This window comes from Vibrio sp. PID23_8 (genome assembly GCF_003584965.1).
Taxonomy (GTDB): Bacteria; Pseudomonadota; Gammaproteobacteria; order Enterobacterales; family Vibrionaceae; genus Vibrio.
Genome location: NZ_LIXE01000011.1, coordinates 1 through 108,091, shown reverse-complemented (window position 1 = coordinate 108,091; position 108,091 = coordinate 1). Strand labels below are relative to the sequence as shown.

The 108,091-nt window shown below is 46.5% G+C and carries 99 protein-coding genes, 11 tRNA genes, 1 rRNA gene and 1 pseudogene; 63 read left to right on the top strand and 49 right to left on the bottom strand.

All coding sequences use genetic code 11. The features are described 5' to 3' along the window. Positions 1-102 (top strand): 5S ribosomal RNA (gene rrf, locus AK966_RS16395); the annotation flags it as partial. 65 nt (positions 103-167) lie between these two features. Then, positions 168-244, top strand: a tRNA-Asp gene (locus AK966_RS16390). 436 nt (positions 245-680) lie between these two features. Here AK966_RS16390 and AK966_RS16385 read toward each other — a convergent pair. From AK966_RS16385 to AK966_RS16335, 10 genes are all read right to left on the bottom strand, one after another. Next, positions 681-1,670, bottom strand: a complete 990-nt coding sequence (locus AK966_RS16385) for a sensor domain-containing diguanylate cyclase (protein ID WP_119464552.1) — start codon at positions 1,668-1,670, stop codon at positions 681-683. A 217-nt stretch (positions 1,671-1,887) separates the two neighbouring features. Then, complete coding sequence (gene fis / locus AK966_RS16380) at positions 1,888-2,184, bottom strand: DNA-binding transcriptional regulator Fis (protein WP_000462885.1); 297 nt, start codon at positions 2,182-2,184, stop codon at positions 1,888-1,890. A 23-nt stretch (positions 2,185-2,207) separates the two neighbouring features. Continuing rightward, positions 2,208-3,176 (bottom strand): tRNA dihydrouridine synthase DusB, encoded by a 969-nt coding sequence (gene dusB, locus AK966_RS16375; protein WP_172438148.1) that lies wholly within the window; start codon positions 3,174-3,176, stop codon positions 2,208-2,210. A 139-nt stretch (positions 3,177-3,315) separates the two neighbouring features. Next, positions 3,316-4,203, bottom strand: coding sequence for a 50S ribosomal protein L11 methyltransferase (gene prmA, locus AK966_RS16370; protein ID WP_099080096.1), 888 nt, complete (start codon positions 4,201-4,203; stop codon positions 3,316-3,318). Between the two features lie 130 nt (positions 4,204-4,333). Next, on the bottom strand, positions 4,334-5,677 hold the full coding sequence (gene accC / locus AK966_RS16360) for an acetyl-CoA carboxylase biotin carboxylase subunit (RefSeq protein WP_099080095.1): 1,344 nt from the start codon (positions 5,675-5,677) through the stop codon (positions 4,334-4,336). 14 nt (positions 5,678-5,691) lie between these two features. Next, complete coding sequence (gene accB, locus AK966_RS16355; RefSeq protein WP_099080094.1) at positions 5,692-6,156, bottom strand: acetyl-CoA carboxylase biotin carboxyl carrier protein; 465 nt, start codon at positions 6,154-6,156, stop codon at positions 5,692-5,694. 59 nt (positions 6,157-6,215) lie between these two features. After that, on the bottom strand, positions 6,216-6,665 hold the full coding sequence (gene aroQ, locus AK966_RS16350) for a type II 3-dehydroquinate dehydratase (protein ID WP_099080093.1): 450 nt from the start codon (positions 6,663-6,665) through the stop codon (positions 6,216-6,218). Positions 6,666-6,972: 307 nt separating this feature from the next. Continuing rightward, entirely contained in the window at positions 6,973-8,925 is a 1,953-nt protein-coding gene (gene acs / locus AK966_RS16345; protein WP_099080092.1) for an acetate--CoA ligase, read from the bottom strand. A 218-nt stretch (positions 8,926-9,143) separates the two neighbouring features. Continuing rightward, positions 9,144-9,776, bottom strand: coding sequence for a 3'-5' exonuclease (locus tag AK966_RS16340; RefSeq protein WP_099080091.1), 633 nt, complete (start codon positions 9,774-9,776; stop codon positions 9,144-9,146). Positions 9,777-9,811: 35 nt separating this feature from the next. Next, entirely contained in the window at positions 9,812-11,638 is a 1,827-nt protein-coding gene (locus AK966_RS16335) for a DUF294 nucleotidyltransferase-like domain-containing protein (protein ID WP_099080090.1), read from the bottom strand. A gap of 242 nt (positions 11,639-11,880) precedes the next feature. Between AK966_RS16335 and AK966_RS16330 the strand changes: the two genes are divergently transcribed. Continuing rightward, a complete protein-coding gene (locus AK966_RS16330; RefSeq protein WP_099080089.1) occupies positions 11,881-13,071 on the top strand; it encodes a 3-phenylpropionate MFS transporter in 1,191 nt (396 codons plus the stop codon). Between the two features lie 112 nt (positions 13,072-13,183). Then, entirely contained in the window at positions 13,184-16,615 is a 3,432-nt protein-coding gene (locus AK966_RS16325; RefSeq protein ID WP_119464550.1) for a PAS domain-containing hybrid sensor histidine kinase/response regulator, read from the top strand. 49 nt (positions 16,616-16,664) lie between these two features. On the opposite strand, the gene AK966_RS16320 is transcribed toward AK966_RS16325, so the two are convergent. The 8 genes and pseudogenes from AK966_RS16320 to aspA all read right to left on the bottom strand — a co-directional run bounded on the left by AK966_RS16320 (position 16,665) and on the right by aspA (position 26,014). Beyond that, complete coding sequence (locus AK966_RS16320; RefSeq protein ID WP_119464549.1) at positions 16,665-17,147, bottom strand: hypothetical protein; 483 nt, start codon at positions 17,145-17,147, stop codon at positions 16,665-16,667. Positions 17,148-17,295: 148 nt separating this feature from the next. After that, positions 17,296-19,023 carry a sodium:solute symporter family protein gene (locus tag AK966_RS16315; RefSeq protein ID WP_099080086.1) on the bottom strand — a complete coding sequence of 576 codons (1,728 nt, stop codon included), beginning with the start codon at positions 19,021-19,023 and terminating at the stop codon, positions 17,296-17,298. A gap of 12 nt (positions 19,024-19,035) precedes the next feature. Next, the gene (locus tag AK966_RS16310) at positions 19,036-19,302 is read right to left on the bottom strand and encodes a DUF4212 domain-containing protein (protein ID WP_099080085.1); all 267 of its coding nucleotides are present in this window, start codon (positions 19,300-19,302) and stop codon (positions 19,036-19,038) included. 204 nt (positions 19,303-19,506) lie between these two features. Beyond that, positions 19,507-20,132 (bottom strand): annotated as a pseudogene (locus AK966_RS16305) (MarC family protein). A 126-nt stretch (positions 20,133-20,258) separates the two neighbouring features. Beyond that, positions 20,259-20,894, bottom strand: coding sequence for a response regulator transcription factor (locus tag AK966_RS16300; RefSeq protein WP_119464548.1), 636 nt, complete (start codon positions 20,892-20,894; stop codon positions 20,259-20,261). A 189-nt stretch (positions 20,895-21,083) separates the two neighbouring features. After that, positions 21,084-22,916 (bottom strand): protein-disulfide reductase DsbD, encoded by a 1,833-nt coding sequence (locus tag AK966_RS16295; protein ID WP_099080083.1) that lies wholly within the window; start codon positions 22,914-22,916, stop codon positions 21,084-21,086. A gap of 163 nt (positions 22,917-23,079) precedes the next feature. After that, a complete protein-coding gene (locus tag AK966_RS16290; RefSeq protein WP_099080082.1) occupies positions 23,080-24,387 on the bottom strand; it encodes an anaerobic C4-dicarboxylate transporter in 1,308 nt (435 codons plus the stop codon). A gap of 175 nt (positions 24,388-24,562) precedes the next feature. After that, entirely contained in the window at positions 24,563-26,014 is a 1,452-nt protein-coding gene (aspA, locus tag AK966_RS16285; RefSeq protein ID WP_099080081.1) for an aspartate ammonia-lyase, read from the bottom strand. Positions 26,015-26,471: 457 nt separating this feature from the next. Between aspA and AK966_RS16280 the strand changes: the two genes are divergently transcribed. Beyond that, positions 26,472-26,990 carry an FxsA family protein gene (locus AK966_RS16280; protein ID WP_099080080.1) on the top strand — a complete coding sequence of 173 codons (519 nt, stop codon included), beginning with the start codon at positions 26,472-26,474 and terminating at the stop codon, positions 26,988-26,990. A 72-nt stretch (positions 26,991-27,062) separates the two neighbouring features. Here AK966_RS16280 and trmL read toward each other — a convergent pair whose 3' ends face one another. The 3 genes from trmL to AK966_RS16265 all read right to left on the bottom strand — a co-directional run bounded on the left by trmL (position 27,063) and on the right by AK966_RS16265 (position 29,729). Next, complete coding sequence (gene trmL / locus AK966_RS16275; protein ID WP_099080079.1) at positions 27,063-27,542, bottom strand: tRNA (uridine(34)/cytosine(34)/5-carboxymethylaminomethyluridine(34)-2'-O)-methyltransferase TrmL; 480 nt, start codon at positions 27,540-27,542, stop codon at positions 27,063-27,065. A gap of 103 nt (positions 27,543-27,645) precedes the next feature. Beyond that, the gene (gene cpxA, locus AK966_RS16270) at positions 27,646-29,040 is read right to left on the bottom strand and encodes an envelope stress sensor histidine kinase CpxA (protein WP_119464547.1); all 1,395 of its coding nucleotides are present in this window, start codon (positions 29,038-29,040) and stop codon (positions 27,646-27,648) included. Beyond that, on the bottom strand, positions 29,040-29,729 hold the full coding sequence (locus tag AK966_RS16265; RefSeq protein WP_099080077.1) for a response regulator: 690 nt from the start codon (positions 29,727-29,729) through the stop codon (positions 29,040-29,042). The genes cpxA and AK966_RS16265 overlap by 1 nt, the downstream gene beginning before the upstream one ends. 177 nt (positions 29,730-29,906) lie before the next feature. On the opposite strand from AK966_RS16265, the gene AK966_RS16260 reads away from it, so the two are divergent. The 4 genes from AK966_RS16260 to pfkA all read left to right on the top strand — a co-directional run bounded on the left by AK966_RS16260 (position 29,907) and on the right by pfkA (position 33,451). Continuing rightward, entirely contained in the window at positions 29,907-30,416 is a 510-nt protein-coding gene (locus tag AK966_RS16260) for a Spy/CpxP family protein refolding chaperone (RefSeq protein ID WP_119464546.1), read from the top strand. Between the two features lie 245 nt (positions 30,417-30,661). Next, the gene (locus AK966_RS16255) at positions 30,662-31,174 is read left to right on the top strand and encodes a CpxP family protein (protein WP_119464545.1); all 513 of its coding nucleotides are present in this window, start codon (positions 30,662-30,664) and stop codon (positions 31,172-31,174) included. Between the two features lie 123 nt (positions 31,175-31,297). After that, the gene (gene fieF, locus AK966_RS16250) at positions 31,298-32,206 is read left to right on the top strand and encodes a CDF family cation-efflux transporter FieF (protein ID WP_099080074.1); all 909 of its coding nucleotides are present in this window, start codon (positions 31,298-31,300) and stop codon (positions 32,204-32,206) included. A gap of 282 nt (positions 32,207-32,488) precedes the next feature. Continuing rightward, positions 32,489-33,451, top strand: a complete 963-nt coding sequence (gene pfkA, locus AK966_RS16245) for a 6-phosphofructokinase (RefSeq protein ID WP_099080073.1) — start codon at positions 32,489-32,491, stop codon at positions 33,449-33,451. 65 nt (positions 33,452-33,516) lie between these two features. On the opposite strand, the gene AK966_RS16240 is transcribed toward pfkA, so the two are convergent. Next, on the bottom strand, positions 33,517-34,902 hold the full coding sequence (locus tag AK966_RS16240) for an MATE family efflux transporter (protein ID WP_099080072.1): 1,386 nt from the start codon (positions 34,900-34,902) through the stop codon (positions 33,517-33,519). A gap of 229 nt (positions 34,903-35,131) precedes the next feature. On the opposite strand from AK966_RS16240, the gene AK966_RS16235 reads away from it, so the two are divergent. The 3 genes from AK966_RS16235 to AK966_RS16225 all read left to right on the top strand — a co-directional run bounded on the left by AK966_RS16235 (position 35,132) and on the right by AK966_RS16225 (position 38,179). Next, complete coding sequence (locus AK966_RS16235) at positions 35,132-35,422, top strand: co-chaperone GroES (protein WP_005381516.1); 291 nt, start codon at positions 35,132-35,134, stop codon at positions 35,420-35,422. A 76-nt stretch (positions 35,423-35,498) separates the two neighbouring features. Continuing rightward, positions 35,499-37,142, top strand: a complete 1,644-nt coding sequence (gene groL, locus AK966_RS16230) for a chaperonin GroEL (RefSeq protein WP_099080071.1) — start codon at positions 35,499-35,501, stop codon at positions 37,140-37,142. 473 nt (positions 37,143-37,615) lie between these two features. Further along, positions 37,616-38,179, top strand: coding sequence for a VC2662 family protein (locus tag AK966_RS16225; protein WP_172438147.1), 564 nt, complete (start codon positions 37,616-37,618; stop codon positions 38,177-38,179). A gap of 51 nt (positions 38,180-38,230) precedes the next feature. Here the strand turns inward: AK966_RS16225 and AK966_RS16220 are convergent, their stop codons facing one another. Next, complete coding sequence (locus AK966_RS16220; protein ID WP_099080069.1) at positions 38,231-38,728, bottom strand: MgtC/SapB family protein; 498 nt, start codon at positions 38,726-38,728, stop codon at positions 38,231-38,233. A 95-nt stretch (positions 38,729-38,823) separates the two neighbouring features. Beyond that, positions 38,824-39,846: an EF-P beta-lysylation protein EpmB gene (epmB, locus tag AK966_RS16215; protein WP_099080068.1), complete on the bottom strand. Its 1,023-nt coding sequence runs from the start codon at positions 39,844-39,846 to the stop codon at positions 38,824-38,826. A gap of 32 nt (positions 39,847-39,878) precedes the next feature. Between epmB and efp the strand changes: the two genes are divergently transcribed. Continuing rightward, positions 39,879-40,445 (top strand): elongation factor P, encoded by a 567-nt coding sequence (gene efp / locus AK966_RS16210; protein ID WP_005425036.1) that lies wholly within the window; start codon positions 39,879-39,881, stop codon positions 40,443-40,445. 136 nt (positions 40,446-40,581) lie between these two features. Here efp and frdD read toward each other — a convergent pair whose 3' ends face one another. Genes frdD through frdA form a run of 4 tightly spaced genes read right to left on the bottom strand, consistent with a single transcriptional unit; the run spans position 40,582 to position 43,936 of the window. Continuing rightward, positions 40,582-40,959 carry a fumarate reductase subunit FrdD gene (frdD, locus tag AK966_RS16205; RefSeq protein ID WP_099080067.1) on the bottom strand — a complete coding sequence of 126 codons (378 nt, stop codon included), beginning with the start codon at positions 40,957-40,959 and terminating at the stop codon, positions 40,582-40,584. A 12-nt stretch (positions 40,960-40,971) separates the two neighbouring features. Continuing rightward, the gene (gene frdC / locus AK966_RS16200; protein WP_099080066.1) at positions 40,972-41,355 is read right to left on the bottom strand and encodes a fumarate reductase subunit FrdC; all 384 of its coding nucleotides are present in this window, start codon (positions 41,353-41,355) and stop codon (positions 40,972-40,974) included. Positions 41,356-41,357: 2 nt separating this feature from the next. Continuing rightward, positions 41,358-42,116: a succinate dehydrogenase/fumarate reductase iron-sulfur subunit gene (locus AK966_RS16195; protein ID WP_099080065.1), complete on the bottom strand. Its 759-nt coding sequence runs from the start codon at positions 42,114-42,116 to the stop codon at positions 41,358-41,360. Beyond that, entirely contained in the window at positions 42,116-43,936 is a 1,821-nt protein-coding gene (frdA, locus tag AK966_RS16190) for a fumarate reductase (quinol) flavoprotein subunit (RefSeq protein ID WP_099080064.1), read from the bottom strand. Before frdA ends, AK966_RS16195 begins: the two co-directional genes overlap by 1 nt. A 450-nt stretch (positions 43,937-44,386) precedes the next feature. On the opposite strand from frdA, the gene epmA reads away from it, so the two are divergent. From epmA to AK966_RS16170, 4 genes are all read left to right on the top strand, one after another. After that, positions 44,387-45,358 (top strand): elongation factor P--(R)-beta-lysine ligase, encoded by a 972-nt coding sequence (gene epmA, locus AK966_RS16185; protein WP_099080063.1) that lies wholly within the window; start codon positions 44,387-44,389, stop codon positions 45,356-45,358. Positions 45,359-45,366: 8 nt separating this feature from the next. Beyond that, on the top strand, positions 45,367-45,741 hold the full coding sequence (locus tag AK966_RS16180; RefSeq protein WP_099080062.1) for a VanZ family protein: 375 nt from the start codon (positions 45,367-45,369) through the stop codon (positions 45,739-45,741). A gap of 21 nt (positions 45,742-45,762) precedes the next feature. Then, a complete protein-coding gene (locus tag AK966_RS16175) occupies positions 45,763-46,398 on the top strand; it encodes a TetR/AcrR family transcriptional regulator (RefSeq protein WP_099080061.1) in 636 nt (211 codons plus the stop codon). Between the two features lie 177 nt (positions 46,399-46,575). Continuing rightward, positions 46,576-47,532: an acetyltransferase gene (locus tag AK966_RS16170; RefSeq protein ID WP_099080060.1), complete on the top strand. Its 957-nt coding sequence runs from the start codon at positions 46,576-46,578 to the stop codon at positions 47,530-47,532. A 102-nt stretch (positions 47,533-47,634) separates the two neighbouring features. Here AK966_RS16170 and AK966_RS16165 read toward each other — a convergent pair whose 3' ends face one another. From AK966_RS16165 to AK966_RS16145, 5 genes are all read right to left on the bottom strand, one after another. Continuing rightward, positions 47,635-48,783 carry a murein hydrolase activator EnvC gene (locus tag AK966_RS16165; RefSeq protein ID WP_182852740.1) on the bottom strand — a complete coding sequence of 383 codons (1,149 nt, stop codon included), beginning with the start codon at positions 48,781-48,783 and terminating at the stop codon, positions 47,635-47,637. Between the two features lie 26 nt (positions 48,784-48,809). Beyond that, positions 48,810-49,631, bottom strand: a complete 822-nt coding sequence (cysE, locus tag AK966_RS16160) for a serine O-acetyltransferase (RefSeq protein ID WP_119464544.1) — start codon at positions 49,629-49,631, stop codon at positions 48,810-48,812. A gap of 78 nt (positions 49,632-49,709) precedes the next feature. Continuing rightward, the gene (gene gpsA / locus AK966_RS16155; protein ID WP_099080058.1) at positions 49,710-50,747 is read right to left on the bottom strand and encodes an NAD(P)H-dependent glycerol-3-phosphate dehydrogenase; all 1,038 of its coding nucleotides are present in this window, start codon (positions 50,745-50,747) and stop codon (positions 49,710-49,712) included. A gap of 198 nt (positions 50,748-50,945) precedes the next feature. After that, entirely contained in the window at positions 50,946-51,416 is a 471-nt protein-coding gene (gene secB, locus AK966_RS16150; RefSeq protein WP_099080057.1) for a protein-export chaperone SecB, read from the bottom strand. A gap of 201 nt (positions 51,417-51,617) precedes the next feature. Next, a complete protein-coding gene (locus AK966_RS16145) occupies positions 51,618-52,052 on the bottom strand; it encodes a rhodanese-like domain-containing protein (RefSeq protein WP_099080056.1) in 435 nt (144 codons plus the stop codon). A 488-nt stretch (positions 52,053-52,540) separates the two neighbouring features. Between AK966_RS16145 and gpmM the strand changes: the two genes are divergently transcribed. Next, the gene (gene gpmM, locus AK966_RS16140; protein WP_119464543.1) at positions 52,541-54,073 is read left to right on the top strand and encodes a 2,3-bisphosphoglycerate-independent phosphoglycerate mutase; all 1,533 of its coding nucleotides are present in this window, start codon (positions 52,541-52,543) and stop codon (positions 54,071-54,073) included. Positions 54,074-54,164: 91 nt separating this feature from the next. Here the strand turns inward: gpmM and AK966_RS16135 are convergent, their stop codons facing one another. The 5 genes from AK966_RS16135 to rsgA all read right to left on the bottom strand — a co-directional run bounded on the left by AK966_RS16135 (position 54,165) and on the right by rsgA (position 60,962). Then, the gene (locus tag AK966_RS16135; RefSeq protein WP_119464542.1) at positions 54,165-55,052 is read right to left on the bottom strand and encodes a DMT family transporter; all 888 of its coding nucleotides are present in this window, start codon (positions 55,050-55,052) and stop codon (positions 54,165-54,167) included. Between the two features lie 122 nt (positions 55,053-55,174). Beyond that, a complete protein-coding gene (locus AK966_RS16130; RefSeq protein ID WP_099080054.1) occupies positions 55,175-57,055 on the bottom strand; it encodes a methyl-accepting chemotaxis protein in 1,881 nt (626 codons plus the stop codon). 277 nt (positions 57,056-57,332) lie between these two features. Further along, positions 57,333-58,748: a DASS family sodium-coupled anion symporter gene (locus tag AK966_RS16125; protein ID WP_099080053.1), complete on the bottom strand. Its 1,416-nt coding sequence runs from the start codon at positions 58,746-58,748 to the stop codon at positions 57,333-57,335. 175 nt (positions 58,749-58,923) lie between these two features. Continuing rightward, positions 58,924-59,781, bottom strand: a complete 858-nt coding sequence (asd, locus tag AK966_RS16120; RefSeq protein WP_099080052.1) for an archaetidylserine decarboxylase — start codon at positions 59,779-59,781, stop codon at positions 58,924-58,926. A 116-nt stretch (positions 59,782-59,897) separates the two neighbouring features. After that, positions 59,898-60,962: a small ribosomal subunit biogenesis GTPase RsgA gene (rsgA, locus tag AK966_RS16115; protein ID WP_099080051.1), complete on the bottom strand. Its 1,065-nt coding sequence runs from the start codon at positions 60,960-60,962 to the stop codon at positions 59,898-59,900. Positions 60,963-61,091: 129 nt separating this feature from the next. Between rsgA and orn the strand changes: the two genes are divergently transcribed. From orn to AK966_RS16060, 11 genes are all read left to right on the top strand, one after another. Continuing rightward, a complete protein-coding gene (gene orn / locus AK966_RS16110; protein ID WP_099080050.1) occupies positions 61,092-61,637 on the top strand; it encodes an oligoribonuclease in 546 nt (181 codons plus the stop codon). 156 nt (positions 61,638-61,793) lie between these two features. Then, positions 61,794-61,869, top strand: a tRNA-Gly gene (locus AK966_RS16105). 39 nt (positions 61,870-61,908) lie between these two features. Then, positions 61,909-61,985 (top strand) — tRNA-Met (locus AK966_RS16100). Positions 61,986-62,003: 18 nt separating this feature from the next. Then, positions 62,004-62,079, top strand: a tRNA-Gly gene (locus AK966_RS16095). Positions 62,080-62,118: 39 nt separating this feature from the next. Continuing rightward, positions 62,119-62,195: transfer RNA gene (locus tag AK966_RS16090), tRNA-Met, on the top strand. Between the two features lie 32 nt (positions 62,196-62,227). Next, positions 62,228-62,303: transfer RNA gene (locus AK966_RS16085), tRNA-Gly, on the top strand. Positions 62,304-62,342: 39 nt separating this feature from the next. Then, positions 62,343-62,419 (top strand) — tRNA-Met (locus tag AK966_RS16080). Positions 62,420-62,451: 32 nt separating this feature from the next. Continuing rightward, positions 62,452-62,527: transfer RNA gene (locus AK966_RS16075), tRNA-Gly, on the top strand. 52 nt (positions 62,528-62,579) lie between these two features. Further along, positions 62,580-62,655, top strand: a tRNA-Gly gene (locus AK966_RS16070). A gap of 35 nt (positions 62,656-62,690) precedes the next feature. Further along, positions 62,691-62,766: transfer RNA gene (locus AK966_RS16065), tRNA-Gly, on the top strand. A 158-nt stretch (positions 62,767-62,924) separates the two neighbouring features. Beyond that, positions 62,925-63,001 (top strand) — tRNA-Met (locus AK966_RS16060). 616 nt (positions 63,002-63,617) lie between these two features. Here the strand turns inward: AK966_RS16060 and queG are convergent. Beyond that, the gene (gene queG, locus AK966_RS16055; RefSeq protein WP_099080049.1) at positions 63,618-64,745 is read right to left on the bottom strand and encodes a tRNA epoxyqueuosine(34) reductase QueG; all 1,128 of its coding nucleotides are present in this window, start codon (positions 64,743-64,745) and stop codon (positions 63,618-63,620) included. A gap of 375 nt (positions 64,746-65,120) precedes the next feature. Here queG and tsaE point away from each other — a divergent pair, with 375 nt between their 5' ends. The 8 genes from tsaE (at position 65,121) to hflC (ending at position 74,277) form a co-directional block, all read left to right on the top strand. Further along, complete coding sequence (gene tsaE, locus AK966_RS16050) at positions 65,121-65,585, top strand: tRNA (adenosine(37)-N6)-threonylcarbamoyltransferase complex ATPase subunit type 1 TsaE (protein WP_099080048.1); 465 nt, start codon at positions 65,121-65,123, stop codon at positions 65,583-65,585. Then, on the top strand, positions 65,579-67,297 hold the full coding sequence (locus tag AK966_RS16045) for an N-acetylmuramoyl-L-alanine amidase (protein ID WP_119464541.1): 1,719 nt from the start codon (positions 65,579-65,581) through the stop codon (positions 67,295-67,297). The genes tsaE and AK966_RS16045 overlap by 7 nt, the downstream gene beginning before the upstream one ends. An 18-nt stretch (positions 67,298-67,315) precedes the next feature. Continuing rightward, on the top strand, positions 67,316-69,334 hold the full coding sequence (gene mutL / locus AK966_RS16040) for a DNA mismatch repair endonuclease MutL (RefSeq protein ID WP_119464540.1): 2,019 nt from the start codon (positions 67,316-67,318) through the stop codon (positions 69,332-69,334). Beyond that, positions 69,331-70,263, top strand: a complete 933-nt coding sequence (gene miaA, locus AK966_RS16035) for a tRNA (adenosine(37)-N6)-dimethylallyltransferase MiaA (protein ID WP_099080045.1) — start codon at positions 69,331-69,333, stop codon at positions 70,261-70,263. The genes mutL and miaA overlap by 4 nt, the downstream gene beginning before the upstream one ends. A gap of 194 nt (positions 70,264-70,457) precedes the next feature. Further along, a complete protein-coding gene (gene hfq / locus AK966_RS16030; RefSeq protein WP_099080044.1) occupies positions 70,458-70,721 on the top strand; it encodes an RNA chaperone Hfq in 264 nt (87 codons plus the stop codon). 38 nt (positions 70,722-70,759) lie between these two features. Beyond that, positions 70,760-72,049, top strand: coding sequence for a ribosome rescue GTPase HflX (gene hflX, locus AK966_RS16025; protein ID WP_099080043.1), 1,290 nt, complete (start codon positions 70,760-70,762; stop codon positions 72,047-72,049). Positions 72,050-72,094: 45 nt separating this feature from the next. After that, positions 72,095-73,294, top strand: coding sequence for an FtsH protease activity modulator HflK (gene hflK, locus AK966_RS16020; protein ID WP_119464539.1), 1,200 nt, complete (start codon positions 72,095-72,097; stop codon positions 73,292-73,294). Positions 73,295-73,296: 2 nt separating this feature from the next. After that, positions 73,297-74,277: a protease modulator HflC gene (gene hflC / locus AK966_RS16015; RefSeq protein WP_119464538.1), complete on the top strand. Its 981-nt coding sequence runs from the start codon at positions 73,297-73,299 to the stop codon at positions 74,275-74,277. 77 nt (positions 74,278-74,354) lie between these two features. On the opposite strand, the gene AK966_RS16010 is transcribed toward hflC, so the two are convergent. Then, the gene (locus AK966_RS16010; RefSeq protein WP_099080040.1) at positions 74,355-74,540 is read right to left on the bottom strand and encodes a DUF2065 domain-containing protein; all 186 of its coding nucleotides are present in this window, start codon (positions 74,538-74,540) and stop codon (positions 74,355-74,357) included. A gap of 173 nt (positions 74,541-74,713) precedes the next feature. On the opposite strand from AK966_RS16010, the gene AK966_RS16005 reads away from it, so the two are divergent. Next, the gene (locus AK966_RS16005) at positions 74,714-76,030 is read left to right on the top strand and encodes an adenylosuccinate synthase (RefSeq protein WP_099080039.1); all 1,317 of its coding nucleotides are present in this window, start codon (positions 74,714-74,716) and stop codon (positions 76,028-76,030) included. Positions 76,031-76,260: 230 nt separating this feature from the next. Continuing rightward, complete coding sequence (motX, locus tag AK966_RS15995; protein ID WP_099080038.1) at positions 76,261-76,896, top strand: flagellar protein MotX; 636 nt, start codon at positions 76,261-76,263, stop codon at positions 76,894-76,896. Positions 76,897-76,980: 84 nt separating this feature from the next. Here motX and hmpA read toward each other — a convergent pair whose 3' ends face one another. Continuing rightward, on the bottom strand, positions 76,981-78,165 hold the full coding sequence (hmpA, locus tag AK966_RS15990) for an NO-inducible flavohemoprotein (protein WP_119464537.1): 1,185 nt from the start codon (positions 78,163-78,165) through the stop codon (positions 76,981-76,983). 110 nt (positions 78,166-78,275) lie between these two features. On the opposite strand from hmpA, the gene nsrR reads away from it, so the two are divergent. The 10 genes from nsrR (at position 78,276) to AK966_RS15940 (ending at position 90,080) form a co-directional block, all read left to right on the top strand. Next, on the top strand, positions 78,276-78,701 hold the full coding sequence (nsrR, locus tag AK966_RS15985; protein WP_099080036.1) for a nitric oxide-sensing transcriptional repressor NsrR: 426 nt from the start codon (positions 78,276-78,278) through the stop codon (positions 78,699-78,701). Positions 78,702-78,818: 117 nt separating this feature from the next. Next, the gene (gene rnr / locus AK966_RS15980; protein ID WP_099080035.1) at positions 78,819-81,308 is read left to right on the top strand and encodes a ribonuclease R; all 2,490 of its coding nucleotides are present in this window, start codon (positions 78,819-78,821) and stop codon (positions 81,306-81,308) included. 61 nt (positions 81,309-81,369) lie between these two features. After that, a complete protein-coding gene (gene rlmB, locus AK966_RS15975) occupies positions 81,370-82,113 on the top strand; it encodes a 23S rRNA (guanosine(2251)-2'-O)-methyltransferase RlmB (protein WP_119464536.1) in 744 nt (247 codons plus the stop codon). Between the two features lie 107 nt (positions 82,114-82,220). Next, on the top strand, positions 82,221-82,907 hold the full coding sequence (locus AK966_RS15970) for a phosphoglycolate phosphatase (protein WP_119464535.1): 687 nt from the start codon (positions 82,221-82,223) through the stop codon (positions 82,905-82,907). A gap of 114 nt (positions 82,908-83,021) precedes the next feature. Next, the gene (gene trpS, locus AK966_RS15965; RefSeq protein ID WP_099080032.1) at positions 83,022-84,059 is read left to right on the top strand and encodes a tryptophan--tRNA ligase; all 1,038 of its coding nucleotides are present in this window, start codon (positions 83,022-83,024) and stop codon (positions 84,057-84,059) included. A 185-nt stretch (positions 84,060-84,244) separates the two neighbouring features. Beyond that, on the top strand, positions 84,245-84,832 hold the full coding sequence (locus AK966_RS15960) for an aminodeoxychorismate/anthranilate synthase component II (RefSeq protein ID WP_119464534.1): 588 nt from the start codon (positions 84,245-84,247) through the stop codon (positions 84,830-84,832). A gap of 361 nt (positions 84,833-85,193) precedes the next feature. Next, positions 85,194-86,405, top strand: coding sequence for an aspartate aminotransferase family protein (locus AK966_RS15955; RefSeq protein ID WP_099080030.1), 1,212 nt, complete (start codon positions 85,194-85,196; stop codon positions 86,403-86,405). Positions 86,406-86,511: 106 nt separating this feature from the next. Continuing rightward, positions 86,512-87,531 carry an arginine N-succinyltransferase gene (astA, locus tag AK966_RS15950; protein WP_099080029.1) on the top strand — a complete coding sequence of 340 codons (1,020 nt, stop codon included), beginning with the start codon at positions 86,512-86,514 and terminating at the stop codon, positions 87,529-87,531. Positions 87,532-87,559: 28 nt separating this feature from the next. Beyond that, positions 87,560-89,017, top strand: a complete 1,458-nt coding sequence (astD, locus tag AK966_RS15945) for a succinylglutamate-semialdehyde dehydrogenase (RefSeq protein ID WP_119464533.1) — start codon at positions 87,560-87,562, stop codon at positions 89,015-89,017. Positions 89,018-89,282: 265 nt separating this feature from the next. Continuing rightward, positions 89,283-90,080, top strand: coding sequence for a DUF1338 domain-containing protein (locus AK966_RS15940; protein ID WP_099080027.1), 798 nt, complete (start codon positions 89,283-89,285; stop codon positions 90,078-90,080). Between the two features lie 86 nt (positions 90,081-90,166). Here AK966_RS15940 and crp read toward each other — a convergent pair whose 3' ends face one another. The 6 genes from crp to AK966_RS15910 form a co-directional block, all read right to left on the bottom strand. Continuing rightward, the gene (crp, locus tag AK966_RS15935; protein WP_005381432.1) at positions 90,167-90,799 is read right to left on the bottom strand and encodes a cAMP-activated global transcriptional regulator CRP; all 633 of its coding nucleotides are present in this window, start codon (positions 90,797-90,799) and stop codon (positions 90,167-90,169) included. Between the two features lie 238 nt (positions 90,800-91,037). Next, positions 91,038-91,907 (bottom strand): phosphoribulokinase, encoded by an 870-nt coding sequence (locus AK966_RS15930; protein ID WP_099080026.1) that lies wholly within the window; start codon positions 91,905-91,907, stop codon positions 91,038-91,040. Positions 91,908-92,068: 161 nt separating this feature from the next. Next, the gene (locus AK966_RS15925) at positions 92,069-92,281 is read right to left on the bottom strand and encodes a YheU family protein (RefSeq protein ID WP_099080025.1); all 213 of its coding nucleotides are present in this window, start codon (positions 92,279-92,281) and stop codon (positions 92,069-92,071) included. Positions 92,282-92,314: 33 nt separating this feature from the next. Continuing rightward, positions 92,315-93,316 (bottom strand): hydrolase, encoded by a 1,002-nt coding sequence (locus AK966_RS15920; RefSeq protein ID WP_119464532.1) that lies wholly within the window; start codon positions 93,314-93,316, stop codon positions 92,315-92,317. 89 nt (positions 93,317-93,405) lie between these two features. Beyond that, positions 93,406-93,885 carry a TIGR02444 family protein gene (locus AK966_RS15915; RefSeq protein WP_099080023.1) on the bottom strand — a complete coding sequence of 160 codons (480 nt, stop codon included), beginning with the start codon at positions 93,883-93,885 and terminating at the stop codon, positions 93,406-93,408. Beyond that, a complete protein-coding gene (locus AK966_RS15910; RefSeq protein ID WP_099080022.1) occupies positions 93,882-95,801 on the bottom strand; it encodes an ABC transporter ATP-binding protein in 1,920 nt (639 codons plus the stop codon). Before AK966_RS15910 ends, AK966_RS15915 begins: the two co-directional genes overlap by 4 nt. Positions 95,802-95,978: 177 nt before the next feature. On the opposite strand from AK966_RS15910, the gene kefG reads away from it, so the two are divergent. From kefG to AK966_RS15885, 5 genes are all read left to right on the top strand, one after another. Further along, positions 95,979-96,581, top strand: coding sequence for a glutathione-regulated potassium-efflux system ancillary protein KefG (gene kefG, locus AK966_RS15905; RefSeq protein ID WP_099080021.1), 603 nt, complete (start codon positions 95,979-95,981; stop codon positions 96,579-96,581). Further along, positions 96,565-98,364: a glutathione-regulated potassium-efflux system protein KefB gene (gene kefB, locus AK966_RS15900; RefSeq protein ID WP_099080020.1), complete on the top strand. Its 1,800-nt coding sequence runs from the start codon at positions 96,565-96,567 to the stop codon at positions 98,362-98,364. Before kefG ends, kefB begins: the two co-directional genes overlap by 17 nt. A gap of 35 nt (positions 98,365-98,399) precedes the next feature. After that, a complete protein-coding gene (locus AK966_RS15895) occupies positions 98,400-98,600 on the top strand; it encodes a YheV family putative zinc ribbon protein (RefSeq protein WP_099080019.1) in 201 nt (66 codons plus the stop codon). 89 nt (positions 98,601-98,689) lie between these two features. Continuing rightward, a complete protein-coding gene (slyD, locus tag AK966_RS15890; protein ID WP_099080018.1) occupies positions 98,690-99,271 on the top strand; it encodes a peptidylprolyl isomerase in 582 nt (193 codons plus the stop codon). Positions 99,272-99,396: 125 nt separating this feature from the next. Continuing rightward, the gene (locus tag AK966_RS15885; protein ID WP_099080017.1) at positions 99,397-100,338 is read left to right on the top strand and encodes an isoaspartyl peptidase/L-asparaginase family protein; all 942 of its coding nucleotides are present in this window, start codon (positions 99,397-99,399) and stop codon (positions 100,336-100,338) included. Between the two features lie 72 nt (positions 100,339-100,410). On the opposite strand, the gene AK966_RS15880 is transcribed toward AK966_RS15885, so the two are convergent. After that, positions 100,411-100,638, bottom strand: a complete 228-nt coding sequence (locus tag AK966_RS15880; protein ID WP_099080016.1) for a SlyX family protein — start codon at positions 100,636-100,638, stop codon at positions 100,411-100,413. Continuing rightward, positions 100,635-101,621, bottom strand: coding sequence for a WD40 repeat domain-containing protein (locus AK966_RS15875; RefSeq protein WP_099080099.1), 987 nt, complete (start codon positions 101,619-101,621; stop codon positions 100,635-100,637). Before AK966_RS15875 ends, AK966_RS15880 begins: the two co-directional genes overlap by 4 nt. Positions 101,622-101,750: 129 nt before the next feature. Here AK966_RS15875 and fkpA point away from each other — a divergent pair, with 129 nt between their 5' ends. The 9 genes from fkpA to AK966_RS15830 form a co-directional block, all read left to right on the top strand. Continuing rightward, positions 101,751-102,533, top strand: coding sequence for an FKBP-type peptidyl-prolyl cis-trans isomerase (gene fkpA, locus AK966_RS15870; protein ID WP_119464531.1), 783 nt, complete (start codon positions 101,751-101,753; stop codon positions 102,531-102,533). A 144-nt stretch (positions 102,534-102,677) separates the two neighbouring features. Further along, entirely contained in the window at positions 102,678-103,394 is a 717-nt protein-coding gene (locus AK966_RS15865) for a transcriptional regulator (RefSeq protein WP_038871970.1), read from the top strand. Between the two features lie 2 nt (positions 103,395-103,396). Further along, positions 103,397-103,792, top strand: a complete 396-nt coding sequence (tusD, locus tag AK966_RS15860; RefSeq protein ID WP_099080014.1) for a sulfurtransferase complex subunit TusD — start codon at positions 103,397-103,399, stop codon at positions 103,790-103,792. Continuing rightward, complete coding sequence (tusC, locus tag AK966_RS15855) at positions 103,789-104,145, top strand: sulfurtransferase complex subunit TusC (RefSeq protein WP_099080013.1); 357 nt, start codon at positions 103,789-103,791, stop codon at positions 104,143-104,145. The genes tusD and tusC overlap by 4 nt, the downstream gene beginning before the upstream one ends. Before the next feature lie 7 nt (positions 104,146-104,152). Next, positions 104,153-104,428 (top strand): sulfurtransferase complex subunit TusB, encoded by a 276-nt coding sequence (tusB, locus tag AK966_RS15850; RefSeq protein WP_099080012.1) that lies wholly within the window; start codon positions 104,153-104,155, stop codon positions 104,426-104,428. A gap of 178 nt (positions 104,429-104,606) precedes the next feature. After that, the gene (rpsL, locus tag AK966_RS15845) at positions 104,607-104,981 is read left to right on the top strand and encodes a 30S ribosomal protein S12 (protein WP_004399892.1); all 375 of its coding nucleotides are present in this window, start codon (positions 104,607-104,609) and stop codon (positions 104,979-104,981) included. Between the two features lie 118 nt (positions 104,982-105,099). After that, positions 105,100-105,570 carry a 30S ribosomal protein S7 gene (gene rpsG, locus AK966_RS15840; RefSeq protein WP_004415829.1) on the top strand — a complete coding sequence of 157 codons (471 nt, stop codon included), beginning with the start codon at positions 105,100-105,102 and terminating at the stop codon, positions 105,568-105,570. A 139-nt stretch (positions 105,571-105,709) separates the two neighbouring features. Beyond that, complete coding sequence (gene fusA / locus AK966_RS15835) at positions 105,710-107,809, top strand: elongation factor G (RefSeq protein ID WP_099080011.1); 2,100 nt, start codon at positions 105,710-105,712, stop codon at positions 107,807-107,809. A gap of 153 nt (positions 107,810-107,962) precedes the next feature. Further along, a partial coding sequence (locus AK966_RS15830) for a GTP-binding protein (protein WP_232525442.1) occupies positions 107,963-108,091 on the top strand: 129 nt, incomplete at its 3' end.

The window sequence follows — 108,091 nt, the reverse complement described above, 5'->3', positions numbered from 1 at the left end:
ATTTTGGACCCACCTGATTTCCATGCCGAACTCAGAAGTGAAACGAAATAGCGCCGATGGTAGTGTGGGGCTTCCCCATGTGAGAGTAGGACATCGCCAGGCTTTTAATTTAAGGTACTTGTTCTGAACGACAAGTATCGGATAAAACAAAAGTTTTATCTCCGTGTGGAGCGGTAGTTCAGTTGGTTAGAATACCGGCCTGTCACGCCGGGGGTCGCGGGTTCGAGTCCCGTCCGCTCCGCCATTTATTCAGACAAAGCCCTAGCAGCAATGCTAGGGCTTTTTCGTATGTGTAATATTTAACTAATACTAACCTGAGAAATTAACTGTTAAGGTTAATCTAGTTTCTCGTCTATCTTTTTGGTCACTAGGCTTTCTGAGCCAAATAAATACGCGTATTTCAATAGTAGTTGTGTGACCCATTTTGGTTTTGCTCCTTGCTCAGTTCAGCGTTGAGTGGGGATATTTTGTTGAACAAAGTTTTCTTCATCTTAAAACCATACTCGAAGGCTTCAAATGGTAGTTCTAATTGGGGTGATAGTGCGCCACTACACGTCCAAGGCTAAGGCTAAATAAAATCATCACCTAGATTTAAATACGAAGTGGTTCTGTTGGTGTACTTTACAAAAGCTTTTGGGGAGGGCTGGGAGGGGAGTTGATATAAATAAATTTATCGAGAGTTAAGATACTCGTTGTATTTTAAGGTTTGATGAATGTTGAATTTTCACATCGGGAATACCGTCATGGTGAAGTGTCACTTGATTACGGCCAGCATGTTTTGAATAGTACATAGCTTTGTCTGCACTGATCATTAATTTTTTTGTTGTTGGTACCTGTTTGTTATATTCAGCCACGCCAATACTAACCGTCGTATTGATTTCGATACCGTCTATACAGCAAGGAGCGCTTTCAATAGCTTGTCTGATGCGCTCTGCAACGTCGTAAGCTTGTATCGCACTGGTGTTTGATAGAATCACTGCAAACTCCTCTCCGCCAAGTCGACCAATAAAATCGCTACCACGAATTGCTGTTTGACAGATCTTTGCAACATGGCTGATCACGCGGTCACCAGAAAAGTGTCCAACCTGATCATTGATATCTTTAAAATGATCAATATCGATCATTAGACAGGATAGAGTATTGGCTTGGGTTAAATGTGCACTGAGCGCGTTTTCTAGATTGATTTGAAAAGCTCTTCTGTTCAGGACGCCTGTCAATTCATCTGTCTCAGAGAGGTATTTTAAGCGCTTTTCGAGTAGGTGGTTTTTGGTTACGTCACGAACAGACCAAATCACCCAGTTTGAATCATCTATGGCGTTATCGACTGGTTTGATAATTGCCTCAAACCAAGTCTCTTCTGGATTCTCAAGCGCTTCTAACTCTTCTATAGGCATAAGAAGATGATCTTGTAGGGCTATACTGTATTTAACGACTTTAGGCTCGTTAGAAGCAATGACGTCATCTATATAGCTTAAAAGCTCTGAAGCTTTGCTAGAGGAGAGGGCGTCACTGAGGTAGAGGTTGGTGTAACTCTCTGCATTGAAGTGTTTGGAATGGTAGGTGCCACCGAAGCTCTCGATATAGCGACCTTGCTTGTCTAGGATAAAGACATGATCAGGAAGAGAATTAAGGATGGCATGAAGCCAATCTTCCCTTTCTTTATAAATCATGTGTTTATTTCCTTATCTCGGTTTAAGTCTTTGATTATATATATTTTCTTTGTTATCTCAACCAGTACAGGTCACACTTCATTTTATCCGTATTGACTAATGTTTCGTTTAGACGCGCGAAATTCTAGCCTGCTCTATCTCTGTATTGGAGAAGTAATAAAAAAGGCTTAGTCATTATAAACTAAGCCTTTTTTACAAAATATGCGATGAACTTGAATTAGTTCATGCCATATTTTTTAAGTTTCTTGCGAAGAGTACCGCGGTTGATACCCATCATCGTTGCTGCGCGAGTTTGGTTGCCGCGAGTGTACTGCATGATAGTATCTAGTAGTGGCTGTTCAACTTCAGCTAGAACTAATTCGTATAGTTCTGTTACTTCCTGGCCGTTTAGCTGAGCTAGGTAGTTTTTAAGAGATGCTTTAACAGAGTCACGTAAAGGCTTTTGAGTAATCTGGTCTTGTGACGTTACTGTAGTTACTGTTAATGCTTCTGAAGTCAGATTTTGTTCGAACATATTCGGTCTAGCTCTTCTCTTAATTATGATGCAACGTTATCAAAATAACCTTCTAGCGCTTCAAGCTGCAGCGAAGCCGCGTCGATAGCGTTGAAGGTACGGCGAAACTCACTTGCCTGTTCATGCTCCTTTAGGTACCAGCCAACGTGCTTACGCGCGATACGTGGTCCTAAGAACTCACCATAGAATTCATGTAGAGCGTTAACATGACCAAGCATAATGGCTTTCACTTCCTCATTTGGAAGCTCATCCATTGTGGTGCCGTTTTCCAAATAGTGATGGATTTCCTGGAAAATCCAAGGGCGACCTTGGGCAGGGCGTCCTATCATTAAAGCGTCTGCACCGGTGTACTCCAGTACAAACTTAGCTTTCTCCGGGCTATCGATATCACCGTTTGCGATAACCGGAATGGATATAGCCTGTTTAACCGCTTTAATGCTGTCGTATTCGGCCTCACCTTTGTACATACATGCTTTCGTTCTGCCATGCAAAGCAAGAGCCTGTATGCCGCAGTCTTCGGCTAATTTAGCGATTTGGACACAGTTCTTGTTTTCTGTATCCCAGCCTGTTCGAGTCTTTAACGTTACTGGAACGTCCACTGCATCCACTACTGCAGTCAAAATCTGTTGGATGATGTCTGGGTACTGAAGCAGTGCAGAGCCCGCCAGCTTCTTGTTCACTTTCTTTGCTGGGCAGCCCATGTTGATGTCGATGATTTGTGCACCGTTTTCAACACTGAATTGAGCAGCATCAGCCATAAGCTGTGGATCGGAACCCGCAATTTGTACAGAGCGAATGCCCGATTCGCCCTCGTGTACCATGCGTTGTTTCGACTTCGACGTTCCCCATAGCTTAGGGTTAGCAGACATCATTTCACTGACGGCCATTCCCGCACCATAGCGAAGACACAACTCGCGAAACGGTCTATCCGTTACACCAGCCATAGGGGCTACGATTAGATTGTTCTTAAGTTGATAGTTTCCGATTTTCAAAACGTCATCACAGTTCTGTACCAGCAAGGGCGCGCATTTTACGCATTTTTTTACTGCGTGAAAAGACTAATATTTGAGCATTTACAAATTGTTTTTACAATTTGCATAAAATTCAGTCAATTAGCGTTAAAAACCATATCTAGCCTTGTTTTCGACCAGAGATGCGACACCATTCGCTTTGCTCTGCGATTGGGTCAATGTGAAGCTCGTCACGGTAATGGTTCGCTACGTCTTCTGCTTGAGTGTTTAAAACACCCGACATCGCAAGCTCACCATTTGGCTTCACTAGGCTTTTAATGATTGGAGCTAGTTCTCGCAGTGGACCAGCAAGAATGTTGGCAACAACCACGTCTGCAATTAGACCTTCTGGCTGGTTTTGAGGTAGGTACACTTCAAGTTGATCTGCTACACCATTACGTTCTGCGTTGTCGCGAGATGCTTGTAGCGCCTGAGGATCAATATCGATCCCGATGACTTTTTCTGCGCCTAGCTTGATCGCAGCGATCGCCAGGATGCCTGAGCCACAGCCGAAGTCGATAACTGTCTTACCAGACAGATCCAGACCTTCTAGCCATTCAAGACATAGCGCTGTCGTTGGATGAGTACCTGTACCGAATGCAAGGCCAGGATCTAACATTACGTTGACGGCGTCTGGTTCTGGGATTTCACGCCAGCTTGGGCAAATCCATAGACGTTCACCGAACTTCATTGGGTGGAAGTTATCCATCCACTCGCGTTCCCAGTCTTTGTCTTCTAGCTGTTCAACTTTGTAAGCAAAACCTTCTACCAACATGTCGCTTGCTTTGATTTGGTTGATGATGAAGTTGGTGTCAGCTTCTGCATCATACAGTGCCAGAATATCAGTATCGCCCCACAAGCGAGTTTCGCCTGGTAGAGGTTCGAATACAGGCGTATCCTGCGCGTCTAGGAAAGTTACAGACAGCGCACCAGTCTCTTCCATTAGCATGTCGCCGATTTGCTCAGCGTTTTCATTGGTCGCATTGAGTTTGATTTGAATCCAAGGCATTTGTTTTTGCTCTTAAAGTGAATGAAGTGGCGCAGAGTTTACCAGAACTCTACGGTTTGTTTGAGTATAGTCTTTATACAAAACAAAAATGCCCACAGATGTGGGCATTTATTATGAGGTTAGCAAAGGCTTATTGTAGGCCTAGCTTCTTCTCTAGGTAGTGAATGTTCGCACCACCGTGCTGGAAGTTCTCATCATTCATGATGGACTGCTGCAGAGAAATGTTAGTCTTGATGCCTTCAATGATCATCTCACCTAGAGCGTTCTTCATACGTGCAATTGCTACATCGCGGTTTTCACCGTAAGTGATCAATTTACCAATCATTGAGTCGTAATGAGGTGGCACGGTATAGCCAGTATAAATGTGAGATTCCCAACGCACACCCATGCCGCCTGGCGGGTGGAAGCGTTCAATCTTACCTGGAGAAGGTAGGAAGCGCTCTGGGTCTTCTGCATTGATACGACACTCAATTGCATGGCCGCGGATCTTGATGTCATCCTGAGTGAATGACAGAGGCTGACCCGCTGCTACGCGTAGCTGCTCTTTGATTAGGTCTACGCCCGTTACCATTTCAGTTACTGGGTGCTCAACTTGAATACGAGTATTCATTTCGATGAAGTAGAACTCACCGTTCTCGTATAGAAATTCGAACGTACCTGCGCCGCGGTAACCGATTTCTAGGCATGCGCGCGTACAACGTTCACCGATGTATTTACGCATTTCTTCGGTGATACCTGGAGCAGGTGCTTCTTCTACTACCTTCTGATGACGACGCTGCATAGAACAGTCACGTTCACCCAGGTGGATAGCGCCGCCTTGACCGTCAGCAATAACCTGTACTTCAACGTGACGTGGGTTCTCTAGGAATTTCTCCATGTAAACCATGTCGTTGTTGAATGCGGCTTTTGCTTCTGCACGCGTCATAGCGATAGCTTGAACAAGCTCAGTTTCAGAACGTACAACACGCATACCACGCCCACCGCCGCCACCAGATGCTTTGATGATGACTGGGTAGCCGATACGCTTAGCGTGAGCTTTGTTTTTGTCTTCATCGTTATCTAGTGGACCGTCAGAGCCTGGTACACAAGGAACGCCTGCTTTTTTCATTGCGTTGATAGCTGACACTTTGTCACCCATCATGCGGATGGTATCTGCTTTAGGGCCAACGAAGATGAAACCGCTACGCTCTACTTGCTCAGCAAAGTCTGCGTTCTCAGATAGGAAACCGTAACCTGGGTGAATCGCAATCGCACCTGTTACTTCTGCTGCAGAAATGATGCGAGGGATATTCAGGTAGCTGTCGATACCACGAGCAGGACCGATACATACTGTTTCGTCCGCAAGTAGTACGTGCTTAAGATCGCGATCAGCCGTTGAGTGTACTGCTACCGTCTTAATACCCAATTCTTTACAAGCGCGAAGAATACGAAGTGCTATTTCACCTCGGTTCGCGATGACTACTTTATCTAGCATAAGGCGAGCCCCGCTTATTCGATTACAACGAGTGGTTGGTCGAATTCAACTGGCTGGCCGTCTTCAACTAGGATTGCAGTAACAACACCTGATTTGTCCGCTTCGATTTGGTTCATCATCTTCATTGCTTCAACGATACATAGTGTATCGCCAGCCTTCACGCTCTGACCAATCTCAATGAATGATTTTGAATCTGGGCTTGGAGAGCGGTAGAAAGTACCAACCATTGGAGAAAGAACTTGGTGACCTGCAGGAACTGCCGCCGGTGCTTCTGCTGCCATTGCTGGAGCTTCTGCTACAGGCGCAGCTGCTGGAGCCTGCATTGCTACAGGAGCTGCTGCGTAATGAACTGGTGCTGGAGCTGCGACTGTGCCGTGACGACTGATTCGTACCGACTCTTCACCTTCAGAAATCTCTAGCTCTGCAATGCCAGACTCTTCAACTAATTCAATTAGTTTTTTGATTTTACGAATATCCATCTTTTCTTTCTCTTTTATCTTGTGATTAAGACAACCCTTAGGGCTGCAGAGTGTTTGGTCTACTTTGCCTGCAATTTTGCAATTGCTGCAGACAGAGCAAATTCATAACCTAGTGCACCTAAACCGCAAATTACCCCTTCTGCTTTATCAGATAGGTAAGAATGGTGACGGAACGGCTCACGTGCGTGAACGTTCGATAGATGCACTTCGATAAATGGGATGGCTACGCCAAGTAGTGCATCTCGCAGCGCGACACTGGTATGAGTGAAGGCCGCTGGATTGATAATGATGAAGTCCACTTTGCCGTATGCAGCATGAATGGCTTCTATCAGTTCGTACTCACGATTAGATTGCAGGTGCTCAAGTTCCACCCCAGAGTTGTGAGCCTGTTCAGTTAAAGCGTCAACAATCTGCGCTAGGGTGTTGTTACCATAGTGTGTCGGTTCACGCAGACCTAATAGGTTAAGATTTGGTCCGTTTAGAATGAGAATCCGTGACTTTGCTGGCATTATGTAGCTATCTTCCTTTATCGTGAGCAGAACGTTTATATTCCCAAATATACGATAATTCAGCACGATTTTTTTGTTAAAACCGAGCAAATTTTAAAAAATCGACCAAGATTATAGCTAATTCACAGCAATTAGCAGCAATTTACTGGTCTAATCTCCTAATAGCCCCCGCCGTTTCTGTTGCCGAGTTAACAAAAACAACATCATTGCCACGTGGTTTTTGTGGTTTATTTTGCGCCCACGCACAAAAAAGCCGCCATAGGTAATAGCGGCTTTTAGGTCTAGCGTTTAAAACAGTGGTTAGGTGTTATGCCAGTTCTGCTTTCTCTGCAATGAGTTTGTCTACTACGCTTGGGTCGGCCAGCGTAGAAGTATCGCCAAGATTGCTGGTATCACCCGTTGCAATCTTACGCAGAATACGACGCATGATCTTACCAGAGCGGGTTTTCGGTAGAGAGTCTGTCCAGTGCAGTACATCTGGCGTCGCGATTGGACCAATCTCTTTGCGTACCCAGTTTTTCACTTCTTTGTGTAGTTCTGCAGAAGGGAACTCGCCATCATTCAGTGTCACATAGGCATAGATAGCTTGACCTTTGATATCGTGAGGAATACCGACAATCGCCGCTTCTGCAATCTTGTCATGTGCAACCAGTGCCGATTCAATCTCAGCCGTACCCATACGGTGACCCGATACGTTCAGTACGTCATCAACACGACCTGTGATCCAGTAGTAACCGTCTTCGTCACGACGCGCACCATCACTAGTGAAGTACATGCCTTTGAAGGTAGAGAAGTACGTTTGTTCAAAGCGCTCATGGTCGCCGTAAACTGTACGCATCTGACCTGGCCATGAATCGAGGATCACTAAGTTACCTTCTGCCGCAGTCTCTTCGATGATGTTACCCATGTTATCCACTAGCGCAGGCTGTACGCCAAAGAATGGACGAGTTGCTGAGCCTGGTTTTAGATCTGTTGCGCCCGGTAGCGGTGCGATCAAGATACCGCCTGTCTCTGTTTGCCACCAAGTATCAACGATAGGCGAACTCTCGTTACCAATGGTCTTGTAATACCACTCCCATGCTTCAGGGTTGATTGGTTCACCTACTGAGCCCATCACACGCAAGCTTGAACGTGATGTGCCAGCGACCGCTTCGTTACCTTTTGCCATTAGGGCACGAATAGCCGTTGGTGCGGTATAGAGAATATTCACTTGGTGCTTATCAACCACTTCACTCATGCGAGCCGTGCTTGGGTAGTTTGGCACACCTTCGAACAGAATGGTTTTCGCACCGTTCGCCAGTGGACCATAAATTAGGTAAGTGTGACCAGTAATCCAACCCACATCCGCAGTACACCAGAACGTTTCGCCTTTTTGGTAATCGAATACGTATTTGAAGGTCATGGTTGCGTACACCAGGTAGCCGCCTGTCGTGTGCAGTACGCCTTTGGGCTTACCTGTTGAGCCTGAAGTGTAAAGGATGAACAGTGGATCTTCCGCTTTCATCTCTTCTGGTGGACAGTCGTCAGAAACGACGGCTGTTGCTTCGTGCCACCAAACGTCACGGTGCTCATGCCAATCAATATCGCCGCCAGTGCGTTTTAGCACGACAACCTTGTCGATGGTCTTCACTTCTGGGTTGGTTAGTGCTTCATCGACGTTCTTTTTGAGTGGGACTGCGCGACCACCACGAACGCCTTCATCTGCGGTGATAACGATTTTTGCGTCTGAGTCGATGATACGACCGGATAATGCTTCTGGTGAGAAACCACCAAATACTACGGTATGAACCGCACCAATTCGCGTACATGCCAACATCGCAATAGCGGCTTCTGGCACCATAGGCATGTAAAGGCAAACCACATCGCCTTTGTGTACGCCTTGCTCTTTTAGTGCGTTAGAGAACTTACACACTTCTTTATGCAGTTCATTGAATGTGAGGGTTTTGTCGTCGGCAGGATCGTCGCCTTCCCAGATGATCGCGACTTCATCGCCATGCTGGGCAAGGTGACGATCAATACAGTTTGCAGATACGTTCAGTGTGCCGTCTTCAAACCAACGAATGTCCACGTGGCCCGTATCGAAAGAAGTATTCTTTACTTGGGTGAACGGTTTAATCCAATCCACTACTTTGCCGTGTTCGTTCCAGAAGCCCTCAGGATCGGTGACCGACTGCTGATACATGGCTAGGTAAGTATCATTATCCGCATGCGTATGGTTCTTAATATTTTCTTTTACCGGATAAACGTGGGCTTCGCTCATGGCTGCTCTCCTTGTGCCTATATTTCTCGGCCTTAGATATTTATAAGGCTGTTTTTCGTTCTTAACGATGAGTCGTGGCTAGAACGAGGTTGTACATATAACTGTCAATCACAGCGCTTATTTCCACAATTAGACTTTAGGATGAGAGTGAAATATGTGTCATAAAATTCCGGACATAAATGCGAATTTGGGATGCGGATCGAAAGCTGATTATGGCGCTATTGCGTATAGGGAACGGTTAGGCTGGGCAAGTCGCCTTTGGTTAGCCTGACAAAAACTAATGCCGCGGCAATGGCGTCTTGCAGCGCGTCGTGTTTGTCTTGAATCGGCAGATCCAGATGTTTACAGATGGCATCAAGACTTAAGTCGAAATAGGCATTGGGCAAATGTCGTTCGAGTTTGTCATGGTAGATTTGGCTCACTTCAATTAGGGGGTTAGGGAGAGGAAAACCAAGGTGTCGCAGGCATGCAAGATCGAGAATTTTCTTATCATAGCGAATGTGATAGCCCACTAACGGCCGATTACCAATGAACGTCAGTAGCTTTAATAGGGCTTCATTCTCACTGATGCCATCGGCTAAGTCCTGATGACGGATTTGATGGATTTTCACCGAACCAGAATCGAGCGATTGTGGTGCTCTTAATCGTACTTCAAACGGTCTACTGGTGATAATACGGTTGTCGATAATTTTTGTTGCGGCGATGGTGACCAGTTCGGCACGCTTGGGGTCTAGGCTGGTGGTTTCACAGTCGAGAGAGACGAATTCGCCTTTACTTGGAGGACAAAACAGCGATCGATAAGGTGAGCCTTTTAATCGATAATACCAATATTTACGTTGCAGCCAATTCATCTCTGTTACCTCTCATGTGACTGGGTTCGAAGACTTTAGTCACGGATTTGATAGTGGAAGCCCAAAAATTGCTTAAACTTTTTCACTACATGTAGGCTGTGGCGTAGTAGATCACGCTCAGTTCGGTCCAACTGCTGGATGTCGATATTGTTGAGCGTCTCTTGCTTAGTCAATTGTTGGCTAAGTCGGAGTTTAAAAAACAGTTTGAGTGCTTCATTCAGGTTATCGGCCGTTTCAGGCTCCAAAATACGTTGGTTCCGCAATGCTTTAATTCGCTCAAAGGTGTTCTTCTCTTCAATCGCATATTCCAATGACAAGGTGCGAATGCCATGCACGATCGGGAAGATGCCACCACGCTTAATATCCAACCCGTCCTTAGCACTTTTTACGTTACCAAATAGAGTAAGAGGAACAGAAAATTGCAAAGCTGGGCGAGTGAAATCAGACAGAATCAACATGTGATCTTCCATGCTGTCTCTGAGGTGTACTGCAACGGGAGTGAGTAATTCTCGATTACCTGCAACGGCATGAGCGTCACTGAATATCGCTAAGTCCATGATTTGTTCTGGTTGTGCTTTGGTAATCCAACCATCGAGGGTATTGATCCATTCTTGCTGCGTTTTGACCCACTTAGGATTGTTCACCATCACTTTGCCCGGACAGAGTGGATAACCAAGTTGTTGCAAGGTGTGGGTGAGAGATTGCATGACCAGTTCGCACTGTGGCCATTCCAAGCCATCTTCAAGAATGAGGGCATTATCTTGGTCGGTTTTTAGAATTTGCTCTCCACGCCCTTCTGAGCCCAAGACAATCAAACAACAGTGATCATGCAAAGCGGGTGGCACGATAAGCTCAAAGGCTTTCTCAATGATCTGTTCATTGACGGCTGAGATTAACTCCATGATAAAGCGGGTGCGGATACCGTTTTTTAGCAAGCTATCCACTAGCTGACGTTGTCGATTGGAAGCCAAAGCAAGTTCTTCCACACTGCTGGATCTGGCGATGCTTAAAGTGAGTACGTGTGAATGGGTGGAGAAGGCGCTGAGGATCTGAGTCATATCCAGCATCCCCACTGCTTTATTGCCATCACATACCATTAAGCGTTTCATGCGATTACGCGTCATGGTGATCATGGCATTAAACAGAAAATCGCCATCGTCAACGTGATAGACCGGAAACGAAGCGATGTCACTGACCGGTGTATCGAGAGGGTGTCCCTCTAGCATGACTGCGTGGAGCATGTTGGTGCGGGTGATAATGGCGTATGGATGTTCAGAGGGGTGGCGCGTCAGTCGTGGGTCGTCAACGTTTAGCCCCACCAAGGCGGCATCAAGCCCATTCTCTTTGAGAGTTCTGGTGACCTCGCAGATAGGAGTATCGGGTGCTAGCAACATCGGTGGATGGTAAATGCTGCTATCGACTTTAGTCAGAATGAACTCCGCTAAATTCTGTTGTTGCTGCGCGGCTTCAATTAGGGCCTGTCGCTTGGAAAGGTTGTTATCGAAGTAAGCAGCGAATTGGCCATTCTCGTTGTAGAGTTCGAGAAATACGTCTTTGGGCAACAAGTAAGAAAGGGTGTCCTCCAGAGCGACATATTGATGGCGAACGCTTTCTTCGAATAATGAACGGACGTCAAACATGTCATCATTGGCGTAGTGAGCAAATACTTCGCTTTGGTCTTTTGAACGCTCTTCTACCGCTCCTTTAATTATGATGTGCAGATGGTTATTAGTTTGCCCACAAGCCAAAATTACATCTCGAGTTCGGTAATATGCGACATCCAACGATGAACGCAGTCGTGTTTGCTGGGCCTCAGTCAGACGGTTGAACGGTGGAGATTGAATATTGAATTTGTCAGGCATAGAAGTTCCAACGTTAGTTAGGAATACCTTCTAAGTCTGACAAATTTCTCCTTGGAAGCCAGACGACTTTGGTCTAAATCAGCACAAATATAAATCTATTTTAAAGGCGTTATCTCTGATTCTGTGTCATAGGGGAAACGACGAGTTGCTGATTCTTCTCTTTTTCTCTTACCCATTGCGATCCATAATTCGTCGTCCCAAACGTTTTCGTTTGGCTTGTTTCGTTTTTCTAGGATGTCGTGATGTTGAAACCTTCTCCTTATGGCTGGATTTCTCAGTATTTTCTCGGGTTCTTTTTTGCTTATGGTGTCTACTTACCATTTTGGTCGTTGTGGTTTAAAGAGCAAGGTGTCTCTGCGACGGATATCGGCCTGTTGGTTGGTCTTGGTTTGGCGACTCGCTGCGTGGCAAACATAGTGATCACACCGCGCGTACACAAAGTTGAGCGCATAATGCCTGCGTTACGCTGGCTCAGTTTTGCGGCGCTTATTTTTGTTGGTTTCCACTTTTTCAGCGGGGGGAGTTTTTGGTTAATGGCGCTAGTCACGGTGTTGTTTAACCTCTGCTGTGGTCCGATCGTTCCGCTGTCGGATGCGATGGCGAACTACTACGCACGTTTGAAAATGCTCGACTATGGTCGCACACGTTTGTGGGGCTCGATTGCGTTTATTGCGGGATCAACGGTTGTTGGCTATTTAGTCGCGGAATATGGCACCGACATGATTCTGTATACCGCAATGGCAGGCGTGTTTGTTTCTCTACTGCTGGTGATGCGTAATACGAATCCAATGCCAGTGACGCTTGGCGACCAACATGGAGAACGTCCTAAGTTGACCGCACTGCTCACCGATAAACCGGTAATGAAATTTTTACTGTTAGTGGCGTTAATTCAGGGTAGTCATGCAGCGTACTACGGCTTTAGTGCCATTCACTGGAAAGCCGCCGGACATTCAGAAGACGTGATTGGTTATTTGTGGAGCCTAGGTGTCGCAGCAGAGGTTGCCGTGTTTGCATTGAGCAAGCGACTGTTTACCGGCTGGTCTTTACGCACTCTGTTTTTGCTGGCGGCGGGCGGTGTCATGCTACGCTGGGGGATGACGGCAACGACAACATCATTGGTTGCGCTTGTTGTGGTGCAGTTGCTCCATGGTGTGACGTTTGCTACGGCACATATTGCTGCTATTCAATATATCCAGAACTCGGCCGAAAATAAGATGGTCGCGTTGCAAGCACTGTACAATGCCATCCCGTTAGGCGGCGTGATTGCAACGATGACGGTTATTAGTGGTTGGGGGTATGAACACTGGGGCGCGAATGTGTTCTGGGCCATGGCTGCAATGGGCTTTTGGGCGCTGTTCATCAAGCTTGAGCCTCAAGAGGCTGAGTTGCATGTGATTGACTTATCAGCGAAAGTGCAAGATACACAGAATTAAGCTTCTGTGACAGAGATTAAAAACTAACCTTTGTCTCTGTTGAGAAAGCAGTGTTAAATAAAACCTCTCTTTAGTGGAGAGGTTTTTTTATGACAGTAAGAAAGGATATCGGATGCAAGGATGGCTAGTGATTCCCGTTTCTTTGGCGTATTTAGGAGTCCTATTTTTAATCGCTTGGTACGGTGACAAACAGAAGAGGTGGTTAGCGCGTTGGCGACCTTGGATCTACAGTTTGTCGATTGCGGTCTACTGCACATCATGGACCTTTTATGGCACTGTCGGGCAGGCGAGCACGAACCCTTGGTCTTTTTTACCGATCTACATCGCACCGATTTTGGTTTTTACCATTGGTTGGCGTGTGCTGGCGCGGTTGATCTTGATTGCTAAGCGTGAGCACATTACTTCTATTGCTGATTTTATCGCGGCTCGTTACGGCAAGTCCCAAGGGGTAGCTGTCGCGGTCACCTTGATTGCTGTGGCGGGTATTTTGCCTTATATCGCTTTGCAGTTGCGTGGCATCACGATGGGGCTAGAAATCATAGCCCCTGGCTTCGCCGCTAACTTAGATCATCAGAATTTCAGTGTCTCTTGGTTTGTCGTTGGGGCATTAGCAATCTTTACCATGTTATTTGGTACTCGCCATATTGATAATACTGAGCATCATCGCGGCATGATGATGGCGATTGCGTTTGAGTCGGTAATTAAGCTGGTGGCATTTCTTACGGTGGGCGTGTTTATTGTTTGGCTCGCATTGGACACGGAGAGTGTGAGTCTGACAGACATCGCTGCTCAGACGTATCAATCTCCCAATATTCCGACGCTGCTGATTCATACCGTATTAACCATGCTGGCTATTGTCTGCCTACCTCGCCAATTTCATACCATGGTGGTGGAAAATGAGCGCGCTCAAGACCTCCACGTCGCTCGTTGGCTGTTTCCTTTATATCTCGTTTTGATGGGCGCTTTTGTGCTGCCAATAGCATGGGTGGGGCAAGGGTTATTAAGCGGCAGTCCTGCAGATACCTATGTGATTAGTGTTCCCATGGCGGTAGGGGCAAGCGATATTGCCTTACTGGCTTTCTTAGGGGGAACCTCTGCTGCAAGTGGGATGGTGATTGTCTCGACTATTGCATTAGCGATCATGGTATCGAATGATCTCGTGATGCCGCTGATCTTGCGTCGCATGCGGCTAGCGCAGCGCAGCCATCATCACTTTTCTGAGCTGTTATTGCGAATTCGTCGTGCGCTAATTTTGCTCCTGTTGATTGGTGCATGGGGGTTTTACCAGGCGTTAGATAGTATCCACTCACTTTCCGCAATCGGCTTCCTCTCTTTTGCGGCTATCACTCAATTTGCTCCGTCACTGATTGGTGGTATGTATTGGCGTCAGGGAAACAAAAAAGGCGTCTATGTCGGACTTTTAGTGGGCTTCACCATTTGGTTGATCACGTTGATGAGCCAAACCGACATGTTGGCTGGGGACGCCAGTAATAATTTGTTGATTTGGCTTATCACACCGCCAGAGCTGTTGGCTGATTTTGATATTGCTGTGTCGGACTGGGGCATGATTCTTAGCGTGGTTGCGAATGCGGTGTGTTTTGTTGCCGTTTCACTGGCGACGCGGCCAAGCATAAGTGAACGCTTACAATCGGCATCGTTTGTGGGTACCCCGTTGCCGGAAAGTGAAAACATCAGTTTATATCAAAGCCGAGTGACGGTCAGTGAATTGGAGATGCTGGCTTCCCGCTTTGTTGGCCGAAAGCGAGTGAAATTAGCGTTTAAAGCTTATTGGGATCAGCAGCGAGAAGAATTGCTACCAAACCAGCAAGCTCCATCTTCCCTGATTCGTCATACTGAGCGCGTGCTTGCGGGCGTGTTCGGAGCCTCTTCTGCTAAGTTAGTACTTACTTCCGCCTTACAAGGCAGGAATATGCAGCTAGAAGAAGTGGCGACTATCGTTGATGAAGCGTCTGAGTTGTACGATTTCAGTCGTGGATTACTGCAAGGTGCGATTGAACATATTGGCCAGGGCATTGCGGTGGTTGATAAGCAATTACGGCTAGTGGCGTGGAATCAACGTTATTTAGAGTTGTTTGAGTTCCCTCCTGGATTGATTCAGGTTGGGCGTCCTATTGCCGATGTGATTCGCCACAATGCTGAGCAGGGTTTGTGTGGCCCCGGAGACCCTGAAGGGCATGTTCGGCGGCGTGTATATCACCTTGAGCAAGGAACGCGACATACTTCTTCTCGTGTCCGCCCTGATGGTCGAGTCATTGAAGTGCAAGGTAACCCGATGCCGGGGGGCGGTTTTGTGATGAGTTTTACTGACATCACCGTGTTTCGCGATGCTGAGCAGGCACTCAAAGACGCCAATGAAACCCTTGAAGAACGCGTTCGCGTACGTACCCGTGAGTTAGAGCAGTTGAACAAACAACTGGTGGCTGCAACACAACGCTCGGAGCATGAATCACAATCTAAGTCGCGCTTTTTAGCCGCGGTAAGCCACGACTTGATGCAGCCATTGAATGCGGCGCGTCTGTTTGCTTCTTCACTGTCGGAAGTTGCCAAAGACAGTGAAACCCAACAACTGTCTACTCATATCGAGAGTGCGTTGGAAGCAGCAGAGGACTTAATTGGTGATTTGCTCGATATTTCGCGCTTAGAATCGGGCAAATTGGATGTGAATGTGTATGGTTTCGCGGTCAATGATGTCTTAGCAAACCTAAATGCCGAGTTCAGTGCCCTTGCTAAACAGCAAGGCATTGAGTTCACCATGATCCCATCTTCCATGATGGTGAAATCAGACCCGAAATTGCTGCGTCGGGTGGTACAGAATTTTCTCACCAATGCGTTTCGTTATAGCCCAAATGGCAAAGTAGCACTCGGTGTACGTCGTGTCCAAGGGCGAGTGCGTATTGAGGTGTGGGACAACGGAATGGGTATTGAAGAAGAGAAGCAGCAAGAGATTTTTGAGGAGTTCAACCGAGGCACTCAGGTACGCTCTGATCAAGGTCTAGGGTTGGGATTGGCTATCTCAAAAGGTATCGCGCAAGTGCTTGGACATGAGATCTCAATGCGGTCTTGGTTTGGAAAAGGCAGTGTATTCTCCATTACTTTAGACAAGGCGGAGAAGGCGCACATTCAACCGGTTAAAGCGGTGAAGAGTGCACAGTCTGACTTGATCCATATCCGGGTTCTGTGTGTCGACAATGAGCCCGATATCTTGGTTGGTATGGAAAATTTGCTCTCGCGCTGGGGCTGTGACATTCGTATTGCGACTGATATCGTCGAGAGTCTTAAAGCTTTGGAAGATGATTGGGTACCTGATGTCATTTTCTCTGATTACCGTCTTGATAATGGACGTACAGGCTTGGAAGTATTACAGCAGTGTCGTTTGCGACTCGGTAATGGCTTTGAAGGGGTGATCATCAGCGCAGACTGCACGGACGATATGCTTGATGGCATCAAAGCCAATGGTTTTAGCTTTATGGCCAAACCTGTTAAGCCTCTGAAGTTGCGCTCAGTCTTAAACAGAATTACCTAATAAAAGACCTCCGTTCGGAGGTCTTTTATTGGTGTGAAGTTAGTCAGAGTTATTCCGTAAATAGGGTTTCGTACTTCACGAATGCGGTCTGAGTCTCTCCGTAATAGAGTGAGCCGTTAGCCTGAATTGCAACCCTGAGCCAACTTTCTTCAGAGGCTGGTGTTGGTAAAGTGATGTACCAATTCTGGCCTGCATTATCAGCACGTGTCATATCAATAGGTTGAGCATTCTGCTCTTGGCTATCGACCAGAGAAACTTTTACCCCTTCAAGCGGGTAGGCAGCATTAAGCGACAGTTCTAAGCCGTCTTGAGTGAACTTTTCAGAGCGAAACTTAACCTTGAAATCACCATTCACCATTTCGCACAATCCACTGGTATAGCGACAATTGGATTTACCCACCAGCTTGTAGCTCTGACCTTCTTCAGCGGCATGAGGCTTTTCACTCAACGCCATATCAGTACCGAAATAGGCGATCAGGGAAAGAATTGGCGCAATCAACAGGGCGAGAATAAAGTGCTTGTTCTTAAACATTTTGGCTTCCTTGCTACAACGTTATACCTAAGCAACCTCTAGGAGCTGAATAAAATGTTCTAAAGTTGCTTGGGTATACTTGGTTACGTTAACCTAATTTTGCGAATAAAAAAGCCCCAAAAGGGGCTTTTGGGATTTGAGTTAAGCTTTAGTGATCAACCGCACTACCAGCACCGACTGGTACACGTACGTGCTCGACCAGGTCTTTCACTTCTTGCGGTGTTTCTGCCGTCACTCTCGACACAGCGAATGCCACGATGAAGTTAAACATAGCCCCGATGGCGCCAAATGCATTAGGCTCAATACCGAAGAACCAGTTGCTGCCCCAGCTTTGTAGGTATTTCCACTCAGGGATAAACAGAATACCTTTGTGCTGGAATACGTAGAATAGCGTGATACTGATACCCGCAACCATACCTGCGATCGCGCCTTCTTTGTTGATGCCTTTGCTAAAGATACCCATCATCAATGCTGGGAAGATAGAGGAACCAGCCAGACCAAATGCTAGCGCAACAGTACCCGCAGCAAAGCCCGGTGGATTGAGGCCGAGATAGCCTGCGAACGCAATGGCCACGGCCATAGAGATTCGACTTGCAAGCAGTTCTTTCTTCTCGGAAATTCTTGGGTTAATCACGCCTTTGATTAAGTCATGAGAGATGGCGGACGAGATAGCCAACAATAGACCCGCTGCAGTAGACAGTGCTGCTGCCAGACCGCCCGCGGCAACCAGTGCGATAACCCAGTTAGGTAGCTTCGCAATCTCAGGGTTCGCCAATACCATGATGTCACGGTCAACTTTCAGCTCGTTGGTAGCCGGGTTCGAGGTGTACTCAATCAGACCGTCACCATTCTTATCATCAAAGCCTAGCAGACCAGTTTTTTCCCAGTTCTTGAACCAGTCTGGACGCTCGTCATAAGCAAGGTGCTGACCTGGTGCCGGGTTAACCGTGTCCATTAGGTTTAGGCGTGCCATCGCAGAAACAGCTGGTGCTGTAGTGTACAGAATTGCGATGAAAAAGAGTGCCCAACCTGCTGACGTACGCGCATCTCGAACCTTAGGTACCGTAAAGAAGCGGATAATTACGTGTGGTAGACCTGCAGTACCAATCATTAGAGACATGGTGTACACAAACATGTTTAGCGTGTCACCGCGAACGGATGTGGTGTATTCACTAAAGCCGAGTTCGGTCACCACTTGGTCAAGCCTATCGAGTAGATAGACATCGGTGCCGGAGATGGTACTACCTAAACCGATTTGTGGTAGAGGGTGGCCAGTTAACTGCAGAGAGATAAAGATTGCAGGGATAGTGTAAGCTAAAATGAGTACGCAATACTGAGCAATCTGCGTGTAGGTGATGCCTTTCATCCCGCCCATTACTGCGTAGATGAATACGATACACATACCGATACCAAGGCCTGTCGCGTAGTCGACTTCGAGGAAACGACCGAATGCGACACCAACGCCTTTCATCTGACCGATAACGTAAGTCACTGATGCGATGATCAGACATATTACTGCCACAATACGTGCTGCGTTTGAGTAAAAGCGCTCACCGATAAACTCTGGTACGGTAAATTTGCCAAATTTACGTAGGTAAGGCGCAAGTAGCATCGCTAGCAAAACGTAACCGCCAGTCCAGCCCATCAAGAAGACGCTGCCGCCATACCCCATAAAGGCTATCAAACCCGCCATAGAGATAAACGATGCCGCTGACATCCAGTCGGCTGCGGTTGCCATGCCGTTAGCGACAGGGTTTACACCGCCACCTGCAACATAGAATTCTTTCGTTGAGCCAGCGCGCGCCCAAATGGCAATCCCGATGTAAAGGATGAAGGTCGCACCAACCACTAGGTAGGTAATAGTTTTCAAATCCATCTGAGTTACTCCTTACTCATCATCTACGCCGAATTCACGGTCAAGTTGGCGCATTCTCCACGCGTAGTAGAAAATAATACCTAGGAAGGTGTAGATGGAGCCTTGTTGAGCAAACCAGAAACCTAGCTTGTATCCACCTAATTGAAATTGATTAAGTACGTCGACAAATAAAATGCCGCAGCCAAAAGACACGACGAACCAGATAACCATTAGGCTTATCATGATTTTTACGTTCTTGTCCCAATAGGCTTTGGCTCGTTCTTCGCTTTCAAATGCCATTGCCGTCTCCTTACGATTGGTATTGTTGTTAAGAAAATGTTTCAACATGTACATTAGCAAGGTGTTGGCAAGAACTCTTTTCAACTTTAGTCGCGACGATAAAAAGAAAAAACGCCCATATTTTGGGCGTTTGAGCGTATAGGCGGATAAAAGTGTGCTGTTAATGCGCTGTTAAATTAGCCAAAGGTCTAAGAGTTTGGCTCATCAGGTATAAAAATCTTTAATCCCTAGCCATAAATTGTTTAGCGCAGCCGCTAAGAGGATCAGTCCCATAACACGGCTGATGATGGCGGCGCCGACATTGGCAATGACTTTTTGAATGGTATTCGCACCTAATAGCAGAAGCAGAGTCACTAATAGCACCACCACAATCATGACACCTGCCGTCATGGCTTGATCGATAATAGCGTTGCGATTGTTGTCGGTCAGCATGACGATCGCCATCATTGCGCCAGGAGAAGCGATCGATGGGATCGCGAGTGGGTAAACCGCAAGATCCGCGAGATCGGAGTGAATGACGTCTTGAGACAGTTTGGTTTCTTGATCCGGCTTAGACTCACCAAAAATCATAGTGAGAGCAAACAGGAGTAACACTAATCCTTCGCCGCTTGGAATGCGGGAAGCGGAATTTGCATGGCTTCTAGCAATAACTGACCAGCAATGAGCAAGAATAGCAACACACCAGTTGAAATGGCGATGGCTTTAAGAGCGACCAATCGGCGCTACTTCACCGTTAGATGCTGAGTTTGGGATAGGTAGACAGGCACAGAGCCAATAGGATCGATGACGGCCCAGAGAACAACAAATTGCGTAATGAGAATACTTAGCAAAGTATGGCCTCCCAGAGTTAGGTGATTAACTGAGGGATGAAAAAATGGCTTGGTGCAGCCTTTATATTTTCCATTTTATGGTCTGCTGTTCTTTGTGCGTCATATTCATGTGAATTGGGTCTATTTTTACTGCTCAGGTTCCATTTGCTGCAGCAGGATGACCGCTTGAGTACGGTTCTTGACGCCCAGTTTGCGGAAAATCGCCGTCATATGTGCTTTGATCGTGGCCTCTGAGACACTGAGTTCATAGGCAATTTGCTTGTTAAGCAAGCCATCTGACAGCATGCCAAGCACCTTGTATTGTTGAGGTGTCAGGGCGGCAATTTTCTCGGCTAAATCATTACATGCGGCGTTGTTAGTGATGAGTCCTTCGGGGAAAAATGGGTCGCCATTTAGAACTTGGTTGAGCGCACTTACCAGTTCACGCATGTCACTCGACTTGGGAATAAAACCAAAAGCGCCATGGCTTTTCACTTGGGTTACTATTGCGGGTTCTTCGCTGGCAGACACGACAACGATAGGAAGATCTGGGTATTCTGCACGTAAGTGGATCAGGCCAGACATACCATTTGCTCCCGGCATCTTTAGATCTAGCAATACCAAATCAGGTTCTTCTTCTTTTTCCAACAATGCGAGTAACGCACTCAACGAGTCTGCCTCGAGAAGATTGGCACCACTCACTGCCATGTGCACGGATTGGAACAAGGCATTGCGGAACAGTGGGTGATCATCAGCGATGATAATGGTGTAGGTCGAATCCATGACGTTAAACACTTTTGCTAGTTTAGTTAAAAGAATTATTGTCCACCTTTAAGAGGGTGGACAATATTTATCCATTAAAAGTCTGAACTAAATCGACTTTTATTAGAAAATTCGCATATAAACGCCAGTTTCCCAATTTTATTTGGGTAATAAAAAACGCCAGTGAAAAAGTGGCTGGCGTTTGATGTGTCACGAACCGATTTGGTTGATGTGTTCTAAGAAGGGCTGTGCAGCCATAAAACCAGTCAGGCGTGCGTTTGAAATGTGTTTTCCGCTGGCATCCCAGAATTCAATGGTCGGCAAACCAAGCACATTCATACGTTTAAGTAGCTCAATATCCTGAATCTGGTTTTTGGTGACATCAGCTTGCAACAGAACAAAGCTTTTCAACTTGGGTTCGACACTTGGGTCGTGGAACGTGTATTTCTCAAATTCCTTGCATGCCACACACCAGTCGGCGTAGAAGTCGAGCATCACAGGTTTGCCTGCTTGTTTCGCCAGAGCAAGTTGTTCTTCCAATTCTGCTACGGTTGCGACACGAGTAAAGCTCACTGTCGCTTGGTGTGTTTGTGTGGCGGAGCCACCAAACCAGTAGCTCAATGCGGGTTGTGCGGAAGCAAACAAACCTAGTACGGCGATGATGCCCACGGCACTTTGCTTCCAGCCGCCAAATTCCAAGCTGTTCTTGATGTGGTAAAGCCAGCCAAAAGCCGCAATGCCCAATGCTGACCATAATGCGGTTGCCCATATCTCTGGCAAGATACGTTCAAGCAAGAAGATAGGCGCCGCTAGTAGAATGAATCCAAATAGTGTCTTAACGCGATTCATCCAACCGCCTGTTTTGGGGAGCAGCTTGTTGCCGAATACGGCCACTAAAATCAGTGGAATGCCCATCCCCATCGCCAGTGCGTAAAGTGCAATACCACCGGTGAGTAAGTCGCTGCTTTGTGCCACGTAAAGGAGCGCGCCAGACAGTGGCGCCGTGGTACAAGGTGAACATACCAGGCCTGAAATCGCACCCATCGCGAACACGCCTGCGCTGCTACCACCTTGTTGTTTGTTGCTTAGGTTGTTTAACCAAGTCTGCACGCCGCTTGGTAGTTGCAGGTTATATACCCCAAACATGGACAGAGCGAGCACCACGAATAACACACTCAAACCAATCAACACATAAGGGTGCTGCATCGCCGCTTGGAACTGCATGCCCGCAGATGCTACCACAAGGCCAAGTAGGGTGTAAGTCAGCGCCATGCCTTGCACGTAAACAAACGATAGACCCAGCGCGCGACGTTGGCTTAGCTTGCCGCTACCTAACACGATACTGGTGAGGATCGGGTACATAGGCAGTACGCAAGGTGTGAATGCCAAACCTACCCCTAACGCTAAAAACAGCATCGGTGTCCACCAGTTGTCCGCGAGATGTGCGGCTAGGTTATCTTGTTCGGTTACTGGTGTCGTTGATATTGTGACAGAAGTTGGCTGCTCAATTGCTGGTGGTGTTGCTGTAGGTGCTTGTTCAGTCGTCGATGCATTTGGATCCGAGCCTGATCCCGTTGAAGTAAACGCACTGATAGGAATCACGCGCGTTTCTGGTGGGTAACAAAAGCCAGCTTTCGCACAACCTTGGTATTGAACCACCACACGTGCACCTTCTTGCCAGTTTTGTAGGGGCACATTGACAAACAGTGGGTCAGTATAAATGTGAACATCACCGAAGAACTCATCTTTATGTGGTGTGCCGTTTTCTATTTTTAGTTTACCAAGAGAAACGTTCTCGCCCGCAATGGACAAACGCTCTTGATACAGGTAATAACCCTCGCGAACTTGCCAATCTAACAATAGTTTGTCGTTTTGCTGATAGAAGTTAAAAGGAAAAGCCTGATCAACGGAGACAAAGCTGTCGTTGCTGTTGCCAAAGGTGCTGTTTTGGCTACTCCCAAACTGATCGTTACCAAATAAGGCCAGTGATGGTGTGGAAAAAGTAATAAGCCCTATGAGTAAAACGGAAAGTAATACGCGCATAAAAAGTTTAATTCATCTTAGATAATTGCCGTTAGTGTAACTCAATCAGACCTGCTGACTAGTCATTAAGTTTCACGGAAATGAAGATTTATTAAGCGATAAGTGTAAATTCAAGGAAATGAAAAAAGGGAGCCGAAGCTCCCTGAGTAAGACTCTGTTTCTATTAGAGCAGTAGGCCACCAAATGCGAAGCCAAGCGCTACCGCTGACGCGATGGTTGCAACACCTGGCACGAAGAATGGGTGGTTGAATACGTACTTACCGATGCGAGTCGAGCCCGTGTCGTCCATCTCAACCGCGGCAAGTAGCGTTGGGTAAGTCGGTAGTACGAATAGCGCACTTACGGCTGCAAAAGACGCAACTGCGGTTAATGGCGCGACACCGATGGCTAGTGCTGCTGGCATTAGTGCAACCGTCGTTGCACCTTGAGAGTAAAGTAGCATCGATGCGAAGAATAGAACAAGTGCTAGCATCCATGGGTAGTCAGCCAGTAGAGCACCGGCGACTTCTTTGATGTCATCAACGTGCGCGTTAACGAACGTCGAACCTAGCCATGCCACACCAAGAACACACACACATGCAGTCATACCAGAGCGGAATGTTGCTGCCGATGGAATTTTGTCGGCATCAATCTTACAGCTCAATACGATCGCAGCCGCTGCCGCAAGCATCACGGTCATGATTGCTTCGTTACGACCTAGAGCAGGGTTCTCGATTAGGCCAATAGAGCCAGAGATTACTGCCGCATAGCACACGACTAGTGCGATTGCGCCAAGGAAGATGAATGTCGCCTTTTTCGCCGTCGGTAGGATTTCACGCTTAGCTTCAGTACTCAGCTTGATTAGCCCGCTTTCTAGACGATGTTGGTACTCAGGATCATCTTTAAGTTCACAGCCCATGAAGTTCGCGACGAATGCACCGATCATACAAGCGATAAACGTTGTTGGGATACAGATAGCCAGTAGTGTTAGGTAGTCTACGCCAAACGGATGCAGCATTGCTGCAAACGCAACAACGGCCGCTGAAATTGGCGACGCTGTGATCGCGATTTGCGACGCGACTACCGCGATAGATAGTGGACGAGAAGGACGAACGCCTTGGCCTTTTGCTACTTCTGCAATGACAGGCAGAGTAGAGAATGCCGTATGACCTGTACCGGCCATAAGTGTCATTAGGAATGTCACGATAGGTGCGTAAAAAGTGATGCGTTCTGGATGTTTACGCAAAAAGTCTTCCGCAACCTGTACCATCCAATCTAAACCACCAGCGACCTGCATTGCCGCAATGGCGGTAATGACAGACATGATGATCAGAATTACATCGACAGGGATGTAAGACTGGCTTGTCGGAACACCTAGGATTATAGACAACGCAATGACCCCGGCACCACCAGCAAAACCAATGCCGATACCACCGATCCTTGCCCCCAAATAAATGAAGAGCAGAACCACGAAGAGTTCGACCATTACCATATTGATACCTCTTTTTAGTTTTTTATTGATCCTGATTTTGTGAACACTTGAGCTGATGTAAGTGTTTAGAAAATCAGAATCGCCGTGGCTCACAGTAATAAAGCTTAGAAAAAGTGTGGCTAACCGTTTAGAAGCCTAAAAAAGGGTCCCGTATGGGACCCATTATTCAATAATATTACTCGTAGCGTTTCGCTTTATAAGTCGGATGCATGAAGTTTTCAACCGATAAGATGTCATCTAGCTCTTCCGCCGTTAATAAACCGCGTTCTAGAACCACATCACGTACGCTCTTACCTGTTTCTGCACAGATCTTACCTACCATATCGCCTTCGTGGTGGCCGATGTATGGGTTTAGGTAAGTCACGATTCCGATAGAATTGTAGACGTAGTTCTCACAAACTTCTTTGTTCACCGTGATGCCATCGATACATTTGTCACGTAGGTTCACACACGCGTTATGTAGCAGAGAGATAGACTCAAACACACTTTGTGCGATCACTGGCTCCATGACGTTTAGCTGTAGCTGGCCGCCTTCTGCTGCGAAAGAAACCGTGTTGTCGTTACCGAGAACTTTGAAGCAAACTTGGTTTACTACTTCTGGGATCACTGGGTTTACTTTCGCTGGCATGATTGAAGAACCAGCTTGCATTTCTGGTAGGTTCAGCTCGTTTAAACCTGAACGTGGACCAGAAGAAAGTAGACGAAGGTCGTTGCAGATCTTCGATAGTTTTACGGCTAGACGTTTTAGTGCACCGTGCGTCATTACGTAAGCACCGCAGTCAGACGTTGCTTCGATTAAGTCTTCTGCTGCAACCACTTCTAGGCCCGTTACTTCAGCTAGGTGTTTCACCGCTAGTGCTTGGTAACCTGTTGGTGCGTTTAGACCGGTACCGATCGCCGTTGCACCTAGGTTGATTTCTAGTAGTAGCTTAGACGTGTAATCTAGTGCACGAATCTCTTCGTTTAGTGTGACTGCCCATGCGTGGAACTCTTGACCCACCGTCATAGGAACCGCATCTTGAAGCTGAGTACGGCCCATCTTCAAGATATTTTTGAATTCTTGAGCTTTAAGTTCGAACGCGCCTTTTAGGTATTCGATCGCTTCCATCAACTGGTGAACACTGTTGTACACCGCGATACGGAAACCCGTTGGGTACGCACAGTTAGTTGATTGGCTCTTGTTTACGTGATCGTTCGGGTTGATGAACTGGTACTGGCCTTTTTCCTTGCCCATCAGTTCAAGCGCAACGTTGGCGATAACTTCGTTCGTGTTCATGTTCACTGACGTGCCCGCACCACCTTGGAATACGTCTGATGGGAACTGATCCATGCACTTACCTGTTTCAAGGATCAAATCACACGCTTCAAGGATGTAGTTTGCTACGTCTTTTGGAATCGCACCTAGCTCTTTGTTTGCTAATGCCGCCGCTTTCTTGGTCATCACCATGCCGCGAACAAATTCAGGCACGTCAGAAATGGTGCTGCTAGAGATATTAAAGTTTTCGATCGCGCGAAGCGTGTGGATGCCGTAGTAAGCATCAGCAGGGACGTGACGTTGACCTAATAGATCTTCTTCGATACGAGTGGCTTGGTTTGCTGTTTTTGGAGCATCAGATAGGGTAGCCATAACAGGATCCTTAGATGATAATTCTGACAATGAAGTTATTTATTAGCCATTTCTGCAGTATAGAGTCCATTCATCAGAGTTTTTGGCTGGAAAATCCGTCCTGACTTATGTTGAACATGATACTGTACCTAGCGCATAAAAATAGTAACTAGATCACCTTTTTCGTTTTTGACACGTCAATAATTTGCAAAGTATGAATGGGATGTTAATAACCATTTGTAGGTAGAGGTTTTATCTCGATAAGCTTGGACTCCAATAGTGTTAAGTTTTTAATTTTCAATAGCTTACATTAACATGTGCGCATCCATTCTGTCTCTTTGTTGCTGTGCATCAGCGCCTAATTCGATAGGGCGTATCTTTCAATTCATTCCCTTGAACATGAACACGCTTTTTTACAACGATTTGTTTGAGCTTAGTACGGCTTTGCCATTACACTGAATTCAACAAAGGAGGGCATGTGTTTCCTATCTTATTATTGGCGTTTATTTTCGTCCCGATCATTGAGATTGGCTTATTTATTCAGGTGGGAGGCTTTTTAGGTCTCTGGCCTACGATTGCATTGGTGCTCATCACGGCGTTTGTCGGCGCGTCATTAGTACGCAGCCAAGGCATTCAGACGATGATGTCGGTACAAGGACGTCTAGAGAAAGGTGAGCTACCTGCACAGCAAATTTTTGAAGGTGTGATGCTGGCAGTGGCAGGTGTACTGCTATTAACCCCAGGTTTTATGACTGACGCGTTAGGTATGATTGTGCTATTACCTGCGCCGCGCGTGGCGCTGGCTAAGTACTTAATGAGTAAGATGGTGGTGAAGACCATGAATGGTGGTGGCTTCCACGCGAATTACTCAAATCAAGATCCATTTGAGCAAGACCCATTTCGTCGTGACCCGTTTGATTCCAAGTCGGATAACGGCAATACCTTTGAAGGTGAGTACGAACGCAAAGACGACGATGACCGCAATAAGCTAAATTGATAACGGTACAGCTCGTAGAAAAGTAAAAGGGCGCATGATGCGCCCTTTTTTGTATCTTCAGTTTGTGTTGCTTTATAGTGCGCCTTCAAAGCCCATTTGACGCCATGCTTCAAACGCAATGATCGCCACCGCGTTCGATAAGTTTAGGCTACGTGCATCTGGCATCATCGGAATGCGGATTCGTTGTTCCATCGGCAGACTATCAATCACTTCAGCAGGCAAGCCGCGAGTCTCTGGACCAAACATGAGTACGTCACCAGTTTGGTATTGTGGATCTACGTGATGACCGGTCGTTTTTGTAGTACAAGCGAATAGGCGGTAGTTACCTTGTTTCTCTTTGTCTAGGTATGCCAAGAATGCTTGATAGCTCTTATGGCGGGTTACTCGCGCCAAATCGTGGTAATCCAACCCTGCGCGGCGAACTTTCTTCTCTTCCAGATCGAAACCAAGTGGCTCAATCAGGTGAAGATTCGCACCACAGTTAGCACACAGGCGAATGATGTTGCCGGTGTTCGGCGCGATTTCTGGTTCGTATAGAGCGATATCAAACATGGTAATGAATTCGATTGGTTAAAAGAGAAGGGCAGTATATACCTAACTGCTATTGGTATGCATTAGAGAGATGAGCGACGAACGTATTCAGTCGCTCAAATTGTTAGTTGAATAACGGGAGCTCGATCGTGACTCGCAGACCGCCTAACGGACTGCGACTGGCCACGATCGAGCCACTGTGCTGACGAATCGCACTCTCGGTGATGGTTAAGCCTAGTCCCGTTCCTCCTGAGTGACGATCACGAGCAGTAGAGACGCGATAAAACGGGCGGAATATTGCATCCAATTCATCTTCAGGCACTCCATCACCATTATCATCGACGGTAATTTTTAGTGTATCAACGTGGTCTTGAATATCGACGTTTACTTGGTCTTTTCCATAATAAACCGCATTACGGATGATGTTCTCAACGGCGCTCACAAGCAGCTTTGGATTACCAGAAATGGTGCGGTCAGGTAAATCTGAATAGCTGAGCGTCTTGTCCATTTGCTCGGCTTCAAATTGAGCATCCTTGATGATCTCTTCCCATAAGCTGGCAATCGGCTGAGTCTCACGGTTCATATGACTGTTCACTTGCATGCGAGAGAGCTCGAGCAGCTCTGCGATCATCTGTTCAAGGCGCTGTGCTTCGGTGTCAATTCGGATTAACTCAGGGCTTTCACCTTGCTTTCTTGTAGCCAGTGCACTTGCCATTCGTAGGCGAGTCAGTGGTGAGCGTAATTCATGGGAAATATCAGACAACAAACGTTGCTGACCGGAAATCATCTGATTTACCGCTTCAACCATTTGATTAAAGCTCGCTCCTGCTTGACGAAATTCGGTGGTGCCTTTTTCAAGGTTTGGGTCGATAACAAACTCCCCTTTTGCCACACGCTGGGCGGCCGTTTCCAATCGACGTGCGGGCTGGCTTAATGCCCATGCTAGCCACAACAATAGTGGTGTACTCGCCGCCATCACCGCCAATAGTAGCTGCAATGGATGATCAAACAGACGCAACATGATTGGCGGTGGCTGATTCCACTTAAACCCAACGTACATCAAGAGGTCGGAGCCTGCGAGTTGAATCGGCATTGGCCCTGCAATCATATAGTGACCATAAAGTTTTTGCTTTGGCTGTTTTTGATCGTCAATGCTGGTGACAAAGTTTTGCATCGCACGCATGCGAAAATCGCTACTCTCTGCTGAGGTCAGCACGTTTCCATCGTAATCAGAAAAGAACACTTGTGGGCGAGGATCATGCTTGCTAGGGCGATGGCCTTCGACGCTAAATAGGATTTTTCCGAGATTCTTTTCTTTTTGGTACTTCTTTTCAATGCGATCGCGGATTTCAATCATGCGCAGATAGTGATCTTGTGGGATATCGCGAGCTTTACGTGGATCCAAATGGGGCAATGACAGTACGGCCATTAAAACCAAAAACATGGTGAACCAAAAGATGGCAAAGATGCGTCCATACAAGCTATTTATCTTCGGCAGTTTGAAGCGTGACGAGCGCATTAATCCTCCTCAATCAACATGTAACCACGCCCACGTAGGGTTTTAATCCTTGGTTTACCATTGCTTTTATCTGGCAATTTCTTACGTAGGTTAGATACGTGCATATCAATAGCGCGGTCGAAAGCTGCCAAGCGCTTACCAAGCACATCGAGACTCAGTGTCTCTTTGGTCAGTATTTGCCCTGGGTTTTGCACAAAGTGGGTTAGTAGAGCGAATTCTGTGGTGGTTAAGTCCATTAGTGCGTTGTCGCAGTACGCTTCTTGTTTGCCTGGGTAGAGTTTGATTTCTTGGTACTCAATGCAGTCACTATTTTTAGCGCTTTTTTGTGTGCTGCTGGTACGGCGTAAAATCGCACGGATACGCGCCAGCAATTCACGATCACTAAAAGGCTTAGGTAGGTAATCGTCCGCGCCAAGCTCTAGGCCGATCACACGATCAATTTCTTCGCCTTTCGCCGTTAACATCAATACCGGCGTTTCCCAGCTTTCACGTAAGCGTTTTAGGGTTTCCATTCCATTGAGTTTCGGCATCATGACGTCGAGTAAGATAAGATCGATCTCGCTACTCATGGCCATTAAACCTGCTTCGCCATCATTGGCTTCAGTGACGTCAAAACCTTCAAAGCTTAGCACTTCTTTTAGCAAGCTAGTTAGCTCGGTATCGTCATCAATCAAAAGAATGTTTGCCATTTAAGTACCTACTAATCATTCATAGTTGTTCTAATATTACATTGTTATGAGAGTCTGCGAAGCGCCTGAAAATGACTCTTTACGATTATTTACTCTGTTTATGTCTCTTTACTGCATCTACTCAAGATTATTGAGCATGTGGAGAGTTCATCAGTGAATAAAATAAGGAATATACTTATGAAACGTCTTAAAAGCCGTACTATTGAGATGCTGATACTTCCCTTAGTATTTGCATCGACTAGTGCCATAGCCGATAGCCATGAGCAAGAGTATGATGAAAAATTCCATGACAAATGTGGTATTTCGATGAATTTGGATCGCGGAATGGTGCATCAACTCGATTTAACGGATGAACAAAAAGCGAAGCTAAAATCGATACGAGAAGCGCATAAGCAGGAGAAGAAGCAGACTAATGTTAATCGAAAGGTGGAGCAAAAGGAGCGACATCAGAGAATGCAAGCGATCGTATTAGAGAGTGAGTTTAACCACGCAAAAGCAAACGGGTTTGCTCAAGAGGTGGCCGCGATACAAGCTGAACGAAGTGTTCAAATGATGAAGAATAAACATGAGATGCTGAGCGTATTAACGACGGAACAAAAAGCGAAATTTGTGCAGCTTCAAGATGACCGCCAAAAAGAGTGCAGTAATAAAAGACACCAACGCAATGATTCGAAAATGACTGAATAATGCGTCAAAGCCTCTTTTATATTCTTAATGTACTGATGAGTGTCTGCTACTCACATTTGGTTTGAACAGGTCACTGTGGCGACCAGGTATTTTCCTTTTATGACGAGAGAGGAAAAAAGAATAAAACAGGCCTTTACGCTTCTTTACGCTCCTTATACGTTGCTTTACCTGACAGGTCGTATTCTACACTTAAGCGCTGTGAGAGCAGCTCAAAAGAAATATTAACCTGTGTAAGGAATCAAATTATGAAATCTGCAAAAAAAGTTGTACTAGCTGCTATTATCCTACCACTTACTCTAGGTGCAGCGAGCGCATTTGCATTCGGTGGCAAAGATCATCACAAAGGTCCACGCGGTGAGTGTAGTCAAGGTATGGAGCGCGGTGTTATGCGTCAACTAAACCTAACGGATGCACAAAAAGATAAGCTAAAAGAAATGCGTAAAGCAAACAAAGCGGACATGAAAGCCAACTATGCAGAGCATCACCAAGCTCGTAAAGCAGAGCGTCAAGCACATCATGCGAAAATGCAAGCATTGCTGTTGGCTGATAACTTTGACGAGGCTGCTGCAAACGACCTAGCAAAAGTGATGGTTGATAAGCAAACTGAGCGCCGCGTGAAGATGATGGAGAAAAAGCACCAGATGCTGAGCGTGCTGACACCTGAGCAAAAAGTGAAATTTGTTGAACTTCAAAAAGAGCGTCAACAAGAGTGTGGTGAAAAAATGCAAAAGCGCATGCAAAAACACCATAACAGCTAATTGTGAGCTGAATGAATCCTAAGGGGCAGTCACCGTACTGCCCCTTTTTGATCCTGTAATGTCATACTCATTAATACCGTAACGAGGTATAATCAACACACGGCTTGAGTTAACTCCTTGATTATGAAATACCAATATGCACGACTCGTCACAACTGCGGCATGGGCTGCAACCATTGTGGCGACACTTCTTCTCATTATGAAAGTCATCACCTGGTGGGTGACCGGTTCTGTCAGTCTGTTGGCATCGTTAATTGACTCGATGCTGGACATTGCAGCTTCGGTAGTGAACCTCATCGTGGTTCGCTTCGCCTTACAACCTGCTGACCGAGAGCACACCTTTGGGCATGGTAAAGCGGAGTCGTTAGCGGCGTTAGCGCAAGCGATGTTTATTTCTGGTTCGGCGGTTTTCCTCATCTTAAATGGTATCGAGCGTTTCTTCCGTCCTCAGGATTTGCATGCCCCTGAATTGGGGGTTTACGTATCACTATTCGCCATTGTTGTGACCTTGGGGTTAGTGATGTTCCAAAAGCACGTCGTGCGCGTCACTGGCAGTCAGGCAATTGCGGCAGATTCACTGCATTACCAAACTGACCTATATATGAATGCGGCCATTATGGTGGCATTGGGTCTTAGCTACTTTGGTGTGACGCAAGCCGATGCGGCGTTTGCGGTGGGAATCGGTATCTTTATTCTTTACAGCGCATTTAAGATGGTCACTGAGGCGATTCAAACCTTACTTGACCGACAGTTACCGGAAGAAGAGCTTGAGCAAATTCGTGCGGAATGTTTTGAAGTAGAGGGGGTGTTAGGTGTGCACCAACTGCGTACACGCATGTCCGGACCAACGCGTTTTATCCAGCTGCATTTGGAATTGGATGATAATTTACGCCTGATTGAAGCGCACCTTATTGCAGATAAGGTGGAAGATAAGTTATTGGCGCGATTCCCAGAGGCCGATGTTTTGATCCATCAAGACCCGATATCGGTGGTGTTTGGACCAGAGAAAGAGCAAAAAGCACAAGATTGGTAGTAATCCAAAAATCGGTAGCACTAACGACAAATAGGCGCTTATTGACTATCTTTCCATCAATACTTATTAAGAATCTTGATCCTGATGTGAATCAACAAAGTCACCAAGATAAACTGTAATACTCTTACATAAGTAGAAAAGTTACATAAAAATGTGTGTTTTCATTGGTATTCCTATTGAGGAAATGTAACATAACGCACAGTTCTGGATTATGCGGCTTGCTTGGTAACAAGAAGCCAAAAAGAAAATTAAATAATTGATTGCCAAAGTTCGAGGGTGAGCATGATTAAGAAGATCGGTGTTTTAACAAGTGGCGGTGACGCACCTGGTATGAACGCTGCAGTTCGCGGCGTAGTACGTACCGCACTATCTGAGGGATTGGAAGTTTTCGGTGTGTACGATGGCTACCTAGGTCTTTACGAAGGCCGCATCGAGCCACTAGATCGTTCTAGTGTTTCTGATGTGATCAACAAAGGTGGTACGTTCCTAGGTTCTGCTCGTTTCCCTGAGTTCAAGGAAGTGGCAGTACGCGAAAAAGCGATTGAGAACCTAAAAAAACACGGTATCGATGCACTGGTTGTGATCGGTGGTGACGGTTCTTACATGGGGGCGAAGAAACTGACAGAAATGGGTTACCCATGTATCGGTCTGCCAGGCACAATCGATAATGACATCGCAGGTACGGATTACACGATCGGTTACCTAACGGCACTAAACACCGTTATCGATGCAATTGACCGCCTGCGCGACACGTCTTCTTCCCACCAGCGTATTTCTATCGTAGAAATCATGGGTCGTCACTGTGGTGACTTGACTCTGATGTCTGCTATCGCAGGTGGCTGTGAGTACATCATTACTCCAGAAACGGGCCTAGATAAAGAGAAGCTGATCGGTAACATCCAAGACGGTATCGCAAAAGGCAAAAAACACGCCATCATTGCGCTTACTGAGCTGATGATGGATGCAAACGAATTGGCGAAAGAGATTGAAGCGGCAACGGGTCGTGAAACTCGTGCAACCGTTCTTGGTCACATCCAGCGTGGTGGTCGTCCAACAGCATTCGACCGTGTTCTTGCATCTCGCATGGGTAATTATGCGGTTCACCTACTAATAGAAGGCCACGGCGGCCGTTGTGTTGGTATCGTGAAAGAGCAGCTAGTTCACCACGACATCATCGATGCAATCGAGAACATGAAGCGTCCAGTACGCAGCGACCTTTACCAAGTTGCTGAAGAGTTATTCTAAGTTAGCTTGAATAAGTCAAAATATAAAAACCGCGATGATCCGCGGTTTTTTTTATCTGAGTTTTGTTACTCAGAAGCCACTTGATGTGTTGCCAAAGTGACGCGTCGTTCGCGCAGAGCAAACAAATAACCCAAGACCCCACCTAGCGTGTTACCAAGTGCAATGCCGATAAACAACCCTTCAATGCTGTACACCTGACTGCCAATCCATGCCGCTGGTAAGGTAAACACAAACAAACGCATAAAACTCCATTGGAAGGCGCGTAGGGGCTTGTGCATCGCGTTAAAACCGCTCACCAACATCATTACAATACCTTGGAATCCGTAACTGAACGGTACGACTAGAAGGTAATGCCACAATTGGTTTTCTACAGCTGCTTCCTGAGAAAACAGTGCGGCAAGAGGGATGCTCAGTGGAACCATCGCTAAGAATATAAAGCCTTGGAATATCACGGCAAATCGCATGCTGAGAAACCAGCCAGCAAAAGCACGAGCGGGATTTTTCGCGCCAAAGTTCTGTGCCATGAAGGGTGTTAGGGCAGAGGTGAGAGACATCAATACGAGAATCAAAATTGACTCAATACGTTGGGCTGCACCATAGGCCGCGACCGCAGCGGTACCGTGGCTTGATAGCATCATCATCAGAATCGCACCAGACAGAGGGGTCATCGCATTCGACAGTGCAGCAGGAGTGCCGATTTTGAGGGTTTGTTGCCAATCTTGCTTGATGAACGACCATTTAATGGAAGCCAGCAATTTTTCTCGTTTCACCAACACATAAAAAGAGCCCAATAAAGCCCCAAGCCAGCTTAACGCACTGGCAATCGCAGCACCTTGAATGCCTAATTTAGGAAATGGACCGTAGCCGAAAATAAGCAACGGATCGAGTAAGCCATTAATTAATCCTGCAAGCATCATGATTTTTGCGGGCGTTTTGGTATCTCCTGACGCACGGATGGCACTGTTACCTGCCATTGGAATCACCAACAAGGGTATGGTCAGATACCAAACCTGCATGTACTGTTCGATGAGAGGGATGGAGTCCTCTTTCGCACCCAATAGACGAAACAAGGGGTCAATGGTGAAGAAGCCCAGAGTTGAAGCTATCGTTACCAGCAATACGGCTAACAACAAACCGTGACTCGTGAAACGTGCCGCTTGTGGCGCATGCCCCTGCCCGAGTAAGTGGCCAATGTTAGTTGAAAGCCCCATTCCGATGCCCATGGTGATGCAGTTCACCGCAAAAGTGACAGGAAAGGTATAGCTGATGGCTGCCAGTGCTTGCGTACCCAGCAGAGAGATAAAGAAAGTGTCGACCAGGTTAAACATCAAAATGGCGATCATGCCCATGGTCATGGGAACAGTCATCTTGCGTAAGGTGTCGGGAATGGGCGCGGTCAACAAACCATGTTTATCGTCGGCCTGATTGTCCGGCTTATTCTTTTCCAGCATTTTTGACATCTAATCTGGTGAGGGAGCTGCAAGGATACAAGAAAGCAGGAAAGCGGGCGAGTGGGCATTTCGAACGCAAACCGTTGCTTAACTGTTCGATCTTTTAACTAAGTCACAAAAAACTCTCTTTCACCCCTTGGGATTCATAGTGTTGTCCCTAATATACTTAACGTGCCCTCTTCGCGGGCAATTATCAAATACACATGGAAATTTTCAGGAGAGACGACCAATGAACATTCGTCCATTACATGACCGAGTTATTGTTGAACGTAAAGAAGTTGAATCTAAGTCAGCTGGTGGCATTGTTTTAACTGGCTCTGCTGCGGAAAAATCGACTCGCGGTGTAGTTCTTGCTGTAGGCAAGGGCCGTATTCTAGAAAACGGCACAGTGCTACCACTGGACGTCAAAGTTGGTGATACTGTTATCTTCGCTGAAGGTTACGGCACTAAGACTGAAAAAATCGACGGTAAAGAAGTGCTTGTGATGTCTGAAAACGACATTATGGCGATCGTTGAGTAATAGCAATCGTTGAGTAATTTTTTGCTCTGATTTAAAAACGAACTCGAACTTAAAGAATTTAGAAAGGAAATCAAAGATGGCTGCTAAAGACGTTAAATTTGGTAATGATGCAAGAGTTAAAATGCTAGAAGGCGTAAACGTTCTAGCGGACGCAGTAAAAGTAACACTGGGTCCTAAAGGCCGTAATGTAGTTCTAGACAAATCTTTTGGTGCACCAACCATCACTAAAGATGGCGTATCAGTAGCGCGTGAAATTGAACTGGAAGACAAATTCCAGAACATGGGCGCACAAATGGTTAAAGAAGTGGCGTCTAAAGCAAACGACGCAGCGGGTGACGGTACAACAACAGCAACAGTACTAGCGCAAGCAATCGTAAACGAAGGTCTAAAAGCAGTTGCGGCGGGTATGAACCCAATGGACCTTAAGCGTGGTATCGACAAGGCGGTTATCGCAGCGGTTGAGCAACTAAAAGAGCTGTCTGTTGAGTGTAACGACACCAAAGCTATTGCACAGGTTGGTACTATCTCTGCGAACTCTGACGTAAGCGTTGGTAACATCATTGCAGAAGCGATGGAAAAAGTAGGCCGCGACGGTGTTATCACGGTTGAAGAAGGTCAAGCGCTACAAGATGAACTAGACGTGGTTGAAGGTATGCAGTTTGACCGCGGTTACTTATCTCCTTACTTCATCAACAACCAAGAAGCGGGCTCTGTTGATCTAGAAAACCCATTCATCCTTCTAGTAGACAAGAAAATCTCGAACATTCGTGAACTTCTTCCTGCTCTAGAAGCGGTTGCTAAAGCGTCTCGTCCACTGCTTATCATCGCTGAAGATGTAGAAGGCGAAGCATTAGCAACGCTAGTTGTGAACAACATGCGTGGCATCGTGAAAGTAGCAGCGGTTAAAGCACCTGGTTTCGGTGACCGTCGTAAAGCAATGCTGCAAGACATCGCCATCCTAACTGGTGGTATCGTGATTTCTGAAGAAGTGGGTCTAGAGCTAGAAAAAGTAGCACTAGAAGACCTAGGCCAAGCGAAACGCGTTGCAATCACGAAAGAAAACACCACCATCATCGATGGCGCGGGTGAAGAAGCAATGATCCAAGGTCGTGTTGCTCAAATCCGTCAGCAAATTGAAGATGCAACTTCAGACTACGACAAAGAGAAACTACAAGAGCGTGTTGCTAAGTTAGCAGGCGGTGTTGCAGTCATCAAAGTTGGTGCAGCAACTGAAGTTGAAATGAAAGAGAAGAAAGACCGCGTAGAAGATGCACTACACGCGACTCGCGCAGCGGTTGAAGAAGGTGTGGTTGCTGGTGGTGGTGTTGCACTAATCCGTGCGGCATCTAAGATTGTTGACCTACAAGGCGACAACGAAGAGCAAAACGTTGGTATCCGCGTTGCACTACGAGCAATGGAAGCGCCACTTCGTCAAATCACGAAGAACGCAGGTGACGAAGAGTCAGTCGTTGCGAATAACGTGAAAGCGGGTGAGGGTTCTTATGGTTACAACGCAGCAACAGGCGAATACGGCGATATGCTTGAGATGGGTATCCTAGATCCAACTAAAGTAACTCGTTCAGCTCTACAATTCGCGGCATCAGTTGCCGGTCTAATGATCACAACAGAAGCGATGGTGACTGACCTACCACAAAAAGATGGCGGTATGCCTGATATGGGTGGTATGGGCGGTATGGGTGGTATGGGCGGCATGATGTAATAGCCAGCCTATCTCTTTGCTCTAAGGCTTAATTACCGTGTCGAGCATGCACATTTACTAGCGTAAACTGCGCGTGCTCTCCTTGTTCTAAAGTCATAGAGCGGTGAGCTAGACTACCGATAAAGTTCGATAAGCCGAGGTTTATGCCTCGGTTTTTTCGTTGCTGTCATGCGGAATCGTTCGGCTTTAGAGGGCGTCGCGCATTTTACTTAATGGGTCTTCATTCCAAATCTGAGGGCTACATGAAAAAACGAGAGCTTGTTGTCTAAACAAAACTTGCGGTAAAACGGCACTATTGTGCGGGATTGTGTGCTTAATGTCAGTAAATGTGTTTAAAATCAACACCGTAAATTAATTTTAAGGGTGGTAAGGCTTTTAAATATGACTTCCTGTTACCAAAAAACTAGTTAAAATAGCGCAAGTTCTGAACACTACACTGTGTTGTAAATGAAATACTTCCTCTGGAGATAAAAATGAAAAAGCTTATGACGTCATTGGCTGTTGCAGCCGTTATTGCCTCACCTGTTGCCCTTGCTGACAGTACGCCAGTTATGTTCTCTACGATTGATGACACTAACGTACCATCTAACTCTTCTGTTGGCGGTGTTCGTTTATCAGTTCTTCACGGTCAAGTGAACGAAGTGAAAGGTGTCGACTTCTCCCTACTTGGTATGTCTGAAACAGACCGCACAACAGGTGTTAACTTTGGTCTTTTCTTTGGTGCGTCTAAAGTAAACCAAGAAATGAAAGGTGTATCGCTAGGTTTATTCAACTGGAACCAAGGCCAAACAACCGGTCTTAACCTAGGTGCGGTAAACGTAACGAATAACGTTGAAGGTCTTAACTGGAGTGCGGTGAACTACTCTGAAGGCTACACAATGGCGGATATCGGTCTGGCGAGTATCTCTAAAAAATCGAACTTCCAACTTGGTTTCTTTAACATGACAAACCAAATCGATGGCGTTCAGATTGGTCTTCTAAATTGTGCGGACAACGGTTTCTTCAAGTGTTTCCCAATCGTGAACTTTGCTAAATAAGTTCAGTGAACACAGATACAAAAAGGCCCCGATACCATATCGGGGCCTTTTTTATTTTACGATGCGAGTGGACGTTTTTCGCTGTTGCATCTTTTGGTGTACCCCGCGACGCAAGGCTTTGATGCGGTTTTCTGCTTTGTCTACACCAAGCAGTACCGTTAGTGCTAATAAGGTAATAATGATGGATTGTGTCAGATAGCCAAGTCCTATCATCAAGCCTAATCCAGCCAGCATCCAAATGACCGCGGCTGAGGTCACTCCGTGGATCTTTCCGTCTTGAGCCATCATCACCCCTGCACCTAAGAAGCCAACGCCTGTGATGATCTGGCCAAGTACGCGAGCTTGGTCGAGCGTGTTTGGCGACAAAGAAACCGCCATCGACATAAACAAGTAAGTGCCTGAGATCACGAGAATTGCGGTACGAATACCTACGGGCTTACCACGAGTTTGGCGCTCTATACCGATCATCAAGCCATTGATAGCACAGCAAAGTAATGCCGCCCAACTGAATGGACCAAGATCGACATAGTGTTCAAAAGTTGCTTGCATCTTAACCTCCAAATTTGCGGAGTATGCATAGATAAGACCGCCTGATCGAACAAAAGCTTTTATTTGTTACGACAAAATCCTATACGAGTAACACGCTACTCTAAGTGCAGATCCAGTGGCGTTTTACTTGGGCGGCCGCCGATTTCTCGGGCTAGCTTAGGCACCAGATAACCAGAAACTCGCGTAATGACACCGCGCATGATTGCTTTGGCTTCTTCGTCTGATACAAAGTAGTGCGCCGCACCTTGGACTTTATCTAAGACATGCAAGTAGTAAGGTAGAATGCCAGCATCAAACAGCGCTTCGTTTAGTGCCACTTGTGCTTCAACGCTGTTGTTGACGTCTTTAAGTAATACGGCTTGGTTTAGCAAGGTCACTCCGGCTTGCTTCAGCTTCGCCATTTGAGCGGCAAATTCAGCGTTGATCTCGTTAGCGTGGTTGATGTGCGTCACCAACACGATTTGTAGGCGAGAAGCGCGAAGTAGCTGGCATAGCTCATCAGTGATACGAGCAGGAATCACCACAGGCAAACGACTGTGAATACGCAGGCGTTTGATGTGTGGGATTTGTGCGATGTGCTCCAATAGCCAGTGGATCTCATCGTCTTTGGCCATTAACGGGTCGCCACCAGAGAAGATCACTTCGTTCAACTCGGGTTGCTTCGTCATGTATTCCAGACATTGAGCCCACACTTGTTTGCCGCTCTTATTCTCTTGATAAGGGAAGTGACGACGGAAACAGTAACGGCAGTTCACCGCACAGCCACCTTTTACGATCATCAACGCGCGGTTGCGATACTTGTGCAGTAACCCTGGGATCTCATTATCTTGCTCTTCGAGAGGATCGTCGGAATAGCCTGCATGCACTTCAAACTCTTCGCTCAAAGGCAATACTTGACGTAAAAGTGGATCGTAAGGATTGCCTTTTTCCATCCTTTCGACAAAACTTTGCGGTACACGCTGTACAAACAGCTTGCGCGCAGCAAACCCGTCTTGCCACGGAGAAGGATCTATTTCCAATATTTCCAGCAATTTTGCAGGATCTGAGATCCCATTCGCTAACTGTTTGAGCCAGTTTTGCTCAACAGATTCGACTTTTCGGGTTATTATGTGCGGCATTGAATTTAGCTCTAAGAATGTAAGAGGAAAAAATGGCTACAGTTAGCACCAATGAATTTAAAGGCGGCCTTAAGTTAATGCTTGATAACGAGCCTTGTGTAATTCTGGAAAACGAATATGTTAAACCAGGTAAAGGCCAAGCATTCAACCGCGTTAAAATTCGTAAACTTCTTTCTGGTAAAGTGCTAGAGAAAACATTCAAGTCTGGTGACACTTGTGAAGTGGCAGACGTAATGGATATCGACCTAGATTATCTATATTCAGACGGCGAATTCTACCACTTTATGAACAACGAAACTTTCGAGCAGATCGCTGCAGACGCGAAAGCGGTTGGCGATAACGCTAAGTGGTTGGTAGAAAACAACACTTGTATGATCACACTTTGGAACGGTAACCCAATTACTGTTACTCCACCAAACTTCGTTGAGCTAGAAGTGACGGATACCGATCCAGGTCTGAAAGGTGATACTCAAGGTACTGGTGGTAAACCAGCTACGCTATCAACTGGCGCTGTTGTACGTGTTCCACTATTCATCGCAATCGGTGAAGTGATCAAAGTTGACACTCGTACTGCTGAATACGTAGGTCGTGTGAAGTAATTCACGTTTCCCTGAAAAAGGTCGCTTTGGCGGCCTTTTTTGTTACTTGCGTGTCAATAAGCCAAAAGATCACGAGTGATCCAAAGCAATAAAAAAAGCTGGCTTAGAGCCAGCTTCTTTATTTTTATGCCATCTTTTAAATCATAAAGACAAAGATAACGGCGAGTGCAGAGATAAGACCAGCAAACGCGTAACATGCGATTTTACCTACCACACCGGTGTGGAATTTAAGGTCGTGCATGCCGTGGTGTAGACGGTGCATTGCATGCCACATTGGCAGTGCTAGCGTACCGATGATGAACAGTGCGCCAATGATGCTGGTTGCGAACTCAGACACGCGATCAAAGCTCATAGCTTCTGCATCAATGATGCCTAGTGGAACTAGGATACCCAGTACCAGTACCGTGATTGGTGTGATCATCGCAAACCAAGTACCACCGGCACCAAATAGACCCCACCAGATTGGCTCATCAGAACGTTTCGGCGCTGTATTAACACTATAATTCGGTTTCATTACTCAAGCTCCTTACACCACGATGAGAACGATCAGTGAGATGAACGCCACTGCTGCCCACTGAGTCAGAACGATGATTTTCTTATCCACTGGTTTGCCTTTCAAACGAATAGGCATTACCTGTGGCATCATGCTGAAGAACGTTTGTGCGTGGAATAGGCTACCTAATAGTGCAACGATGTTGATCGCGATTACGATAGGGTTTGCCATGAACGCCAACCAAGCTTGCCAAGCTTCAGGGCCTTTCACTAGTGAACCTAGACCGAAAGTCAGGAAAATAGTGAATAGGATCAAAGGAAGCACTGTCGCTTCACGTAGCATGTAGAAGCGGTAGAAAGGATGATCTTTCCACCAAGTGCGTTTTACTTCACGAACGTAAGGTTTACGGTTGCTCATCCTTATGCCTCCACTTTTTTCGGTGAACCATCAGGTTTCAACATCGCAATCACGAAGTCCATAGAAGACTCCACTTTGCCTTGGTTTACTGCCGCTGCAGGATCCACGTTCTTCGGACAAACTTCAGAACAGTAACCTACAAACGTACAACCCCAAGCGCCGTTTTCACCGTTGATCAGCTTCATACGCTCATCTTTACCGTTGTCACGGCTGTCTAGGTTGTAACGGTGTGCCAGAGTCAGTGCTGCAGGGCCGATGAACTCTGGGTTCAAGCCGAACTGAGGACATGCTGCGTAGCACAGACCACAGTTGATACAGCCAGCAAACTGCTTATACTTCGCCATTTGCTCAGGCGTTTGCAAGTTCGTGCCGTCTTCTGGTTTGCGGTCGTTACCAATGATGTATGGTTTTATGGCTTCTAGGCGCTCGATGAATGGCGTCATGTCGACAATCAAATCTTTCTCGATTGGGAAGTTCGCAAGTGGCTCGATAGTCACGCCATTTGGGTAGTCACGTAGGAAGCTCTTACAAGCAAGCTTAGGTACGTTGTTTACCATGATGCCGCAAGAACCACAGATCGCCATACGACAAGACCAACGGTAAGACAGGTTTTTATCTAAGTGGTCTTTGATGTAGCCAAGCGCATCAAGCACAGACAGGGTTTCATCAAATGGCACTTCGTAGGTTTGAGTGTATGGTTCTGCGTCTTTTTCTGGGTCGTAACGCAGAACGTTCACTTTTTGAATGCGGTTTGCTGACATTATGCTTGCTCCTCTGCGTTCTTCGCTTCTGCTTCAGCGGCTTTTTCAGCTGCTGCCGCTTTCTCTGCCGCTTCACCGTATAGACGTGCTTTTGGTTGAGACTTAGTGATCTTCACGCCGCTGTAGTCGATAGTTGGTGCTGCGTCTGCTCGGAAGAAAGCAAGCGAGTGCTTCAAGAAGTTCTCATCGTCACGCTCTGTGCAACCGTCATCTAGACGCTGGTGTGCTCCGCGAGATTCTTTACGTAGGATTGCAGAGTGGACCATCGCTTCAGCAACCTCTAGGCCGTAGCCTACTTCAATTGCGTATAGAAGGTCAGTGTTGAATACTTTGCCTTTATCTTTGATGCTGATTTTCTTGTAACGCTCTTTCAGCTCGGTGATTTTCTCGATGGTTGCTTGCATCAAATCTTCTTGACGGTAGATACCACAGCCCGCTTCCATGGTGTGACCCATTTCAGTGCGGATATCCGCCCAGTTTTCATCGCCATCTTGGTTCATCAGTGCTTCGATGCGAGCTTCAACCGCTTTCACTTGAACCGTGATTGACTCTTCGTTCCAGCCTTTGAATTCCGCTGCGCGTTTCACCGCTTGTTCACCAGCAACGCGGCCAAATACCACGAATTCAGCCAGTGAGTTAGAACCTAGACGGTTTGCTCCGTGAAGACCAACAGACGCACATTCACCAACCGCGAACAGACCTTTGATGCGAGTTTCACATTCGCCGTTCGTTTCAATACCACCCATGGTGTAGTGAACCGTTGGACGAATTGGAATTGGCTCTTTTGCAGGATCAACGTTCACGTAAGCTTTCGCTAGCTCGCAGATGAACGGTAGACGCTCTTGTAGGTACTCTTCACCTAGGTGGCGAAGATCTAGATGCACCACGTCACCAAGAGGGTGTTTGATGGTGTTGCCTTTCTGTTGCTCGTGCCAGAAAGCTTGAGAAACTTTGTCACGTGGACCCAGTTCCATGTATTTGTTTTTCGGCTCGCCCACTGGAGTCTCTGGGCCCATACCGTAATCTTGCAGGTAACGGTAGCCATTTTTGTTGACGATGATACCGCCTTCACCACGACAACCTTCGGTCATTAGAATACCTGTGCCTGGAAGACCGGTTGGGTGGTACTGAACGAATTCCATATCACGTAGAGGAACGCCGTGACGGTAAGCCATTGCCATGCCGTCGCCCGTTACGATGCCACCGTTGGTGTTACAGTGGTAAACGCGTCCGGCGCCACCTGTTGCTAGCACGACAGATTTCGCCTTGATGGTAACCAATTCACCTTCAGACATGTGGATGGCAATCAGACCTTGGGCTTCACCTTCATCAACAAGCAAGTCGACAACAAAGTATTCATCGAAACGTTTGATGTTGTCGTACTTCATCGACGTCTGGAATAGTGTGTGAAGCATGTGGAAGCCAGTTTTATCTGCAGCGAACCAAGTACGTTCAACCTTCATACCACCAAAGCGGCGTACGTTGACTTCACCGTTCTCTTTACGACTCCATGGGCAACCCCATTGCTCCATCTGGATCATTTCGCGAGTCGCGTTCTCTACAAAGTATTCAACAACGTCCTGTTCACATAGCCAGTCACCACCACCAACCGTATCGTTGAAGTGGTTGTCTAAGCTATCTTCATCCTTGATAACTGCGGCTGAACCACCTTCTGCTGCAACCGTGTGGGAGCGCATTGGGTAAACTTTAGAAATAAGTGCTACTTCTAAGTCTGGGTTTGCTTCAGCTGCTGCAATAGCAGTACGAAGACCAGCGCCGCCTGCGCCGATGACTGCGATATCTGTGGTGATAATTTGCACAGTTATCCTCCAGTGTGTGATTGCGGAAATCCGCTTGTTATTGTGAGTGAGAGGGGGCCTGATTTGGGCTATCCCTCAAAAGTATTATGGTTAGTGTAGGGGAGGCCTTTGGCAGAAAAATTGATGTATTTGGTTTTTTTCTCCGGTAATGCACATGAGAGCATAGAAATTTAAGGTTATGTGACTGCTATCACGACCTGAATCCCATGGTATATAAAGGTCAATCTCACCAATGTTACCTGACTGTTGCGTAACATAACCCTCGTTGATAATAGGATTACTAACGGTGTTTTTTTGCGCTGTAATACGAATAACTCTGGCTTCAGAATAAATTGCCTGTTATTTGGTTTTTTCAGGGATGAGAACAAGCGTAATCCCTCTTCTCTGGACTAGGAAAAACATGCAAAAATTGCTACTTTCCTCTATTCCCCAATATTTAAGAATCTTGTAATGCAAACGACCTGGCAACCTACCGCTTCTATAGAGCAACTCCGTCAACGTGCGGCGTTGATTATGGCTATTCGTCAATTTTTTGCCGAGCGAGAGGTGATGGAAGTCGACACGCCAGCCATGAGCCATGCGACCGTGACCGACATTCATTTGCATACCTTTCAGACCGAGTTTGTTGGGCCTGGCTATGCGGATGGTAGTAAACTGTTCTTTATGACCAGTCCAGAGTTCCATATGAAGCGTTTGCTCGCAGCGGGCAGTGGCTGTATCTACCAAATCAACAAAGCTTTTCGTAACGAAGAGAATGGCCGTTACCATAACCCTGAGTTCACCATGCTAGAGTGGTACCGCATTGGTTTTGACCACCATAAATTGATGGACGAGATAAACGATCTTCTGCAACGGGTACTGAAGTGTGGCGCAGCAGAGCGCATGACTTACCAACAAGCCTTTATTGATGTACTGGGTGTGTGCCCATTAGAAGGCTCGATGCAAGAGCTAAAAGCGGTTGCAGCTAAGCTGGGGCTGAGTGACATTGCAGAACCTGAAGAAGATCGCGATACTTTGTTGCAACTGCTGTTTAGTATTGGTGTCGAAGCTAAGATTGGTCAACAAGTGCCGGCTTTTGTTTATGACTTCCCGGCATCACAGGCGGCGCTGGCAAAAATCAATCTACAAGATCATCGTGTTGCCGATCGTTTTGAGGTCTACTTTAAAGGGATTGAGTTGGCGAATGGCTTTCATGAATTGGATAACCCAAAAGAGCAACTGGCGCGTTTTGAACAAGACAATGCCAAACGTCTTGAAATGGGGTTAAAACCACAGCCGATCGATTACCACCTGATTGGTGCATTAGAAGCGGGATTACCCGATTGTGCCGGTGTGGCGCTTGGTGTGGATCGTCTGATTATGCTTGCTCTCGGGTGTGACCATATTGACCAAGTCACCGCTTTTCCATTCCCAATCGCATAGGAACTACCATGAACCTGGCCGCAGCCCGTATTATTCTATTGAGTTTTGGCTCATTGATCGCTTACTTGTCCTTGAGCTCTGGCGATTTGCAAGATTGGGGCAATATTGCTTACTTAGATAAGGTGCAGCATGCCATGGCCTACAGTGGTTTTGCTTTCTTAGGCTGTTTTTGTGTATCACAGTGGCGTCTGCGTTGGGCCATTGCGATGGGCATATTACTATTTAGCGGTGTGATTGAAATCCTACAGGGGTATGTAGGCAGACAACCCTCTTGGTATGACTTAATTGCTAACGCCAGCGGCATTCTCACTGGTCTGCTATGTTACCGTATTGGGAGCCTCTATCGACCTAGATTGGTGAAGTCGCTATACTCGATTCGATAATCAAGAGGGAATACGATAACAATGAAAACGCGTGACAAGATCGTCTATGCGGCACTGGAGTTGTTCAATCAACACGGTGAGCGCAACATCACCACTAACCATATTGCTGATTATATTGAAATCAGCCCTGGCAATTTGTATTACCATTTCCGCAATAAGCAAGAAATTGTACGAGAGATCTTTGGGCTATACTCTGCAGAGTTGCTAGAGAGATTCACGCCAATTCAGGGCTCGCAGGAGAGTCTGGCCATGCTGAAAAGTTACCTCGACTCGATCTTCACTTTGATGTGGAAATACCGCTTTTTCTACGCGAATTTGCCAGAAATCCTATCGCGAGATGATAGGCTCCATGATCAATACATTGATGTTCAAGAAAAACTGCAAGCGAATTTGATTGCGATTATGCAAGAGTTTGTATCACTGAACTTGCTGAATGTCGATCAACAACAGCTAAAGTCATTGGTATGCTCGCTGCATTTGATTGCTTGCAGTTGGTTGGCTTACCAATCGGCGATGTCACCAAAGACTGAAATTACCGAGCAAATGGTGAAGCAAGGCATGCTACAAATGCTAAATGTTGTGAAACCAGTTGCCACAGAGCAAGGCATGGAGCAGTTACTGCTGCTTGAAGAAGCGTTAAGTACTCTCCATTGTTAATGCGTCTTCCCTCCTTGTTGAACGTAAAAAAGAGCCCGGACTTGCTCTCGATATTTTGAGCGCTGTTCTCATTTCTGAGTCCCCCTTGAGTTGACTTGCAGCGCACACTACGAACAATGATGTCTATTCAGCGTCATCAGTTTGGGCGTGACTTTTCGATAAAGGATCTATCGCATAATGAATTACGACATTTTTAATGGTGATGCGGACGGTATTATTGCTCTCCTACAATGGCGTTTCGCCGACCCTCTTGATGCGGTGTTGATCACTGGCGTAAAGCGCGATATCAAGCTGTTGGAAAAGGTTGAAGTGAAAGTAGGCGATGAGTTGGTGGTGTTGGACATTTCAATGGAAAAGAACATGGTAGGTTTAGAGCAAGCTTTGGCTCAAGGCGTGCATGTGTTTTACGCTGATCATCATAAAGCGGGTGAGATTCCTCAACACGGTAATTTAGACGCGCACATCGACCTTGATGCCAACATGTGTACCGCTTTGATTGTCGATCAGTTGCTGGAAGGGCGTTTCCACACTTGGGCGATCACTGCTGCTTATGGCGATAACTTGATTGCTAAAGCAGATGCGCTGGCAGATAAAGCGGGACTCAGTGAAGAGCAAAAAGCGCAGTTAAAAGAACTTGGTACATTGATTAACTACAACGGCTACGGTGCTAAAGTCGATGACCTTCATTTCCACCCCGCTGATTTGTACCAAGCGTTAAAGCAATACGTTTCACCATTCGATGCGATTGCAGATAAAGCCTCACCTTACTACCAATTGCAATCGGCTTATCAGCAAGACATGGATGCGACACTAGCCGTTCCTGCAACTCATGAAAGTGCTAAGCTCAAGCTGTTTGAACTGCCAAACAATGCGGCATCACGCCGAATCAGTGGTGTTTATGGCAACTGGCTTGCAAACCAAAATCCAGACTCTGCGCATGCGGTGTTAACTGAAAATGCCGATGGCACTTATACGGTTTCTCTTCGTGCCCCGCTGAATAACAAGCAAGGCGCAGTGGCTGTGTGCGGGCAATTCCCAACTGGTGGCGGTCGAGAAGCCGCCGCGGGCATCAATGCGTTAAGCAAAGACAATGTGAGCGCCTTTATTGATGCGGTCGAGGCCTACTACGCATAACATTTTCCAGAATATGAATACAACAAAGGAGCCGAATGGCTCCTTTGTTTTTTTGTTATGTAATGTAATGGCGCTGTTTAGAACTGCGATTATAAACGGCAGCTATAAACGCTTTAACCAAGACTTTGGGTTTTGCGCTTCGCTGTTACGGCGAATCTCGAAGTAGAGTGAGGCGCGGTCTTGACCACCGGTATCCCCCGCTAGGGCAATAACTTCACCTGCGGTTACCTTATCGCCTTCTTTCTTGGTCAAGGCTTGGTTGTAGCCGTAAAGTGTCATGTCGCCTTTACCGTGGTCGATCAGTACTACTAAGCCATAGCCACGTAAGTATTCGGCAAATACCACGGTGCCCGGGTAAACCGCTTTAACTTGTTGGCCGTAGCTGGCGGACAATACCATACCTTTCCAGTTAACTTGACCGGTTTGTTTGGTGCCGAAGTTATGCAGCACGTGGCCTTTCAGTGGCCATGGCAGTTTGCCGCGTTGTTTCGCGATACCGTCCATAGGTACGGCATTACGTTTCGCGGCTTTGGCAATCTCAGCTTTTAGACGGGTTTCGTTGCGTTGTAATTCGGCTAGGTAACGCTTGTCATCTTTGATGCTCTTTTGAATCTTGTTCAGCGTCCCTTTACGTTGCGACTGTGTACTTGCCAAAGATGAACGCTTTTCCGATTGCTGTTTGAGCAAGGTTTCAATTTGTGCTTTTTCGAGATCAAGTTGATTCTTGTTGTGCGCCAACTCTTGGGTAGTTTGGGTGATCGCTTCGATCACTTTTGCACGCGCTTTAGCAAGGTGCTGGAAGTATTGGCTGATGCGGTCTTCCTCTACGCCTTCATTAAGAAGGTGTCCATTGGCCTTGGCTCGCTCGGTCACATAGTAGGTTTGCAGCAACTGCTTCAGCTCTTCTTCTTGCGTCTGACGCTGAGCTTCTTGCAGAGCAATCTTCTCTTCCAACTTATTGATGTATTGATCCGCTTGCGCCAAGTCAGTTTTGGTCTGCTTGATCTCGTGCTCTAATTTAGAGATACCGAGTTCTTGGTTTTTCAGCGATTTTTGCAGATCATTAAGTTGTTTTTCTTGAGAAGTCAGCGATTTTTTCTGGCGATTGATTTCGCTAGATACGCCTTTGAGCTCTTGCTGACTGGCAGCCGAAGAGGTGAGGGGATATGTGGCAGATAAAGCACAAGTTAATAACATAGCCGAGCGTAGCACTGGGTGATTTTGTTTTCGCACTTGAGGGTTACCTACCACATTATTGCCAAAGGATCAGATGACGATTAAATACCATCCCCGTGGATAAAGCTTTGCGATTTGCCATTAAAGCCTTGATCCATATCGAGAGAAGGTTTGTCCGTTTTCGGACGACCAACGACTTTTGCAGGCACACCAGCCACGGTTGTGTGCGGCGGCACTGCTTGCAATACCACGGAGCAAGAGCCAATTTTTGCGCCTTCGCCTACTTCGATGTTGCCAAGAATCTTTGCTCCTGCGCCGATCATTACGCCTTCACGAATTTTCGGGTGGCGGTCTCCGCATTCTTTACCGGTACCACCAAGAGTGACATCTTGCAGAATCGATACGTCGTTTTCGACAACGGCCGTTTCACCAATCACGATGCCGGTCGCATGATCTAGCATGATACCACTACCAATATGCGCTGCAGGGTGAATATCGACCTGACATGCAACAGAAATCTGGTTTTGTAGGTAAGTCGCAAGCGCGTGACGGCCTTGCTTCCACAACCAGTTAGCCACTCGATAGCCTTGCAGGGCATGGTAGCCCTTTAGGTACAATAACGGCATTGAGTACATTGACACCGCTGGGTCGCGATTAACCGTGGCACAAATGTCACAAGCGGCACTGTCCGTAATTGTTGGATCAGCGGCAAAGGCTTCCTCAACGACTTCACGCACTGCCATTGCGGGCATGGATGCAGTGTTCAATTTGTTGGCCAGAATGTAGCTCAGTGCAGCGCACAAACTTTCATGCTTGATGATGGTCGCATGATAAAAGCTCGCCAGCATCGGCTCCTGCTCTGACATCTCACGGGCTTCTGAAACAATTTTGTCCCAGACTTTTTGTTTTTCGCAGTGCTTCATTCTCAATATCCTGAGTGGTTCTTTCGTGACCCGACAACTTCTATTCTTCTCAGATGAGGTGCAAAGGCGTGTAGCGTGCTACTTTCCTTCGGCTTTTTTGTCACGAGCAAGTAAATCTTGCGCTGCCAGGCGTGCATCCTTTCCTTGATACAGAACTTGATATATTTGGTCAACAATTGGCATCTCAACGCCCATGCGCTGGGATAGCATCCAAACTTCCTTAGTGTTGCGGTAGCCTTCAACCACCTGACCGATTTCTTCTTGTGCTTTATCGACGTCTTTGCCTTGGCCTAACGCTAAACCGAAGCGGCGGTTACGAGATTGGTTATCAGTACAGGTTAGAACAAGATCACCCAAGCCAGCCATGCCCATAAAGGTTTCAGGTTGTGCACCAAGTGCGGCACCAAGGCGGCTCATTTCTGCCAGACCTCGAGTAATCAGTGCCGTACGTGCGTTGGCACCAAAGCCGATGCCATCTGACATGCCTGCGCCAATCGCGATAACGTTTTTCACCGCACCACCAAGTTGCATGCCGATGAAGTCATTATTGGCATAGACGCGGAAGGTTTTGCTGCAGTGAATCTTTTCTTGCAGATCAGCAACAAAATCCGCATCTGGAGAAGCTACCGAGATAGCCGTTGGCATGCCCATCGCCAGCTCTTTTGCAAACGTTGGGCCTGATAGTACAGCAAGCGAATAGCTTTCACCGATAATGTCGAACGCCACTTCTTTTAGCAGGCGACCCGTTTCAGGCTCAAGGCCTTTGGTTGCCCAACAGATACGAGAGTCTTCGCGCAAGAAAGGTTTGCAGCTATTTAAAACGATGCCAAAGACATGGCTCGGAACGACAACTAACAAGTCACGGCTTGCTTGAACGGCCTTTTCTAAATCCGATTCAATAATCAAGCTCTCTGGGAAATCGATTCCAGGTAGGAATTCATAGTTAGCACGGTCTGCTTCAAGGCGTGCCATGTGCTCTGGCTCATGGCCCCAAAGGATGATGTTCGCGCCGTTGCGAGCAAGAGAAATTGCTAAAGAAGTACCGTATGATCCCGCACCAATCACCGTCATTGCGATGTCTTTACCGTAAGCATTGTTGGTATTTGCTTGTGTCATGCTACCGCCTAATTATCTTTCTACTAGTAGAATCTAGTTCATAATCGCCAGATTTTACGATCTCTAGGGGCTAGGAACTAGGATCTTTCAGAAATAAAAAATGCACATTGCATCGCTAGTTGGACGCTTTGTGCATTTTCTTCAGGTATAGGACGTGAACTCATTCATTTGGAGTGCACGTCACTTACAAAGCGTGAATTACGCTTCAGCTTTAGCTTCACCTTGTTGAGCTTGCTGTTGTAGGTAGTTCATGAATAGCGCATCGAAGTTTACTGGCGCTAGGTTCAGTTGAGGGAACGTTCCTTTAACCACTAGGCTTGAGATGGTCTCACGAGCGTATGGGAATAGGATGTTAGGGCAGAATGCGCCTAGGCAGTGTGCCAGTTGACCCGCTTCCATTTTCTCAGCAGTGAAGATACCACCTTGTTGAACTTCACATAGGAATGCGGTGTCTTCTTCGTTCTTAACAGTAACCGTTAGACGTAAAATTACTTCGTAAACGCCTTCACCAAGCTCACGGCTTTGAGTGTCTAGGTCTAGTTTAACGTCTGGGTTCCACTCTTTTTGGAAGATTACTGGAGAGTTAGGCGCTTCGAAAGAAACGTCTTTTAGGAAGATGCGTTGAATTGCAAAGTTCTGTTGTGCGTCTTGTGGTGCTGCTTCAGCCATTTTTAAAATCCTTAATAAATATTTGTTGGGCCTAGAGCTATCTAAACCCAGAAAACTGGTTTGTCCTGAGACTAACTGAGCAAATCTTTATTGACTAGATGAAGTGCGTATTACGTGCAAAGCGTCACACCTTGGCGCTTCAACTGCTTTCTATTTGCTCAGTTTATATCAACGAGGCTGGCAAATTGTTTTACCGCAACCTTATTTCTTACCACGTACTAGAGGTAGGTTCGCTTCGTTCCATGCAATCAAACCATTTTTCAGTAGGTTTACGTTTTCGAAGCCTGCTTTCGCTAGTAGGTTTGCACTTTCTTGAGCGGTTTGCCCCGTTTTGCATACCACAATGATTGGGTCTGATTTACGATTTTCAAGGCTACCAACGTTACCTGCTTTGATGTCTGAAGGCAAAATGTGAAGTGCGTCGGTGATATGACCTTGTTTGAACTCATCTTTAGAGCGGATATCCACTACAACGCCGTTTTCACGGTTGATAAGGTGGGTCAATTGGTTCACGTTGATTTCTTTGTATGCTGACGTCGCCGATTTCACGATGTTCATGATGAATGCGACAAGAAGACCTACCCAAACCAAAGATAGAATCATGTTTTGTTGGAAAAATTCAATGTACTCTTGCATGTCTTGAGCTCTTACACTGTTGGCGGAAAAATAAAGCAGGAGTATAGCGGGGTTAATCGTCTTAGGCGAGAGGGTTAAAATTTTCTAACGAATAATTGAGATCTACGCGCTTCTAGTGGAACTCGCTCTAGCTTACTATTTATGCTAGTTTATTATCACTTCCTCCTATCGATTTAATCGGCGTAAATGACTTCACTTCTGGTCGAAAAAGCGCACTATTGGGTCACAAGAAAACGTTTTTCACCAAAGTATTTCGGTGGCCGCACAAAACGTCTTGAAAGTGACTATGCTTGTGGAACACGTTTGCTGACCAAGTCGGGTTACTTGCTAACTTGTAAGATAGCAACAATAAATCGCAAACATTATTTGATCTTAACCTACAGTTTTGGTTAAGAAGTGTAGTAAAATTACGCTAGTTTTGTTTCAAGGTTAGATAGAGCAGCGAAGCTCTACACCGAAAGTTACTTAAATTTGATGAGGTCATCACTATGTCTGCTAAGAAGCCACTGGCTCTAGTTATCCTTGACGGTTACGGTTACCGTGAAGACACAGCAAGTAACGCAATTGCCAATGCTAAAACACCAGTAATGGATGCACTGATTGCGAACAATCCACACACTCTAATCTCTGCGTCAGGTATGGACGTTGGTCTGCCTGATGGCCAAATGGGTAACTCAGAAGTTGGTCACACCAACATCGGTGCAGGTCGTGTTGTATACCAAGATCTAACTCGTATCACTAAGTCTATCTCTGACGGTGAGTTCGCTGAGACAGCTGCGCTAGTTGAAGCTATCGACTCTGCTGTAAAAACTGAGAAAGCAGTACACATCATGGGTCTTATGTCTCCAGGTGGTGTTCACTCTCACGAAGATCACATCTACGCAGCAGTTGAAATGGCTGCCGCTCGTGGCGCTGAGAAAATCTACCTACACTGCTTCCTAGACGGTCGTGACACACCACCACGTAGTGCAGAAAATTCACTACAACGTTTCCAAGACCTATTTGCGAAACTAGGTAAAGGTCGCGTTGCTTCTCTAGTGGGCCGTTACTACGCAATGGATCGTGACAACAACTGGGATCGCGTTCAAGTGGCTTACGATCTTCTAACTCAAGCGAAAGCTGAGTTCACTTTCGATACGGCAGTTGCGGGTCTAGAAGCGGCTTACGCTCGCGGTGAAAATGACGAGTTCGTTAAAGCAACGGCAATCAAAGTCGAAGGTCAAGAAGACGCAATCATGCAAGATGGCGATGCAGTTATCTTCATGAACTACCGTGCTGACCGTGCACGTCAAATCACACGTGCATTCGTACCTGCATTTGACGGCTTCGAGCGCGCTGTATTCCCAGCAATCAACTTCGTGATGCTGACTCAATACGCGGCTGACATCCCTCTAGCTATTGCATTCCCACCAACGTCTCTAGAAAACACGTACGGTGAGTGGCTATCTAAGCAAGGTCAAACTCAGCTACGTATCTCTGAAACAGAGAAATACGCGCACGTAACGTTCTTCTTCAACGGTGGTATTGAGAACGAATTCGAAGGTGAAGAGCGTCAACTTGTTGCTTCTCCAAAAGTAGCAACTTACGACATGCAGCCAGAAATGAGCTCTCCAGAGCTAACAGAGAAGATGGTTGCGGCTATCAAGTCTGGTAAGTTCGATACTATCATCTGTAACTACCCGAACGCAGATATGGTTGGTCACACTGGCGTTTACGAAGCGGCTGAGCAAGCTATCGAAGCACTAGACGAAAGCGTTGGTAAAGTGGTTGAAGCGATCAAAGAAGTTGGCGGTCAACTACTGATTACGGCGGACCACGGTAACGCAGAAATGATGATCGACCCTGAAACTGGCGGCATCCACACTGCTCACACTAACCTACCAGTACCTCTAATCTACGTAGGTGACAAAGCGGTTGAGTTCAAAGAAGGCGGTAAACTGTCTGACCTTGCTCCAACCATGCTTTCTCTCGCGGGTCTAGACATCCCGGCAGAAATGTCTGGTGAAGTGCTAGTTAAGTAATTAACTGAGCATTCAGAATGATAAAAGCCCGAGTTTGACTCGGGCTTTTTTGTCTCTGTGATTTTGTTTTTTGATGGTTTGTGTTGGGATGCTATTGAACCAAGATGCCAGTACCAATAACTGCCAAGACGGCACCTAACCAAGCAAATCGATTTGGGCGTTTCTTGGTATAAACCCACAGCAGCGGCAGCAACATGATAGGCGTTGTTGAAGAAAGCAGGGCCACCATGCCCACATTACCCTCACGCAGCGCGTACAGAATCAACGTCATACCAATCGCCATGGCCAGAAAGCCGTTTAATGCTGTAATGGCAAAGACTTTCCATGTGATGGTTTGCGTTGCGCGCGCTATTTTTGCGCCAATTAACCAGAGTGCACAGTGTGCGATGAAAGCACTCAACATACGAATAGTAGAGGCGGCTACAGGGTCGACACTGGTTTGCATGACAGGTTTGGCGATGATGCCACCTAGCGCCTGACACATGGCGGCGGTTAAACCCAGCCCGATGCCGATCCAAACATTACCTTTGATTGCTTCCAGCGCATTGCTGGCTTGCCCGCGTCGACCGTAGAAAATCGCCATCACTACACCGCTGAAGACTAAGGCTGCACCAATCAGCTCCATGGCTGTCATGCTTTCGCTAAACAGGAAGTAACCTAAGATGGCAGAGAACACTGCATGGCAAGAGAACAGTAAGCCGGCTTGGCGCGGTCCCATGCGATTCAAACAAGCGAAAAGCGCCGTATCGCCAATAAAAATACCAATCAAACCGGACGTCATCATTGGCGTAATGTGTTCTGCCGAGACACTTAGCCAGCCACCCGTTATCCAAGCCATGCTAGAGAGAATCACCACCGTACAGCCCATACGCCAACGGCTATAAGCAAACGCACCGAGATGCTGAGCAGGAATAACAGAAATTAAGCTAGAGATAGCCCATAGGAAAGCAGCGCACAGCGCCAGCCATTCATAACCCATGATTGCGAGACATCCTTGTAGAGCTGGGAGATACTCTAATATGCATGAATTTACAAAGTTCTAAAAGCGCCTATCAGTCCCAATAAAAAAGCAGCCCGTTGAGCTGCTTTCAGGATATGGCTTTAGACTTTAAAGCGACTGATGTTCTCACGCATGGTGTTAGCGGTATCGTACATCTGACGTGCGCTTTCGCTGCTCTTGAGTGATTGCTCGGCAATGGCGTCAGCATCGTCTTTGATACCTTGTGTATTGCGGCTAATGTCTTCGCTCACTGCACGTTGCTCTTCCGCTGCACTTGCAATTTGCATCGCCATGTCATTGATTTCCGTGATTGTGTTGGTGATGCTCGTTAGACTATCGTGCGCCTGCTGAGCATAATCAACGCTGGTATCTGCCAAACTGGTGCTGCTTTGCATGCTATGCACCGCCAGTTTAGTGTTGTTTTGCAACGTTTCAATCATGGTGCGAATTTCTTCTGTTGAACCATGCGTGCGTTGGCTAAGTACACGGACTTCATCTGCTACTACGGCAAAACCACGACCTTGCTCACCAGCTCGCGCGGCTTCAATCGCGGCGTTGAGTGCGAGTAAGTTTGTTTGCTCTGCGATACCTTGAATAGTCGACAAGATTTTGTTGATGCTTTGCGTATTGGCTTCGAGTTCAGAAATGACGTTCGCAGCATCACTCACTTGCTCTGCCAGTACCACGATCGCTTCACGGTTCTTCTGAATGACATTCTGTCCTTCAATACATGCCGATGCAGAGTGTTGTGAAGCACTTGCCGTCAGTTCTGCGTGGCTCGCAACTTCTGCCGCTGTAGCTGACATTTCGTGAATTGCTGTCGCAATTTGGTTGACATCATTTTGTTGATGTTCAACGCGCCCAACCGCCGTTGCGGATAACTCGTTTGTTTGGTTTGCTTGCTCTGAAAGCTGCTCGCTGTTTTCTACAATGTCTTTTAGCATGGCTTGCATTTGCGCTAAAAATTGATTCACGTGCGTTGCCAGTTCACCAATTTCATCCATACGTTCAATTTTAATGCGTTGAGTTAAATCCCCCTCACCTTGAGACAGTTCGGAAATAGCTTCAGATAACGTTTGAAGAGGGCTGAGTAAACGCGTGATGGTGTAAGTGCTGATCGTCGCGATAATCAAGTACATCACGATAGAAACCATCGCGGTAAAACTCATTTGTTCGGAAACCGAGGCAAATGCCATTTGTTTGTCTTGCACGATACCTAAAGACCAGTCGGTATTAGGGACTTTTGCAACGTAGATCAACTTATCGCCTTGATTTGGCCATGGAATGGTATCTAGCTTCGCATCATCCGCCAGATCCATCATTGTACTGTGAGTCAATGCAGAGTTGAGGTCTGTCAGTGGTTTTTGGCTCAAATTTTCATCTTTGTACGCAACAAGGTTGTTGTTTCCATCGACGAGAAATGCAAATCCATCGTTATCCATTTTAATATTCAACACTTCATTGATGATATCGGTAACGGTTAGATCGGCAGCCAGTACACCTTGTTTCCCTTGGTTAAAGGCTTTTGCAAAACTCACAACAACACTGCCATCAAAATCTTGATAAGGCTCAGTGATGATCAGGTTAGATTGCGACATCGCATCTTGGTACCAAGGGCGAGTGCGAGGATCATAATTGGATGGCCAAGATTCGCTCTTGTCGCCATAGATGATAGTGCCATCAGAGAACCCCGCATATACCGAGAGGAATTTACCTGCTCGTTTAGTTAATAGCATTTCTCTATCCGCATCGTCAGTGTTTGCGATCCGGTTTTCGCTGGCGAGCATCATGTCGCTGCGAATCGCAAGCCAGTCACTGATGTAATGACCTGTGGAGTAAGAAATGTTTTGGATTTCGCGGTTGAGCGTTGAGGACGTTTCTTCATGCAGTTGACTTATTGACACCCAAGCTTGAACACCACTAACAATGGCGATAATGATCGCAATCGCAATCTGTATTTTTAATTTTATTGTGTTTCTCATTGTCCTACCTTCATAAAACAGACAAGAAGTTTAATGTCACTATCAGTGACTCCAAGTGGTATGAGACGATTCAAGTACGAATACTGACATGAAAGGCTGTAAGTTATATATCGACACTCATTCGATATACTTGAGGTGATTAGTGCAAATAACGCTCAAAAATTTGTTGAATGAATATGGGAGCAGAATCTGGAGAGAATTAGTTTATAGATCAGATGGTAAAGAATTTCGTTGGAGAACCACTGAGGTGCTTGTCCACACCTCAGTGATCCGCCATCTAGAATAGTATGAGAACGGCACCGTAAACAATAAACAAACCAATTAAGCCGATAATTAAGCCGACCTTGGCCATGTCTTTACTTTCGATTAATCCAGTTGAGTAAGCCAGAGAGTTTGGTGGGGTAGAGACTGGTAAGATCATCCCTAGTGATGCGGAGAACGCGACGACAACGAGTAACCCTTGCAAACCTCCAATAGCGACAAGACTAGGCATCGAAGCACCAATGGCTGCTGCGATAGGCATCAATAAGTTCGCGGTTGCGGTATTGGACATAAAGTTCGCCATTAACCAACACACAACCGATAGGGCAACCACGACCGAAAATGGAGAAAGGGACTCGTAATCAATCGCATGAGCAAGGGCTTCCGCTAAACCGGTTTTATCCAGCGCAATACCAATCGCGATACCCCCGGCAACCAGCCATAGCACATCCCAGTTAATGAGCTTGAGTTCTTCTTTGCCCATGATGCCCGTTAGAGTAAAAACCGCGAGCGGAATGATCGCCACCACATACGTGTTCATGCCGTGTACCTTGGTTGTCATCCACAGCAGGATCGTCATCGCGAAGGTGATGTAAACCACAATCGCGCGCCAACTCTTTTCAAATTTACCATTCAAACGAAGTTTCATTTCTGGCTCATTAGAAGGAAAGAACTTTTGCAGCAAGAACCAAGCGATAGTCAACTGTACCATTACGAACGGTAAACCCATCATCATCCAAGATAGGAAGTCGATGCTGTTTTCTTCCGTTAAGTACTGCAGGGCAATTGCGTTAGGCGGCGTACCTATTGGGGTTGCGATCCCCCCCGTATTAGCAGCAATTGGAATACACAATACGAGGGCTTTAATGCCTAAGTCACCTTTTGGTGCTGACGCTACAATAGGGCCAAGGAGCGCCAACATCATGACCGTAGTTGCCGTATTCGACATAAACATGGAGAACACCGCGGTGATCAGCATTAAACCCAACATGATGAACTTTGGCTGAGTACCAAACGGTTTGAGTAGAACGCGGGCGAGATTGTTGTCGAGTTCGTATTTAGAAGCGGCAATCGCAAGAGCAAAGCCGCCCATGAAGAGAATGATGATAGGGGAGGAAAAAGCAGAGAAGATGTCTGTATAAGCAATCAACTCACCTAAATCGTGCCCCGCTGGTGGGTTACGAAATAGGTGTAAACCTTTGTCCGATATCATGATCAATTCAAGTGCGATAATCAGAATCGAAGTAGCGAAAACGGGGACGGGCTCAAGTACCCACAGCAGTGCAGCAAGAAGAAATATAGCCAGAAGACGATGTTGGATTAAGGTGAGATCGTCAATTGGAATCATATCGTTCGGCATCATCAAGACGCCCAGTGGAACTAATAAGCACACCAGTAATTTGCCCAGTGTGCCCGCACTCATCTTCGGCATCGATTGCCCCTTACACAATTCATTCCTGATGTTAGATTAAACGATTGTGTTTTTAGGGACTTAGAGATGGGTATGAGTTTAGATAAGAAAGGCGAAATTTCGAACAGAGTTTTGCTTTTCGTCAATAAAAAAGCCCCCGCGAGTGGAGGCTTTTAAATCAATGTTGGCAGTAAGCTTACTGCTTATGAGCGTAAGGGGTTCCCATCACTGTTGGCTTGCCGTTTTCCATACTCTCATCGAATATGATGGCATCTTTTACGAACAGGTTGATAACCGTCGAGCCAAGCTTGAAGCGGCCCATTTCCTCACCTTTCTTCAAGATAACGGCTTTGTCGCCTTCTGCCGGGTAATCCCATCTGTAGATAGTGTTACCGCGTGGTGGCGTGATAGTACCAGCCCATACTTGCTCTATACTGCCTACGATAGTAGCACCAACCAGTACTTGCGCCATTGGGCCAAATTCGGTATCGAAGATACATACTACGCGCTCGTTACGTGCAAATAAGTTTGGAACGTTTTCTGCCGTTAGCGGGTTAACCGAGAACAGGTCTCCTGGGACGTAAATCATCTGACGTAATGTGCCATCACATGGCATGTGCACGCGGTGGTAATCACGAGGAGATAGGTATAGCGTCGCGAAGGAGCCGTCTTGAAACTCTTCTGCGAGCTTCTTATCACCGCCAAGCAATTCTTGCGCAGAGAAGTGATGACCTTTAGCTTGGATTAGCTGGCCGTCTTCAATTGGGCCAAATTGGCTTACGCAAGCATCTGCAGGGTGAGTGATCACTGCTTCGTCTTCCGAGATTGGACGCACACCGTCTTTTAGTTCACGTACAAAGAACTCATTGAAGGTTCTGAAGTGCTTAGGGTCGGAGTGCTTCGCCTCATCCATGTTCACATTATATTGTTTGATAAACCAGCGAATGATTGCTGTTGTTAGACCGCCAGCCTTGGCTGAAGCTAGTTTGCCCACTAGACGAGTGAGGCCATGCTGTGGGATCCAGTACTGCAGTCCAACTTTAATCTTGTCCATTTTTAATTCCGATACTTCTGTTAGATTCTCGTTTTAGGGCGCGTGATGTTACTTAAATTCTATCTGCTTGTCAGTATTCGGTGACGAATTCTTACACAGTTGCAGCGCTAACACAGTTACAGATCGGCTTTCTTGTTACGAGAGTACTGACGATTTGCTTTATTTTCACTCATGCTTTCTAGAATGCGGTGGTAATTATCAAAGCGTACTTCACTGACTTCACCTTTTTCTACTGCTTCTCGCAATATACAGCCTGGATCATCATTGTGCTTACAGTCTCGGAACTTACAACCTCCCAGATATGGACGGAACTCCACAAAGGCTTTAGTCACTTCTTCCGCTTCTAAGTGCCAAAGACCAAACTCACGAACTCCAGGTGAGTCAATCAAATCGCCACCACTTGGTATATGGTATAGACGTGCCGCAGTGGTCGTGTGCTGACCTAAACCTGAGTTTTCAGAGATTTCACCTTCTTCTACCTCTTGCTCAAGTCCTGGCATGAGTGCGTTTACAAGGCTTGATTTACCGACACCGGACTGACCCACAAAAATGTTGATTCGGCCACGAAGTAGCGCTTCTAGTTCTGCAATACCTTCACCGCTTTGCTTACTAACAAAAAGAACCTTGTAGCCAATGCGTTGGTATTCAGCAAGCCACTCTTCATACATCGCACGATCTTCAGCTTCGAGTAGGTCAATTTTGTTTAGGACCAACAGCGGTGCAATGTTCAGTGTTTCTGATGCGACTAAATAGCGGTCAATGATGTTTAATGACAGCTCAGGTAGAACTGAGGAAACGATGACCATTTGATCTATGTTCGCCGCAACGGGTTTCAAGCCGTCGTAGTAGTCAGGGCGAGTCAGTACAGATGTGCGTGGCTCAACGGCCTCTACCACACCGGAAATACCAGCCATAGATTCAAGACCCTCGCGCCACAGTACGCGGTCTCCCGATACTAGGGACTCGATGCCACGGCGGAGGTTACAGCGTTGAACTTCACCTGTATCAAGGTCTTCAACGTCAGCGTGCTGGCCGAAGCGAGTGATCACTAAGCCCTGCTTGCTCGCGCCTAACATGTTCTCATCCCATTGGATTGAGTCTTCTTGCTTCTTTAAGCGTTTCTGTTGGTTGCTGCGTACGCGTCGCACCTGACCTTTGGTTAACTTTTTCTTTTTTGCCACAATTTTGTACTTAATGTGTGTTAACTCGAACGATTGAGTCCGATCTCGGCTCAAGCTTGTGAGTATCGTGTTTCAAGTATTTTCAGGTATAGTACCTCTTTTATCGATAAACAAATAGGCGGCGTAACCATGTCCTTTAGCGATCAAAACTTAATTTGGGTTGATTTAGAGATGACCGGGCTTGATCCTGAGACGCACAAAATCATCGAAATTGCTTCTATCGTTACTGATAGTGAGCTGAATATTTTGGCTGAAGGTCCAGTACTTGCAATACATCAGCCAGAAGATGAACTGGCAAAAATGGATGAGTGGTGTACGAATACACACACGGCAAGTGGTTTGGTTGAGCGAGTTCGAAATAGTGAAATTTCGGAGCACGATGCGGTAGCACAAACGATCGAATTTCTTGAAAGGTGGGTACCAAAAGGAGTATCCCCAATTTGTGGCAACAGCATCGGCCAAGATCGCCGTTTTTTGTATAAGCATATGCCTGAGTTAGAAGAGTACTTCCACTATCGCTACCTTGATGTAAGTACGCTAAAAGAATTGACTCGTCGTTGGCAACCTGAAGTGCTAAATGGTTTTTCGAAACAAGGCACGCATTTGGCCTTGGATGATATTCGCGAGTCGATTGCGGAACTTAAATACTATCGTGAGACGATTTTTAAGATCTAACTGTTAAGGCTGCGATCCAATTTGTTGTAATACATGGATCTTTTGCTTGCTTTTTCATCGTTTGATAAAAAAATAAAGATTTTTTGAACGAAGGACTTGCATCACAAAAAAATGCTCTTATAATTCGCAGCCCTGAACAGCGTAAACGTTGTTGATGCGACACTAGCTCAGTTGGTAGAGCGCAACCTTGCCAAGGTTGAGGTCACGAGTTCGAACCTCGTGTGTCGCTCCAGTTTGAAGGTTTTCATCGTACCTAACGATGAATTACGGACGCGGGATGGAGCAGCTTGGTAGCTCGTCGGGCTCATAACCCGAAGGTCGTCGGTTCAAATCCGGCTCCCGCAACCAATTCTCTTATGAGAACATGCGACACTAGCTCAGTTGGTAGAGCGCAACCTTGCCAAGGTTGAGGTCACGAGTTCGAACCTCGTGTGTCGCTCCAAATAAATAGCTTTCATTGTGCTTAACAGTGACATCCGGACGCGGGATGGAGCAGCTTGGTAGCTCGTCGGGCTCATAACCCGAAGGTCGTTGGTTCAAATCCAGCTCCCGCAACCACATTTAGATAAATTGCTGATGCGATTTATCATGCGACACTAGCTCAGTTGGTAGAGCGCAACCTTGCCAAGGTTGAGGTCACGAGTTCGAACCTCGTGTGTCGCTCCAAATAAATAGCTTTCATTGTGCTTAACAGTGACATCCGGACGCGGGATGGAGCAGCTTGGTAGCTCGTCGGGCTCATAACCCGAAGGTCGTTGGTTCAAATCCAGCTCCCGCAACCACATTTAGATAAATTGCTGATGCGATTTATCATGCGACACTAGCTCAGTTGGTAGAGCGCAACCTTGCCAAGGTTGAGGTCACGAGTTCGAACCTCGTGTGTCGCTCCACTTTTTTCAAAGTGGAAAGCGATAGCCCTCATTGTGCTTAACAATGACATTTGCGACACTAGCTCAGTTGGTAGAGCGCAACCTTGCCAAGGTTGAGGTCACGAGTTCGAACCTCGTGTGTCGCTCCAATTTGATAGCCCTCATTGTGCTTAACAGTGACATTGCGACACTAGCTCAGTTGGTAGAGCGCAACCTTGCCAAGGTTGAGGTCACGAGTTCGAACCTCGTGTGTCGCTCCAACTTTATAGCTTTCATTGTGCTTAACAGTGAATTGCGACATTCGCTCATTTATAGAGCACAAAACTTATCAAAGTTGAGGTCATGCCTTTCTGTTATGGATAGGGATCCTCGAGTGTCGCTCCAGTTTCTGTTATCGTATTAATCGATAATACATGGACGCGGGATGGAGCAGCTTGGTAGCTCGTCGGGCTCATAACCCGAAGGTCGTCGGTTCAAATCCGGCTCCCGCAACCAACTTCAAAGAATAGTTTGGGTATTGATAAGTGTTATACCCTAAAACTGTTTATTGATGCGCCGCCTGATGAAGTGAGGCTGTCGCAGCCAATTCTCATTGCTCTTTTCCTAATGCTGAGAAGCATGAATCCCAAAAGTACAATAATAATCCGCATCTTTCGATGTCGGACGATTTCGTTTGTGTGTTGCGCATGATAAAACTCGTCTGATAGTGAATATTTTGATGTTCGGAGCGCTTTAAGCTATTCAATTAACAGAGTTATCCACATATCTTGTTCTGTGGATAAGTCAGTTGATAAAGTGTTCTCAGATTGGATTTTTGAAGTGGTAAAGAAAGATCCTTTCTTTATATTGAAGTTTAGCGTACATTATTTTTTCTCTTAAGTTATTGTTATATAGCAATAATGCTGCCTTTTGTTCGGATCGAATACGTTAAAATAGGATCATTATTTTGTTTTTTCTTGATCCTAGTCATTTCTTGAAGTTGTGTTTAACTTTTTTCTGTAACCCATTTTAACTAGGGTACTTTTCTTTTTTCCACATTGCGGAATTGAGAACAGCATCATGAATTGAATATGCGAAAAGTGTTTTCAATTTCTTGTATATAGGCTAAGTACTACGCGTCTCTCGCTAGACCCTTTTCAACGATTCGGATTAAACGTTTTTTCTTTATTTCGATAGGGTCAGATTGATTAAATGGCACTTGGTTGAGTTGCTGAGCTAGTGCCCATTCAACATGCTCATCAAGTAACTTACTTTCACCGCGCCTACTTTCTAGTGCTTCAATGTTTTTTTGGCTGTACTCTGCGTTCCCTAGTGCGATAGAAATATTACGCAGCCATTGTTCGTGCCCAATTCGACGGATGGCAGAACCTTCCATCTGTTTGAGGAAGGTTGCTTCATCCCAATTGAACATTGTGATTAAGTCTGGGTCTTCAAAACCCTCTCTGCGATGGAAGTCGTTCTGCTTGGTAATCTCAGCATCACGATTCCAAGGGCACACTAGCTGGCAATCGTCACAGCCATAAATGCGGTTACCCATTGGCTTACGGAATTCTTCTGGGATGACACCATCAAATTCAATGGTGAGGTAAGAGATACAACGTCGAGCATCCACGATTTTATCTTCGACGATGGCCTGCGTTGGGCATGAGGTGATGCAGGCTTTACATTTGTCACAGTGATCGACGCTAGGTTGGTCGACAGGCAGCGGTAAATCAATCAGTAGCTCTCCAAGAAAAAACCATGAACCACAGTCTTTATCTAAGATAAGCGAGTGTTTTCCCGTCCAGCCTAATCCTGCTTTTTGAGCTAATGGACGCTCAAGGATTGGAGCCGAATCGACAAATGGACGGTAGCCGTATTGACCGGCCTCTTGCTCAATGAGCTTGCCTAATTTATTGAGCTGTTTTCTTACCAACTTGTGGTAATCGCGGCCCAAGGCATAGCGACTGATGTATGCGTGGTTTTTGTTTGCTAGGTTAGAAGCAAATTTGGCCTCTGGTGGCAGGTAGTCCATTCGCACGCTGATAACACGAACCGTTCCCGGTAATAACTCCGCGGGTCTGGCGCGCATCATACCATGACGAGCCATCCAGTCCATTGAACCGTGGTAACCAGAGTCGAGCCAATTTTGTAGCGCGACCTCATGTTCACTAAGATCAACATCGCAGATGCCGACTTTTTGAAAGCCAAGCTCTTTTCCCCAAATTTTAATTTGTTGTGCGAGTTGTTCGTAGTTCATATTTTATCACCGAGATAAAGGGGGCCGGATCTTAACGGATCTTATTTGCAGGTGCTACCAGAAAGTCTAGTTTTGTTGTTTAGTATGGACTCATCCTAGGTTAGCTTAGGGGCAGTGAGTGACTTCTAAGTTGCTTGATATGGAACAGAGAGGCTGTATTGGGTTACTGGATCGCAAACGAGTCAATTCATTGTTGCTAAACCAAGCGTCTAGACTTGATTTTAGTATTGAGTTAATGAGTTGTGTTTTGGTCTATTTGATTACTTTTTTCGCATATATGACATTTGAGAGCTTGTCTCTCAAAACCAACACAGTTTACTATTCCTGTTCTTTTGATTTTTATATAGTCAACGATCAATAGTTAGAGAAGCAATAATGAGCACGAAACAATTTCACTTAAAAGATGAGCACGAAACGGTCGCATTAGGTACCGCATTGGCTCAGCTTTGTTCTCAACAAACCACGATTTATCTGCATGGCGATTTGGGTGCAGGTAAAACGACGTTTAGCCGTGGTTTTGTCCGTGCTCTTGGTCATCAAGGCAATGTTAAAAGTCCAACCTATACTTTAGTTGAGCCTTATCAGCTAGATAAGTGGCAAGTGTACCATTTTGATCTTTATCGTCTTGCGGATCCTGAAGAACTCGAATTTATGGGTATTCGAGATTACTTTACTGATGATGCGATTTGCTTGGTTGAATGGCCAGAAAAAGGGCATGGCCTGTTGCCACAACCTGATCTTGATGTGGATATTCGCTACCAGGGCGAGCAGCGTATAGCCGAATTAACGGCGAACAATGAATATGGTGTGCAGTTACTCAGTCAATTGGAGTTATGTTGAGTATTTCGAATTTTAGGTCAGTGGTGGCATTCGTCGCCACTTTTCTCCTTATCATCCCCAATTTAGCGTTTGCTAACGTTGTTAAAAACTTCCGAGTCTGGCCTTCACCTGATGAGACTCGTGTCGTTATCGATTTAAGCTCCGAAGCAGACTATTCTTATTTTTCGTTGTCGAGTCCTGATCGTTTGGTTGTGGATCTTAAAGACACATCAATGCAAGCTCAGTTGCCCGTTTCGGTGACCGATAGTCCGGTATTAAAGCGAGTTCGTAAGAGCTCACCACCAAACAAAAATACTTACCGTTTGGTATTTGAACTTAAAAAGGGTGTAAAGGCGGAGCTGTTTAAGCTTAGCCCAACACCAGGCGGCCGATATGGTCACCGTCTTGTGGTGGATCTGTCGCACGGCAATAATGCATCGAGCACCGCCAAGCCGACGAAGCCGTCTACAACAAGTAAAGATATGAGCACGGTGCAACGTGGACAGGAAATTTTGATTGTTATCGATCCTGGTCATGGTGGTGAAGATCCTGGCTCAATCGGTCCATCGCGTCGTAAGTATGAAAAAGATGCCGTGTTAAGCATTTCTCGCAAGATCGCAGCGCAGCTTGATTCCGTTCCTGGGATCAAAACCAGAATGACGCGTAAAGGGGATTACTTTGTCAATCTTAACCGCCGAGTGGCGATAGCTCGAGAGAATGACGCCCACTTGTTGATTTCTATCCATGCGGACGCCTTTACCTCGCCACAACCGCGCGGAGGATCGGTGTTTGTGTTAAATACACGTAGGGCAAACACGGAGATTTCTCGTTGGGTAGAGAACCATGAGAAGCAATCGGAGTTGCTGGGTGGTTCAGGTACGGCATTTGTTAGTAATACCAGTGATCGTAACGTAAACCAAACGTTGTTGGATTTGCAGTTTAGCCATTCACAAAAAGAAGGCTACAAACTAGCAACGGAGATTTTAGGAGAGATGGGTAAAGTAGCGCGTTTGCACAACTCAAAACCGATAAACACCAGCCTAGCGGTGTTACGTTCTCCGCAGATCCCATCGGTTCTGGTTGAAACCGGCTTTATTTCAAATCCGACGGAAGAGAAGCTACTGTTCCAGCGTTCGCATCAAGACAAGTTGGCACGTTCGATTACCAAAGCGGTTGTGAAATACCTGAAAGATAACCCGCCAGAAGGGACGGTATTTTCGTCGTCGGCAAAGCCAATCGTTCATACCGTGAAACGGGGTGAGTCGCTCTCTGTGATTGCACAAAAATACGGAACGTCAACCAAAGCGATCATGAGTGAGAACAAGCTAAAATCGAGTGGCTTAGCTGTTGGTCAGAAATTGAATATCCCTGGGGGCGCTGCCGCCGCGGTATCAATTCCGAACAAAGCAAACACGGTAGAAACAGAGACCATCACTCACACGGTTAAATCGGGTGAGTTCCTAGGTAAGATTGCTAGCCACTATAAAGTGAAGATTGCGGATATTCGCCGCGAGAACAATCTGAAATCAGATACGCTTCGAGTCGGTCAGAAACTCAAGATCACCGTTGCGGTGAAAGACAAGCCAATCCGTAAGCATAAAGTGGCGCGTGGAGAATACCTTGGTAAGATTGCCTCAAAATATGGTGTGAGCGTATCGAGTATCCGTAAGGCAAATAACTTACCTTCTGACGAGCTAGCCGTAGGACAAGAGCTAATTATCCCTAATAAGTAAGTGAGCTTATAACTCATCATGACCATTAAGATTTTGCCAGCTAGACTGGCAAACCAAATCGCGGCAGGAGAGGTGGTTGAAAGGCCTGCTTCTGTCGTGAAAGAGCTGGTAGAAAACAGTCTTGATTCGGGCGCAACACGTATCGACATTGATATCGAGAAAGGTGGCGCTAAGCTGATTCGCGTGCGCGATAATGGTAAAGGGATTGTGAAAGATGAGTTAGGCTTGGCGCTCAGTCGTCACGCAACATCGAAGATCCACACCCTGGATGACCTGGAAGCGATTATGAGCTTAGGCTTCCGTGGCGAAGCGCTGGCGAGTATCAGCTCGGTATCACGTTTGACGATGACTTCTCGACCCGCGACGCAAGATCAGGCGTGGAGCGCCTATTCTGAAGGGCGTGATATGCAAGTAAAGTTACAACCAAGCGCACACCCAATTGGTACCTCAGTTGAAGTGTTAGATCTGTTCTTCAACACACCTGCCCGTCGAAAATTCTTGCGCACTGAAAAAACAGAGTTCGCTCATATTGATGAGTTATTGAAACGTATTGCTTTGAGTCGTTTTGATGTCACGATCAATGTTCGTCACAACGGCAAAATGATCCGCCAATATCGTGCGGCAAAAAATCAGCTTCAGACTGAAAAGCGTATCGCTGCAGTGTGTGGCAATGGCTTTGTACGTAATATGCTACGTATTGAGTTGGAGCACCAAGGGCTCAAGTTGCATGGCTGGATTACGACACCGGAAGGAGCGAGGCAGCAGAGCGATCTACAATACTGCTATGTAAATGGCCGCATGATGCGTGACAAGCTGATCAATCATGCGATTCGTCAAAGCTATGAAACCAGCTTAAAACCGGATCAGTTTGCAGCGTATGTCTTGTTTATCGAGCTTGACCCACACCAAGTGGACGTGAACGTTCATCCAGCGAAGCATGAAGTACGCTTTCATCAAGCGCGACTGGTGCACGATTTTATTTATCAAGCACTGGCTGATGCCCTTGTGCAAAGCTCAGTGATTGATAAGCCACACGTCAACGAATCTGCGTTCCACCATGCTGAGTCAGTAGAGCCGTTTGAGACAATGGTTCCAACTCCTGAACCAGCCAGTGCACCGGAGCAAACAAGTTCACCAGTACCAGAGCGTGTCTATCAAGCGATAGATAACACACCAGCCTATCCGGGACGCTCGGACTACGAAGCGAAACCTTGCGATCGTCCTCTAAGTGATTCCTCAGTGCGGGAAGCGCGCGTGACGGACTCTTTCAAACGAACTGATTGGATAGAGTCCAAACCAGCGCCTAAACCGAACTCAAACAAAGAGCAGCGACATGCTGAGCCCGCACCAAGTAAACAAGAAGTGCGCGCTTATCATGAATTACTGCAAACACCAGATTTTGAATCGAAGCAGACACCGTCGTTGACAGACATGGCTCCTCGCTCTGAGGCTCTGCCTTCACCAGTAATGGCATTAGGCAAAGCATTAGCCATCGTGGATGAACGGTTTGTCTTGATGAACAGCGATAGCGGTGCGGCTTTAGTGGCATTGCCAAGAGCGGAGTTTTACCGAACCCAAGGGCAGCTCACTCCGAGTGATGGGGCGTTGAAGGCTCAACCGCTATTGGTGCCATTATCGGTGAAGTTGGATTCTGGATTGATTAAGTTAGCCCAAGATTTCCAACAAGATTTTGCTCAGCTTGGTATCCAACTGAAAGCCAGAAATGACAAAGCCTTGATGGTGATGGGTATGCCAGCACCGTTACGTCAACAAAACTTACAAAACTTGATACCAGATCTGTTATCTTACGCGCAAACACGTATGAAGGAAGAGGTGGCAACAGCCCAGATGCTGCCGGATCTTATCGATTGGCTTGCTATGCAGGTTACAACGGTTAAGAGCCACTATACTCTCTCTGAAGCCATTCAAATTATTGCGGAACTTGAACAGCTACGACATGGTCTATTGCCATTAGAAGATACAAAGTTTGTATCAGCTGTTGATTTCTCTGCCACGATTGCCAAGTTAAAACCATGACAGACAAACTACCTTTGGCTCTTTTCTTAATGGGGCCAACCGCATCAGGTAAGACTGAGCTGGCGATACGCCTGCGTCAAAAATACCCAGTTGAGATCATCAGCGTGGACTCCGCGTTGATCTACAAAGGGATGGACATCGGCACCGCCAAGCCAGATGAGCGTGAGCTTAGTTTAGCGCCACATCGCCTTATCGATATCTTGGATCCGAGTGAGTCTTACTCTGCTGCAGATTTCCGTCGTGACGCGCTGCAGGCGATGAATGAGATTGTTGCTGAAGGAAAAATTCCGCTACTGGTTGGTGGTACGATGCTGTATTACAAGGCATTACTTGAAGGTTTATCACCTCTTCCAGCAGCAAACTCTGAAATTCGTCAGCAAATTGAGCAAGAGGCATTGACTAAAGGTTGGTCAGTGTTGCACGATGAACTAAAAGAGATTGATCCTGTATCAGCAGCGAGAATCCATCCTAACGATCCTCAGCGTTTGTCTAGGGCGTTAGAAGTTTTTCGTATTTCAGGTCAGACTCTGACTGAGTTGACTCAAACGAAAGGCGATAGCCTGCCGTTCCGAGTTAAACAGTTTGCAATAGCTCCCAAGGATAGGGCTGAACTTCACCGTCGAATTGAACTGCGTTTCGAGAAAATGATGGCTGCTGGTTTTGAAGATGAGATGAAAGTGCTTTATGCGCGTGATGATCTTCACCCAGATCTACCTTCTATTCGCTGCGTGGGTTACAGGCAGATGTGGGAGTATTTAGACGGGGAGTGTACACGAGACGAAGCGATTTTTCGTGGCGTATGTGCAACTCGTCAATTGGCCAAGCGACAAATCACCTGGTTACGCAGCTGGAATGATTTAACTTGGTTGGATAGCGGCAACATTGAACAGGCACTGGCAACCATGTCAGAAGCGATAGCATCTGATTGACATTGCTGTGTATAATGTGATCGTTTTGGCGTGAACGCACTCTCAAAGGATCGGTTGTTGGCGGTTTTTATATTATGCTGCTAATTAATTAGAGTGCTTTTTTGATTCGTTTAGCTCTGATGCAAAAAGAAGTGCCTTTTGCATTGCACCACTAGCTAAATAATTACAACTACAAATTAAATAAGGAAAATAAAATGGCTAAGGGGCAATCTCTACAAGACCCATTCCTAAATGCGCTACGTCGTGAGCGTATTCCGGTATCTATTTACCTGGTAAACGGTATTAAACTACAAGGTCAGATCGAATCATTCGATCAGTTCGTGATCCTGTTGAAAAACACGGTAAATCAAATGGTGTACAAGCACGCAATCTCTACCGTTGTTCCGGCTCGTCCAGTGAGCCATCACAGTGGTGATCGTCCTCAAAGTGATCGTCCACAAGAGAAATCTGAAGATTAATTCTTCATTTCGTATTTTTACAATAAGGAGTTGATTGCTTGTTTGACCGTTATGAATCCGGTGAGCGAGCCGTACTTGTTCATATCAACTTCACGCAAGAAGGTGAATGGGAAGATCTGGCTGAATTCGAAATGCTGGTGTCTTCTGCAGGGGTAGAGACGCTGCAAGTTGTCACTGGTAGCCGTCGCTCCCCTCACCCGAAATACTATGTCGGAGAGGGTAAGGCACAAGAAATTGCTACTGCGGTACAATTGACGGGTGCTGAAATAGTGATTTTTAATCACTCCCTCTCTCCTGCCCAAGAACGTAACCTCGAAAAACTGTGCCAATGTCGAGTTCTCGATCGCACTGGTCTTATCCTTGACATCTTTGCTCAGCGAGCACGAACACACGAAGGTAAGCTGCAAGTAGAGTTGGCTCAACTTCGACACATTTCTACTCGTTTAATTCGTGGTTGGACGCACCTTGAAAGGCAGAAAGGCGGTATTGGTCTACGAGGGCCGGGTGAAACTCAGTTAGAAACTGACCGCCGACTATTGCGTGACAGAATTAAAGCTATCCTTCGTCGTTTAGATAAAGTGGCAAAGCAGCGTGAACAGGGACGTCGTGCCCGAAATCGAGCTGAAATCCCAACGATTTCTCTCGTCGGTTACACCAACGCGGGTAAGTCGACACTTTTCAACTGTATTACGGAAGCTGGCGTTTACGCGGCAGATCAACTGTTTGCAACTCTTGACCCTACGTTACGTAAGATTGAGTTAGCCGATGTTGGGTCTGCAATTCTTGCTGATACCGTTGGATTTATCCGACATCTGCCTCACGATTTGGTTGCGGCCTTCAAAGCAACGTTGCAGGAAACGCAAGAAGCTGACATTTTGTTACATGTTGTTGATGCCAGTGATGAGCGTTTTCGTGAGAATATTCAAGCTGTTCATGAAGTTTTAGAAGAGATCGAGGCACATGAAGTGCCAACGCTCGTCGTCATGAACAAGATTGACAATCTAGAAGAGCAAAAACCACGTATAGATCGTGATGAGGAAGGCCTTCCTCGCACCGTGTGGGTTTCTGCTATGGAAGGGATAGGTATTGATCTCCTGTTTGATGCGCTGACAGAACGTTTAGCGTCGCAAATCGTTGAGTATCAGTTGAGAATTCCTCCACAGTATCAAGGACGATTCCGTAGTACATTCTTCCAAATGAAGTGTATTCAACGTGAGGAATATGACCAGGAAGGTAACTTGTTGATCGATATTCGAATGCAGCAAGTAGATTGGTCTAGACTTGAAAAAAGAGAAGGGGCAGTTTTAGTCGACTTTATAGTCACTTAAAGGACTGCTACAGTATAACGTCATATCAAATGATGGAGCTTTCTAATGGCGTGGAATGAGCCTGGAAATAACAACGGCAACAATGGCCGCGATAATGACCCTTGGGGTAATAATAATCGTGGTGGCCAGCGTCCTGGTGGCCGAGATCAAGGTCCGCCAGATTTAGATGAAGTGTTCAGCAAACTGAGTCAAAAGCTGGGTGGTAAGTTTGGTAAAAAAGGCGGCGGTAGTTCACCTATCGGCGGTGGCGGTAGTGCGATTGGCTTCGGCATCATTGCACTTATTGCGATTGCGGTGTGGTTCTTCGCTGGTTTTTACACCATCGGTGAAGCAGAGCGCGGTGTGGTTTTGCGTTTAGGAAAGTACGATCGTATCGTCGATCCCGGTCTGAACTGGCGTCCTCGCTTTATTGACGAAGTGACGGCTGTAAACGTGCAGGCGATTCGTTCGCTACGTGCATCTGGTCTAATGCTGACTAAAGATGAAAACGTAGTAACCGTCGCGATGGACGTTCAATACCGTGTTGCTGACCCATACAAATACCTATACCGCGTAACCAATGCTGATGACAGCTTGCGTCAAGCAACAGATTCGGCGTTACGTGCGGTCATTGGTGACTCACTAATGGATAGCATCTTAACCAGTGGCCGTCAGCAAATCCGTCAAACGACGCAAGAAACACTGAATCAAATCATTGATAGCTACGATATGGGCATCGTGATTGTTGACGTGAACTTCCAGTCTGCACGTCCGCCAGAGCAAGTAAAAGATGCGTTTGATGACGCTATCGCTGCACGTGAGGATGAAGAACGTTTCATCCGTGAAGCCGAAGCGTACAAGAACGAAATCTTGCCGAAGGCAACAGGTCGTGCTGAGCGTTTGAAGAAAGAAGCGCAAGGTTACAACGAGCGTGTAACCAACGAAGCTCTTGGTCAAGTGGCGCAGTTTGAAAAACTACTGCCTGAATACCTAGCGGCACCTGGCGTTACTCGTGACCGTCTGTACATTGATGCCATGGAAGAGGTTTACTCAAGCACTTCTAAAGTGCTCATTGACTCTGAATCGAGCGGCAATCTGCTTTACCTACCAATTGATAAGTTGACGGGGGAAGGTCAAACAGACACCAAACGTAAATCGAAGTCTTCTTCAGCGTACGATCATATTCAACTTGAGTCTGAACGCCCGAACCAAGACACTTCGAGTACGCAGTCTCGTTCAACAGATTCACGTCAAGGGAGATACTAAGAATGCGTAAGTTAATGATCCCTGTACTGGTCATCGCACTGGCATTAATGTTGATGTCACTATTCGTTATCCCTGAAGGTGAGCGTGGTATCGTGGTTCGATTTGGTCGTGTATTGAAAGACAATAACGATATCACTCGAATCTACGAGCCGGGTCTGCATTTCAAAATGCCACTATTTGACCGCGTTAAGCAGTTAGATGCGCGTATCCAAACCATGGATGGCCGTGCTGACCGTTTCGTAACTGCGGAGAAAAAAGACGTAATCATTGATACCTACGTGAAGTGGCGTATCGAAGATTTCGGACGTTACTACCTAGCGACAGGTGGCGGCAATACACTGACTGCTGAAGCGCTTTTGGAGCGTAAAGTGACGGACGTGCTTCGTTCAGAAATCGGTTCTCGTGACATCAAACAGATCGTGTCTGGTCCACGTAATACTGACGTATTGCCAGACGATCTAGATAGCGATGAACTGAATAGTGAAGCGGCACGTGAGGCATTGGAAATCGATGGTGAGCGTGATCTAATCATGTCTGAAGTGTTGAAAGACACGCGTGGAAGCGCAATGAAAGACTTGGGTGTTCGCATCGTTGACTTCCGTATGAAGAAGATCAACCTTCCAGATGAGATTAGTGAATCAATCTACCGTCGTATGCGTGCCGAGCGAGAGTCTGTAGCACGTAAGCATCGCTCTCAAGGCCGTGAGAAAGCCGAAGTTATCCGCGCACAAGCAGAGCTTGAAGTGGCAACGATTCTGGCAGAAGCGGATAAAACCGCTCGTGTAACACGCGGTGCAGCAGATGCAGAAGCGGCGAAGATTTACGCCGATGCGTACAGCAAAGATCCTGAGTTCTTCAGCTTCTTACGTTCTTTGAAGGCTTATGAGAAATCGTTCAGCTCTAAGAGCGACATTCTTGTTCTGGATCCGAACAGCGAGTTCTTCCAGTACATGAACAATGCGAAAGGCGCTAAAGTCGAATAAGCGTGTCTTTAAATCAAAAAGGCTCCTGTTAGGAGCCTTTTTTGTATCGGCTGAGAACATAGTAGTTGTTTCGGTGGTTAGCTCATCATGACCGCAATGATTGTTCCTGCAACCACAAGGCAACCTCCAATACGTCGAAGTTGGTTGTCTGGCTGTTCACTCAATTGTGCCACCATGTTACGCCAACCATTTGGCGCAATAAGTGGGCCAATCCCTTCCACGATCAATACTAGCCCAATCGCTAGCCAAATAGACTCTGACATAGTGAACCTTAGTCGATTTAAGAAAAGCAAATATTATCAGTGGTATGGGGGATGTGAAATGCGCAGTGTCGGCGAAATTGCATTCTAGTACTGACTCTCTGAACAAAAAATGACTGCAAGAAGGGGGATTCGGTGCTAAAATCCTTTTTTAACTAGCAATCAGACTTGGAAAGATGGGAAATAACGTAGTCGTTCTAGGCACCCAATGGGGTGACGAAGGTAAAGGTAAAATCGTAGACCTTTTAACTGAAGATGCAAAATACGTGGTGCGCTACCAAGGCGGTCACAATGCAGGTCACACACTTGTAATTGACGGTGAAAAAACCGTTCTTCACTTAATTCCATCAGGTATCCTTCGCGATAACGTAAAATGCGTTATCGGTAACGGTGTTGTACTATCACCTGAAGCTCTAATTAAAGAAATGAAACCTCTTGAAGAGCGCGGTATTCCTGTTCGCGAACGTCTTTTCATTTCTGAAGCATGTCCTCTCATTCTTCCTTATCACGTTGCGCTAGACCAAGCGCGTGAAATTGCACGTGGTAAAAAAGCGATTGGTACGACTGGCCGTGGTATCGGTCCTGCGTACGAAGATAAAGTTGCTCGTCGTGGTCTACGCGTTGGCGACCTATTCGATATGGAAGCATTCGCTGAGAAACTAAAAGAAGTGATGGAATACCATAACTTCGCTCTAGTGAACTACTACAAAGCAGACGCAGTAAGCTACGAAGAAGTACTTGAGCAAGCGAAAGGCTACGCTGAACTACTTACTTCTATGGTTATGGACGTAACTGACGAACTAGACGCAGCACGTAAGCGCGGTGACAAGATCATGTTCGAAGGTGCACAAGGTACTCTGCTAGATATCGACCACGGTACTTACCCGTACGTAACTTCTTCTAACACAACCGCTGGTGGTGTTGCTGCCGGTTCTGGTTTTGGTCCTCGTCACCTAGGTTACATCCTTGGTATCGCGAAAGCTTACTGTACTCGCGTTGGTGCAGGTCCATTCCCAACTGAGCTATACGATGGTTTAGACAAGCAAGATCCAGTAGGTAAGCACCTTGGTACTGTTGGCCATGAGTTTGGTGCAACAACGGGTCGTCTACGTCGTACAGGTTGGTTCGATGCTGTTGCGATGCGTCGTGCAATCCAAATTAACTCTGTTACTGGTTTCTGTCTAACTAAACTAGACGTACTAGATGGTCTAGAAGAGCTAAAAATCTGTACTGGTTACAAGATGGAAGATGGTTCTGTACTAGAAGTTTCGCCAATGGCAGCTGATGAGTACGAAAAAGTAACGCCAATCTACGAAACGATGCCTGGTTGGTCTGAGAACACATTCGGTGCTAAATCTCTAGATGCGCTTCCACAAGCCGCTCTAGATTACATCAAACGTATCGAAGAGCTAACTGGCGTGCCAGTAGACATTATCTCAACAGGCCCAGACCGTAACGAAACTATCATTAAAGTTCACCCATTTGGTGCTTAATCGATACTCGGTAGAGATTGTAAAAGCCGACTTTAAAGTCGGCTTTTTTGTCTCTGTGAGTTAGCTTCATTCGTGGGGAAAATAGACTCGATGTGGCAAGCTGTTGCCGTTAAGCTTAGGAAAGAGGCAAAATTTGCCTAAAGATTAACAGCCTTTTGCCGATAAGGTTATCAAGCAGAGGAGATCCTTCGCCGATCTTTGGTTTCTTCGATACCTTAAAGAGTACATTTATGAAGTTACGGGCAGTGGCTGCTTCACTGTTATTGATGCTAAGTGCAACCTCGGTTGAAGCTAATATTGCCGATGTGGGTGCGCCAGTTCCTATCTACACCGAAGCAGAGTTGATTACGCTTATTGAACAGAATAAGCACTTACAACGCGTGCGCGCTGATAACTGCCAGTTGGTGGAAGACATCGTAGCACGTGCGACGCGCATTAATTTGCCGTCTTATGAATTCCTTTACGGTGATATGCTGGCGTGGGGCGTCTGTGTAGAGCAAGACGTTGAACTCGGCCTTTACTACATGGAAAATGCCGCGCACCAAGGCTTGCCAGCAGCATTAGAGCAGCTTGGGCGTTACTATTCTCGTGGTACGTTAGTTCAACAAGACAAGGAACGTGCAATTCCTTACCTGCGTGAAGCCGCAGCGATGGGCAATCTAAATGCGCGTATTCATCTTGCTGAGTTATTGCTGCGTGATTACGGCAGTCCGATTGATTACGAAGATGCTTACCGTTGGTTGTATAACTCGGTAACGGCGGATAAGAGACAGCATAAACGTATCGCGGTACTAAGAAATGGCTTAGAGCAGCGAATGCCGCAAAACATCATCGCACGCGCAAAACGACGTGATACCTTCTGGTAAGCAGTTCGGTTAAAAACGCTGATAACTTCATACAACAAAGCCCACATCATGTGGGCTTTGTTGTTTTCAAGACAGCACCAATAGTTATACGACTTTGTGTGGACCAAAACACTCGTAATGGAATTGCCCTTGAGGGACGCCTAACTCAAGCAACTGCTTCGCGACATGCTGCATAAAGCCGACAGGACCGCAGAAGTACACCTGCACGTTGTCTTGCTTCAGCGCCACTTCTATCTCGTTTAGATTCACCAAGCCAGTGAAGTGAAAGTCTTCACCGATCTTGTCTTCTGCGGTTGGCTGGTTGTACCAAATCAGCGAGTTCATGTTGTCTTTTGCACTCACTAGTTGGTTTACGTGCTGTTTAAATGCGTGCTGCTGACCGTTTTCTGCCGCGTGTACCCAAGTCACGGGCGCTTGATGCTCAGCAAGGCTCTCGAGCATCGATAGAGTTGGAGTTACCCCCACACCTGCCGAAACCAAAACAACTGGAGTAGTCGCGTCTACATCCATAAAGAAATCACCCGCAGGTGCCGCAAGTTGTACTTTATCGCCGATGTTTAGCTCATCATGCAGGAAATTCGATACTTTACCGCCTTGTTCACGTTTTACCGAGATACGGTAAGTGTTCTTTTGAACCGCAGAAGATAGGCTGTATTGGCGAATCTCTTGGCTGTCGAACTTATCACTGTTGATGTAGATACCGAGGTATTGACCCGGTTTGTATTCAGAAACCACTTCACCATCGGTTGGTTTGAAAACAAAGCTACAGATGCTTTCACTCTCAAGTTGCTTGCCCACCAACTCAAACTCACGCAGACCACGCCAACCACCTTGAAGTGCAGCGTTTTCTTGGTAGATTTGCTCTTCACGTTGAATGAATACGTTCGCGAGCACACCGTATGCTTCTGCCCATGCATCAATCACTTCCTGACCAGGAGAGAACAATTCATCAATGGTAGCAAGCAGGTGTTTACCGACGATTTGGTACTGATCTTCAGTAATTAAAAAGCTGGTGTGTTTATGAGCGATTTTTTCTACCGCGCCTAGCAGTGCAGGCAGGTTATCGATGTTAGTCGCGTAGGCGCAGATGGCATTAAATAGCGCTTCTCGTTGGTCACCATTGCGCTGATTGCTCATGTTGAAAATATCTTTCAACTCAGGGTTATGGGTGAACATTCTATCGTAAAAGTGTGCGGTGAGTTTTGGGCCAGTTTCTGCAAGAAGTGGCGCCGTTGCTTTCACTATTTCAATAGTTTGATTGCTGAGCATAATGTCTTCCCATCTAAAGTTATATTTATAATGCATGTTTAAAGTTGTATCTCAAATGTATCTTTTAATCAAGAAAAGATTTACACTCATTAATTAAAGAGGATCGCAACATGCAGTTAACCAGTTTCACCGACTACGCGCTAAGAACCTTGATTTACTTGGCTTCACTGCCAAAAGATGAGTTGACGAATATTACTGAAGTAACCGACTTATTTGGGGTGTCACGTAACCACATGGTTAAAGTGATCAACCGTTTAGGTCAGCTCGGCTATGTTCATACTGTGCGTGGAAAGAACGGTGGAATTCGTTTGATGAAGCCAGCAGCAGACATTACCGTTGGCGGTGTGGTGCGTGATCTAGAGCCATTAGATTTGGTCAATTGTGGTGTTGAGTTTTGCCATATTACGCCAGCTTGTCGTTTGAAAGATAAGTTGGCGAAAGCGAAAATGGCGTTTCTTGCTGAGTTGGATACTTGCACTATCGAAGAGCTGCTTAGTGACAATGCCGAGCTGCTGATCTTGCTTACTCGTCCTTAGCCTTATTTTCGAGTCTTAAATCTTTTCTTGAACACTCTTTTTTCAAAGCAATTCTGTAGCTTATCCTGAGACTCGGATATACTAGCTCTATACCTTCCTTGCTAGATAGGCACGCCTATGTCAGACAATATTCCAAACGATCCGTTCGCAGATCGTGAGTCCAAGAATTACGAAAACCCAATCCCAAGCAGAGAGTTCATCATTGAGTTTCTTGAACAAGCTGGCGTACCAATGAATCGTAATGATTTGTTTGAAGCGCTGAAACTTGAAGGTGAAGAACAATACGAAGGCTTGCGCCGTAGACTGCGTGCAATGGAGCGTGATGGTCAGCTCGTGTTTACGCGTCGTCAGTGCTATGCGCTACCAGCAAAGCTCGAAATGGTGAAAGGTTATGTGATTGGCCACAAAGATGGTCACGGTTGGGTTCGTCCAGAAGGCAGTGTCGGCAAGGATGATGACATTGTGCTGCCGCATCACCAAATGAAGAACATTATCCATGGTGACTTTGTGTTGGTTCAGCCAACCGATAACAGCAAGCGTGGTCGTCGTGAAGGTCGCTTAGTGCGTGTATTGGAAGAGCGTAATACTCAGATTGTTGGTCGCTTCTTCCTGGAATATGGCTACTCATACGTTGTACCGGATGATTCTCGCATTAGCCAAGATATTCTGATCCCAAATGAGCACAAATCTGGAGCTCGTATGGGTAATGTGGTTGTGATTGAAGTGACCGACCGTGGCTCTCGTTCGCGCGGAATGATGGGTAAAGTGGTTGAAGTACTTGGCGAAAATATGGCGCCGGGTATGGAAACTCAAGTCGCAATTCGTACCCATCAAATTCCACACGAGTGGCCAGAAGCGGTCGACAAGCAGATCGTTAACTTAGGCGAGGAAGTGCCAGAAGAAGCCAAAGTTGGCCGTGTTGACTTGCGTGAATTGCCGCTTGTTACCATCGATGGTGAAGACGCTCGTGATTTCGATGATGCGGTTTACTGTGAGAAGAAGAAGGGCGGCGGTTGGCGCTTATGGGTAGCCATTGCTGATGTCAGTTACTACGTGCGACCAGACACTGCGCTTGATAAAGAAGCGATTAACCGTGGTAACTCAGTGTACTTCCCTTCACAAGTTGTACCTATGTTGCCAGAGGTATTATCGAACGGCCTGTGTTCACTCAATCCACAAGTGGATCGCTTATGTATGGTTTGTGAAATGACCATCTCCGAAACAGGGAAGCTATCGGGGTACAAGCATTACGAAGCAGTGATGAACTCGCACGCTCGTCTGACTTACAACAAAGTGGGGGCGATCCTAGAGGGTGATGAAGAGCTACGCATGCGTTATCACGCGCAAGTGCCACACCTTGAGGAATTGCACGCCATGTACAAAGTACTAAAAGACGCGCGTGATAACCGTGGTGCGATTGAATTTGAAACGGTGGAAGCGAAGTTCATCTTTAATGCTGATCGTAAGATTGAAAGCATCGAACCTGTGATTCGTAACGACGCACACAAGATCATTGAAGAGTGTATGATCATGGCCAACGTGGCTTCGGCATCGCTGGTGGAAAAAGCTAAAGAGCCGGCGCTATATCGCATTCACGAATCTCCGGGTGAATTGCGTTTGCAAGGCTTCCGTGATTTTCTTGGCGAACTGGGTCTAAACTTAGGCGGTGGTTTAGAACCTTCGCCAACGGATTACGCGGACTTGGTGAAACAAATTGCTGAGCGTCAGGATAAAGAGCTGATCCAAACCATGCTACTGCGTTCGATGAAGCAGGCGATTTATAGCGCAGATAATGCCGGTCACTTCGGTTTGGCATTAAAGCGTTATGCGCACTTTACGTCGCCAATTCGTCGTTACCCAGACTTGCTGCTGCATCGCGCAATTAAATACTTGATTGCGAAAGAAGAAGGCCGCAATCAAGACCGTTGGACGCCAACTGGTGGGTATCACTACTCGTTTGACGACATGGACTTCTACGGTGAACAATGTTCGATGACCGAGCGCAGGGCTGATGATGCGACGCGTGAAGTGGCGGATTGGTTGAAGTGTGAATACATGCAAGACCACGTCGGTGATGAGCTTGATGGTGTGATTGCCAACGTGACCAGTTTTGGTTTCTTTGTGCGCCTGACGGAATTGCATATTGATGGTTTGGTGCACATTTCAACGCTAGCGAACGACTACTATCAATTTGATCCTATCGGTCAAAGGCTTATCGGTGAAAGCTTCGGTAACATCTACCGCTTAGGTGATGCAGTGAAAGTCAAAGTGCTTGCTGTTAATCTAAATGACAAGCAAATTGACTTTGAATTAGTCGAAACAAGTCGTAAGCTACGCGGCGAAGGTAAGACTGCGAAGAAACGCGCAGCAGAAGCCAAGCGTAAAGCAAAAGAGAAAAAACGTGCTGCTACGAAAGGCGGCACTCGTGCGACACCAGTGATTGAGCCAACCAAGCGACCAGAGCTAAGTGAAACCTCTGGCAAACGCGATGGCCAAAAACTCGGTGAAACTGAGGCGGACAAAAAGCCTAAGGTGAAGAAAGCACGTAAGAAAAAGCCACACAGTAAGCCGAAGAAAACTCAGCGTACCAAGAGTGACGCACAGTAGGCGAAATAGCCAACCTCATTGCGAGGTTGGCTAGAAAGTGACCATAAAAACAGGTTAAACAATGAGTAACGAATTTATTTACGGCATTCACGCAGTGAAGGCGGTATTGGAACGCGAACCAGAGCGTTTTATCGAAGCATATGTTCTAAAAGGCCGTCAAGACGATCGCCTAATGCCTATTCTGAATGATTTGCAAGTATGTGGTGTTTCTATTCAGCAGATGACGCGTAAAACACTGGACGACAAAGCGTATGGCGCAAACCACCAAGGTATCATCGCGCGCGTGAAACCAGCAAAACAGCTAAATGAAAACGATATTGATGACATTCTCGCGCAGCACGAGTCCCCGTTATTGTTGGTACTGGATGGTGTGACAGATCCGCATAACCTAGGTGCTTGTCTACGTAATGCTGATGCCGCAGGCGTGGCGGCAATTATCGTACCGAAAGACCGCTCTGCACCAATGAACGCGACAGTAAGTAAAGTGGCGTGTGGCGCAGCAGAAGTGGTGCCATTGATCCGAGTGACTAACTTGGCTCGTACTATGCGTACCCTACAAGAACAAGGTATCTGGTTTGTGGGTACCGCAGGTGAAGCGACACACGATATCTACCAAGCGAAGCTGACAGGTCCTCTTGCTATCGTGATGGGGGCTGAAGGTGACGGCATGCGTCGCCTTACTCGCGAAACCTGTGACGATCTGATTAAGATCCCAATGGCTGGCAGCGTATCAAGTTTGAACGTATCGGTCGCATCAGGCATCTGTTTGTTTGAAGCGGTTCGTCAGCGTCTTGCTGCAAAGTAAATTTAAACAAGCACTTACTACAAAGTCAGTCACAATGATAAAGATGCAAAGGATGGGGGCCCATCCTTTGTTGTTTTCGGCTACTTATAAAAATTCTCAGGGAAGTTATGACTCAACAAAATATTAAATTCATCGCTTTTGATTTGGATGGCACTTTACTTGATAGCGTGCCTGATTTGGCCGTTGCAGCTGATCAAGCGGTGCAAGCACTTGGTTTTCCTTCGGTATCTGAAGAGCAAGTCCGTGACTACGTCGGTAACGGTGCGGACGTATTGATTGGTCGTTCATTGAGCCAAAGCCTGACCATCAACCCAGAGTTAAGTGACGAACTATGTGCTCAGGCTCGTGTATTGTTTGATGATTTCTACGCGCAGAGCGGTCATAAGCTTAGCCATCTTTATCCAACGGTCAAAGAAACGTTGGAAGAGCTGCATAACGCTGGATTTGTGATGGCGCTAGTCACCAACAAACCGTCCAAGTTTGTGCCAGAGATTCTGGAGAAACACGGCATTGCCAAATACTTTGTCGATGTACTTGGTGGCGATGCATTTTTTGAGAAAAAGCCTAACCCAGTAGCACTCAACTGGCTGATGGAAAAACATCAGATCCTGCCAAGTGAAATGCTGATGGTTGGGGATTCGAAAAATGATATTCTAGCGGCGAAGAATGCAGGTTGTGCCTCATTTGGTTTAACTTACGGTTACAACCATGGTGAGCCAATTTCAGCGTCGAATCCCGATTTTGTTGCTAGCAGTTTGGGTGAATTATTGGATGTAATAGCGGTTTCTGTATAACCGCGACAAAAGATCTTCCAAAATACTCGCTAATGAGTACACTGAGTGAACCGTGCGCTAAGAGCCGCACGGTTTTTCATTTATTTAGATTAAGAAGTCAAAGGAATCATTCTAATGAGCAAACCCATCGTATTGAGTGGTGTTCAACCTTCAGGTGAACTAAGTATCGGCAATTACTTGGGTGCTCTACGTCAATGGCAGCAGATGCAAGACGATTATGATTGCCAATACTGTGTGGTAGACCTTCACGCGATTACGGTTCGTCAGGACCCTAAAGCACTGCATGAAGCGACACTAGACGCACTGGCGATCTGTCTGGCAGTTGGTGTTGACCCGAAGAAGAGCACGCTATTTGTTCAGTCACACGTACCAGAGCATGCTCAACTTGGTTGGCTTCTTAACTGTTACACCCAGATGGGTGAGTTGGGTCGTATGACTCAGTTTAAAGACAAATCAGCACGTTATTCGAGTGACAGCTCAAGCCAATTTGGCGACGTAAATGTTGGTCTGTTTGACTACCCAGTACTCATGGCTGCGGATATCCTGCTTTATGGTGCGCACCAAGTGCCAGTCGGTAGCGACCAGAAGCAGCACCTAGAGCTAGCGCGTGATATCGCTAACCGCTTTAACAATATCTACTCGCCAGATCAGCCAATCTTCCAAGTGCCAGAGCCTTACATTCCGACGGTAAATGCGCGCGTAATGAGTCTTCAAGACGCAACGAAGAAGATGTCTAAGTCAGATGATAACCGTAAGAACGTTATCACGCTGCTTGAAGAGCCTAAGTCGATCATCAAGAAGATCAACAAAGCGCAAACCGATACAGAAACGCCACCGCGTATCGCTCACGACTGGGAAAGCAAAGCAGGTATCTCGAACCTAATGGGGCTTTATTCTGCGGCGACAGGCATGAGCTTTGAAGAGATTGAAGCGAAATACCAAGGTGTTGAAATGTACGGTCCATTCAAGAAAGACGTAGGTGAAGCATTAGTCGCAATGCTAGAGCCTATCCAAGCAGAATACCGTCGTATTCGTGAAGACCGCGCATTCATGAATGAAGTGATGAAGCAAGGTGCAGAGAAAGCATCCGCTCGCGCTGCCGAAACATTGAAGAAAGCGTATGAAGCCGTCGGCTTTGTTGCTCGCCCATAATCGAGCTTAGAGCTTTATTATTTTTAGCCCTCGCATCTAGCGAGGGCTTTTCGTATCAGAGCAAATTTATTCAGCAAAAACTTGCCTTTCTTGCTTGGTATAGCAAAATACCGCCCTTGATTGCCACGAAAGTGGTGATTCATCACTTAAGCATTGCCAAAACGGATTGGAGCCACCGACACTTTATGTTGTTGATCATCGATAACTACGACTCTTTTACCTACAACCTTTACCAATACTTCTGCGAGCTTGGTGCAGACGTAAAGGTGGTGCGTAACGATGAAATCGACATTCAAGGTATTGAGGCGCTCAACCCCACTCATTTGGTGATCTCTCCAGGACCATGTACCCCTAACGAAGCGGGTATCTCTCTACAAGCCATTGAACACTTTGCTGGCAAGCTGCCTATCTTGGGCGTTTGTCTTGGTCATCAGGCGATTGCGCAGGTGTTTGGTGGCGAAGTGGTACGTGCACGACAAGTGATGCACGGTAAGACCTCACCGATTCGTCACAACGGTCGCAGTGTGTTTAAAAATCTTAATAACCCACTGACGGTAACCCGCTACCACTCTCTCGTGGTGAAAAGCGGCACGTTACCTGATGTGTTTGAATTGACCGCTTGGACTGAACTACCTGACGGATCCATGGATGAAATCATGGGTTATCAGCATAAAACCCTGCCAATTGACGCGGTACAGTTTCATCCTGAGTCAATTAAGACAGAACAAGGCCACGAACTACTCGCAAACTTTCTCGCGCGTAAAACGATCTGATCCCGATCACTTTTTTTAACAAATTCTTCATCTATTTCACTTTGGAAGTGGAATGCAAAACTATGCGTTCTATCTAGTTGGCGAGAATTATTCATTGCTTGTCCCTCCTGTTAATTCAAGTAATCGTTGCCTTTTATAAAAAAACGCTTCTCAATCCCGAATTCTTGGTGCATAAATACTCATAGATAGTGATTAGTGGTGGTTGTGCTGGGATGCAAAAAGAATAAATCACTATTGAAATGGTTAATTAAATGTAAATACAATGCCCTGATGGCTTAAATGCAAAACATTATTTGCTAGCAAAGAATGCTGGTTAAATTCGCTTATCTGCTAGGCATGCGGTATCAAGAAGGAATGTGCAATGACAACGGAAAACAAAGTAGAGCGCGGTTTATTCGATGAGGTAATGGTACCTTGCTATAACCCGATGGAAATGATCCCTGTTAAAGGTAAAGGTTCACGAATTTGGGATCAGGAAGGCAATGAATACATCGACTTTGCTGGTGGTATTGCCGTGAGCTGTCTTGGTCATTGTCACCCTGCAATGGTGAATGCATTAACCGAGCAGGGCAACAAGCTTTGGCACCTTAGCAACGTAATGACCAATGAGCCAGCACTCCGCTTAGCAAAAAAACTGACTGAAGTCAGTTTCGCAGAGCGCGTATTCTTTGCCAACTCTGGTGCAGAAGCGAACGAAGCTGCATTAAAGCTTGCTCGTCGTTACGCCGCAGACGTTCATGGTGCTGAGAAATCTGAAATCATCGCATTCAAACAAGGTTTCCACGGTCGTACTTTCTTTACCGTGACGGTCGGTGGCCAAGCGGCTTACTCTGACGGTTTTGGTCCTAAGCCTGGTGACGTCACGCACCTGCCGTACAACGATATCGAAGCGCTGCAAGCACACATCTCTGATCGCACTTGTGCGGTGATGATGGAGCCGCTTCAAGGTGAGGGCGGTATCATTCCACCAACGCCTGAGTTCGCCCAAGCGGTTCGTGAACTGTGTGACAAACACAACGCACTGTTGATTTTTGATGAAGTACAAACCGGTAACGGTCGTACTGGTCACTTCTACGCGTACCAAGGTCTAGGGATCACGCCAGATATCCTAAGCACCGCGAAATCACTCGGTGGTGGTTTTCCTATCGGCGCAATGTTAACCACAGCAAAACTGGCTGAACACTTAAAAGTGGGCACTCACGGTTCGACTTACGGTGGTAACCCATTAGCGTGTGCGGTTGCAGAAGCTGTGGTTGATGAAGTCAGCAAGCCAGAGACCTTAGCGGGCGTACTAGAGCGTGAAGCGATGTTCCGCGAAGGTCTAGAGAAGATCAACGCGAAGTACAACCTTTTCTCTGAAGTGCGTGGTAAAGGTTTGCTGCTTGGTGCGGCGCTGAATGAAGAGTGGCAAGGCCGTGCACGTGACGTACTGGTTGCCGCTGGTAAACAAGGTCTCATGGTATTGGTTGCGGGTGCCAATGTCGTACGTTTCACACCATCACTCGTTATCACACAACAAGAAATCGAAGAAGGCTTGGCAAAATTGGACAAAGCGATTGCGACGTTAGTGTAAACGCGATCCCGGTTTTATTGCCAACGCAACCCCCATCAAGGACCTCTGATGGGGGAATTGTTCCTACAATTTAGTTAGGATTTTCTTGCATCTGGAGGGAGTATTGATGCTAGTAGTTCGCCCTATTGCAATGTCGGATTATGACGCGCTGCACACCTGTGCGGTTGAGTCAGGCCATGGATTTACATCTCTACCGGTTAACGAAGAACTGTTAACCAATCGAATCAAACACTCAGAATACAGTTTTGCTAAACCAGACGTGAAAGAAGCTGGTGATGAAGGCTACCTGATGGTGGGCTTTGACTCTGAAACGGGTGAAGTCGCAGGTACCACTGGCATCGAAGCTTCAATTGGCTGGGATGTGCCTTTTTACTCTTACCACATCAGTAAAGTGGTGCACTCATCGCCAAAACTTGGGGTAAACAATGTGGTTAAGCTGCTGACGTTTGGTAACAACTACACGGGCAACAGTGAAATCTGTACCTTGTTCCTACGTGAAACATTCCGTGGAGGGTTGAATGGTCGCTTGATGTCGAAGTGTCGATTTTTGATGATGGCTGAGCACCCAGAACGTTTCTCAGACACTATTTTTGCTGAGATGCGCGGTGTATCAGACGAGAACGGTAACTCACCATTTTGGCAGTGGCTACAAGAGCATTTCTTTTCAATTGACTTCACGCTTGCTGATTATCTAACCGGTATCGGCAAGAAAGGTTTTATCGCTGACTTGATGCCGAAGTTGCCAATCTACATCAACCTGTTGAGCCCAGAAGCGCAAGCCGTAATTGGTCAAGTGCATGACAACACGCGCCCGGCGTTGAAACTGCTAGAGAATGAAGGTTTCACCAACCGGGGTTATGTCGACATTTTCGATGGTGGTCCTTCAGTGGAATGTGACTTACGCAATATTGAATCGGTACGCCACTCATTCCGCGCTAAAGTCAAAATTTCTGAACATACCAGCACGCAAGACTTCTTGATGTGTAATTCATCATTCGAGAATTTCCGTGCCGCGGCAGCAAAAGCGGCTTATGACGCAGAAACACAAAGCGTGGTGCTCGCGCCAGAATTGGCGAATGCACTTTTGGTTGGTGAAGGGGATTTTGTTCGCCTTCTTCCGCAGTAACTGACGACAGAATTTAAGGATAGAAACAATGACACATTGGATTGCAGGTGAATGGGTACAAGGTCAGGGTGAAGCATTTACGTCTTTGTCGCCGTACAACCAAGAAGTGATCTGGCAGGGCAAAGGCGCGACGGCAGAGCAAGTGAACCAAGCGGTTGCTGCGGCGCGCGAGGCGTTTGTTGACTGGAAGAAGCGTCCATTTGCAGAGCGTGAAGCGATCGTGTTGGCTTTTGCTGAGAAAGTGAAAGAGAACAGCGAAAAAATTGCCGAAGTGATTGCTAAAGAAACCGGTAAGCCGATTTGGGAAACTCGTACTGAAGCGGCGGCAATGGCAGGTAAAATTGCGATTTCTATCCGTGCTTACCACGACCGCACTGGTGAAGCGACACGTGAAGCCGCAGGCAACCAAATTGTATTGCGTCACCGCCCATTGGGTGTAATGGCGGTATTCGGCCCTTATAACTTCCCAGGTCATCTGCCAAATGGTCACATCGTGCCAGCACTACTTGCGGGTAACACAGTGGTATTCAAGCCGTCTGAGCAAACGCCATGGACGGGTGAATTAGCCATGAAACTGTGGGAAGAAGTGGGTCTACCGAAAGGTGTGATTAACCTAGTCCAAGGTGCGAAAGAAACCGGCATTGCGCTAGCGGACGCGAAAGGCATTGATGGCGTGCTGTTCACGGGTAGTGCAAACACAGGTCATGTTCTGCATCGTCAATTTGCAGGTCAGCCGGACAAGATGCTGGCGCTAGAAATGGGTGGCAATAACCCGATGGTTATTTCGGGTAACTACGGCGACCTAGATGCAACGGTTTACACCATCATCCAGTCAGCCTTCATCAGCGCAGGTCAACGTTGTACCTGCGCTCGTCGTCTGTACATTCCGTTTGGAGATAAGGGTGATGCAGTGATTGCTAAGTTGGTGGAAGCGACACGTAACATTCGCGTTGACCAACCATTTGCTGAGCCTGCGCCATTCATGGGACCACAAATTTCGGTCGCGGCAACCAAGTTTATTCTGGATGCACAAGCTAACCTGCAAGCTCTTGGTGGCGAAAGCTTAATTGAAGCGAAAGCGGGCGAAGCGGCGTTTGTTTCTCCGGGCATCATCGATGTGACGAACATTGCTGAACTGCCAGATGAAGAGTACTTCGGTCCACTTCTGCAAGTAGTGCGCTACGAAGGGCTAGAGAAAGCGGTAGAGCTAGCGAACGATACGCGCTTTGGTCTTTCTGCGGGTCTGGTTTCAACTGACGACCAAGAGTGGGAATACTTCGTTGACCACATTCGTGCAGGTATCGTGAATCGCAACCGTCAGCTGACGGGAGCCAGTGGTGATGCACCGTTTGGTGGTCCGGGGGCGTCAGGTAACCTACGCCCAAGTGCTTACTACGCAGCAGACTACTGTGCGTACCCAATGGCATCAGTGGAAGGTCGCGAGACGGTCTTGCCTGCAACATTGAGCCCAGGTGTCAGCCTGTAATCGAGAAATACGAAGCGGTAACAAAGTATCACCGCTTCTATCTGCCAGAGCTATTTACCAAGTTAGGATTCCGGTAAAGCGCGCTGGCAAACGCTAAAGGCGAGCTCAAGACTCCCCAACGCGTGTTGACTGACTGGCATTAATGCCTCACATACCGTCACAGGTTGATGACCGCGTGTTCGTGATTCTGGACAGCCTTGGGGCTGTGAACGAGCGGTCAACTTCCTCTTATCTCTAACTCTACATTTCATAACAAGGAGTCGTTATGACGCCCGATGTGTTATTTGAATCGCTATGGCAAGACTACATTCAACGTCTTTGCCCTTCAGCTGCTAAAGTCCATCAACTTCTACAAGAAGATGAGCCTTTGATTAATGACCATATTGCGCTACGTACGTTTAATGTCGCTCCCCTCGGTATTGAAACGTTGGCGAAACCATTTTTGACAGTGGGTTATAAAGCCTGTGGTGACTACGTATTTGAAAGCAAAAAGCTGGTGGCAAAACACTTTGAGCACCCAGATCCAAAGCAACCAAAAGTGTTTATCAGTGAGTTGAAGGTCGATGAATGTTCGCCAGAGCTGCAAGACATCGTTCATAAACTGGTCGAGCAGGTTGATGCTTCAAAGCTGATTGGCAGCGGCTTCTTGTATGGTGGACGTTTGTGGGAGATTAGTTACGCTGATTTCCAAACGTTGGCGAACGAGAGTGAGTATGCCTCTTGGCTTGCTGCACATGGTTACGGCGCAAATCACTTTACCGTGAGCGTAAACCAACTTAACCAACACCAAGAAGTGAAGCAAGTAAACGACCACCTACGCACAGCAGGCTTCACCATCAACGAAAACGGCGGCGAAGTAAAAGGTACGCCACAGGTGTTGCTAGAGCAATCTTCGACCATGGCCGATAAAGTGCCAGTGGCCTTTACGGAAGGTGTTGAAGTGATTCCTGGAGGCTTTTACGAGTTTGCTAAGCGCTACGCAATGGATAACGGTGACTTGTACTCAGGATTTGTTGCCGCATCGGCAGATAAGATCTTTGAGAGCACAAACGGAAAAAAATAGAGGGCGCTAATCCAGTGTTTTTCTAAAACAAAAAAGCCACCAATGTTTCTATTGGTGGCTTTGAATTTTTTAAACGTTAATCGGAATTAACGAGTCCCGTAAACAACGATAGTTTTGCCGTGTGCAGAAATTAGGTTCTGCTCTTCTAGCATCTTCAAGATTCGGCCTACTGTCTCACGAGAACAGCCAACGATTTGACCGATTTCTTGACGAGTGATCTTGATTTGCATTCCGTCTGGGTGCGTCATTGCATCTGGCTGCTTAGCAAGGTTCAGAAGAGTCTGAGCGATACGACCAGTTACGTCTAGGAACGCTAGGTCACCCACTTTCTGGCTAGTAACTTGAAGGCGACGAGCCATTTGCGCAGAAAGGCGCATTAGGATGTCAGGGTTTACTTGAATAAGTTGACGGAATTTCTTGAACGAAATTTCAGCCACTTCACAAGGAGATTTAGCACGAACCCATGCGGTACGCTCTTGGTCTTCTTCGAATAGACCTAGTTCACCAATGAAGTCACCTTGGTTTAGGTAAGAAAGGATCATCTCCTTACCTTCTTCGTCTTTGATAAGAACCGCAACAGAACCTTTAACGATGTAGTACAACGTTTCAGCTTTCTCACCCGCGTGAATTAGCGTGCTCTTTGAAGGGTATTTATGAATATGACAGTGTGAAAGAAACCACTCTAGTGTTGGGTCGGTTTGAGGTTTACCTAGAACCATAATATATCACTTCCTCTGCAGGGTACGCTTGCGCTATCCGTATTTTAGCTAAGCCCGAATTAGCTTACTAGAATAAGAATACTTTTCTATACTGCAAGCTCTCTTGTGTTTCGGTTAGAAATAGTATCCTTTTTCGAAAACGATTTCTTGATTTTAATCGTGCCATGGTGGAGATTTTGTAAGCAAAAATGTGCACATGATCACGGTATGAAAAGTAAACACTTTATTCGCGAGGTTTTTAACCAATTTTACCCGTTTCGATGAGCTGTTGCAGAATCGGCCTGACGATGAGCTCCATGGCAAAGCTCATCTTACCGCCGGGCACGACAATGGTGTTGTGGCGTGACATAAATGAGCCGTCAATCATAGCGAGTAGATAAGGAAAATCGACATTTTTAATGCCACGAAGGCGAATAACAACAAAGCTTTCATCCAGACTTGGTATGCCTTTGGCGTTAAGTGGGTTTGACGTATCCACGGTCGGGACACGTTGAAAGTTGATGTGGGTACGAGAAAACTGTGGTGTAATGTAGTTAAGATAGTCGTCCATTGAGCGCACGATTGAATCCATCACGGCTTCACGAGAGTGACCTCGGTCGCGCGTATCGCGTACGAACTTTTGAATCCACTCTAAGTTCACGATCGGCACCATGCCAATCAGAAAATCAACATGCTGAGCCACATCGACATCACCATCGACCACGCCGCCGTGTAATCCTTCATAGAACAGCACGTCACTGTTTTCAGGTAAACCTTGCCACGGGGTAAAGGTGCCTGGCATTTGGTTATAAGGTACGGCTTCATCAAAGGTGTGCAGATAGCGGCGTACACTACCAGTGCCATCCTGGCCAAATTGACGGAAAAAGGCTTCCAGTCCAGGGAAGTTATTAGCTTGAGGGCCAAAGTAACTGATGTGTCTGCCTTGATCACGCGCTTTACGAATTTCTACATCCATCTCTGGGCGAGTAAAGCGGTGGAAGCTGTCCCCCTCAACCCATGCGGGCTTGACGTTCATCATATTGAACATCTTACGGAAGGCTTCAGATGTGGTCGTAGTACCGGCACCGGATGAACCAGTAACTGCAATGATTGGGTGTTTCGCTGACATGACAAACCTTGTCGAAAAATTACTTACCCAGCTGAATCTTAGGTAAACAAGTCCATTATTCGTTGGCAATGTGCAGCGAAGTGGCGCTGCACGGTTGATAATCCACTATAGCATGTAACAAGCGCTTGTCATGGAGTGAAATACGGTAAAATGTGCGGCAATTAAAATTTTTGTTTTAACTGAATATCAACGGTTTCATGCAGTTCAGAAAACACGATGACCGCCTCTCCTTTCTCCAGCTGTGATTTAACTTGATCGATTTTGTCTTGCAGGGAAATTTCTACCGTGCCGTAGTCAGTGCCTTCTCGTAGCACAAACTCACGGATCAAGTTTTCTAGCGTTTCTGGCGCAATGTCTTGCCAAGGAATGATCATAAATACCTCAAACGTTTATGACGAATGGTTAGTTTACAGAGTTTGCTGTGCGGATACAGAAGAAAGATGATTCGCCGCGATACTCTCATAATAGGCGGGCAGCACTTCTTCAAGCCAGAATTTAGGTTTTAATGCTGTGCCAGTGAGAAAGCCTACGTGACCACCGTGCTCATACAGGCGGTAATCAATGTTATCGGGCAGAACAAACTTAGGGATCACCGCATCGGTCATGAACGGATCGTCTTTGGCATGAATGATCAGTGTCGGTAAAGCGATCTGCTGAAGCTTGCTTAATCCCGAACATTGCTCATAGTAGTCCTGTGCGTCTCTGAACCCATGTAATGGTGCGGTGATCAGATCATCAAACTCATATAAGCGAGTCACGCGTTTGATCGAACGATAAGAGAGGGCCAGTTCTCCATGGATCAAGTCGTGCTTTTGCAGCGCATTACGCTTAAGTGATGAAAGCAAGTAGCGTTTGTAGACCTTAGAGAAGCCTTGCTCAATACGATTGGCGCACGCAGCCAAGTCCAGTGGCGCAGACACAATGGCCGCGGCACTCAAAATAGGGTCGTCTTTATACTGCGCCAAGTAGTTTGCTAACATATTGCCACCAAGAGAGATACCGACCGCGACTTTAGGGTTATTAGGAAACCGTTGGTTAAGATACTCGAGGAAGTGACGCGCGTCAGTGACCTCACCAGAGTGATAGGCTCGGGCTTTCTTGTTCGGTTTGCCGCTGCAACCGCGAAAGTGCATCATCACCGATAGCCATCCAGACTGTGAGAAAGCATGCATCAAGCCATTGGCGTAAGGACTGTAAAAGCAGCCCTCAAGACCATGAAAGAGGACGAAGATGGGTTTGTTATTGGCATGATGGTTTGCTTCAGACCAAGCTAAATCCAGAAAATCCCCATCAGGGGTATCTAAGGTTTGCCAAACAGGCGTAAACAGTGCTTTTTTACGAATAAATCGTGGTAACAGGGTTTGGAGGTGCGGGTTCTTGATCCCGGCGGCTGCAAAAAATTGTGTCATACCTAACTGCTCTTCCGTGTACTTTCAGAGTTTGCTGAAAGACTTATTAATATAATCCTTTATAGCTTTAGTATAGATATTTTACTGAGTTATGGATGCTGAATGTTCGGTACTGGAGCTGAGAACGCATGTTGGAGGTGCTCACCGCCAAGCTGACGGCAGTATCTTTGAGTCAGTGGTTCACCGTCATTTTTGATGAGTTTTAGAGAGTTAATGCAATCAACCAGATCCGATTGTTGCTGTTTTTCGAGTTGCAGTTCGAACTGTAGGGCTTCGCGGTACAGGGCATCGTTAACTTGAGACTTAAGGTGGCGACGTAGTTCGCGAAAAGAGTGGAGCATGGCTTCGCTGCGGCCTAGGCAGTTTTGCACTTGCGGCCAATCTTGCTCCAGGAAGATGACCTGCTGCTCATCGAGCCATCTGAGCAGCAGCAGTAGATTCACATTACCGTGATAGTTGTTTTGCAATGACAAGCACGCTTCTTTCACTTCTCGCACACCATAAAATTGCAGACTGAAGTGCCAAAGGTGTTCTAGGGTTAGTGTGTATTCTGCGTGCTTGGTTGTCATTGATTAAACTCTAGCTCCATCTGCTCTAGTGTTTCTTGAGCAGTCATCCATTCCATCTCGGCTTCTTCAAGTTCGGCTTTGCTCGAGGCTTGAAGTGCTAACACTTGGTTAAGTTTAGCCTTATTTTCGGCTTCATACAGAGAGTTATCTGCCAATTGCTCTTCTGCGTTTGCCAGAGCTTCGCCTAACTTATCCATTTTATTTTCTAACTGTGTCAGCGTTTTGCGAATTGGCGCTGTTTGTTTACGAAACTCAGCGTCGCGTCGCTTTTGCTCTTTTTTCGCCGCCGCGCTATTCACGTTGTCTTTCGCAGGTTGTGCTGCTTGCGCTTCTTTACGCTCAGCTTTCTGCTGTTCTGTCAGCCACTTGTAGTAATCGTTCAGGTCACCATCGAAAGGGGCGACTTGGCGATCGTGGACAAGGTAAAGATCATCGGTGGTCGCGCGTAATAAGTAGCGGTCATGCGAAACGATCACCATGGCACCTTCAAAGGTTTGTAGCGCCATGGTCAGAGCTTGGCGCATGTCCAGATCTAAGTGGTTGGTTGGTTCGTCGAGTAGTAATAGGTTTGGTTTTTGCCACACGATCAACGCCAGTACTAAACGGGCTTTTTCACCGCCAGAGAAGGGGGCCACTTTCTCTAGTGCTTTATCACCTTGGAACCCAAAGCTACCCAAATAGTTACGTAGCTCCAGTTCATTTTTATCAGGTGCAATCTGCATCATGTGTTGCAGCGGCGTTTCTTCTGGGTGCAGCGTTTCTAACTGATGCTGAGCAAAGTAACCAATCTTCACGCCTTGTGAATAAGTCAGATCGCCACCTTGTGTCTTTAATTCGCCAGAAAGCAGTTTGATTAGGGTTGATTTACCCGCACCATTGCGGCCAAGTAGGCCGATGCGACTGCCAGGAACAAGGTTCAAGCGAATCTTCTCTAAGATCAGGTTATCGCCGTAACCTGCGGAGACCTCGTCCATCATCATTATTGGGTTCGGCAGGGCAGCTGGCTCACGGAACTCAAAGTTAAATGGGTTATCGAACTGCGCTGGCAACACTTTTTCCATGCGCTCTAAGGCTTTGATACGACTCTGTGCTTGACGTGCTTTTGATGCTTTATAGCGGAAGCGATCAATATAGCTTTGCATGTGTGACATCTGCTTCTGCTGCTTCTCAAACATGGCTTGTTGCAGAATCATTTTTTGTGCACGTTGGTTTTCAAATGAAGAGTAGTTACCGGTGTACTCATTCATTTGTTGGTTTTCAATGTGAATAATACGACCCACGATAGGGTCTAAAAAATCACGGTCGTGTGAGATCAAGAGCAGCGTGCCCGGGTAATTTTGCAGCCAGCGTTCTAGCCACATTACCGCATCCAAATCTAAGTGGTTGGTTGGTTCATCGAGAAGCAATAGATCAGAGCGACATAACAGCGCTTGAGCCAAGTTCAGGCGCATGCGCCACCCCCCAGAGAACTGGGTTAAGTTCCAACTCATTTGCGCTTGGCTAAAACCCAAACCATCGAGAAGTTCAGCGGCTCGCGCACGAATACTGTAACCACCGATGGTTTCAATCTTACCGTGGATTTCAGCAACCAATGTGCCGTTATCGGCCTCTTCGGCCTTTTGCAGCTGCGCTTCTAGGCCACGATATTCACGGTCACCATCAATGACGTACTCCAACGCACTGCGTTCAAGCGCAGGGGTTTCCTGTGCAACCCAAGCCAACTCCCAATGTTGCGGTTGGCTGAACGAGCCTGCATCGATCGACAATTCACCTTTTAGCAAGGCAAATAGTGTGGATTTACCGCAGCCATTTTTGCCCACGAGGCCAACTTTATCGCCTGGTTGTATGGTCGCAGAGGCTTGCTCAAGCAATGGTTTGCCGCCACGCAGTAACTGGATATCAGAGAAGGTAATCATAGAGTTCTACTTCGTTTCGCGCGGTGAGCGCATCTTAGTCATTGGTCTCGCGGTGAATAGTAGGGGTATTGGGCAGAAATGTCGATTATTGGTCATGAATTGCATTGTGCAGGACAAAAAAGTATAACAAACTGATAACGATTATTTTCCCTAATAATTCAATGCAAGGACGACTATTTGGCTGCTGAACCATCGACACCGAAATCATCACAACCAAAGGTTCTGGTGATTTACGCTCATCCGGAGCCACAAAATTCCATAGCCAATCAAGTGATGATAAAAAAAATTCAATCACTTGGTCATGTTACGGTGCACGATATTTATGCTGCATATCCTGATTTTTTTATTGATGTGAATTACGAACACACCTTGTTGATGGAGCATGATGTGATCGTTTTCCATCATCCACTCTATATGTACTCCTGCCCTGCATTATTGAAAGAATGGTTGGATCGTGTATTGGGTAAAGGGTTCGCATTTGGTGATGGCTGCGCACTTGAGGGGAAATACTGGCGCAGTGTCATCACCACAGGAGGTAAAGAAGAGGCTTTCAGTTCTCTGGGGTACAACAAATACCCGTTGGCACAGATATTACAGCCTTTTGAGTTAACTGCCGCGTTATGTCAGATGCACTGGATGGAACCAATGGTGCTTTATTGGTCGCGCAATGTATCCGATATTGAACGCTACCAACATGCAGAGCAATACCGCCAATGGTTGATGAATCCGTTGCAAGCGTTTATCGGCTCACAAGGAGGTGCGCATGGCGATGACCAGTGAGTTTTTACAAAGCAGCGTGATCTTCCTATCGGCAGCAGTGATTGCCGTACCTATTGCCCAGCGTTTAGGGCTAGGGTCGGTACTTGGTTACCTTATTGCGGGAGTCATGATCGGGCCTTGGGGGTTTGGTTTAATTCGCGATGTGGATGCTATTTTGCATTTCGCCGAGTTGGGTGTGGTCTTGCTGTTGTTCTTAATTGGATTAGAGCTTAACCCGAAGAAACTCTGGCAAATGCGCGGACCGATTTTAGGGCTAGGTGGAGCCCAAGTCATTGTTACGTCAGGGGTGATCGCCAGTCTTGTCAGTCTATTTGGCGTAAGTATACAAGTCAGCGTAGTGATTGGAATGGGATTGGCGCTCTCTTCTACCGCAATTGCGCTTCGCGTGATTCAAGAACAAGGTCTGACGGGCACTGAAACCGGTCAGTCTGGCTTTGCGGTGTTGTTATTTCAAGACATTGCGGTGATCCCTATGTTGGCGATGTTACCGTTACTTTCTGGTGGGCAATCGAGTGGCGACTGGTTAGACGCCTTTTGGGTGATTGGCAGTGTAATTGGCTTGTTGGTTGGCGGCCACTTTTTACTGCGCCCTTTATTCCGTTTTGTGGTCATGAGCGGTGTGCGGGAACTGTTTACGGTAGCGGCGTTGTTAGTGGTGCTGGGTATTTCAGTCACGATGCAAAAACTGGGTTTGTCGATGGCGCTAGGTACTTTTTTGGCGGGTGTACTGCTTGCCGAGAGTGAATATCGCCACGAATTGGAAATCGCGATTGAACCGTTCAAAGGTTTGTTACTTGGGTTGTTCTTTATTGCCGTCGGTATGGCGGTCAACTTAGGCTTACTGGCTTTGCAACCGATCGCTATTTTAAGTGCGGTGGTGGCTTTGGTGATGGTCAAAGGATTGGTGCTCTACCTCTTGTCACGCATGGCTCGGATTCGCGCTAAAGCCCGCAGTCGTATGTCGGCCATATTGAGTCAGGGTGGGGAATTTGCTTTCGTCATTTTTACAGCGGCGAGCCAAGAAGGCATTTTGACCAAAGAACAGGTGGCGTTTTTGTTGGTGGTGGTGAGTTTGTCGATGGTGACAACGCCATTGTTGTTGATGGGGCAGAAGCGATGGTTTGCGCACACGCTCAATCAAGAAGAAGAGCAAAGTGTACAAAGTGGAGTCGTGGATCGTCGTCCGCGTGTCATCATTGCTGGTTTTGGTCGCTTTGGTCAGATTGTTGGTCGATTGATGTATGCCAATAAGATTAAAGTAACGGTTTTGGAAAGTGATGCGAGTCAGATTCATCTACTGAGAAAGTACGGCTACAAAGTGTTTTATGGTGACGCGACACATATTGATCTACTGCGTGCAGCCGGAGCCGATAAAGCAGAAGCGTTGGTGATTTGTACTGACTCACCGGATGAAGTGATGGCGATTGTTGATATTTGTCGAGACCATTTTCCCAACCTTAAACTTCTGGCGCGGGCGCGTAGTCGTGTAGAAGCGTATCAGTTGATGAGCCATGGCGTGGAAAATTACTCACGTGAAATGTTTTTAGGCGCATTAGATCTAGGCCGTCAGGCACTTGTCGAGCTTGGGATGCATCCTTATCAGGCAAAGCGAGCAGAGGCACATTTTCGTAAACTCGATAATGCTATGCTCAAGGACTTATTACCTCAGCACAATGAGGATAAGGAATTGGCGCAAAGGTCGAAAGAAGCACGTAAAGAATTAGAAGAAATTTTTGGTCGTGAAATGGAAAGCGATCATCAGTCTCCCAATCATTGGAAGTAGTACTCATGGCTAACACTCTGAAATAAGGATAGAAAGTGAAAGCGAAAAAGCGTTTTATTGCGGGAGCAAGTTGTCCGCAGTGCAGCCAGCAAGATACATTGCGCTGGTGGATTGAGCACAATATTGAATTGGTCGAGTGTGTAGATTGTGATTTTACTGAGCAACGTAAACCACAATCTGTAGAGAAAAATAAACACTCTGAACAGGAAATGATCGGTATTTTTAAGCCTGAGTAATTGAAGTTCGCTGATTGATCCCCATAATATCGTCATCCATGTTTACTTAACCTGAGCTGGTTAAGTCGTTTAATCTCTCTGGAGTTAGTATGAAAATTGAAAAGAACGTAGTCGTAAGCCTTGCGTACAAAGTAATGCTTGAAGAAGGTGTAGTTGTCGATGAGTCAACGGTTGACGCGCCTCTTGATTACCTTCACGGTCACAACAACCTGATCACAGGTCTTGAGAACGAACTAGAAGGCAAAGTAGCAGGCGACAAGTTCACTGCAACAGTAACTCCTGAAGACGCATACGGCGAGCATGACGATGCACTAGTTCAACGCGTTCCTGCCGAAGTTTTCCAGGGTGTTGACCAAATCGAAGTGGGCATGCGCTTCCTAGCGGATACTGACCAAGGTCCAATCCCTGTAGAAGTAACCGAAGTTGACGGTGACGAAGTGGTTGTTGATGGTAACCACATGCTTGCTGGTCAAACACTAACGTTTGAAGTTGAAGTTGTCGCGGTACGTGAAGCAACAGCAGAAGAGATCGAACACGGTCATATCCATCAAGGTGGCGGTTGTTGCGGTGGCCACGACCACGATCACGATCACGAAGGCGGCTGCTGTGGTGGCGAAGAGAAAGGCGACGATCACGAATGTTGTGGCGGCGGCAGTTGCGGTTCTCACTAATCGCACGCTCTGACTAGATAACGTTATCTAGATTCAAAATTGAAAAGCGCAAGTTGAGGTTTCAACTTGCGCTTTTTGTTTATCTGAGGTGTGATCAAAGAACCGAGTGAAAGTTGGGCAACGTGATGAGTAAACCATTTTCTATCGCCATTCATGGTGGCGCGGGCACGATTTTGCGAGAGCAGATGAGTGCACAGCTAAAACAATCGATCTTGGCGGATTTAGCGGCGGCGGTAAAAGCAGGACACCAAATTCTCGATAGGGGTGGTGAAGCACTTGATGCTGTCATCGCTGCCGTCAAAGCGCTGGAAGACTCCCCTAACTTTAACGCTGGCAAGGGCTCTGTGCTAACACATAATGAAATGGTTGAGATGGATGCCTCCGTGATGGATGGCAGAAATCAAGCCGCGGGTGCTGTTGCAGGAGTCAGGCACATTAAGAACCCGATAGAGCTCGCTCGTGATGTGATGCAAAAAAGTAATCATGTTTTGCTTGTGGGCGAAGGGGCCGAGAAGTTCGCTTTCGAACAAGGCCATCAATACACCGAGCAAGACTACTTCTTTACTGACCATCGTTATGAGCAACTGTTGTCGATGCGTGAAAAAGGGTTGTTTGCGTTGTCTGAATCACGTTACCCCGATGATCATAAGCACGGTACTGTGGGAGCGGTCGCTTTGGATCAGCATGGTAATTTGGCTGCAGCGACCAGCACCGGCGGCGTGACTAACAAAAAATACGGCCGAGTGGGCGATTCCGCATTGATTGGCTGTGGGACCGTCGCAGAAAATGGTGTGGTCGCTGTTTCCACTACCGGTGTTGGCGAATTTTTTATCCGTAAGCGCGTAGCGGAAGATGTCGCTGCGCGTATGCGTTACCTCAAAGAAGACGTACACACCGCCAGTGAGCACATTATTCAAGGTGAACTAAAAGCGATGGGCGGCGAAGGTGGCTTAATCGCGATTGATGCGCAAGGAGAGTTGCACTTCGCGATGAACAGCTCAGGTATGTACAGAGCAGGGATCAATACCCAAGGAGAATTGAGCGTTAAGATCTACGCTGAAGAGTAATCTTCTTACTGGGTAAAAATGACAAAGCCCAGAAGGCAATTCTGGGCTTTGTTTTCTCTTTCACGCATTCATTTAGTAATGCGGCGGTGGCGGCTCTTTCGCGGGATCGGCCATGTTCGACGAGTCCATATTTTTCACTTTACCTACCACGTATTTCATCTGATCTTGCATTTTAGTGAGCTGCAGTTGCTGCTGTGATAATGCGCTGTTCAGATCTTCAATAGTCTGTTCTTGGAATGCGACCTGACACTCTAGGTCATTAATGCGCGCTTCCAATTGCTGAATGATTTTTTCTGTCATGATCCGTTCTCTCGCTGCCAAGCTTGGGCAATACCCGCAGAAGTGGCAGTAATTACACGTTGCTTAGAATCAAAAGCTGCATCATACACGACCGCGCGAGGAGGGCGAGTATCTTTTTTCGGCTCGACTTCAAATCTGTCTATGCGTTTACCCGTTTGAGTATCCCAGACCATCACGCGGCCAGAAGGAGTGCCTGTCACCAGCAAGCTGCCGTCATCGGAGAATCGCGCGGTGGAAAAAATCAGCTGACGCGACCAACTACTTAGCTGGGTGACTTCTTCTCCGGTTTCTAAATCCCAGATTATGGCTTGGTTGCCACCGTCTGATGTCATCGCTAATTTACCATCACGTTGAAGTGCAACCCTGACCACTCGCTGATCATGTTCAAAGGTGCGTAATGCCAGGCCCGTTTCGGTGTCCCATAAATACGCGTTATAGTCATTCCCACCCGTCAGTGCAAACTTGCCATTTGGCGAAATTGCCACGGAATTGACTTTTTCTCTATGGGCAAGAAACTCCATCCGACGGCCGGTGACTAAGTTGACGTGAATCGCTTTACCATTGGAAAGTCCAAGTAGTACTTCTTCACCGTTACTGGTGATATCGACATCGCGGATCAGAGCGTCTGAGATAGACCATAGCCCCTCAGCTTGCGTCCATCCGAGATCCCACACCGCGAAGTTCATTTGACTTGCGGTCACGGCATAGCGCCCGTTGTCGGAAATGCGAATGTGGGAAACCACATTCGCATCTTGATCAAGTTCTCCCAGCTTAGCGAGTTGCTTATTCTGTTCCAAATCCCAAAGCATCAAGTGGTGCTCTGTGGAATACAATAAGGCAAACCGGCCATCTCGACTGAGCGCAAAGCTGGTGGAACCTTGAAGCTCGAGAGGCCATCGTTGAACATCATGATCGGTAAAAAAGCATCCATTTAACGTAGTGATTACAACTAAATATAGGAATAAATGAGAAATTCTTTGCATCACATCTAATAATCCAGTTTGTGTCTTAAGACATATAGCTAGTATATTGATATATATATTGTCTTCACTAGTCTCAATAGAAGATTTGTGCACAACAACCAATGGCGTCGCCATTATTTGGAGAATTCAATGAAATCAGTTTTAAAAGTGTCGCTACTTGCCGCAACAGTAATGCTCGCGGTAGGTTGTCAAAAAGAAGAAACAAAACCAGAAGCAGCTCCTCAAGCTGAGCAAGTTCAAGCAGAAACCGGTAAAGCGGTTCACTTTAAAACCGACGATGACAAAGCAGCGTATGCGATTGGCGTTTCATTTGCTAACTACCTAAGCGCTAGCATCGAAAAACCAAGCGAAATCGGTATCAACCTAAACAAAGACCTAGTTCTTAAAGGTATCGAAGATGTCTTTAATGGTAACGCTGCTATGAACGAAGAGGAAACTCGCGAGGCTTTAGAGTCTCTCGACGAGCGTGTAGCGGAAACCATGCAAAAGCAAGCGGCAGAGCAAGCGGCTGAAGCGAAGAAAGCGGGCGATGACTTCCGTGCTGAATTTGCAAAGCAAGAAGGCGTAGTGAAGACGGACTCTGGTTTACTTTATGAAGTCATCACGCCAGCTGAAGGTGAAAAGCCAAAAGACACAGATACCGTTCAAGTGCATTACAAAGGTACTCTAATTGATGGTACTCAGTTTGACAGCTCTTACGATCGTGGCGAACCAGCAACGTTCCCACTAAATCGCGTAATCCCTGGTTGGACTGAAGGTGTTCAGTTAATGCCTGTAGGTTCTAAGTTCAAATTCGTTATCCCGCCAGAGCTAGCATACGGTGATCAAGACACAGCAAGCATCCCAGCTAACTCAACGCTGGTATTCGAAGTGGAACTGCTAAACGTTGAGAATGGCAATGAAGCTCAATAAGCTCTTGCTGCGCTAACTTAATGAAAAAAGGTCCTTTTTATGGGCCTTTTTTGTTCTAGGTCACTAGTTAGTGAGTTTGCTAGGCTGTGTTTCAAAATTTCTGATAAACTTACACCAATTTGTTGATTTTTCGCTCGAAGACTTATGACCACTACAGAAACAATAAATGCGGAGATGTTGCTCGAAATGGAATCTGTCAACGTGATGCCATTTTCTGAGCATGATAAAATCATCTTGAGATCTTATGAAGCCGTCGTCGATGGTATCGCCAGTCTGATCGGCCCATTTTGTGAAATCGTTCTTCACTCTCTGGAAGACCTCAATACCTCTGCAATTAAAATCGCCAATGGTGAAAATACGGGCCGTCAGGTCGGTTCGCCTATCACCGACTTGGCGCTAAAAATGCTTAAAGATATTGAAGGCTCTGAGCGTAACTTTTCTCGTTCGTACTTCACTCGAGCCAAAGGCGGCGTATTGATGAAGTCGATTACGGTTGCCATTCGTAACGGTGAGAACCGCGTGATTGGCCTGCTTTGTATCAACGTCAACCTCGACGCTCCTTTCTCTCAAGTGTTGCAATCCTTTATGCCAACACAAGAAGCGAAAGAAGCGGCGTCATCGGTAAACTTTGCAAGTGATGTAGAAGAGCTGGTTGACCAAACGGTTGAGCGCACCATTGAAGAGATTAACGCAGACAAATCGGTATCAAATAACACCAAAAACCGTCAGATCGTGATGGAGCTTTACGACAAAGGTATCTTCGATATTAAAGACGCCATCAACCGTGTCGCAGATCGCCTGAATATCTCTAAGCACACGGTTTACCTCTACATTCGTCAGCGTAAGACCGAGGACGAATAAGCGTGAATGGATTAACTTACACGCTGGTGGTCAACGGGCCTGTTTATGGTCGTCAATCGGCACGCAGTGCTTATCAATTCGCTCAAGCGGTAATTAAGCAAGGGCACTCATTAGTCAGCGTGTTCTTTTACCAAGACGGTGTTACCAATGGTACAGCATTGAGTGTACCAGCCAACGATGAGTTTGATCTGAGCAAAGCTTGGCAAACTTTGGCGAAGGAACATAACGTTCGCCTTGAAACTTGTGTTGCGGCGGCATTGCGCCGTGGCATCATCAGTGAAGGTGAAGCAAATCAGCATAGTCTTGTGCAACACAACTTATCGGATGCGTTCGAGCAGGCTGGATTAGGGAGCTTAGCTGAAGCCATGTTAACCCAAGACAGAGTGGTGCAGTTTTGAGTCAGTTAACCTATCTATTTCGTCAGGCCCCTCATGGCAGTGCTTCTGGACGTGAGGGTATTGATGCATTGCTTGCAGCATCCGCATACTGTGAAGACATCACTGTACTATTTGTTGGCGATGGTGTTTACCAGTTACTGCTTGGGCAGGATCCCAGTGCTATACTCAGTAAAGACTATGCACCAATGCTCAAATTATTTGATTTATACGATATTGAACAAGTTTTCGTATGTTCAGATTCGCTCGCAAAGCGAGGTTTAGCTCAAGCTGACTTGGTCATTGAAGCCAAAGCATTAAATGCCGAGCAGCTTAAAGACAAACTTCAACAAGCTGGCAAGTTACTGTCATTCTGAGGAAGCCATGTTACATATCATCAAATCCGTCGCTGCATTAGACGATGCAATGGCACTGTATAGTGAGCAAGATGATGTCCTGCTCATTGAAGATGCGGTATACGCAGCCAACCCCCAGCATAATGCTTTCAGCAAAGTAAAAGGCCCATCGGTATTTGCTTTGCAAAGTGATATTGACGCACGAGGAATGGCGAATCGTATTAGTCATTCTGTCAGGTTAATAAGCTACGAAGGCTTTGTTGAATTGACGGTAAAACAAGAAAAATCGCTTACTTGGGATTAACCCTATTTTCCTGTCGATAATACTTTACGGATAAATTGCCCCAATTGAACAAAAAAGATCCGTATATTTCTTGACACACATCTCACTGCTGCATAGAATTTTGCGTCCCTAACTACCCAATGGTTTTAGGGCTAGATTTTTCACAAAGCTTACTTTCAAGTAAATCAGGAGCTAGTTAATGGCAACTATTAACCAGTTGGTACGTAAGCCACGTGCAAAGCAAGTTGTTAAAAGCAACGTGCCTGCACTAGAAGCGTGCCCACAAAAACGTGGTGTATGTACTCGTGTTTACACTACTACACCTAAAAAACCTAACTCAGCACTTCGTAAAGTTTGTCGTGTACGTCTGACAAACGGCTTCGAAGTAACATCGTACATCGGCGGTGAAGGTCACAACCTTCAAGAGCACAGTGTTGTACTAATCCGTGGCGGTCGTGTAAAAGACCTTCCGGGTGTACGTTACCACACTGTTCGCGGTGCACTTGACTGTGCTGGCGTTAACGACCGTAAACAAGGTCGTTCTAAGTACGGTGTGAAGCGTCCTAAGTCTTAATGCCCTTCTTTCTGTAAAGAAGCGTTAAGTAAGGCCAAACACTAAAATTAAATTTTAATTTTTTGAAGAAACTGCAAAGTTTTGGATAACCTGAAGAATAAGACAACGGAGAAATTCCATGCCACGTCGTCGCGTCATTGGTCAGCGTAAGATCCTTCCAGATCCAAAGTTCAAATCTGAACTGCTGGCAAAATTCGTTAACATCCTAATGGTTGACGGTAAAAAATCTACTGCAGAAAAAATCGTTTACACTGCACTAGATGCTATGGCTGAGAAATCTGGTAAAGATCACTTAGCTGTATTTGAAGAAGCTCTTGAAAATGTTCGCCCAGCGGTAGAAGTTAAATCTCGCCGTGTAGGTGGTTCAACTTACCAAGTTCCTGTAGAAGTACGTCCGGTTCGCCGTAACGCACTTGCTATGCGTTGGTTGGTTGAAGCTGCGCGTAAGCGTGGTGAAAAATCTATGGCTCAACGCCTAGCTGCTGAAATGCTAGACGCGTCTGAGAACAAAGGTACTGCGGTTAAGAAACGTGAAGACGTTCACCGCATGGCTGACGCAAACAAAGCGTTCGCACATTACCGTTGGTAATACCTTTTCAGTGCTGCAAGGTTCCTTGCAGCACTTCTTTAGTTCCTATGCGCATGCTAGGAACTATTGCTATATCTAGGGGATAGCTTTCTCGACATAGCAATAGTCCCTAAGTCTCTAAGTATAAGAGGATTCAACCGTGGCTCGCAAAACTCCTATTGAGCGCTACCGTAATATCGGTATCTGTGCTCACGTTGATGCAGGTAAAACAACTACCACTGAACGTATTCTGTTCTACACTGGTCTTTCTCATAAAATCGGTGAAGTTCACGACGGTGCTGCAACCATGGACTGGATGGAGCAGGAGCAAGAACGTGGTATCACTATCACTTCAGCTGCGACTACTACTTTCTGGCGTGGTATGGAAGCACAATTCCAAGATCACCGCGTAAACATCATTGATACTCCTGGACACGTTGACTTCACAATCGAAGTAGAGCGTTCTCTTCGTGTACTTGATGGTGCAGTGGTTGTGTTCTGTGGCTCATCAGGTGTTGAACCTCAGTCTGAAACAGTATGGCGTCAAGCTGACAAATACCACGTTCCTCGTTTGGTATTCGTGAATAAGATGGACCGTACTGGTGCTGACTTCCTACGCGTTGTGGACCAAATTAAGACCCGTCTTGGTGCGAATCCTGTTCCAATCCAACTTAACGTTGGTGCAGAAGAAGAATTCCAAGGTGTTATCGACCTTATCAAGATGAAAATGGTCAACTGGAACGAAGCCGATCAAGGCATGTCTTTTACTTACGAAGACATTCCAGCTGACATGCAAGAACTTGCTGAAGAATGGCGCAACAACCTAGTTGAAGCAGCAGCGGAAGCTAGCGAAGAGCTAATGGATAAGTACCTTGAAGAAGGTGAGCTAACAGAGGTTGAAATCAAACAAGCTCTGCGTGCACGTACACTAAATAATGAAATCGTACTAGCAACTTGTGGTAGTGCGTTTAAGAACAAAGGTGTACAAGCAGTACTAGACGCTGTAATCGAATACTTACCATCGCCAGTTGATGTACCTGCAATTAAAGGTATCGACGAGAATGAAAATGAAGTTGAGCGTCATGCTGACGACAACGAACCGTTTTCTGCGCTAGCGTTTAAGATCGCAACCGACCCGTTCGTAGGCACACTAACTTTCATGCGCGTTTACTCTGGCGTTGTAAACACGGGTGACTCTGTTTATAACTCTGTAAAAGAGAAGCGTGAACGCTTTGGCCGTATTGTACAAATGCATGCTAACAAGCGTGATGAGGTGAAAGAAATCCGTGCGGGTGATATCGCCGCTGCAATCGGTCTGAAAGACGTAACGACGGGTGACACCCTATGTGACCAGAACCACAAAGTGATTCTAGAGCGTATGGAGTTCCCTGAACCCGTTATTCAGATCGCAGTAGAACCTCGCTCAAAGGCTGATCAAGATAAGATGGGTGTTGCTCTAGGTAAACTAGCGGCAGAAGATCCATCTTTCCGCGTGGAAACGGACGACGAAACAGGTCAAACCCTGATTTCTGGTATGGGTGAGCTTCACCTAGATATCATCGTTGACCGTATGAAGCGTGAATTCAGCGTTGATTGTAACGTTGGTAAACCTCAAGTTGCTTACCGTGAAACCATTCGTGGTACTGCGGAAGTGGAAGGCAAGTTCGTTCGTCAATCTGGCGGTCGCGGTCAGTACGGTCACGTATGGATCAAACTTGAGCCTTCTGAATTGGGTGAAGGTTTTGTCTTTGTTGACGAGATCGTGGGTGGTGCGGTTCCTAAAGAGTACATTAGCTCGGTAGCGAAAGGTATCGAAGAGCAAATGAACAGTGGTGTTCTAGCGGGTTACCCAGTACTAGATATTAAAGCAACGCTGTTCGATGGTTCTTACCACGATGTTGATTCAAGCGAAATGGCATTTAAGATTGCTGGCTCAATGGCCTTTAGAAAAGGTGCTCTTGAAGCAAACCCAGTGATTCTTGAACCAATGATGAAAGTTGAAGTAACCACTCCTGAAGATTGGATGGGTGATGTGGTTGGTGACCTTAACCGTCGCCGCGGCATGATCGAAGGTATGGACGAGGGCGTGGCCGGTCTTAAGATCATCCGTGCTCAAGTACCACTTTCTGAAATGTTTGGTTATGCAACTGATCTACGTTCAGCAACTCAAGGCCGCGCGTCTTACTCTATGGAGTTCCATGAGTATGCTGAAGTGCCGAAAACATTTGCTGAAGCAATCATGGCTGAACGTGGTTACTAATTTGACGATTGGTCCACAAAAAGTTTAAGACTTTTTGCGTGATCAGGCCGTCCAAATATTGCGCTAACGAGCGTTGGCGCATAAAATAACAATTTCTGGCGCGTTGAGATCAATAATGATCCCAGCGAATCATAACTAGGAAGGAACACGATTGTGTCTAAAGAAAAATTTGAACGCGTAAAACCGCACGTAAACGTTGGTACTATCGGCCACGTTGACCACGGTAAAACAACTCTAACTGCAGCTATCTGTACTACACTTGCAAAAGTATACGGCGGTGCT

What these genes read in the sequence shown, in the direction of transcription:
- motX (WP_099080038.1), top strand. Translation starts at nt 76,261, where the DNA reads ATGAAGTTACGGGCAGTGGCTGCTTCACTGTTATTGATGCTAAGTGCA.
- astA (WP_099080029.1), top strand. Translation starts at nt 86,512, where the DNA reads ATGCTAGTAGTTCGCCCTATTGCAATGTCGGATTATGACGCGCTGCAC.
- secB (WP_099080057.1), bottom strand. Translation starts at nt 51,416, where the DNA reads ATGGCTGAAGCAGCACCACAAGACGCACAACAGAACTTTGCAATTCAA.
- AK966_RS16300 (WP_119464548.1), bottom strand. Translation starts at nt 20,894, where the DNA reads ATGGATTCGACCTACACCATTATCATCGCTGATGATCACCCACTGTTC.
- acs (WP_099080092.1), bottom strand. Translation starts at nt 8,925, where the DNA reads ATGAGCGAAGCCCACGTTTATCCGGTAAAAGAAAATATTAAGAACCAT.
- fis (WP_000462885.1), bottom strand. Translation starts at nt 2,184, where the DNA reads ATGTTCGAACAAAATCTGACTTCAGAAGCATTAACAGTAACTACAGTA.
- AK966_RS15915 (WP_099080023.1), bottom strand. Translation starts at nt 93,885, where the DNA reads ATGACAACCAAGCACGCAGAATACACACTAACCCTAGAACACCTTTGG.
- gpsA (WP_099080058.1), bottom strand. Translation starts at nt 50,747, where the DNA reads ATGACACAAGCAAATACCAACAATGCTTACGGTAAAGACATCGCAATG.
- AK966_RS16175 (WP_099080061.1), top strand. Translation starts at nt 45,763, where the DNA reads ATGAAAACGCGTGACAAGATCGTCTATGCGGCACTGGAGTTGTTCAAT.
- AK966_RS15960 (WP_119464534.1), top strand. Translation starts at nt 84,245, where the DNA reads ATGTTGTTGATCATCGATAACTACGACTCTTTTACCTACAACCTTTAC.
- prmA (WP_099080096.1), bottom strand. Translation starts at nt 4,203, where the DNA reads ATGCCTTGGATTCAAATCAAACTCAATGCGACCAATGAAAACGCTGAG.
- AK966_RS16330 (WP_099080089.1), top strand. Translation starts at nt 11,881, where the DNA reads ATGTTGAAACCTTCTCCTTATGGCTGGATTTCTCAGTATTTTCTCGGG.
- AK966_RS16135 (WP_119464542.1), bottom strand. Translation starts at nt 55,052, where the DNA reads ATGGGTTATGAATGGCTGGCGCTGTGCGCTGCTTTCCTATGGGCTATC.
- AK966_RS15970 (WP_119464535.1), top strand. Translation starts at nt 82,221, where the DNA reads ATGACTCAACAAAATATTAAATTCATCGCTTTTGATTTGGATGGCACT.
- AK966_RS16320 (WP_119464549.1), bottom strand. Translation starts at nt 17,147, where the DNA reads ATGTTTAAGAACAAGCACTTTATTCTCGCCCTGTTGATTGCGCCAATT.
- aspA (WP_099080081.1), bottom strand. Translation starts at nt 26,014, where the DNA reads ATGGCTACCCTATCTGATGCTCCAAAAACAGCAAACCAAGCCACTCGT.
- AK966_RS16235 (WP_005381516.1), top strand. Translation starts at nt 35,132, where the DNA reads ATGAACATTCGTCCATTACATGACCGAGTTATTGTTGAACGTAAAGAA.
- AK966_RS15865 (WP_038871970.1), top strand. Translation starts at nt 102,678, where the DNA reads ATGACCACTACAGAAACAATAAATGCGGAGATGTTGCTCGAAATGGAA.
- rlmB (WP_119464536.1), top strand. Translation starts at nt 81,370, where the DNA reads ATGAGTAACGAATTTATTTACGGCATTCACGCAGTGAAGGCGGTATTG.
- cysE (WP_119464544.1), bottom strand. Translation starts at nt 49,631, where the DNA reads ATGAAGCACTGCGAAAAACAAAAAGTCTGGGACAAAATTGTTTCAGAA.
- AK966_RS16225 (WP_172438147.1), top strand. Translation starts at nt 37,616, where the DNA reads ATGAAAAAGCTTATGACGTCATTGGCTGTTGCAGCCGTTATTGCCTCA.
- cpxA (WP_119464547.1), bottom strand. Translation starts at nt 29,040, where the DNA reads ATGCGCTCGTCACGCTTCAAACTGCCGAAGATAAATAGCTTGTATGGA.
- AK966_RS16295 (WP_099080083.1), bottom strand. Translation starts at nt 22,916, where the DNA reads ATGCGCGTATTACTTTCCGTTTTACTCATAGGGCTTATTACTTTTTCC.
- aroQ (WP_099080093.1), bottom strand. Translation starts at nt 6,665, where the DNA reads ATGCCAGCAAAGTCACGGATTCTCATTCTAAACGGACCAAATCTTAAC.
- AK966_RS16325 (WP_119464550.1), top strand. Translation starts at nt 13,184, where the DNA reads ATGCAAGGATGGCTAGTGATTCCCGTTTCTTTGGCGTATTTAGGAGTC.
- AK966_RS15925 (WP_099080025.1), bottom strand. Translation starts at nt 92,281, where the DNA reads ATGATCATTCCTTGGCAAGACATTGCGCCAGAAACGCTAGAAAACTTG.
- crp (WP_005381432.1), bottom strand. Translation starts at nt 90,799, where the DNA reads ATGGTTCTAGGTAAACCTCAAACCGACCCAACACTAGAGTGGTTTCTT.
- asd (WP_099080052.1), bottom strand. Translation starts at nt 59,781, where the DNA reads ATGGACAAGATTAAAGTTGGACTGCAGTACTGGATCCCACAGCATGGC.
- trmL (WP_099080079.1), bottom strand. Translation starts at nt 27,542, where the DNA reads ATGTTTGATATCGCTCTATACGAACCAGAAATCGCGCCGAACACCGGC.
- frdC (WP_099080066.1), bottom strand. Translation starts at nt 41,355, where the DNA reads ATGAGCAACCGTAAACCTTACGTTCGTGAAGTAAAACGCACTTGGTGG.
- orn (WP_099080050.1), top strand. Translation starts at nt 61,092, where the DNA reads ATGTCCTTTAGCGATCAAAACTTAATTTGGGTTGATTTAGAGATGACC.
- AK966_RS16125 (WP_099080053.1), bottom strand. Translation starts at nt 58,748, where the DNA reads ATGCCGAAGATGAGTGCGGGCACACTGGGCAAATTACTGGTGTGCTTA.
- AK966_RS15910 (WP_099080022.1), bottom strand. Translation starts at nt 95,801, where the DNA reads ATGATTACCTTCTCTGATATCCAGTTACTGCGTGGCGGCAAACCATTG.
- mutL (WP_119464540.1), top strand. Translation starts at nt 67,316, where the DNA reads ATGACCATTAAGATTTTGCCAGCTAGACTGGCAAACCAAATCGCGGCA.
- AK966_RS16335 (WP_099080090.1), bottom strand. Translation starts at nt 11,638, where the DNA reads ATGCCTGACAAATTCAATATTCAATCTCCACCGTTCAACCGTCTGACT.
- AK966_RS16240 (WP_099080072.1), bottom strand. Translation starts at nt 34,902, where the DNA reads ATGCTGGAAAAGAATAAGCCGGACAATCAGGCCGACGATAAACATGGT.
- AK966_RS16045 (WP_119464541.1), top strand. Translation starts at nt 65,579, where the DNA reads ATGTTGAGTATTTCGAATTTTAGGTCAGTGGTGGCATTCGTCGCCACT.
- AK966_RS16260 (WP_119464546.1), top strand. Translation starts at nt 29,907, where the DNA reads ATGAAACGTCTTAAAAGCCGTACTATTGAGATGCTGATACTTCCCTTA.
- AK966_RS16310 (WP_099080085.1), bottom strand. Translation starts at nt 19,302, where the DNA reads ATGGCATTTGAAAGCGAAGAACGAGCCAAAGCCTATTGGGACAAGAAC.
- AK966_RS15930 (WP_099080026.1), bottom strand. Translation starts at nt 91,907, where the DNA reads ATGTCAGCGAAACACCCAATCATTGCAGTTACTGGTTCATCCGGTGCC.
- AK966_RS16170 (WP_099080060.1), top strand. Translation starts at nt 46,576, where the DNA reads ATGAATTACGACATTTTTAATGGTGATGCGGACGGTATTATTGCTCTC.
- hflC (WP_119464538.1), top strand. Translation starts at nt 73,297, where the DNA reads ATGCGTAAGTTAATGATCCCTGTACTGGTCATCGCACTGGCATTAATG.
- AK966_RS15885 (WP_099080017.1), top strand. Translation starts at nt 99,397, where the DNA reads ATGAGTAAACCATTTTCTATCGCCATTCATGGTGGCGCGGGCACGATT.
- AK966_RS16130 (WP_099080054.1), bottom strand. Translation starts at nt 57,055, where the DNA reads ATGAGAAACACAATAAAATTAAAAATACAGATTGCGATTGCGATCATT.
- queG (WP_099080049.1), bottom strand. Translation starts at nt 64,745, where the DNA reads ATGAACTACGAACAACTCGCACAACAAATTAAAATTTGGGGAAAAGAG.
- miaA (WP_099080045.1), top strand. Translation starts at nt 69,331, where the DNA reads ATGACAGACAAACTACCTTTGGCTCTTTTCTTAATGGGGCCAACCGCA.
- pfkA (WP_099080073.1), top strand. Translation starts at nt 32,489, where the DNA reads ATGATTAAGAAGATCGGTGTTTTAACAAGTGGCGGTGACGCACCTGGT.
- AK966_RS15875 (WP_099080099.1), bottom strand. Translation starts at nt 101,621, where the DNA reads ATGCAAAGAATTTCTCATTTATTCCTATATTTAGTTGTAATCACTACG.
- nsrR (WP_099080036.1), top strand. Translation starts at nt 78,276, where the DNA reads ATGCAGTTAACCAGTTTCACCGACTACGCGCTAAGAACCTTGATTTAC.
- AK966_RS15940 (WP_099080027.1), top strand. Translation starts at nt 89,283, where the DNA reads ATGACGCCCGATGTGTTATTTGAATCGCTATGGCAAGACTACATTCAA.
- accB (WP_099080094.1), bottom strand. Translation starts at nt 6,156, where the DNA reads ATGGATATTCGTAAAATCAAAAAACTAATTGAATTAGTTGAAGAGTCT.
- AK966_RS16340 (WP_099080091.1), bottom strand. Translation starts at nt 9,776, where the DNA reads ATGAATTGGCTGCAACGTAAATATTGGTATTATCGATTAAAAGGCTCA.
- tusB (WP_099080012.1), top strand. Translation starts at nt 104,153, where the DNA reads ATGTTACATATCATCAAATCCGTCGCTGCATTAGACGATGCAATGGCA.
- AK966_RS16145 (WP_099080056.1), bottom strand. Translation starts at nt 52,052, where the DNA reads ATGCAAGAGTACATTGAATTTTTCCAACAAAACATGATTCTATCTTTG.
- AK966_RS16220 (WP_099080069.1), bottom strand. Translation starts at nt 38,728, where the DNA reads ATGCAAGCAACTTTTGAACACTATGTCGATCTTGGTCCATTCAGTTGG.
- AK966_RS16290 (WP_099080082.1), bottom strand. Translation starts at nt 24,387, where the DNA reads ATGGTAATGGTCGAACTCTTCGTGGTTCTGCTCTTCATTTATTTGGGG.
- rpsL (WP_004399892.1), top strand. Translation starts at nt 104,607, where the DNA reads ATGGCAACTATTAACCAGTTGGTACGTAAGCCACGTGCAAAGCAAGTT.
- efp (WP_005425036.1), top strand. Translation starts at nt 39,879, where the DNA reads ATGGCTACAGTTAGCACCAATGAATTTAAAGGCGGCCTTAAGTTAATG.
- slyD (WP_099080018.1), top strand. Translation starts at nt 98,690, where the DNA reads ATGAAAATTGAAAAGAACGTAGTCGTAAGCCTTGCGTACAAAGTAATG.
- hflK (WP_119464539.1), top strand. Translation starts at nt 72,095, where the DNA reads ATGGCGTGGAATGAGCCTGGAAATAACAACGGCAACAATGGCCGCGAT.
- AK966_RS15880 (WP_099080016.1), bottom strand. Translation starts at nt 100,638, where the DNA reads ATGACAGAAAAAATCATTCAGCAATTGGAAGCGCGCATTAATGACCTA.
- trpS (WP_099080032.1), top strand. Translation starts at nt 83,022, where the DNA reads ATGAGCAAACCCATCGTATTGAGTGGTGTTCAACCTTCAGGTGAACTA.
- AK966_RS15955 (WP_099080030.1), top strand. Translation starts at nt 85,194, where the DNA reads ATGACAACGGAAAACAAAGTAGAGCGCGGTTTATTCGATGAGGTAATG.
- frdD (WP_099080067.1), bottom strand. Translation starts at nt 40,959, where the DNA reads ATGAAACCGAATTATAGTGTTAATACAGCGCCGAAACGTTCTGATGAG.
- hfq (WP_099080044.1), top strand. Translation starts at nt 70,458, where the DNA reads ATGGCTAAGGGGCAATCTCTACAAGACCCATTCCTAAATGCGCTACGT.
- gpmM (WP_119464543.1), top strand. Translation starts at nt 52,541, where the DNA reads ATGTCTGCTAAGAAGCCACTGGCTCTAGTTATCCTTGACGGTTACGGT.
- rpsG (WP_004415829.1), top strand. Translation starts at nt 105,100, where the DNA reads ATGCCACGTCGTCGCGTCATTGGTCAGCGTAAGATCCTTCCAGATCCA.
- AK966_RS15920 (WP_119464532.1), bottom strand. Translation starts at nt 93,316, where the DNA reads ATGACACAATTTTTTGCAGCCGCCGGGATCAAGAACCCGCACCTCCAA.
- astD (WP_119464533.1), top strand. Translation starts at nt 87,560, where the DNA reads ATGACACATTGGATTGCAGGTGAATGGGTACAAGGTCAGGGTGAAGCA.
- accC (WP_099080095.1), bottom strand. Translation starts at nt 5,677, where the DNA reads ATGCTAGATAAAGTAGTCATCGCGAACCGAGGTGAAATAGCACTTCGT.
- AK966_RS16180 (WP_099080062.1), top strand. Translation starts at nt 45,367, where the DNA reads ATGAACCTGGCCGCAGCCCGTATTATTCTATTGAGTTTTGGCTCATTG.
- epmB (WP_099080068.1), bottom strand. Translation starts at nt 39,846, where the DNA reads ATGCCGCACATAATAACCCGAAAAGTCGAATCTGTTGAGCAAAACTGG.
- AK966_RS16195 (WP_099080065.1), bottom strand. Translation starts at nt 42,116, where the DNA reads ATGTCAGCAAACCGCATTCAAAAAGTGAACGTTCTGCGTTACGACCCA.
- fkpA (WP_119464531.1), top strand. Translation starts at nt 101,751, where the DNA reads ATGAAATCAGTTTTAAAAGTGTCGCTACTTGCCGCAACAGTAATGCTC.
- hmpA (WP_119464537.1), bottom strand. Translation starts at nt 78,165, where the DNA reads ATGCTCAGCAATCAAACTATTGAAATAGTGAAAGCAACGGCGCCACTT.
- fieF (WP_099080074.1), top strand. Translation starts at nt 31,298, where the DNA reads ATGAAATACCAATATGCACGACTCGTCACAACTGCGGCATGGGCTGCA.
- AK966_RS16255 (WP_119464545.1), top strand. Translation starts at nt 30,662, where the DNA reads ATGAAATCTGCAAAAAAAGTTGTACTAGCTGCTATTATCCTACCACTT.
- AK966_RS16265 (WP_099080077.1), bottom strand. Translation starts at nt 29,729, where the DNA reads ATGGCAAACATTCTTTTGATTGATGACGATACCGAGCTAACTAGCTTG.
- AK966_RS16385 (WP_119464552.1), bottom strand. Translation starts at nt 1,670, where the DNA reads ATGATTTATAAAGAAAGGGAAGATTGGCTTCATGCCATCCTTAATTCT.
- epmA (WP_099080063.1), top strand. Translation starts at nt 44,387, where the DNA reads ATGCAAACGACCTGGCAACCTACCGCTTCTATAGAGCAACTCCGTCAA.
- tsaE (WP_099080048.1), top strand. Translation starts at nt 65,121, where the DNA reads ATGAGCACGAAACAATTTCACTTAAAAGATGAGCACGAAACGGTCGCA.
- groL (WP_099080071.1), top strand. Translation starts at nt 35,499, where the DNA reads ATGGCTGCTAAAGACGTTAAATTTGGTAATGATGCAAGAGTTAAAATG.
- AK966_RS16315 (WP_099080086.1), bottom strand. Translation starts at nt 19,023, where the DNA reads ATGGATTTGAAAACTATTACCTACCTAGTGGTTGGTGCGACCTTCATC.
- rnr (WP_099080035.1), top strand. Translation starts at nt 78,819, where the DNA reads ATGTCAGACAATATTCCAAACGATCCGTTCGCAGATCGTGAGTCCAAG.
- AK966_RS16005 (WP_099080039.1), top strand. Translation starts at nt 74,714, where the DNA reads ATGGGAAATAACGTAGTCGTTCTAGGCACCCAATGGGGTGACGAAGGT.
- kefB (WP_099080020.1), top strand. Translation starts at nt 96,565, where the DNA reads ATGGCGATGACCAGTGAGTTTTTACAAAGCAGCGTGATCTTCCTATCG.
- AK966_RS16010 (WP_099080040.1), bottom strand. Translation starts at nt 74,540, where the DNA reads ATGTCAGAGTCTATTTGGCTAGCGATTGGGCTAGTATTGATCGTGGAA.